The organism is Microvirga sp. CF3016 (assembly GCF_036314085.1).
Lineage (GTDB): Bacteria > Pseudomonadota > Alphaproteobacteria > Rhizobiales > Beijerinckiaceae > Microvirga.
Genome location: NZ_JAYGGM010000008.1, coordinates 1 through 115014 on the forward strand (window position 1 = coordinate 1; position 115014 = coordinate 115014).

Annotated in this window: 99 protein-coding genes and 2 pseudogenes (1 of these 101 only partly in view); 61 read left to right on the forward strand and 40 right to left on the reverse strand. The window is 63.2% G+C overall.

From position 1 onward, the window contains the following. Positions 1 to 150 precede the first annotated feature (150 nt). Complete coding sequence (locus tag VB672_RS13105; RefSeq protein WP_329784640.1) at positions 151 to 1431, reverse strand: hypothetical protein; 1281 nt, start codon at positions 1429 to 1431, stop codon at positions 151 to 153. A gap of 788 nt (positions 1432 to 2219) precedes the next feature. Here VB672_RS13105 and VB672_RS13110 point away from each other — a divergent pair. The 4 genes from VB672_RS13110 to VB672_RS13125 all read left to right on the forward strand — a co-directional run bounded on the left by VB672_RS13110 (position 2220) and on the right by VB672_RS13125 (position 5897). Continuing rightward, on the forward strand, positions 2220 to 3014 hold the full coding sequence (locus VB672_RS13110) for a response regulator transcription factor (protein WP_329784641.1): 795 nt from the start codon (positions 2220 to 2222) through the stop codon (positions 3012 to 3014). A 198-nt stretch (positions 3015 to 3212) separates the two neighbouring features. Next, positions 3213 to 4388: a hypothetical protein gene (locus VB672_RS13115; RefSeq protein WP_329784642.1), complete on the forward strand. Its 1176-nt coding sequence runs from the start codon at positions 3213 to 3215 to the stop codon at positions 4386 to 4388. Positions 4389 to 4708: 320 nt separating this feature from the next. Then, positions 4709 to 5599, forward strand: a complete 891-nt coding sequence (locus VB672_RS13120) for a LysR family transcriptional regulator (protein WP_329784643.1) — start codon at positions 4709 to 4711, stop codon at positions 5597 to 5599. 97 nt (positions 5600 to 5696) lie between these two features. Beyond that, positions 5697 to 5897 carry a hypothetical protein gene (locus tag VB672_RS13125; protein ID WP_329784644.1) on the forward strand — a complete coding sequence of 67 codons (201 nt, stop codon included), beginning with the start codon at positions 5697 to 5699 and terminating at the stop codon, positions 5895 to 5897. Between the two features lie 217 nt (positions 5898 to 6114). Here VB672_RS13125 and VB672_RS13130 read toward each other — a convergent pair whose 3' ends face one another. From VB672_RS13130 to VB672_RS13150, 5 genes are all read right to left on the reverse strand, one after another. Then, entirely contained in the window at positions 6115 to 6330 is a 216-nt protein-coding gene (locus VB672_RS13130; RefSeq protein ID WP_329784645.1) for a hypothetical protein, read from the reverse strand. Between the two features lie 243 nt (positions 6331 to 6573). Further along, positions 6574 to 7329: a response regulator transcription factor gene (locus VB672_RS13135; RefSeq protein ID WP_329784646.1), complete on the reverse strand. Its 756-nt coding sequence runs from the start codon at positions 7327 to 7329 to the stop codon at positions 6574 to 6576. 279 nt (positions 7330 to 7608) lie between these two features. After that, the gene (locus tag VB672_RS13140; protein ID WP_329784647.1) at positions 7609 to 9915 is read right to left on the reverse strand and encodes a bifunctional diguanylate cyclase/phosphodiesterase; all 2307 of its coding nucleotides are present in this window, start codon (positions 9913 to 9915) and stop codon (positions 7609 to 7611) included. 382 nt (positions 9916 to 10297) lie between these two features. Further along, positions 10298 to 10588, reverse strand: coding sequence for a hypothetical protein (locus VB672_RS13145; RefSeq protein WP_329784648.1), 291 nt, complete (start codon positions 10586 to 10588; stop codon positions 10298 to 10300). A 257-nt stretch (positions 10589 to 10845) separates the two neighbouring features. Further along, positions 10846 to 11265, reverse strand: a complete 420-nt coding sequence (locus tag VB672_RS13150) for a DoxX family protein (RefSeq protein ID WP_329784649.1) — start codon at positions 11263 to 11265, stop codon at positions 10846 to 10848. Positions 11266 to 11523: 258 nt separating this feature from the next. Here VB672_RS13150 and VB672_RS13155 point away from each other — a divergent pair, with 258 nt between their 5' ends. After that, positions 11524 to 12321, forward strand: coding sequence for a DUF1194 domain-containing protein (locus tag VB672_RS13155; RefSeq protein WP_329784650.1), 798 nt, complete (start codon positions 11524 to 11526; stop codon positions 12319 to 12321). Positions 12322 to 12345: 24 nt separating this feature from the next. Here VB672_RS13155 and VB672_RS13160 read toward each other — a convergent pair whose 3' ends face one another. Then, entirely contained in the window at positions 12346 to 13323 is a 978-nt protein-coding gene (locus VB672_RS13160; protein WP_329784651.1) for a Bug family tripartite tricarboxylate transporter substrate binding protein, read from the reverse strand. A gap of 212 nt (positions 13324 to 13535) precedes the next feature. Between VB672_RS13160 and VB672_RS13165 the strand changes: the two genes are divergently transcribed. Then, positions 13536 to 13793, forward strand: coding sequence for a hypothetical protein (locus VB672_RS13165; protein ID WP_329784652.1), 258 nt, complete (start codon positions 13536 to 13538; stop codon positions 13791 to 13793). 126 nt (positions 13794 to 13919) lie between these two features. Beyond that, on the forward strand, positions 13920 to 14495 hold the full coding sequence (locus VB672_RS13170) for an alpha/beta hydrolase (RefSeq protein ID WP_329784653.1): 576 nt from the start codon (positions 13920 to 13922) through the stop codon (positions 14493 to 14495). Here VB672_RS13170 and VB672_RS13175 read toward each other — a convergent pair. From VB672_RS13175 to VB672_RS13190, 4 genes and pseudogenes are all read right to left on the reverse strand, one after another. Then, positions 14492 to 15322 (reverse strand): cyanophycinase, encoded by an 831-nt coding sequence (locus tag VB672_RS13175; protein WP_329784654.1) that lies wholly within the window; start codon positions 15320 to 15322, stop codon positions 14492 to 14494. The two genes, VB672_RS13170 and VB672_RS13175, sit on opposite strands and share 4 nt — an antisense overlap. A 112-nt stretch (positions 15323 to 15434) precedes the next feature. Then, a complete protein-coding gene (locus VB672_RS13180; RefSeq protein ID WP_329784655.1) occupies positions 15435 to 16136 on the reverse strand; it encodes a glutamate ligase domain-containing protein in 702 nt (233 codons plus the stop codon). Further along, a complete protein-coding gene (locus tag VB672_RS13185; RefSeq protein ID WP_329784656.1) occupies positions 16133 to 17446 on the reverse strand; it encodes a Mur ligase family protein in 1314 nt (437 codons plus the stop codon). The genes VB672_RS13180 and VB672_RS13185 overlap by 4 nt, the downstream gene beginning before the upstream one ends. A gap of 401 nt (positions 17447 to 17847) precedes the next feature. Beyond that, positions 17848 to 18138 (reverse strand): annotated as a pseudogene (locus VB672_RS13190) (cyanophycin synthetase family protein); the annotation flags it as partial. 546 nt (positions 18139 to 18684) lie between these two features. Here VB672_RS13190 and VB672_RS13195 point away from each other — a divergent pair. Next, a complete protein-coding gene (locus tag VB672_RS13195) occupies positions 18685 to 20316 on the forward strand; it encodes an alpha-D-glucose phosphate-specific phosphoglucomutase (RefSeq protein ID WP_329784657.1) in 1632 nt (543 codons plus the stop codon). 6 nt (positions 20317 to 20322) lie between these two features. Here VB672_RS13195 and VB672_RS13200 read toward each other — a convergent pair whose 3' ends face one another. Then, complete coding sequence (locus VB672_RS13200) at positions 20323 to 20736, reverse strand: VOC family protein (RefSeq protein ID WP_329784658.1); 414 nt, start codon at positions 20734 to 20736, stop codon at positions 20323 to 20325. A 343-nt stretch (positions 20737 to 21079) separates the two neighbouring features. On the opposite strand from VB672_RS13200, the gene VB672_RS13205 reads away from it, so the two are divergent. Further along, positions 21080 to 21460, forward strand: a complete 381-nt coding sequence (locus VB672_RS13205; RefSeq protein ID WP_329784659.1) for a hypothetical protein — start codon at positions 21080 to 21082, stop codon at positions 21458 to 21460. Between the two features lie 6 nt (positions 21461 to 21466). Here VB672_RS13205 and VB672_RS13210 read toward each other — a convergent pair whose 3' ends face one another. Further along, positions 21467 to 22525 carry a LacI family DNA-binding transcriptional regulator gene (locus VB672_RS13210; protein ID WP_329784660.1) on the reverse strand — a complete coding sequence of 353 codons (1059 nt, stop codon included), beginning with the start codon at positions 22523 to 22525 and terminating at the stop codon, positions 21467 to 21469. A gap of 254 nt (positions 22526 to 22779) precedes the next feature. On the opposite strand from VB672_RS13210, the gene VB672_RS13215 reads away from it, so the two are divergent. The 7 genes from VB672_RS13215 (at position 22780) to VB672_RS13245 (ending at position 29871) form a co-directional block, all read left to right on the forward strand. Beyond that, a complete protein-coding gene (locus tag VB672_RS13215; protein WP_329784661.1) occupies positions 22780 to 24300 on the forward strand; it encodes a sugar ABC transporter ATP-binding protein in 1521 nt (506 codons plus the stop codon). Then, complete coding sequence (locus tag VB672_RS13220) at positions 24297 to 25295, forward strand: ABC transporter permease (protein ID WP_329784662.1); 999 nt, start codon at positions 24297 to 24299, stop codon at positions 25293 to 25295. The genes VB672_RS13215 and VB672_RS13220 overlap by 4 nt, the downstream gene beginning before the upstream one ends. Positions 25296 to 25359: 64 nt before the next feature. Beyond that, the gene (locus VB672_RS13225) at positions 25360 to 26310 is read left to right on the forward strand and encodes a substrate-binding domain-containing protein (protein WP_329784663.1); all 951 of its coding nucleotides are present in this window, start codon (positions 25360 to 25362) and stop codon (positions 26308 to 26310) included. 125 nt (positions 26311 to 26435) lie between these two features. Beyond that, the gene (locus VB672_RS13230) at positions 26436 to 27497 is read left to right on the forward strand and encodes a sugar phosphate isomerase/epimerase family protein (RefSeq protein ID WP_329784664.1); all 1062 of its coding nucleotides are present in this window, start codon (positions 26436 to 26438) and stop codon (positions 27495 to 27497) included. 19 nt (positions 27498 to 27516) lie between these two features. Further along, positions 27517 to 28692 carry a Gfo/Idh/MocA family protein gene (locus VB672_RS13235; RefSeq protein WP_329784665.1) on the forward strand — a complete coding sequence of 392 codons (1176 nt, stop codon included), beginning with the start codon at positions 27517 to 27519 and terminating at the stop codon, positions 28690 to 28692. A gap of 114 nt (positions 28693 to 28806) precedes the next feature. Beyond that, entirely contained in the window at positions 28807 to 29223 is a 417-nt protein-coding gene (locus tag VB672_RS13240; RefSeq protein ID WP_329784666.1) for a Fur family transcriptional regulator, read from the forward strand. Positions 29224 to 29418: 195 nt separating this feature from the next. Further along, positions 29419 to 29871 carry a Fur family transcriptional regulator gene (locus VB672_RS13245; protein ID WP_009763185.1) on the forward strand — a complete coding sequence of 151 codons (453 nt, stop codon included), beginning with the start codon at positions 29419 to 29421 and terminating at the stop codon, positions 29869 to 29871. A gap of 97 nt (positions 29872 to 29968) precedes the next feature. Here the strand turns inward: VB672_RS13245 and VB672_RS13250 are convergent, their stop codons facing one another. Both VB672_RS13250 and VB672_RS13255 read right to left on the reverse strand, forming a co-directional pair. Further along, complete coding sequence (locus VB672_RS13250) at positions 29969 to 33052, reverse strand: efflux RND transporter permease subunit (protein WP_329784667.1); 3084 nt, start codon at positions 33050 to 33052, stop codon at positions 29969 to 29971. 9 nt (positions 33053 to 33061) lie between these two features. Then, a complete protein-coding gene (locus VB672_RS13255; RefSeq protein WP_329784668.1) occupies positions 33062 to 34195 on the reverse strand; it encodes an efflux RND transporter periplasmic adaptor subunit in 1134 nt (377 codons plus the stop codon). A gap of 162 nt (positions 34196 to 34357) precedes the next feature. On the opposite strand from VB672_RS13255, the pseudogene VB672_RS13260 reads away from it, so the two are divergent. After that, positions 34358 to 34483 (forward strand): annotated as a pseudogene (locus tag VB672_RS13260) (hypothetical protein); the annotation flags it as partial. 69 nt (positions 34484 to 34552) lie between these two features. Next, positions 34553 to 34930 carry a hypothetical protein gene (locus tag VB672_RS13265; protein ID WP_329784868.1) on the forward strand — a complete coding sequence of 126 codons (378 nt, stop codon included), beginning with the start codon at positions 34553 to 34555 and terminating at the stop codon, positions 34928 to 34930. 13 nt (positions 34931 to 34943) lie between these two features. Here the strand turns inward: VB672_RS13265 and VB672_RS13270 are convergent, their stop codons facing one another. The 3 genes from VB672_RS13270 to VB672_RS13280 are packed head-to-tail and all read right to left on the reverse strand — an operon-like array spanning position 34944 to position 38142. Next, on the reverse strand, positions 34944 to 36116 hold the full coding sequence (locus VB672_RS13270; RefSeq protein ID WP_329784669.1) for a CaiB/BaiF CoA transferase family protein: 1173 nt from the start codon (positions 36114 to 36116) through the stop codon (positions 34944 to 34946). A gap of 5 nt (positions 36117 to 36121) precedes the next feature. Beyond that, a complete protein-coding gene (gene dapB, locus VB672_RS13275; RefSeq protein ID WP_329784670.1) occupies positions 36122 to 36928 on the reverse strand; it encodes a 4-hydroxy-tetrahydrodipicolinate reductase in 807 nt (268 codons plus the stop codon). A gap of 17 nt (positions 36929 to 36945) precedes the next feature. Further along, entirely contained in the window at positions 36946 to 38142 is a 1197-nt protein-coding gene (locus VB672_RS13280; protein WP_329784671.1) for an acyl-CoA dehydrogenase, read from the reverse strand. Between the two features lie 139 nt (positions 38143 to 38281). Between VB672_RS13280 and VB672_RS13285 the strand changes: the two genes are divergently transcribed. Then, entirely contained in the window at positions 38282 to 39178 is an 897-nt protein-coding gene (locus VB672_RS13285) for a LysR family transcriptional regulator (RefSeq protein ID WP_329784672.1), read from the forward strand. Here VB672_RS13285 and VB672_RS13290 read toward each other — a convergent pair. Then, positions 39169 to 40356 carry a multidrug effflux MFS transporter gene (locus VB672_RS13290; protein WP_329784673.1) on the reverse strand — a complete coding sequence of 396 codons (1188 nt, stop codon included), beginning with the start codon at positions 40354 to 40356 and terminating at the stop codon, positions 39169 to 39171. The two genes, VB672_RS13285 and VB672_RS13290, sit on opposite strands and share 10 nt — an antisense overlap. A 459-nt stretch (positions 40357 to 40815) precedes the next feature. On the opposite strand from VB672_RS13290, the gene bcsN reads away from it, so the two are divergent. The 18 genes from bcsN (at position 40816) to VB672_RS13380 (ending at position 66928) form a co-directional block, all read left to right on the forward strand. Next, positions 40816 to 41661 carry a cellulose biosynthesis protein BcsN gene (gene bcsN / locus VB672_RS13295; RefSeq protein ID WP_329784674.1) on the forward strand — a complete coding sequence of 282 codons (846 nt, stop codon included), beginning with the start codon at positions 40816 to 40818 and terminating at the stop codon, positions 41659 to 41661. 163 nt (positions 41662 to 41824) lie between these two features. After that, a complete protein-coding gene (bcsA, locus tag VB672_RS13300; protein ID WP_329784675.1) occupies positions 41825 to 44020 on the forward strand; it encodes a UDP-forming cellulose synthase catalytic subunit in 2196 nt (731 codons plus the stop codon). A gap of 300 nt (positions 44021 to 44320) precedes the next feature. Then, entirely contained in the window at positions 44321 to 46624 is a 2304-nt protein-coding gene (locus VB672_RS13305) for a cellulose biosynthesis cyclic di-GMP-binding regulatory protein BcsB (RefSeq protein ID WP_329784676.1), read from the forward strand. Continuing rightward, positions 46621 to 47715: a glycosyl hydrolase family 8 gene (locus tag VB672_RS13310; protein WP_329784677.1), complete on the forward strand. Its 1095-nt coding sequence runs from the start codon at positions 46621 to 46623 to the stop codon at positions 47713 to 47715. Before VB672_RS13305 ends, VB672_RS13310 begins: the two co-directional genes overlap by 4 nt. Beyond that, complete coding sequence (locus VB672_RS13315; protein ID WP_329784678.1) at positions 47706 to 49835, forward strand: tetratricopeptide repeat protein; 2130 nt, start codon at positions 47706 to 47708, stop codon at positions 49833 to 49835. The genes VB672_RS13310 and VB672_RS13315 overlap by 10 nt, the downstream gene beginning before the upstream one ends. A 93-nt stretch (positions 49836 to 49928) precedes the next feature. Continuing rightward, on the forward strand, positions 49929 to 50435 hold the full coding sequence (locus VB672_RS13320; RefSeq protein ID WP_329784679.1) for a chemotaxis protein CheW: 507 nt from the start codon (positions 49929 to 49931) through the stop codon (positions 50433 to 50435). Then, positions 50435 to 51877, forward strand: coding sequence for a CheR family methyltransferase (locus VB672_RS13325; protein ID WP_329784680.1), 1443 nt, complete (start codon positions 50435 to 50437; stop codon positions 51875 to 51877). The genes VB672_RS13320 and VB672_RS13325 overlap by 1 nt, the downstream gene beginning before the upstream one ends. A gap of 2 nt (positions 51878 to 51879) precedes the next feature. Then, positions 51880 to 52479 (forward strand): chemotaxis protein CheW, encoded by a 600-nt coding sequence (locus tag VB672_RS13330; RefSeq protein ID WP_329784681.1) that lies wholly within the window; start codon positions 51880 to 51882, stop codon positions 52477 to 52479. Position 52480: 1 nt separating this feature from the next. Beyond that, on the forward strand, positions 52481 to 54154 hold the full coding sequence (locus VB672_RS13335; RefSeq protein WP_329784682.1) for a methyl-accepting chemotaxis protein: 1674 nt from the start codon (positions 52481 to 52483) through the stop codon (positions 54152 to 54154). 27 nt (positions 54155 to 54181) lie between these two features. Continuing rightward, complete coding sequence (locus tag VB672_RS13340; RefSeq protein ID WP_329784683.1) at positions 54182 to 56383, forward strand: hybrid sensor histidine kinase/response regulator; 2202 nt, start codon at positions 54182 to 54184, stop codon at positions 56381 to 56383. A gap of 10 nt (positions 56384 to 56393) precedes the next feature. Next, positions 56394 to 57470 carry a chemotaxis-specific protein-glutamate methyltransferase CheB gene (cheB, locus tag VB672_RS13345; RefSeq protein ID WP_329784684.1) on the forward strand — a complete coding sequence of 359 codons (1077 nt, stop codon included), beginning with the start codon at positions 56394 to 56396 and terminating at the stop codon, positions 57468 to 57470. Further along, entirely contained in the window at positions 57467 to 59191 is a 1725-nt protein-coding gene (locus VB672_RS13350) for a response regulator (RefSeq protein ID WP_329784685.1), read from the forward strand. Before cheB ends, VB672_RS13350 begins: the two co-directional genes overlap by 4 nt. 14 nt (positions 59192 to 59205) lie before the next feature. Next, positions 59206 to 61104: a response regulator gene (locus VB672_RS13355; RefSeq protein WP_329784686.1), complete on the forward strand. Its 1899-nt coding sequence runs from the start codon at positions 59206 to 59208 to the stop codon at positions 61102 to 61104. A 239-nt stretch (positions 61105 to 61343) separates the two neighbouring features. Further along, positions 61344 to 62945, forward strand: coding sequence for an ABC transporter substrate-binding protein (locus tag VB672_RS13360; RefSeq protein WP_329784687.1), 1602 nt, complete (start codon positions 61344 to 61346; stop codon positions 62943 to 62945). Between the two features lie 65 nt (positions 62946 to 63010). Further along, positions 63011 to 64021, forward strand: coding sequence for an ABC transporter permease subunit (locus tag VB672_RS13365; RefSeq protein ID WP_329784688.1), 1011 nt, complete (start codon positions 63011 to 63013; stop codon positions 64019 to 64021). After that, a complete protein-coding gene (locus VB672_RS13370) occupies positions 64018 to 64929 on the forward strand; it encodes an ABC transporter permease subunit (RefSeq protein ID WP_329784689.1) in 912 nt (303 codons plus the stop codon). Before VB672_RS13365 ends, VB672_RS13370 begins: the two co-directional genes overlap by 4 nt. A 2-nt stretch (positions 64930 to 64931) precedes the next feature. Further along, on the forward strand, positions 64932 to 65948 hold the full coding sequence (locus VB672_RS13375) for an ABC transporter ATP-binding protein (RefSeq protein WP_329784690.1): 1017 nt from the start codon (positions 64932 to 64934) through the stop codon (positions 65946 to 65948). After that, positions 65945 to 66928 carry a peptide ABC transporter ATP-binding protein gene (locus VB672_RS13380; protein WP_329784691.1) on the forward strand — a complete coding sequence of 328 codons (984 nt, stop codon included), beginning with the start codon at positions 65945 to 65947 and terminating at the stop codon, positions 66926 to 66928. The genes VB672_RS13375 and VB672_RS13380 overlap by 4 nt, the downstream gene beginning before the upstream one ends. Positions 66929 to 66935: 7 nt before the next feature. On the opposite strand, the gene VB672_RS13385 is transcribed toward VB672_RS13380, so the two are convergent. Next, positions 66936 to 68951 carry an AI-2E family transporter gene (locus tag VB672_RS13385; protein ID WP_329784692.1) on the reverse strand — a complete coding sequence of 672 codons (2016 nt, stop codon included), beginning with the start codon at positions 68949 to 68951 and terminating at the stop codon, positions 66936 to 66938. A 193-nt stretch (positions 68952 to 69144) separates the two neighbouring features. Between VB672_RS13385 and VB672_RS13390 the strand changes: the two genes are divergently transcribed. Beyond that, on the forward strand, positions 69145 to 69936 hold the full coding sequence (locus VB672_RS13390; RefSeq protein ID WP_329784693.1) for a dienelactone hydrolase family protein: 792 nt from the start codon (positions 69145 to 69147) through the stop codon (positions 69934 to 69936). A gap of 45 nt (positions 69937 to 69981) precedes the next feature. Further along, a complete protein-coding gene (locus VB672_RS13395) occupies positions 69982 to 72060 on the forward strand; it encodes a M3 family metallopeptidase (RefSeq protein WP_329784694.1) in 2079 nt (692 codons plus the stop codon). 28 nt (positions 72061 to 72088) lie between these two features. Here VB672_RS13395 and VB672_RS13400 read toward each other — a convergent pair whose 3' ends face one another. The 4 genes from VB672_RS13400 to VB672_RS13415 form a co-directional block, all read right to left on the reverse strand. Then, complete coding sequence (locus VB672_RS13400) at positions 72089 to 72265, reverse strand: hypothetical protein (RefSeq protein WP_329784695.1); 177 nt, start codon at positions 72263 to 72265, stop codon at positions 72089 to 72091. Between the two features lie 86 nt (positions 72266 to 72351). Next, positions 72352 to 73353 carry an aldose epimerase family protein gene (locus VB672_RS13405; RefSeq protein WP_329784696.1) on the reverse strand — a complete coding sequence of 334 codons (1002 nt, stop codon included), beginning with the start codon at positions 73351 to 73353 and terminating at the stop codon, positions 72352 to 72354. A gap of 4 nt (positions 73354 to 73357) precedes the next feature. After that, entirely contained in the window at positions 73358 to 74239 is an 882-nt protein-coding gene (locus tag VB672_RS13410; protein ID WP_329784697.1) for an SMP-30/gluconolactonase/LRE family protein, read from the reverse strand. A gap of 75 nt (positions 74240 to 74314) precedes the next feature. Then, positions 74315 to 75508, reverse strand: a complete 1194-nt coding sequence (locus VB672_RS13415; protein WP_329784698.1) for an amidase — start codon at positions 75506 to 75508, stop codon at positions 74315 to 74317. A 153-nt stretch (positions 75509 to 75661) separates the two neighbouring features. On the opposite strand from VB672_RS13415, the gene VB672_RS13420 reads away from it, so the two are divergent. From VB672_RS13420 to VB672_RS13455, 8 genes are all read left to right on the forward strand, one after another. Then, positions 75662 to 76867 carry an ABC transporter substrate-binding protein gene (locus VB672_RS13420; RefSeq protein WP_329784699.1) on the forward strand — a complete coding sequence of 402 codons (1206 nt, stop codon included), beginning with the start codon at positions 75662 to 75664 and terminating at the stop codon, positions 76865 to 76867. A gap of 13 nt (positions 76868 to 76880) precedes the next feature. Further along, a complete protein-coding gene (locus VB672_RS13425) occupies positions 76881 to 78728 on the forward strand; it encodes an ABC transporter permease (RefSeq protein WP_442932040.1) in 1848 nt (615 codons plus the stop codon). Continuing rightward, positions 78725 to 79501, forward strand: coding sequence for an ABC transporter ATP-binding protein (locus VB672_RS13430; RefSeq protein WP_329784701.1), 777 nt, complete (start codon positions 78725 to 78727; stop codon positions 79499 to 79501). Before VB672_RS13425 ends, VB672_RS13430 begins: the two co-directional genes overlap by 4 nt. Next, complete coding sequence (locus VB672_RS13435; RefSeq protein WP_329784702.1) at positions 79498 to 80211, forward strand: ABC transporter ATP-binding protein; 714 nt, start codon at positions 79498 to 79500, stop codon at positions 80209 to 80211. The genes VB672_RS13430 and VB672_RS13435 overlap by 4 nt, the downstream gene beginning before the upstream one ends. A gap of 106 nt (positions 80212 to 80317) precedes the next feature. Then, positions 80318 to 80632, forward strand: a complete 315-nt coding sequence (locus VB672_RS13440) for a 2Fe-2S iron-sulfur cluster-binding protein (protein ID WP_329784703.1) — start codon at positions 80318 to 80320, stop codon at positions 80630 to 80632. A 70-nt stretch (positions 80633 to 80702) separates the two neighbouring features. After that, the gene (locus VB672_RS13445; protein WP_329784704.1) at positions 80703 to 81746 is read left to right on the forward strand and encodes an NAD(P)/FAD-dependent oxidoreductase; all 1044 of its coding nucleotides are present in this window, start codon (positions 80703 to 80705) and stop codon (positions 81744 to 81746) included. A 210-nt stretch (positions 81747 to 81956) separates the two neighbouring features. Continuing rightward, entirely contained in the window at positions 81957 to 83195 is a 1239-nt protein-coding gene (locus VB672_RS13450) for an allantoate amidohydrolase (protein WP_329784705.1), read from the forward strand. A 10-nt stretch (positions 83196 to 83205) separates the two neighbouring features. Then, positions 83206 to 83646 (forward strand): GNAT family N-acetyltransferase, encoded by a 441-nt coding sequence (locus tag VB672_RS13455; protein WP_329784706.1) that lies wholly within the window; start codon positions 83206 to 83208, stop codon positions 83644 to 83646. A 6-nt stretch (positions 83647 to 83652) separates the two neighbouring features. Here VB672_RS13455 and VB672_RS13460 read toward each other — a convergent pair whose 3' ends face one another. After that, complete coding sequence (locus tag VB672_RS13460; protein WP_329784707.1) at positions 83653 to 84168, reverse strand: GNAT family N-acetyltransferase; 516 nt, start codon at positions 84166 to 84168, stop codon at positions 83653 to 83655. Between the two features lie 80 nt (positions 84169 to 84248). Here VB672_RS13460 and VB672_RS13465 point away from each other — a divergent pair, with 80 nt between their 5' ends. Next, complete coding sequence (locus VB672_RS13465) at positions 84249 to 84554, forward strand: hypothetical protein (RefSeq protein WP_329784708.1); 306 nt, start codon at positions 84249 to 84251, stop codon at positions 84552 to 84554. A 46-nt stretch (positions 84555 to 84600) separates the two neighbouring features. On the opposite strand, the gene VB672_RS13470 is transcribed toward VB672_RS13465, so the two are convergent. The 5 genes from VB672_RS13470 to ugpB all read right to left on the reverse strand — a co-directional run bounded on the left by VB672_RS13470 (position 84601) and on the right by ugpB (position 91513). Then, complete coding sequence (locus VB672_RS13470; protein WP_329784709.1) at positions 84601 to 86232, reverse strand: HAL/PAL/TAL family ammonia-lyase; 1632 nt, start codon at positions 86230 to 86232, stop codon at positions 84601 to 84603. Positions 86233 to 87160: 928 nt separating this feature from the next. Further along, complete coding sequence (locus VB672_RS13475; protein ID WP_329784710.1) at positions 87161 to 88237, reverse strand: sn-glycerol-3-phosphate import ATP-binding protein UgpC; 1077 nt, start codon at positions 88235 to 88237, stop codon at positions 87161 to 87163. A gap of 113 nt (positions 88238 to 88350) precedes the next feature. Next, positions 88351 to 89196, reverse strand: coding sequence for a sn-glycerol-3-phosphate ABC transporter permease UgpE (gene ugpE / locus VB672_RS13480; protein WP_329784711.1), 846 nt, complete (start codon positions 89194 to 89196; stop codon positions 88351 to 88353). Next, on the reverse strand, positions 89196 to 90077 hold the full coding sequence (ugpA, locus tag VB672_RS13485; RefSeq protein ID WP_329784712.1) for a sn-glycerol-3-phosphate ABC transporter permease UgpA: 882 nt from the start codon (positions 90075 to 90077) through the stop codon (positions 89196 to 89198). Before ugpA ends, ugpE begins: the two co-directional genes overlap by 1 nt. Before the next feature lie 128 nt (positions 90078 to 90205). Beyond that, a complete protein-coding gene (gene ugpB / locus VB672_RS13490; protein ID WP_329784713.1) occupies positions 90206 to 91513 on the reverse strand; it encodes a sn-glycerol-3-phosphate ABC transporter substrate-binding protein UgpB in 1308 nt (435 codons plus the stop codon). 207 nt (positions 91514 to 91720) lie between these two features. On the opposite strand from ugpB, the gene VB672_RS13495 reads away from it, so the two are divergent. Then, positions 91721 to 92443 carry a hypothetical protein gene (locus VB672_RS13495; protein WP_329784714.1) on the forward strand — a complete coding sequence of 241 codons (723 nt, stop codon included), beginning with the start codon at positions 91721 to 91723 and terminating at the stop codon, positions 92441 to 92443. Here the strand turns inward: VB672_RS13495 and VB672_RS13500 are convergent. Together VB672_RS13500 and VB672_RS13505 are read right to left on the reverse strand one after the other, a co-directional pair. After that, positions 92440 to 93648, reverse strand: coding sequence for an NAD(P)/FAD-dependent oxidoreductase (locus VB672_RS13500; protein ID WP_329784715.1), 1209 nt, complete (start codon positions 93646 to 93648; stop codon positions 92440 to 92442). The genes VB672_RS13495 and VB672_RS13500 overlap by 4 nt on opposite strands. Beyond that, entirely contained in the window at positions 93645 to 94073 is a 429-nt protein-coding gene (locus VB672_RS13505) for an Lrp/AsnC family transcriptional regulator (protein WP_329784716.1), read from the reverse strand. The genes VB672_RS13500 and VB672_RS13505 overlap by 4 nt, the downstream gene beginning before the upstream one ends. Before the next feature lie 114 nt (positions 94074 to 94187). Here VB672_RS13505 and VB672_RS13510 point away from each other — a divergent pair, with 114 nt between their 5' ends. The 3 genes from VB672_RS13510 to VB672_RS13520 all read left to right on the forward strand — a co-directional run bounded on the left by VB672_RS13510 (position 94188) and on the right by VB672_RS13520 (position 98838). Next, positions 94188 to 95321 (forward strand): saccharopine dehydrogenase family protein, encoded by a 1134-nt coding sequence (locus tag VB672_RS13510; RefSeq protein WP_329784717.1) that lies wholly within the window; start codon positions 94188 to 94190, stop codon positions 95319 to 95321. A gap of 211 nt (positions 95322 to 95532) precedes the next feature. Next, positions 95533 to 97083 (forward strand): L-piperidine-6-carboxylate dehydrogenase, encoded by a 1551-nt coding sequence (gene amaB, locus VB672_RS13515; RefSeq protein ID WP_329784718.1) that lies wholly within the window; start codon positions 95533 to 95535, stop codon positions 97081 to 97083. Positions 97084 to 97158: 75 nt separating this feature from the next. Further along, complete coding sequence (locus VB672_RS13520) at positions 97159 to 98838, forward strand: thiamine pyrophosphate-binding protein (protein WP_329784719.1); 1680 nt, start codon at positions 97159 to 97161, stop codon at positions 98836 to 98838. A gap of 83 nt (positions 98839 to 98921) precedes the next feature. Here the strand turns inward: VB672_RS13520 and VB672_RS13525 are convergent, their stop codons facing one another. From VB672_RS13525 to VB672_RS13535, 3 genes are all read right to left on the reverse strand, one after another. Next, positions 98922 to 99479 (reverse strand): cysteine hydrolase family protein, encoded by a 558-nt coding sequence (locus tag VB672_RS13525; RefSeq protein ID WP_329784720.1) that lies wholly within the window; start codon positions 99477 to 99479, stop codon positions 98922 to 98924. A gap of 5 nt (positions 99480 to 99484) precedes the next feature. After that, positions 99485 to 100456 carry a transaldolase gene (gene tal / locus VB672_RS13530; protein ID WP_329784721.1) on the reverse strand — a complete coding sequence of 324 codons (972 nt, stop codon included), beginning with the start codon at positions 100454 to 100456 and terminating at the stop codon, positions 99485 to 99487. A gap of 70 nt (positions 100457 to 100526) precedes the next feature. Beyond that, positions 100527 to 101417, reverse strand: coding sequence for a LysR family transcriptional regulator (locus tag VB672_RS13535; RefSeq protein ID WP_329784722.1), 891 nt, complete (start codon positions 101415 to 101417; stop codon positions 100527 to 100529). A 123-nt stretch (positions 101418 to 101540) separates the two neighbouring features. On the opposite strand from VB672_RS13535, the gene VB672_RS13540 reads away from it, so the two are divergent. The 7 genes from VB672_RS13540 (at position 101541) to VB672_RS13570 (ending at position 108741) form a co-directional block, all read left to right on the forward strand. Further along, positions 101541 to 103037, forward strand: a complete 1497-nt coding sequence (locus VB672_RS13540; RefSeq protein WP_329784723.1) for a CoA-acylating methylmalonate-semialdehyde dehydrogenase — start codon at positions 101541 to 101543, stop codon at positions 103035 to 103037. Between the two features lie 149 nt (positions 103038 to 103186). After that, positions 103187 to 104338: an isobutyryl-CoA dehydrogenase gene (locus VB672_RS13545; RefSeq protein WP_329784724.1), complete on the forward strand. Its 1152-nt coding sequence runs from the start codon at positions 103187 to 103189 to the stop codon at positions 104336 to 104338. Beyond that, complete coding sequence (locus VB672_RS13550; RefSeq protein ID WP_329784725.1) at positions 104335 to 104706, forward strand: DUF5367 family protein; 372 nt, start codon at positions 104335 to 104337, stop codon at positions 104704 to 104706. Before VB672_RS13545 ends, VB672_RS13550 begins: the two co-directional genes overlap by 4 nt. Next, positions 104703 to 105137, forward strand: a complete 435-nt coding sequence (locus tag VB672_RS13555; protein WP_329784726.1) for a DUF4267 domain-containing protein — start codon at positions 104703 to 104705, stop codon at positions 105135 to 105137. Before VB672_RS13550 ends, VB672_RS13555 begins: the two co-directional genes overlap by 4 nt. Beyond that, complete coding sequence (gene mmsB / locus VB672_RS13560) at positions 105134 to 106024, forward strand: 3-hydroxyisobutyrate dehydrogenase (protein WP_329784727.1); 891 nt, start codon at positions 105134 to 105136, stop codon at positions 106022 to 106024. Before VB672_RS13555 ends, mmsB begins: the two co-directional genes overlap by 4 nt. A gap of 251 nt (positions 106025 to 106275) precedes the next feature. Beyond that, entirely contained in the window at positions 106276 to 107487 is a 1212-nt protein-coding gene (locus VB672_RS13565) for a peptide ABC transporter permease (protein ID WP_329784728.1), read from the forward strand. A gap of 84 nt (positions 107488 to 107571) precedes the next feature. Next, positions 107572 to 108741: a M20 aminoacylase family protein gene (locus VB672_RS13570; RefSeq protein WP_329784729.1), complete on the forward strand. Its 1170-nt coding sequence runs from the start codon at positions 107572 to 107574 to the stop codon at positions 108739 to 108741. Between the two features lie 63 nt (positions 108742 to 108804). On the opposite strand, the gene VB672_RS13575 is transcribed toward VB672_RS13570, so the two are convergent. Continuing rightward, the gene (locus VB672_RS13575) at positions 108805 to 109524 is read right to left on the reverse strand and encodes a DUF4198 domain-containing protein (RefSeq protein WP_329784730.1); all 720 of its coding nucleotides are present in this window, start codon (positions 109522 to 109524) and stop codon (positions 108805 to 108807) included. A 201-nt stretch (positions 109525 to 109725) separates the two neighbouring features. After that, positions 109726 to 110838, reverse strand: coding sequence for a GTP cyclohydrolase II RibA (gene ribA / locus VB672_RS13580; protein WP_442932041.1), 1113 nt, complete (start codon positions 110836 to 110838; stop codon positions 109726 to 109728). 253 nt (positions 110839 to 111091) lie between these two features. Here ribA and VB672_RS13585 point away from each other — a divergent pair, with 253 nt between their 5' ends. Continuing rightward, positions 111092 to 112045 carry a hypothetical protein gene (locus VB672_RS13585; protein ID WP_329784732.1) on the forward strand — a complete coding sequence of 318 codons (954 nt, stop codon included), beginning with the start codon at positions 111092 to 111094 and terminating at the stop codon, positions 112043 to 112045. Here the strand turns inward: VB672_RS13585 and VB672_RS13590 are convergent. Then, a complete protein-coding gene (locus tag VB672_RS13590) occupies positions 112014 to 112946 on the reverse strand; it encodes a DMT family transporter (RefSeq protein ID WP_329784733.1) in 933 nt (310 codons plus the stop codon). The genes VB672_RS13585 and VB672_RS13590 overlap by 32 nt on opposite strands. 96 nt (positions 112947 to 113042) lie before the next feature. Beyond that, a complete protein-coding gene (locus VB672_RS13595) occupies positions 113043 to 113798 on the reverse strand; it encodes a hypothetical protein (protein WP_329784734.1) in 756 nt (251 codons plus the stop codon). A gap of 217 nt (positions 113799 to 114015) precedes the next feature. Between VB672_RS13595 and VB672_RS13600 the strand changes: the two genes are divergently transcribed. Continuing rightward, positions 114016 to 114267 (forward strand): hypothetical protein, encoded by a 252-nt coding sequence (locus tag VB672_RS13600; protein ID WP_329784735.1) that lies wholly within the window; start codon positions 114016 to 114018, stop codon positions 114265 to 114267. Between the two features lie 5 nt (positions 114268 to 114272). Here VB672_RS13600 and VB672_RS13605 read toward each other — a convergent pair whose 3' ends face one another. Further along, positions 114273 to 115014: the 3' portion of an SLC13 family permease gene (locus VB672_RS13605; protein ID WP_329784736.1), read on the reverse strand. The gene runs 1037 nt beyond the window's last position; the window shows 742 of its 1779 coding nt (coding positions 1038-1779); its start codon lies off the right edge, out of view; its stop codon occupies positions 114273 to 114275.

Here is a 115014-nt window from a genome sequence, read left to right on the forward strand (position 1 = left end):
CTGCGGATGCGCACCACATCCTCCGGCTTCCACAAGTCGGGCTGCGTCCCGGCGATCTTGAACTCCGCCGGGGGGGGGCGGGGGGGGGGGCCCCCCCCCCCGCTCCGGGACCGCGGGAGTGTCGCGGTCCCGGATTGCCGTTTCCGGCACTTAGACTCCGAAGCTGAGGTCGAAGTCGCCGAAGTCGAAGGTGAACGCCAAGCTTGCGTCCTGCATGGCGTCCATCGTCTGATCCAGATCGACCGTCACCGCTTGGTCCTGTGTGGAGGTGGCGTCGGAGTCATTGTCCTGGGTAAAGGCAAAGTCCCCGATGTCCTGATCGGAGGCCGCCGTTCCGCCGCCGCCCTGCTCCACATTGGCCATGGCATTGCCGCCGGCCGTGCCGCCGTTCGCACCGGCATTGCCGCCCGACGCATAGCCGCCAACCGTGTTGCCGCCGGACGTGTCGCCGCCCGTGGCGGCTCCGGAGGCGGAGCCGCCACCGGTGGTGTCGCCGGCCGTTGCTGTACCGGCTCCGCCGGCTCCGCCTGTACCGGCACCACCAGTGCCATCGCCGCCCGTGGCGGCGCCGGATGTCGCCGCACCGCTGGTGCCGGCGCCGCCGGTGCCGTCACCGCTTGTGCCCGCGCCACCCGCACCAGCGCCACCCGTGCCGGCGCCTGAAGTGCCATCGCCGCTGGCGCTTGTGCCATCGCCGCCATAACCGCCATCGCCACCGGTGCCGGCACCGCCGGTGCCATCACCACCCGTGCCCGCGCCGCCCGTGCCGGCGCCGCCCGCGCCTGTGGCTCCGTCGCCGCCTGTTCCATTGCCGCCATAGGCATAACCGCCATAGGCATAGCCGCCCGTGCCGGCACCGCCAGCGCCGCCGGCGCCACCAGTTCCCGTCGAGTCGCCGGTTGTCACATCGCCCGAGTAGCCGTCACCGCCAGGCCCGTTGCCACCTGTCCCGTCACCACTATACCCGTCGCCGCCATCGGCGTAGCCGGTGGATGCGTCGCCGGAATAGATCGGTCCGCTCGTGCCCGCGCCGCCCGTTCCGGCACCGCCGGCGCCCCCGGTAGCAGCCGCATAGCTTCCGGACGTATCACCGGAGGTGGAATCGCCGCTGTAGGTCCATCCACCGACGGTGTCGCCGCCCGTGGCGGCTCCGCCGGTCGGACTGCCTGCCGTCGCGGTGCCACCATTGGCATCGTTGTCCGTGCCGACATTCGTATTGGCATAATTGTTGGCACTGGCGTCGTTGTGGGCCAGCTGCACCGGATTGTAATCGACCGCGCCGTAATTGTCGTTGTCCTGGTCGATGGCCGAGTCTTGACTGGTGTTCGTGGTGGTGTTCTGCCTCTGCAGTTGATCCAGGGTGTTGTTCAACTCGACGTCGAGATCGAAGTCGAACCCGAATCCGCTCAGCAGTTCTGATAGGTCTGCCATTCTCGCGCTCCTCACGTGGTTGCAGCCGCCTCGTGGAGATCCGGGGCGGTTTGGCAGAGCTTCCTGCATGCACGGCATGAGAGAAAGTTGCCGATTTGCATGCCGCAGAATGGGTGAGGAGAACGTTCCGGTCGCCCATTCGGGTGATGAGCGGTCGTTGGAGGCTTAGTACTGACTGCAGGATCAGCCAAATCGGTATACGTCCTGATGTAGTAATCCCTAGGAGAGCACTCGACGGCCGGCCCTCTAACATGATGATAGAAACCGGAGATTTCCGCTTTCTAGGGGCTCACTCAACCAGACAACGAGGCATACCTCGAAGTAGCCAACTCTCCTATGGCATCTGGTTGATCCGTGTGAATGCTGAGACAGTTGGAGGATGGGAAAGCTTGCTTTCTCATCGGGATCAGGAGGCGTCTATGACAATCGACCTATCGAGATCGTCTCCCAAGTTCTCTCATCCGACCGGTCGGGAGCAATAATCCCCCTGGAACTGCAAGGCCTGTTCAAATGGAACCCTAGCTTGGCAGTTGGAATATCAGAAGTGGGTAGGAAAAACGGTTAAAATTGGCGTCTGTTTATTGTAGAATAGCCATTGCGTGCCAATTGCGTCTTCAGAGTTAAATGCCAAGTTCCGCTGTATGGAAGATCAATGGCGGAGTTGCCCTGATAATAGTGCTTGTCCAGCCGTAGTGCCCGATCGTTGCGTGAGATCAATCGCTTTAGGGAACGCAAAAATTCTTGGGAACCCATTCAACGAGATTCGCCTCACATGAAGGAGGGTTGTGATGCATTTTTCGTACGCAACGCCCGATGGTGACCCGAATGGTATGAGTCAGGAGGCTCTCGTCATCATCGATGACGAGCCATTCTCGCAGGAATGCCTCGTCCACGCGATAGGCAGCGCATTCCCGCGTACCCCGGTCCTGGGATTTTCGACCGTCGAGGAATTCTCTCATTCCGACGAGATGGCGGTTGGGCTCGTGCTGTTGCGATCTCAGTCGCCTTCACTCGCGGGAGGTCATCTGACGCATGAAACCCGAGGCATCCTCCAGCACCGTCCGGACGTCCCGATCGTCATTCTGTCCATGTGCACGAAAGCCAAGGATGTTCGGGAAGCCGCTGCCATGGGCGTACGTGGCATCATCCCGATGACGACCTCATTCAAGGTTGCGGTCGCGGCTCTGCAGCTCGTGATGGTGGGCGGCACCTATTTCCCTCGTTTCACGAACGGAGACCTGCCATCGGCCAACGCAACCAGGGATTTGTACGAGCTGGAGCCGAGCGAGCCGGAACCGCTTGTGCTTCCCCATGCCGGTCAGCGATCCTATCTCGCAATCGTGGAACAATCCGCAGACGTGCTGAAGACTGAGACAAACGGATCGACAGTCATCTTCACGGCACGGGAGATGGATGTCCTGGAGGCGCTCCAGAAAGGCTGGTCCAACAAGTGGATCGCCCATTCCCTCAACATTTCCGAGAACACCATCAAGGTGCATATCCAGCGCATCATGCGCAAGCTGCACGCCACCAACAGGACGGAGGCGGTCATCCGGCATCGTCAGCTCACTGGCCTGAGCTAAGGCCGGTAATCCGATCGGGTGTCGTCTTTTGGAATTAGATCGGGGCAGATCGAAGTCGAGACGCCCTACCAAGACCACCCACCGGATGCGCCATGTCTGATCGAGCCATATCGATGCCGCCTGAATGGGTGACTGGCGCATCGGCGCTCTCGCACTCTACACTGTCTCGTCCAAAGTGGCCGCGCGAGGTCGACATTTATGCTGCCGCCTGACAGGGGAACACGCAGCCTGCTCCCGCTCCTGACCGAAAAGCAGGATGGTATCGTGCAGGCGGTCGATGACGATGCCGGCCAGGTGCGCCCGATCTCCGACCCTGGACTATCGCCCTCCCATTCCTCAAAACCTGCGATCGATCCGGCGCTGCCCCGCGTTGAACCGGCCCATGAGGGTTTCAGCCCGTCGCCTGCAATGGGAGCGTCTTCGACCGCACAGAACCCGGCTTCACACGCATCCTCGTCCTCGGCCGACGCAAACCCGGCAGGTTTGATGGCTGGCGACGGCCGTACGACCATCGAGGTTGACGACAGCGTCAGCTGGTCAGGCCTGTCTCCGGCATCCGGATCTCCCTCAGGAGCGTCGCTTGCAACCGGGACCATCCCGAGCAGCGCCGCACCTCGCCTGCCGGACCGGCCGACCGTGGATAACGATCAGCAAGATCCCGTCCATGTCATGCAGGACAGCATTGCAGACACGCCCCCGTCGGACCTCATGCCGGGAAGCGGAACTCCGTCGGCGACGAGCATCCCATCGGAAGCCCCGGCTCCGGCAGGCATCCCGATTGCGGTTCCCGACAGCGACGATATCCACATTGTCCAGACTGCCTTCGTGGATCAGGACGCGGACGTTCTTCTCAACGGCTGGATGGGAGAAAGCAAGATCCGCGTCTTCATGGACAACGATGCCGATATGGCGCAGGACGCCGACATCCGGCTCGACATCGACGACAACAACCGCATGTTCCTGCGTCTCGATCAGTCGATGACGATCGACCAGAACACCGAGATCGACCTCGACATCTATGAGGTCGAAGGGGTCCTCTATGTCGACCTATACCTCAAGAACGAGGTCGATATCATTCAGGATACCGAACTCGATCTGATGATGGACGGCTGGAACGGCAAGAGCCAGTTCTACGTCAATAACCATCTCGAAGTCCGTCAGGACGTCGATGTGGACGTCGATATCGACGACGAGCTCGAGGAGAAGTTTGCGATCAAGGTAGCGATCGGCGTGAAACAGGCCATCGATGCGGACCAGGATGCTGATGTCGATGTCAATTATGCCGATGGCGGTTTCGGCATCGATGTCGATGCCGTGCAGACGGCGACCATCGATCAGGATACGATCCTCAGGATCGACTTTTCCGTTGTATAGCAACTAAGTCTCTCCAGCCGGATGGCGCCCCCCCTCACCGTCTGAGAGGGAAAATCAATCGGGGTCGAAGTGGATCCCGTTTGGAGTCGGCTCCCGCCCGGAAAAGGGCTCACACCCGGCAGAATCCGCTGCGTGATCGCGTTTCCGTTTAACCAGCGGAGCGCCATTCCGAGATGCTCAGCTCTCCTCGGGCCGGCCGATCGGGCCGGAAAGCCTCACTCTTCCTCTTGAAGATAGGACTTGACCTGAGCGGTTGCCCCGTTCTCCATTCGGCTGTCGGAAGCGGCCTCACGTGGGACCTTCAACCTTAAGGATCTGCATTGGACTGGGACAAGATCAGATTGTTCTATGAAGTCGTCCATGCCGGGAACTTCACCCGTGCTGGCGAGAAGCTCGGAGTCAACCAGTCGTCCATCAGCCGGCAGATTAGTGCTCTTGAGCATGAGTTGAAGGTCCCGCTCTTCCACCGTCATCCTCGCGGACTTGTCCTGACGGAGCATGGTGACGTCCTTTTCCGGGCGGCCCAGGATATCCGCCTCCGTCTGGAGGAAACGCGCCAGCGCCTGACCGAGACCAGCGAACGCCCCGCAGGAGAGCTCAAGGTCACGGCGACTGTCGGTATCGGCGGCATATGGCTCGCCCGGCGCATTTCAGAGTTCCTCGACCTCTATCCTGAGGTGCGCATCCAGCTCATTCTCACGAATGATGAATTGGACCTCGCGATGCGAGAGGCGGACATCGCCATCCGCCTGCGCCTCCCGGCTCAGCCCGATCTGATCCAGCGCCGTCTCTTCACAATCCAGTATCATGCTTACGCGGCCCATACCTATATCGAGCGCTTCGGGGAGCCCGAAAGCATCGAAGATCTCGATCGGCATGCCATCATCTGCCTCGGCGGCGATCAGCCGTCCTTCATCCTCAACCTGCACGGCCTGACAAGCCTGGGACGCAATCCGAAGGACCCTCGGCCCAGCCGGTTTGTGGTCAATGACAGTCTGGCGCTCCGACAGGCCATCGAGAACGGAGCCGGGATCGGCATGGCTCCCGATTATGCGATGAGCAACAATCCGCGGGTCAAGCAGGTTCTGCGTGATGAGCAGATGCCCACCCTCGACAGTTACCTCGTCTATCCGGAAGAGATGCGTTCTGTGGCACGCGTTCAGGTCTTCCGCGACTTTCTTGTCTCCAAAGCCCAGCGTTGGGATTTTTGAAACTGGCGCGTCAGGCAACCGAGGAGGCCAACCTCAATTTTTCCATGATTCTTAGGCTACTTAAGACTAGTCCAGAAACCTTCAGGGCATCATCCCCATGTCACGGTCTTTCATTGCTGTCTTAGGCATTGCCCTTGGTCTTCCCTTTCTCATCCTCCTGGCGCTTGTCTCTTCGGCTTCAGGGGTCAGCCTGAGCGTGTTCACGAGTGCCGTTGGCCTCGTGATCATGTCGGTGTTCCTGATGCTGGTCGTCTTTGAGATCAAGCGGATTGCGGATCTGCCGCCGGACGCGCATTAAGGTGCAGCATCGACTCCGGACGGACTTGGGGGTCGAACGCTGAAGCCGCGAGCCTCACGTCTGCCCCTCTGCAAGCGCATCGTTTGGAACTTCAGATCCGCGTCCGCGGACAATGGGATCGCTACCCTGCGAAATGATACGGGGCGCCAAGCGATGAAAGAGCATCGGACCCGAAAGCAGGATCCACTTTCGGGTCCGATTCTTAAGAACAATCGAATCAAGCTGCAGCGCGAGACCGTTCCGGATGCTCTTCGGCCGCTGCTCTTTCCAGAGCCATCAGCAGGACTCCGATGTCTTCGTGAAGCAGATTGATGGCATTACGAGCGTATTCGCGGAATTCTTGCTTGATAACTTCAGCCTCGCCATCCCATAGGCAATCTTCATGCTCGGCATCATAAAATGCACGAGCGACCAGCTCTACTTGATAATTCATGTATGCCCCATTGCACCGTTCAGGTGATTTGTTATCGCTTTGAACCTGAGGCGCGAATACGCTTTCACATCGTTAGTCGACTGATCCGCCATCAGGACAAGATGAGGCTTACAGCCGGGTTCGACTGATCCGCAACTCGCCACATGGGCTACTCCCTAAGGAGTAGAGCGCCCACTGGCAACCTAAGCTCATGAGGCGACTCGCAGAATTCAGCTAAAACGATCACAGTGCTGGCAATTTTTCTCACTCGCTCGGGACAAAGGAGCTCGCATTATCCTGTGCAAAGTTGAGGTGTCCTGTCGCCCACATGGCCGCCTGGGTTCTGTTGGAGGCCTTGACCTTGCGCAGGATGGCTTTGATGTGGACCTTCACCGTGGCTTCAGCCACGCCGAGTTCTCGCGCGATGACCTTGTTCGAAGCCCCTTGGGTGAGGCAGCGGAGGATCTGGGCTTCCCGATCCGACAGCTTGTTGAGAAGCATCGCAGGATCGTTGGCCGGTGCAAGGTGGCCGAAATGGGCCTGCCCCTGCCGGACCTGCTCGAGGAGCGTGAGCCCGATCGAGGCCGGAATATAGGTTTCGCCCAGAATCACAATCTCGAGGGCCTTGACCAGGGCATGCCGATCCATACTCGTCGGGCAGAACCCGTCCAGGCCGACGCGACAGAGTTGCAGGACGGATTCAGGCGCCATCGCGTCGGTCAGAATGACTACCCGGGCGGACGGGTACCGCGCCTTCAGCTCTTCCACCGCGGCCGCATACTCGCCGACGGACCGGCCGTCGCAGATGATGAAGAGCGCAGGCTCGTCACGGGGAAATACAGGCAGGCTCGACAGATCGTCACAGGACTCTTTCGCAATGACGAAGCGCGTCCCGGAGAGAATATGACTGATGCCGGTGCGGAGGAGGAGATTCTGACAGATCAGGACAGTGGTCACATTCTGGAATGGATCCTGAGCAATGGGAAGAATCTGCTCCTTGTAGACAACGTCATGTCTCATGCTTTTGTGCCCCCAAATCTTGTTTAGCGATGTGCGGTAGGATCGTGACGCCATTCAGGTGTGACGTAGGGCGTGAAAAGCCTTGGTCGAAAGGTGCCGGATCCAGGAAGCTGATCCGCAATCGGATCAGGCGTGGCGACAACCATCGGTGCAGGCATTAGTTCCTTGATGCAACGGCCTCGAAAGAGGTAACTCTCCGCCCGATCGGACTTGGAGATGGAGTGAAAGGGTTAGCTGCACAACGAATGGGCAAATAGCATCGTCTTAACGATCCGCCGTTCAGCCGGCTTTGAAAGCCGATGTTCCGCCGACATAACATTGCGTCTCCTTCAAGGACGCTTGGAACAGCAATCGCGTGATCTGCTCCTGCGAAAGCGCCTTCGAGAAGAGATAGCCCTGCATCTCGTTGCAGCCGGCCGTGTGCAGGAAATTCTTTTGGATCTCCGTTTCAACACCTTCGGCCGTTACGGTTAGGGACATGGCATGTCCAAGCGACACAATCGCCTTGATGACAGCGGCGGCCTTTGTTCCTTGCCCCAGGTTCTGGGTGAAGGAGCGGTCAATCTTGATCTTATCGACCTCGAAGCGGTGAAGATAGCCGAGGCTCGAATACCCGGTGCCGAAATCGTCCAATGCGATGCGGAACCCGGCGTTTCGTAGGACACGCAGCGCATCGGCGGTCCCGCATTCTTCATCGAGAAGAACGCTTTCGGTCACCTCGAGCTCGATTCTGCGCGGATCCGCTCCGCATTCGCGGACGACGGAGATCACGTGACTGGCGAAGTCGCCCGATCTGAACTGAACCGGAGAGAGATTGACGGAGACAAAGACGCCCGGCCAACGCCGTGACGCCAGGCAGGCCTGACGCAGGATCCACTCACCCAGCGGGACGATCAAGCCGGTTTGTTCGGCAACCGGAATGAACTGGCTCGGTTGGATGTATCCGCGTGTGGGATGCCACCAGCGGGCAAGAGCTTCGACGCCGACGATGAAGTCACCGCCTACCGCAATCTGCGGCTGATAGGCGACTTCAAGCCCTTCGTCGGTCGCAAGCGCGATGCGAAGGTCCTCCTCGATGATCCGGCGCATATTGACCGTCTCATCCATCTCGGGGGTGAAGGTCCGGTAACAGTTCCGCCCCTCGGCTTTGGCGCGATAGAGGGCGATATCGGCCTTTCTCAGAAGCTCGCTCCGGTCCGTCCCGGCGTCAGGAGCAAGCACGAGGCCAATGCTGGTCCCGACGAAGATCTGGTTGCCCATGATGTCGTATGGTTCATGAACCATGGCAAGGATCTTCTTGCAAAGCTCGTCTGGCTCCGCCATTCCTGCCGTGCAGACTTGGACGATGGCGAATTCGTCCCCACCCAATCGGGTGATGGTGTCTTCTCCGCCGACAACCTTAGACAGACGAACCGAGAATTCGCGAATGAGGCTGTCGCCGGCAGGATGTCCAAGGGTGTCGTTGATGTGCTTGAAGCGATCAAGATCCAGCATCATCACGGCGACCTGTTCGCCATCCTGCCGGCGTGCGACGGCATGGTTGAGCCGGTCCTCGAACAAGGCCCGATTCGGCAACCCGGTCAGCACGTCATGGAATGCCAGATGATGAGCCTGAGCCTCACTGGCCTTCAGCTCGAGGACGGTTCTTTCCAGCGCAGACATCGATTGCTTCAGGCGTCGCACGAGCGCACCGAGCAGAAGAAGAATGATTGCGGCCACAACGGCTGTAACCGGCCCAATCGCTTTGAGAAGCCGGTCTCCGGGCAATTCCGGTTTCCAGGTGAAATAGCCAATAAGATTGCCCACATCGGACCGGATCGGCACTGATATCTCACCTGACTCCGGATTGTTGACGACGGAGAAGCGCAACCCTTCGATCAAGTTCTGCTCAGAGATCTGCTTGATGAAACTTCCGTCGAGATACCGGATGCCGACCAGAAGAAATTCCCTGTCGTGAGGATAAGGAACAGCGTCCGATTCAGGGATAATCTTCATGATGCTCACGGCGGCAGGCCGACCGAGCAGTTCCAACATATGGGCATCATGAACGGCTTTGCCCGTGATCAGGTACGGCGCCTCGGCGTTCTCCGCCACATGATCCTTGTGCGGCGAATCTGATGCTCCGCGAATGCCTGCAATGAGGCTGCTGAGGCTTGCTCGGACGCGCTCGAATTCGTGGTTCGAGACACGCGTCGCATCGAGCACCGCGTTGATCGGCTCATCACGGTCGTTGAGGATATAGACTTCTTCTTGACCGAACGTGCGGCTGAGCCAAACCCCGATATTGGCGTCGATCCATTTGAGATCCATCGGGCTCTTGCCGAGTTCAACGATTGCATCGTCCCAGATGGCAACCATTTCTTGCTCTTGTGCGAGTTCCTGGACGACAGCCCGGATGCTGCGCTCCATCACTCGAAGCTGGCGCTCGGCGGAGACATCGTTGCTCTTGTTGACCGCCCAGAGGATCGAAGCTGCTCCGAGGGACAGCGTCGCCACGGCGACGAACAGGACGGGCAGAACCACGCTGCGGGCGAATGACGGGCCTGCACGATGGATGGATAGGACTGCAAGAATGCTCTTCAACACGTCGGCACCGGAGCGGATCCCAGCGCTGGTTAGGCCAAAAGGCCAACGACGGGATCACATTGAAATGTCTTTAATTTTCTGGAACCGCCGGATTTTCACCGACCTGACCGGAGGGCATCATGCCTTTGAGTTGCGCAGTCTGCGGCCAACAACTCAACCTGTCACAGTTATCATGTTGATGACTATAGCCTTCTACAATGACCTTGCAAAGTCATTAACATAGATTGGGCAGCCGAATGCCTTGGATTCTATAGTTAATGTTTCCTGGTGTCTGACGCTGGCGGTGGAAATGAGACGGTTTACTCGCGATTTGGAGATCAATTGAAGTCGACGCTGGAGCCAACGGGTTCCGCAACTTCCTTCACGGAGGGCCGACCTTTGGTCACTCCGGCTGTGCGTGATCTTCCAGGACCTGAATGAGTTCCATGCATTTTGCCGCGACGGCAGCCGATACTTTCGGGTCACCATGATAGTGACGCATGGCGACAGCGTTCGCCTGTTCGAAGAGATCGGTCAGATTTCCGGAGATGAAGGGGCGAGAGCTCGGAAACTCGAAGGTCTTGGGTTCGGGGCAGGACTTGGACTTCGCCGGACGCTTTGGCTCGAAGAGCGTCAACACCTCACACCGATCGGCAATTTTCTTGAGATCCTTGAACGCGATGATCTCGGCCATTTCCTACTCCACGCAATACAGTGAGCCCTGCCTTATCCTCTTCTGAAGCGGAGGTCATGGGGCTTGTGCGAAAAACGAGCGGTTCATGAAAACCGTTCCCGAGAATAATGACAGCAAGCAGAAATGTGACCTGCCTCTTCCGGGTTACGTTCTTTGAGATCCCGTCCCGATCATGCTGGACAACACGGAACAGCGCCGGATTCCAACGTCCGGCGCCCTAGGTCCGATCGGATGGCCATTAAGGTCGAAGTCGGTTGTCAGCGCTCCCACGAATGCCGCGGCCCGGTCGGCTGCCTTGCCCGGTCGATGCTCCAAGCGCCCGGGCCGGTGAATACGAACAGCAGGAACACGAAGCAATACAGGATAGCCGCGTCGCCGCCGTTGAGCGCCGGGTATGGGCTCTGGGGAGCATGAAACATCCAGTAGGCCACGGCCATCTCGCCGGCAAGAATGAAGGCGACGGGCCGGGTGAACAATCCGATCAGGATCAGAAAGCCTCCTACGAGCTCTAGAACGGCCCCGATCCCGAAGAGGGAGAGAAGCGGCGGCATTCCGCTTTCTGGAGGGGCGGGGAACCCGAACAGCTTCTGCATTCCGTGTTCCATGAAGATCAGAGCCGTGACGATCCTCAGGACGGCCAGTGCATAGGGTGACCAGCGATCAAGGGTAGCGGACATGCGAATAAGGACCTCCTGCTTGCGATCTGAACCCTGAGGCAGGCTCAGGTCTCTGCGGGTCGGGTTATAACGCGGCAAGGGATAATGACCATCACTCCCGCGTCCGATGGTCCTCCCCGCCTGAGCCCGCTCCCGATTCGTCATTTCATCACACGGCCATCACGCTAAATTGAGGCCTTCGGGTTCGCGATTGAGACGATCTAACCTTGCCCGGCAGGAGATTCGTGTCAGCTTTCCTCGAAGCGAATGGAGGTCGAGATGGGTGTCGGGCGTCTCAGCATGGTCGCAGCTTTCATGGCAGCAACGCTCTGCCTGCCGGCCCCAGACGCGAGAGCAGAGACGGAAGTGGACGCTGCCCTCGTCCTGGCCGTGGATGTCTCGCGGTCCATGGATCCAGACGAGCAGGAACTTCAGCGCCAGGGCTTCATCGAGGCTTTCCGCTCACCCCAAGTACATGAGGCCATCCGCAACGGCATGCTGGGCCGGATCATCGTCACCTATTTCGAATGGTCCGGAGTCGATTATCAGAACGTCATCGTGCCCTGGACGATCATCGACGGCCCGGAGGCTGCGATGAAGTTCGCGGACGGCCTGCACGACAATCCGATCGGTCGTCTGCGGCGGACGTCGATCTCCGGCGCGATCGATTTCGGCGCGAAGCTTCTGGAGCAGACCGGCGTCGAGCCGGTCCGCCGCGTAATCGACATCTCGGGCGACGGCCCCAACAGCAGCGGGCGGGGCGTCGTTGCGGCCCGCGACGAGGCCGTTGCGAAAGGCATCACCATCAACGGGCTTCCCATCATGCTCAAGCGCCCAAGCGGCTTCGGCGATATGGAAAACCTTGATCTCTACTACAAAGGCTGTGTCATCGGCGGCGAAGGCGCATTCCTTGTTCCAGTGCGTGAGCGTCAACAATTTGCCGAGGCCATTCGCACCAAGATCATCCGTGAGATTGCGGCACTCCCCGCAAATCCGTTGATCGAGACGATTCAGGCGGAAGCGCCCGTCAATTGCATGGATGGCGACCGGGGAATGTATCGCTGGGATCGGAACTGATGCGATCCGGATTACCGCGCGAGCTCATTCCAGCGTGATGCCCGCCGTCCTGATCACCTTCTCCCACTTGACGCCTTCGTCCTGCATGTAGGCTGCCATTTCCGACGGAGAGCTCTGGAGCACATCGATGCCGGCGCCGATCAGCTTGTTTCGGATCTCCGCATTGCCGATCACCCGGCGGTAGGTGTCATTGAGCTTACCGACGATGTCGGGCGGTGTGTTCGCCGGCGCGACGAAACCCTGCCACGCCCATGCTTCGAAGCCCGGATGATCGGCCGCCACCGGCGGCACGCCCGGCAGACCTGAAAATTCCCGCGGGGAGGCGACCGCAATCGCCTGGATCGGTCCGGAGAGCTGCGAACGGGCCGTGGCGAAGTCGATGAACATCATGTCCACCTGCCCCGCCACCAGATCCTGCACGGCGGGTGCAGCACCTCGATAGGGCACATGAGTGAGCTTGATTCCAGCCGCCTGCGAAAGCAGTTCCGTGGCAAGGTGGAACGGACTGCCCAGGCCCGGCGTCGCATAATTGATGCGGCCGGGATTCTTTCTCGCCTCGGCCACGAGTTCCCGGATGGACTTCACCGGCAGCTTGTTCGTGTTGACGAGAAGCACGAGTGCGAAGCGCCCAGTCAGGGAAACCGGGGTGAAATCCTTGTAGGGATCGAAGGACAGCTTCCGGTACAGAGTGCGGTTCGTCGCGAAGGTCGCCGTATCGCCCAGGAGCAGCGTGTAGCCATCGGGCTCCGCACGGGCTGCCGCTTCGGCCCCGATATTGGTTCCGGCACCAGGCTTGTTCTCGATGACGAATTGTTGCCCGAGCTGCTCGCCAATGGCCCCAAAAACGAGGCGAGCGAAGAAATCCGTTCCGCCTCCCGCTGCATAAGGAACGATCACACGGACAGGCCTCGTGGGATAGGACATTTGTGCAAGGGCGGGCCACGGTGCCAGAGCCGAAGCGGCTGCCAGGGACTTGAGAATGGTACGGCGGGTCGGATTCATGGCGCTCTCCCGGTATCGGCCCCGTTATATGGTTCAGGTGCCAGGCTGCAGATAGCGGAGCAGTCCGCAGCGACCAGTGTCTGATCACGCAGAGAATTACCTTTCGAGACATCCGAGTCTGCTCAGTTTTTTACCGCCCCGCCTGAACATGGCGCCACTCCCTGCATTCTTTCTGGAGGCACCGGAAAATCTCAGAAGGCAGGAGACGACGTATGGGTGTGAAAAAGGAAGAAGACGACCTGATCGATGCCGGCTCGGAATATTCCTTCCCGGCCAGCGACCCTCCCTCCTATATGGGCGGCTCGGCCGTTGCCGGTCCTCCGCCTCAGGAAGAGCCGGCGCGGGAGCCTGTCACCAAGGCCGTTTCCGACCCGGAAGAGGTGAAGCCGGCTGAGGATGCCCCCCAGGGCACCGATCCTGCCCAGGCCGGCGATACATCAAAGAAGCACTCTGGCGGCAACAATCCGTAGCTTGTCTCCCTTGTGAGGATACGAGCAACAGGCCGCATCATGCCTCAGATGCTTCGGCACTCAGCCATCACCTTGCAGGATGTCATCCACTTGCCTGAAAGTGAGGCATCGGAGCGCCTTCAACTGGTGACCACCGAGGGCGCCATCTCCTGTCGCTATCATCCGGCAGAGGGCGAACACGCCATCCTATGGGTGTTTGGCGCGGGAGTCGGCCTCGGCGGTCCGGCCGGCGGGCTCTACACTCGGCTCGGCAGCCGATTTCGGGAGAGCGGAACGGCATCGCTCGAGCTCGACTATCGCCGTCCCGGATATCTGGAAGATTGTACTCTCGATGTGGTGGTCGGGCTCGCCTATCTCGAAAGTCTCGGCAAGAGCCGGATTGTGCTCGTGGGGCATTCGTTCGGCGGTGCCGTTGCCGTCAACGCAGGCGTCATCAGTGACTCCGTCATCGCCGTCGCGGCGCTGAGCAGCCAGACGGCAGGTACGCAAGGCGTCGGCAAGCTCAGCCCGAAGCCCGTCATCTTCATCCATGGCAAGAAGGACGAGATTCTGCCGTCGGCTTGCTCAATCGATCTCCACACGCAAGCGGGTGAGCCTAAAGAGCTGATCCTTTATCCCGGCTGCTTTCATGGCCTTGATCAATGCCAGGAAGCGCTCGACCGGGATTTGTCCCGGTGGCTTCGCGACGTATTGGCCGCTTAGCCGACCGACTGCGCTTCGATCGCGTGTCTCTTCTTGAGATCCGGCACCTCGGTCGGACGACGCTTTGCCAAATCGAAGGCATCGCCGGAACTCAGCACATGCATGCGGATGTCGTAGATGGACAACGCCCGCTCAGGCTCGGCCTCGGCGAGGTTGGAGTGGGTGACGCCTGCCCCGTCGACCACATAGACGCAGCCGCTCCCGAGGACCTCAAAACGTTCGTCTTCGAGGACGAGAGCCGTGTCCTCGTCGATGCCGATCCCGAGTTCGCGCGGATTGTGCGCCACGGCACCAAACAAGCGCCCAAACCGTCCTCGCTCGGCAAAATGCTGGTCGATGATGACGTTGCGCACGAGACCAAGGCCCGGGGCCATATGCAGGTCGCCGATCTTGTAGGACTCGCCGCTGGTGCCCTTCACCAGCATCGTCTCGCTCATGACCGATGCGCCGGCCGAGGTTCCGGCCAGGACACCGCCGTTCATGTGAAGATCCCGCACCCGCTGTTCGATGAGGGTATCTCCGATCTGGCTTGAGATGCGCAACTGGTCGCCTCCGGAAAAGAACACGCCGGATGCCCCATCGAACAGACACAGCTTGGCAGGATCGAGTGTCTCGGACCGGTCCTTGACGTAGATCTCCACCAGATCCGTCACGCCGAGATCGCTGAAAGCTCTCTGGTAGGCCTCGAAATAGCCTTCCGGCTCATGTGACGCGACGGTGGCGATGACGAGCTTTCCTCCGTTCAGCCGTCCTGCGACTTCACGCAAAATCGTGCGCTCGCCTTCCTTGTCCTCACCGCCGCCGATAATGATGAGCGGGCCCTTCATCTTCTTCCTCGTGCGTTCCTGCATAACCGCGACCGGGCTCCGTTCAAACAGCGTCCGCCCCTATCATCAGGGGTCGATCGCATCGGTGTCCTGACAATGTCCTGGCTGCCGATCAGGCGCTCCTGCGCCATCCTCCGGCCACCTCCTCTGTCCGATCGACCTCTACATCAAAGGATGTGGAAGGAACGGCCCGGAAGTCGAGCACCTGCTGCCACATGGCCTCCACATCGGTCGGGGTCAGGACGATAAGGTCGCCGGGCTGCGCCCTTCTGAGGCACAGGTCGGCAGCCTGATCCTCCTCCAGAATCCGGGTAATCCGATCCTCAGGATATCCTGCCGCAAGTGCTCCTTCCGCGAGCAGCGCGACGATCTCGCCCCGCTTGCGCCCGCGACGGGCGGGATCCTCCCGGAAGATGATCTCGTCGAAGTAGCGCGTTGCGAGTGCTCCCATCTCGCGCATGTCGTCGCGGCGATCACCGGGAATATTGATCATGCCGATGACACGGCGATGGCGCGGACGCATCTTGAGGATCAGGTCGCCCAAAGCCTGAAGGCCTGCCGGGTTGTGGGCATAATCGAGGATAATCCGGAAACCATGTCCATCGAACACGTTGAGGCGCCCGGGGCTTTGCTCGAACGATGTGGAGAAGGTCGACAAGGCCATGCGGATAACGTTCATGGGGATGCCCTGGGCATACGCCATGGCCACCGCTCCCAGGGCATTCTGAACGTTGAACTCGGCCAAGCCGTCGAGGGTTGCCGGAATCTCGGCTGCGCGCATCAGATGAATGCTGTCCCCGTCATCGTGGATCACGATCTCGCCGCCATCGACGGCCCCGGTTCGCGCATGACGGCAAAGCCGCCATCCTCGATGTGTTCACGCAGGAAGTCTGACATGTCCGCGCCGCCGCGAAGGGAGAAATACCCCAGCCTGCCGCCGGCCCGTCGGCGCACGCTGACGCTCACCGGATCGTCTGCATTGAGAATGCTGGTGCCATTGCGGTGCACGGCCTCCACGACAATGGACTTCACCCAAGCGAGGTCCTCGATGGTGTCTATCCCTTTCAACCCGAGATGATCGGGCTGAATATTCGTGATCAGGCCTACGTCGCATTCCGGGAAGCCGAGACCCTCCCGCAGGATGCCACCACGGGCCGTTTCGAGGACCGCAATATCGACGCTGGGATCGCGCAGCACCACCCGGGCGCTGCAGGGACCGGAAGCATCGGCCTCGACAATCCTGTCTCCGTTGACATAGATGCCGGTTGTCGAGGTCAGACCGACGTTAAGGCCTTGGGCACGCAGAATATGCCCGATCATGCGCGATGTGGTGGATTTGCCGTTGGTGCCCGTGATGGCGAGGATCGGAATGCGCGTCGGCTTTCCGCGTGGGAAGAGCATTTCCATGACGGGCCGGGCCACATTGCGCGGGCGCCCTTCGGAAGGCTGCAGGTGCATCCGGAAGCTAGGCGCCGCATTGACTTCTATGATGCCGCCGCCCGTCCCATGAACCGAGCGTGCGATGTTCGGCGCAATGAAGTCGATGCCTGCCACATCCAGGCCGATGGCCCGAGCGGCACGGCGAGCGATCAGGGCGTTGTCGGGATGAATGTCATCCGTGCGGTCGACAGCAGTGCCGCCGGTCGAGAGGTTCGCCGTATCGCAGAGATAGACCACTTGGCCGCGGGTCGGCACAGTGTCGACGTCCAATCCTGCCTTTGCCAGGACGCCGAGCGAATGGTCATCGATCCTGATTCGGGTCATGATGTTTTCATGCCCCTCTCCCCGACGGGGATCCTTGTTCACTTCGTCGACCAGAGCCGCGATGCTGCGCTGGCCGTCACCGATGACATGCGCCGGCACGCGCTCGGCCACTGCGACCACCTCTCCATTGACCACGAGAATGCGGTGATCCCTGCCCTTGAAACAGTTCTCGACGATGACGCGCCGGCTGTGCTCTCTCGCTTCTACGAAGGCACGGGCGACTTCTTCGGCCATGGTCAGATCGATGCTGACGCCGCGACCATGATTGCCATCCAGCGGCTTGACCACAACGGGATAGCCGATCCGCTCGGCCGCGCGTAGAGCATCCTCCGCATTGCGGACAACCTCACCTCGCGGCACCGGGAGACCTGCATCCGCCAGGAGTTTTTGGTCAGGTCCTTGTCTCCTGCCGCATCTGTAGCGATCTGCGACGTCATGCTCGTGATGCTGGCCCGGATGCGTTTCTGATATCGTCCGGTACCGAGCTGCACGAGGCTCTGGTCGTCGAGGCGGAGAACCGGGATCCCGCGCCGTTCGGCTTCACGGACAAGAGACATGGTCGTCGGGCCGAGCGCGGTGCGGCGATGGACGGTCCGGAGGGTGCTAAGAGCGGCATCCAGGTCAAAGCGCTCCTGGGAGGCAAGCCCGCCCTCGTCCCTATAAACACGATCAAGTCCTTCGACGCCCTGAATGTCCGCAGGGAGCAACGAGTCGATGAGCTGGAGCGCCAGGCGCCCGGCCAGAAGACCGACATTCTCCTCACGATAGGCGAACATGACATTGTAGACGCCGAACTCTCCCTTCACGGAGCGGGTCTTGCCCCGTGTCACACGGGAGGCGATCAAGGTCTGGAGCTCGAGGGCAACATGCTCGGCCACATGACCAAGCCACGTCCCCTCCTCAAGGCGCCGCACGAAGCCGCCGCGCTCATGAAAGCTGCAGCCATGCTCGTGCAGTCCCGGCAGGGCAGACAGGAGGCGCTCGGTAAATCCGGGCAGTCGGTTGGACGGCCGTTCCTCCAGGGTCCCGAGATCCAGCTTGATACGAATCATGGGGGTGAGGCTGTAGAGATGAGCCCTCGGTAAACGCCGCGCTCGATCACGCGCATGGGGCGCCGATCGACAATGTTCTGAGGTTCTTGAGTACGACCGTCGCCCATTCCTGGGAACTCCTGACGATAGGAAGCAGAATGGCCCGTATTGCGCAGACCAAGATCGTCCACGTTTTTTCAAGATTTGGATGATGAAAGAGCGTGCAGACTGCACTTGGGTGCTGTTCAATTCGTGAGCTGTGTTCTTTGTTCCAAGACAAGCTCACCCACTACTCAGATTACGAACAGCAATAACATATGTTATAATCAGCTTATACTTCGAATAGACTTCTTGAAATTCTTCAGATGCGCCAATTGACAAGCTCGTGGCAAAAACATGGGGCTCCTCCAACCGTTAGCAGCGCAGGGGACTTCCTTCATTTAACCTTCATCTAGGCAGTGGCATCTGCTCGGGGTGACCCTAAAATGGTCCTGATCCCGTCCGGGATCGGCGAAGCATTCGAGAAGAGGCCCTTGAAGGGCCGCCTCAAGGAAGTGATCTGCACCGATGGCGACCATCCGCATTCCGACGACACCATTTTCCGACCAGCGTCCCGGCACGTCCGGCCTGCGCAAGAAGGTCACCGTCTTTCAGCAGCCCCGGTATGTGGAGAACTTCATCCAGGCGATCTTCGACACCGTCGAGAACAGGAACGGCTCCACCCTCGTGATCGGCGGCGACGGGCGCTTCTTCAACGAATCCGTGGTTCAGACCGCAATCAGGATGGCGGCGGCGAACGGCTTCGGCCGCGTCCTCGTCGGGCAGAAGGGACTTCTGTCCACGCCCGCCGCCTCCTGCGTGATCCGCAAGCACAAGGCGATCGGCGGCCTCGTGCTCTCGGCCAGTCACAATCCGGGCGGGCCTGACGGTGATTTCGGGATCAAGTTCAACATGTCCCATGGCGGGCCGGCGCCGGAATCCTTCACGGAGGCCGTCTTCAAGCGCGCCAGCACGATCACCGAATACGCGATCGCCGATGATGCGGACATCGATCTCAACCGCATCGGAGCGACCAAGGTCGGCGGCATGGCGGTCGAGGTGATTGATCCCGTGGCCGATTACGCGGAGCTCATGGAGCAACTGATCGATTTCGAGAAGATCGCCGATCTGTTCCGCTCGGGCTTCCGCATGCGCTTCGATGCCTTGAGCGCCATCACGGGTCCCTATGCGAAGGCTATTCTCGAAGAGCGCCTCGGCGCACCGGCGGGCACGGTCGTCAACGGCGAGCCGAAGCCCGATTTCGGCGGCCACCATCCCGATCCCAACCCGGTCCATGCCCATGACCTGATGAAGCTGATGTACGGGCCCGACGCACCCGATTTCGGCGCAGCCTCCGACGGCGACGGCGACCGCAACATGATCGTGGCGCCGAAACTCTTCGTGACGCCCAGCGACAGCCTCGCCATTCTGACAAGCCACGCTCATCTTGCCCCCGGCTATGCCAAGGGCCTTTCCGGCGTAGCGCGCTCCATGCCCACAAGCCGCGCGGCTGATCGGGTTGCGGCGAAACTCGGCATCAACTGCTTCGAGACGCCCACAGGCTGGAAGTTCTTCGCCAATCTTCTGGATGCAGGTCTCATCACCCTCTGCGGCGAGGAGAGCGCCGGCACGGGCTCGAACCACATTCGCGAGAAGGACGGCCTTTGGGCCGTGCTGCTGTGGCTCAATATCCTGGCTGTCACCAGGAAGCCGGCCGATCAGATCGTGCGTGAGCACTGGGCCGCGTTCGGCCGCGACTACTACACGCGCCACGATTACGAGGAGCTCGAGACGGCACCGGCCAACGAACTGATGGACGCCCTGCGGGCGAAGCTCCCCACCCTGCCCGGCCAGCGTTTCGGCAGCCTCACGGTCCAATCCTGCGACGACTTCGCCTACACGGATCCTGTCGACAAGTCGGTGACGCCGAAGCAGGGCATCCGCATCCTCTTCGCAGAGGATGCGCGCGCCGTGTTCCGCCTGTCGGGCACCGGCACGTCGGGCGCAACGCTGCGGGTCTATCTCGAACGCTTCGAGCCGAATGCCGACAGGCACGACTTGACGACCGCCGAGGTCTTGGCTCCCGTCATCCAGGCAGCGAACGAAATCGCGGAAATTGCCGCCCGCACGGGCCGCAGCGAGCCCAGCGTCGTCACCTGAGGTCGCTCAGTAGGTGTCCCAAAGTCCCGGCGTCGCCAGTTCGAGAAGGTGACCGTCGGGATCGCGGAAATAGACGCTGGTCCCGCCCCGGGACCAGGTGGTTCTGCTCTCGATCAGGATCCCGCGCTCCTGTAGCCGTCCTTCCCATGCAGCCAGGTCGCTTGCAGAAATGGCGAAGCCGATATGCAGCGGGCCCTGCCCGTCATGGGGCGGGATCGTCCCGCCGGGGGTGGGCATCGGCTCGTTCGAGCCGCCACGCAGGAACAGGAGCAGCACGCTCCTGCCGCCCACGTCGAAGGCGCACATGCGCCGGTTGCCGAAGAGCAGCCTCAGGCCGAGATCATCCTCGTAGAAGGTCTGGGCCCGCGACAGGTCATCCACATAGAGGGCGGTCTCGAGAACGGCATTCAGCTGCGGCATTTCTGGCCCCATGAGGATCCTGTCTGCCTGTCTTTTGTTCTCCAGCGTCATTCCGGTGTCCAGTTTTCCTTGAATTCCGGTCGCTTCAGCAAGGCGAAAAATTGGGCAATGATGCTGACCTTTTGATCTTGAAACCGATCTGCTGCTGATTAATTATTGCAATGCAACACGGCGATTGGCGTCGCAGCGTTGCTGCCCTTCTTGGGCGTTTCCTCCCTAAACTTCGGGCCGTTGGCAACAACGGCCTTTTTTCTTGTCGAGCGCAGGAGGAGCTGAGGCGCCAGGACCGGAACCTCGCGTTAACCCGGCGGTTCTCCCCCTTAGCGGAGCCCGGGAGAGTACGATGTCCACCCGTTCAGACAATCCTCATCATGCCGACATTCCTCCGACACGCACGGTCAAACCGATGGATGCGCCGCCGCTCACGGAGGGCTCGACCACGGCGCAGCTGAAGGGCGACATCAACAGCGGCCGCACGGGAGACAAGAACGTGGTATTCGATCCTGGGCTCTCCCCGCTCGGCACTGACGATGAGGCCGGCGGCACGCCACCGACCCCAGAACAGGTCGATCAGGCCCGTCACCAGGAATCCTCCGTGCGTTGGAAGGACGGCGCCGAAAAGGACAGTTATGCGCATCAGGATTCGCGCAAGGCCCTTTATGCTTTCGTCGGATTTATAGGCTTGGTGCTCGTTCTGTTCGTCGGCGCGTTTTCGATCTTCTGATCCGCGTCAAAGCGGCGCTACGCTGTCCCGAGTCACGAGTTCCGTCTCCAGACGGATTCGCTTGGGCGATGGGCGGCCCTGCAGAAGATCGATCAGGGCCGACGCCGCCGCCTGCCCCAATTCCCGCCGCGGCTGATGGATCGTGGTCAGCGACGGCTCGGCCACGGCGGCAAACTCGATATCGTCGAACCCGGCCACTGAGACATCGTCGGGGACTTTGAGTCCCGCGGAGAACAGGGTGCGCATCAAACCGATGGCCATCTCATCGCTGGTGCAGAACACGGCTGTCGGCCGATCGGATCGTGCCACCAAATCCTGTCCTGCCCGCATGCCGGCCTCGATGGTGTAATCCCCTGGAAGGACCAGAGCCGGATCGAAGGGCAGGCCTGCGGTTTCCAACCCATCCTTGAATCCCTGAAAGCGTTCGCGCTCGAGAATATTGGCGGCCGGGCCGCTCACGTAAGCGATGCGGCGATGCCCCAAAGAGGCCAGATGCTGCGTCATGCGGAAGGCTGCGGCGCGGTTGTCGATCTCGATCTGCGGAATGTCGGCGCCCGGGATCGCCTCGCAGAGCGCGACGAGCGGGATCGAGATCCGGGCCGGCTTTCCCTCCCCTTCGCGGCTCTGCCCGAACAGGTGACCGTTCAACAGGATGGCGCCATCGACCCGTCCGGCGGCCGTGAACGCTGCGAAATGCGCTTCCTTCTCGGGTGATCCGTCAAGGTCGCTGATGATCATGCCATAGCCGGCCTCGAAGAGAGTTTCCTCGATGCCGCGCAGAATCTTGGAAAAGAAGGTGTTCGCAAGGTCCGGCAGGACGACCAGCACCATATAGGTCTTCTGCGAGCGCAGAGTGCGTGCGGCGGGGTTGGGCACGTAGCCGGTCTTGACGATGGCCTCCAGGACCCGCGCACGGGCCTCGGGCGAGACCCGCTCCGGCGTGGCGAGAGCCCGGCTGACCGTCGCTGTCGAAACATCGGCGAGCTTGGCGACATCCTGAATCCGTGCCGCCCGAATGGAAAGCCCCCTCTGCTCCGGCCCGTCCTTTTGCCCTATGTCGTCCATGGACCTCCCCCTACCATGGTTCTGTTTGACAGAAGCTGCCGTTTCGGTAAAGTTTCATGTAATCGATTACATAGGGCCGTTGCCGCGCCCTTCGATAGCTCTAGATCGTCAAATGTCCCGACAGAGGACAAACCGACAAGCCAGGAGGAAACGAATGCCAGCGCACCCGCCGTCTAGCTGATCCTCGTACCCGCAGCCTTCGACGACCGCCTTCCCTAGCGGAAGCGAGCGATGCCGCTCATCCGGAGCCGTTTATGGAATCCGTTCTTCGCGCAGAGAACATCTCCAAGTCCTTCGGGCCTATCGAGGTCCTGAGCGGTATTTCGCTGGATCTCAAGCCTGGCGAGGTCCATGCGGTCATCGGCGAGAACGGGGCCGGCAAATCGACCCTGATGCGTATTCTGTCCGGCCACATCGCACCCACGAAGGGCACCCTGCATCTGAACGGCCAGCCGATCACCTTCTCAGGGCCGGTCGACGCGGAGAGCCACGGCATCGTTCTCGTACACCAGGAAATCCTCCTCGCTCCTGATCTCACGGTGGCCCAGAACCTCTTCCTCGGCCGCGAGATCCGGCGGTTCGGCTTCGTCGACGACAGAGCCATGCGCGAGCGGACACGGGCGATCCTGCGTGAGCTGGGCACGGGAATCGACCCTGACCGGGAGGTCAGCCGTCTGTCCATCGCCGACCGGCAGCTGGTGCAGATCGCCCGCGCGCTTCTCGTGCCGCACAAGGTGGTCGCCTTCGACGAGCCGACGGCGGTTCTCACGCCGGTCGAGGCCGAGAGCCTGTTCGAGATCATCCGCAAGCTTCGCGCCCAGGGCGTGGCGGTGCTCTACATCTCGCATCGCCTGAACGAGGTGAAGGCGGTTTCCGATCGCGTCACCGTTCTGCGCGACGGCCGCCACATCGCGACCCGCGACATCGAAGGACTGGAGCCCCTCGAGATGGCTCGCCTCATGGTCGGCCGCGACATGTCCAAGCTCTATCCGGAGAAGCCCACCACTGCCTCCGATCAACCGCTTCTGAGCGTCCGCGACATGGCCGTGCCCGGCTATGTGGAGAACGCCTCCTTCACGTTGCATCGAGGCGAGATCCTCGGCTTCGGTGGCCTGATCGGGGCGGGCCGCACGGAATTGTTCGAAGCGCTCGTGGGCCTTCGCCCTGGGCACGGCACGATCACTCTCGACGGCAAGGCGGTCCATTTCCGCGATGCCCGCGAGGCAATGGCAGCCGGCATCGTCTATCTCTCCGAGGACCGCAAGGGCAAAGGCCTGCTGCTGCAGCAGAACCTTCGGGTCAATTTGACCCTCGCGGCCCTGGAAAAGTTCAGCCGCGGATCCTTCATCGACGGAAGCGGCGAGGAGACGGCCCTCGACAAAGCGATCAAGGATTTCGACATCCGCACCCGCCGCCGAGATCTCCTGGCGGGACAGCTTTCGGGTGGCAACCAGCAGAAGCTCCTGCTCGCCAAGATGATGCTGGTGGAGCCGCGCATCGTCATCATCGACGAGCCGACGCGCGGCGTCGATATCGGCACCAAGGAGCAGATCTACCGCTTCATCGCCTCGCTTGCCGCCGAAGGCCGCGCCGTCGTCGTCATCTCCTCCGAGATGCAGGAGCTGATCGGCCTGTGCCATCGCGTCGTCGTGATGCGCAACGGGCGCGTGGCCGGCGAGGTCGCGCAAGCCGATCTGTCGGAAGATTCAATCGTTTATCTCGCCACTGGCGTCCATGAGGAAAGGGCGGCGGAAATCGCCGCAGGCCACGCATGACCGAAACCGTGCTTCGCTCGAGCGCTGAAAAGCGCCGGTTCAACATCGATATGCGGGCGCTCTCTCCGTTCATCGCGCTTATTGTGCTCATCATCGCGGGCACGCTGATCAATCCGGATTTCCTGACCGCTTCGAACCTGCTCAACGTGGTGACCCGCTCGGCCTTCATCGCGATCATCGCGGTTGGCGCGACCTTCGTGATCGCCGGCGGCGGGCTCGATCTCTCCGTCGGCTCCATGGCGGCGCTGACGGCCGGCGTCATGATCCTGACCCTGAACAATCTCGGCGGTGGGGATGTTGGAACGCTCGCGCTCGGCATGCTCGCGGCTATCGCCCTGAGCGCCGCCTGCGGCCTGGCGAACGGTCTCATCGTGACCTTCGGGCGCATCGAGCCCTTCATAGTGACCCTCGGCACCATGGGCATCTTCCGATCGCTCGTGATCTGGCTGGCGGCGGGCGGCACCATCACCATGCGCAACTTCGACCTGCGCGAACTCTATCGCCCGGTTTATTTCGGCAGCGTCTTCGGCATTCCGGTTCCGATCATCGCCTTTTTGCTGGTGGCCGCCATCGGCGCGCTGATCCTCTATCGTACGTCCTTCGGCCGCCACGTGGTGGCGCTCGGCTCCAATGAGGACGTGGCTCGCTATTCGGGTGTGCCGATCTGGCGCGTGCGGACGCTGACCTACATCATCCAGGGCATCTGCGTCGGCATCGCGGTTCTGGTCTACGTGCCGCGTCTCGGCTCGGCTACGCCGACGACCGGACTTTTGTGGGAATTGCAGGCCATCACGGCCGTCGTTATCGGCGGCACGGCCCTCAAGGGCGGCATCGGCCGCATCTGGGGCACGGTGGTCGGCGCGGTCATCCTCGAACTCGTCGCCAATATCATGGTGCTGTCGAACTTCGTCTCCGAGTTTCTCGTGGGCGCGGTTCAAGGTGCCATCATCATTATCGCCATGCTCGTGCAGCGGTCAGTCCACCGCGGGCGATGAAGCCGGTGCGGGCCTGCCGGACAAGGGATAAAGGCCCCAAACCAACCCTCCAGGGAGGAATGAGATGAAAGCAACGGTACTGAAGATCGCAATGGCTGCAGGCCTCATGGCTGGCGCTGCCACCGGCGCGATGGCCCAGCAGAAGAACGTGACGATCGGCGTCTCGATCCCGGCCGCAACCCATGGCTGGACCGGCGGCGTCGTCTATCACGCGCAGGAGACGGCCAAACAGCTCGAAAAGGGATATCCTGGCCTGAAGGTCATCGTGAAGACCTCGCCGGACGGCGCGTCGCAGGCCAATGCCATCGACGATCTGACCTCGCAGAAGGTCGATGCGCTCGTGGTCCTGCCCTTCAATTCCGATGAACTGACGAACCCCATGCGCGAGGTGAAGAAGCGCGGCACCTTCGTGACGATCGTCGACCGCGGCCTCAAGGATCCGTCGATCCAGGACATCTATGTCGCGGGCAACAACCCCGAATTCGGCCGCGTGGCCGGCAAGTACTTCGTCGACAACCTGAAGCAGGGCAACGTCGTCGTCTTCCGCGGCATCCCGACCGTGATCGACGAGGAGCGCGTGACGAACTTCGAGAAGGCCCTCGAAGGCTCGGGCGTGAAGGTGATCGACAAGCAATACGCCAACTGGAACCGGGACGATGCCTTCAAGGTAATGCAGGACTACCTCGCCAAGCATCCGAAGATCGACGCCGTCTGGGCCTCGGACGACGACATGGCGCTCGGCGTCATGGAAGCGATCCGTCAGGCCAAGCGCGAGGACATCAAGTTCGTCCTTGGCGGCGCCGGCATGAAGGACATGATCAAGAAGGTCATGGACGGCGACAAGATGATCCCGGCCGACGTGTCCTATCCGCCGTCGATGATCTCGACCGCCTTGGGCGTCACCGCGGCGCATTTCTACACCAACGCTCCCATGCGCGGCACCTACACGCTCAACGCCCAGCTGATCACGAAGGACAACGCCAAGGAACACTACTTCCCGAACTCGCCGTTCTAATCTGTCGACGTGGCTCTCGCCTCTCCGGCTTTAGGAGAGGCGAGGCAACGGCAAGCCGCGCAGATTCGGTGCGGCTTCCCCTTGCCGGTTCTTGCCTTCACACACGCCATCTCGGGAGTTCATCCATGAAAACCATGAAAGGCCCGGGTCTTTTCCTTGCGCAATTCGCAGGCGACGAGGCTCCGTTCAATTCGCTCGATGCGATCTGCAAATGGGCGGCCTCCCTCGGCTACAAGGGTGTTCAGATTCCCACCTGGGATCCGCGCCTGATCGATCTCAAGAAGGCGGCGGAGTCGGATGCCTATTGCGATGAGATCGCCGGCATCGTGCGCTCGCACGGCATGGAGATCACGGAGCTCTCCACGCATCTGCAGGGCCAGCTCGTCGCGGCTCATCCGGCCTATGACGAGGCCTTCGACGGGTTTGCGGCGCCCGAGGTGCGCGGCAATCCGAAGGCGCGCCAGGAATGGGCGGTCGACCAGATGCTGATGGCGGCGAATGCCTCCAGGCGCCTGGGCCTCAATGCCAGCGTCACCTTCTCGGGTGCGCTCGCGTGGCCGTTCATGTACCCCTGGCCGCAGCGTCCCGCCGGTCTCGTCGAGACCGCCTTCGAGGAGCTGGGCCGCCGGTGGAAACCGATCCTCGATGCGTATGAGGATGCAGGCTGCGATGTCTGCTACGAAATCCATCCCGGCGAGGACATTCACGACGGTGCCACCTTCGAGCGGTTCGTCGATGCGGTCGGCGAGCACAGGCGTGCCTGCATCAACTACGACCCGAGCCATTTCCTGCTGCAGCAGCTCGACTACGTCGCCTTCGTCGATCTCTATCACGAGCGCATCAAGGCTTTCCACGCGAAGGACGCGGAGTTCAACCCGTCCGGGCGCGTCGGCGTCTATGGCGGCTACGAGAGCTGGATCAATCGCGCCGGCCGCTTCCGCTCGCTGGGCGATGGGCAGGTGGATTTCAACGCCATCTTCTCGAAGCTCGCCCAGTACGACTACGATTCCTGGGCCGTCCTGGAATGGGAATGCGCCCTGAAGCATCCGGAAGACGGCGCGCGGGAAGGCGCCGAGTTCATCAAGGCCCATATCATCCGCGTCACGGAAAAGGCCTTTGACGATTTCGCCGCCGGCGGGACGGACGAGGCGGCCAACCGCCGGATGCTCGGCATCGACGCGGCATAAGCGACAAGGGGGCACACACATGACGATTGCTGGATCTCCGGATCAGAAGCTGAACCGCCGCTTGCGCCTCGGCATGGTCGGCGGCGGACGCGGCGCCTTCATCGGCGCCGTGCACCGGATCGCCGCCCGCCTCGACGACCGCTGGGAATTGGTGGCCGGCGCCCTCTCGTCCGATCCGGACCGGGCGAAGGCCTCGGGCGAGGATCTGCTGTTGAAGCCTGATCGCATCTATGGCGACTTCAACGAGATGGCGCGCCGCGAGCGGCGGCTGAAGGACGGCATCGACGCGGTGGCGATCGTCACGCCCAATCACGCCCATGCAGCCGCTGCACGCGCCTTCCTGAAGGCCGGCATCCATGTGATCTGCGACAAGCCGCTCACGACGACGCGGCGCGAGGCCGATCAGCTCGCGAAGCTCGCGCGCGAATCCGGCCTCATCTTCGCGGTCACGCACAACTACACGGGCTATCCGCTCGTGCGGCAGGCCCGCGCCATGGTGCAGGCCGGCGAGCTCGGGGCGATCCGGGTGGTGCAGGTGGAATACGCCCAGGACTGGCTTGCCACCCGAATGGAGGAGACCGGCAGCAAGCAGGCGGAATGGCGCACGGATCCGGCCCGCTCGGGTCCTGCCGGCGCCGTCGGCGACATCGGCACCCACGCCTTCAATCTCGCCGAGTTCATCGTGGGCGACGAAGTCGCGTCCTTGTCGGCGGAGCTGCACACCTTCGTGGAGGGCCGCAGGCTCGACGACAATGCCCATATGATGCTGCGCTTCGCGTCGGGCGCCAAAGGCATGCTCTGGTGCAGCCAGGTGGCGGCAGGGCTCGAAAACGGCTTGCGCATTCGCGTCTATGGCGAGAAGGCCGGCCTCGAATGGCATCAGGAGAACCCGAACTACCTGACCTTCTCAGCCTTGGGCGAGCCGCCGCGCATCATCCGCCGCAACGGGAATGGGGCCGACGAGGTCTCGCGCGCTGCCTCGCGCATTCCGGGAGGACATCCGGAAGGCTACCTCGAAGGCTTCGCCCAGCTTTATACGGATGTCGCCGAGCAGATCGCCGCGCGGATCGAGAACCGCAAGCCCAATCCCCTCTCGCTGCAGGTGCCCACCGTCGAGCATGGCGTACGAGGGGTGCGCTTCATCGAGGCAGCGGTGCGCTCGTCGCAGCGCAAGGCGGCTTGGATCGACCTCTAGCCCTTGAGCGCAAGGGGCCGCTCTACCGGCCCCTTGTGCAACTCCCTTGAAATCGCTTCCGCAATCATGACCTATAGGGTGATCACGCCCAGACGCGGACGAAACGATTTCAAGATGGCTTCCACGCATCACCACCACGGCCTCGAGGACCTGAACGACACCCAGAAGCGGGTGCACCGGATTCTGTGCTCGGCCCAGAATCCGCTCTCGGCCTATGAGGTGCTCGACAAGATGCGGGCCAAGGGCGCCGTGACGCCCCCGACCGTCTATCGGTCCCTGGACAAATTGATCGAGAAGGGGCTGGCGCACCGGCTCGAGAGCCTCAACGCCTATGTGGCGTGCAAGCACCCCCATCACGAGCACGACATGGCGGCCTTCGCCATCTGCGAGAATTGCGGCTTGGTCAAAGAATTCACCGACCCGCATATCAGCGAGCGCCTCTCCCATTGGGGAGACGACCATGCGTTCTGCACCAAGAAGGTGACGGTCGAAATTCGCGGCCTCTGCGAGACCTGCTCGAAACAAGCTTAGCCTTAGGAACATCGGCGATCTCGATACGTTACTACGTAACTAATCTGGGAACGACAGCCCTTATTTGTGTCCAAACGCCAAATGTCTTTGCGGAATATGCACAGCTGCAAGTGCCTCCAGTAACGATAGCACATTGTCAGATTCGCATTTTACCTATATGAATATATAGGTTCCGTAATAACAGGAGTGTGGCTCATGAGCACCAAGGCCCTCAGGAAAGAAGAAGAGGAAAACCTCCTTCGCCGTGCAGACGATCTGTGCCGCCAGAACAATCTCAGGCTCACGCCGATTCGCGAGCGCGTCTATCGCGAGCTCGTCCAGAGCGGCGGACCGGTCGGCGCCTACGATCTGGTCGACCGTCTCAGCAGCGAGAAGAAGCGCCTCGCCCCGGTGACGATCTATCGTGCGCTCGACTTCCTGCGCGATGCCGGTCTCGTCCACCGGCTGGCGACCCAGAACTCCTACGTGATCTCCCACGGCCAGCCGGACGTGAACGCGATGAAGATCATGTTCGTCGATTCCAAGACGGGCGAAACCATCGAGGTTCACTCGACCGAAGTTGCAGAGGCCGTGAAGAAGGCTGCCGAGCAGGCCGGCTTCAAGTCCGTCTCCCCGTTCATGGAAGTCGAGGGCGAGATCGCCCATTAAGCGTCACAAGCAAAAGGCAGAGCCGCTCTTGGACCCTGCCTTTCGAGACTTGATACTTAAATGGCCGGGCAATGCCCGGCCATTTCCTTTTCTTGCTTTATTCCGCAGCCAGCGCCTGGCGATGGGGATGCTTCTCCTCCGCTCGGCCGGCCCGCACGGTTTCTTTCGAGATGAAGGTGTAGAACATCGGCACCACGAAAAGCGTGAAGATCGTGCCGATCGACATGCCCGACGCGATCACGAGGCCCATGGAGAAGCGAGCCGCCGCACCCGCACCGGCGGCATAGAGCAGCGGCGCGACGCCGAGCACCATGGCGGCCGTGGTCATGAGGATCGGGCGAAGGCGCACGCGCGCCGCCTCCTCGATGGCCTCGCGCTTGCTCACGCCATGCTTTTCCTTCTGCTCGTTGGCGAACTCCACCATCAGGATGCCGTGCTTGGTGATGAGCCCCACGAGGGTGATCAATCCGACCTGCGTGTAGATGTTCAGGGTCGCGAGCCCGAGATTCAGGAAGATCATGGCGCCGAACATGGAGAGCGGCACCGACATCATGATGATGAACGGATCGCGGAAGCTCTCGAACTGCGCCGCGAGCACCAGATAGATCACGATGACCGCGAGACCGAAGGCGAGGAAGATCGAGCTTCCCTCCTGAATCTCCAGGCGCGACTGACCGGCGTAATCCTCGTAGAAGCCCTGGGGCATGACCTCCTGCGCGATGGAACGCAGCGTCGCCAAGCCCTCCGACGTCGTGACGCCAGGCAGAGGCAGAGCCGAGAGAGTCGTCGAGTTCAACTGGTTGAACTGCTCGATCACGGCCGGCGCCGCGTCCGTCTTGATGCTCACCAGAGCGGAGAGCGGAACCATGGACCCGTCGGAGGCCCGGACGTAATATTCCCCAAGCCGCTCCGGATTCAGGCGGTCCTCCTGCCGGACCTGGCTGACCACGTCATAGCTCCGGTTGTCGCGGTCGAACTTCGAGATCGGCGCTCCGCCGACGAGCGCGCCGAGCGTGTTGCCGATTTCCGAGACCGGCACGCCGAGAGCGGCAGCGCGGTCACGATCCACCGTGATGCGAGCCCGGGGGGTCTCGTAGGAGATCGAGTTCTGAACCACGATGAACTTGCCGGATTTCATCGCGCGCTGGCGAATCTCTTCGCCAACTTCATAGGCCTGAGACGAGTCACCGATCGTGCGCAGCACATATTGGATCGGCAGACCGTCGCCGCCGCCGGGCAAGGACGGAGGCGCGAAGACGAAGGCCTGCACACCGGCGTTCTCGTTCAGGAGATTCTGGATTTCCTGCTTGGTCTGCTCGCCCTTCTTTTCACGCTCGCTCCATTCCTTCAGCTTGAAGCCGACGAATCCGCCGCCGCCGCCGTCGATACCGACGATGAGGAAGCTGTCGTCGATCTCAGGGATCTTTTCGGCGGCACCCGTGAACTGCTTGGAAAAGGCCTGCGTGTACTCGGCCGTTGCATATTTCGGCGCATTGACGAGGCCGAGATAGGCACCCTGATCCTCTTCGGGCGCCAGCTCCGAGGAGGTCTTGGTGAACAGGAAGGCCGTGGTGCCGAGGAGAACGGCAACGATGACCAGGGTCACGCCGCGATAATCCAGCGAGCCTTTCAGGCGTCTCGCATACCAGTTCTCGAGCCGCGTGAAGGTGCGGTCCACGAAGGCGGCAAACCGCCCTTGCGCACCGTGAGATTTCAGCAGCTTCGACGACATCATCGGCGAGAGCGTCACAGCCACGATGCCGGAGATGATCACCGATCCTGCGAGCGTGAAGGCGAACTCCCGGAACAGCGAACCCGTCAGGCCCTGCGTGAAGCCGATCGGCGCATACACGGCCGCCAGAGTGATCGTCATGGACACGATGGGGACGAAGATCTCCTTCATGCCCACGACGGCAGCTTCGACGGGCTTGAGCCCCTCCTCGATATGGCGGTGGATGTTCTCCAGCACCACGATCGCGTCGTCGACCACGAGGCCGATGGCGAGCACCATCGCCAGCAGGGTCAGGAGGTTGATGGAATAGCCCAGCGCATAGAGGAAGAAGCACACGCCGATGAGCGAGAGCGGGATCGTCACGATGGGAATGAGAACCGAGCGGAACGACCCCAGGAACAGCAGGATCACCACCACGACGATGAGTGCCGCTTCACCGATGGTCTTGAACACTTCCTCGATCGAAGCCGAGATGAAGTTCGACGCATCGTAGACGATCTCGACGTTCATGCCCTTGGGCAGGGTCGGACGGATCGAGTCGATGGCTTGCGTCACTGCCTCGGCCACGGTCAGCGGATTGGCCGACGGGGTCGGCGTGATGCCGATGAAGGTGCCCTGGCTGCCGTTGAAGCTGACGATGGTGTCCGTGCTCTCGGGCCCAAGTTCCACGTCGGCCACATCACGCAGGCGCACGACCTGGTCGCCCTCGGACCGGATCGGCAGCATGCTGAATGTCTCAGGCGTCTGCAGGGTGGTCTGCATGTCGAGCCTGTAGGCGACGTATTCGCTCTGGGTCTTGCCGGGAGCCGCAAGGAAGTTGTTGGCGTTGATCGCCTGGACGACGTCGCCGGCCGTGACGCCACGGGCGGCCAGACGCACGGGATCGATCCAAACGCGCATGGAGAAGTCGCGCCCGCCGAGGATCTCGGCGTTGCCGACGCCTTCGAGCGTCGCGAAGCGCGGCTGCACCACGCGGGTCAGGAACTCGGAGACCTGCTCCGGATTCATCTCCGTGCTGCCGAAGGTGATATACATGAGGGCGAAGCTCTGGCCCGTGCCCTTCATGATCACCGGGTCTTCGGCATCCGAGGGGAGCTGCGCGCGAACCTGCTGCACCTTCGCGGTGACTTCGGTGAGCGCCGCGTTCGGATCCGTGTTCAGGCGCATGCGCACGGACACCGTGCTGATGCCGAGACGGCTCTGCGTCGTTACGTAGTCCACGCCCTCCGCGCTCGAGACGGACTTGGCGATGGGCGTGCTGATGAAGCCCTGGATCAGATCGGCGCTCGCACCTGTATAGGTGGTCGTGATCGTGATCGTGGTTTCCTCGACCTCCGGATACTGACGCACCTGCAGGTTCATCAGCCCCTGCGCGCCGAGCAGCAGGATCAGGAGGCTCACCACCATCGACAGGACGGGGCGGCGGATGAAAAGTTCTGTGAAACTCATGGCTTATGCCTATTGCCCGCTCGCCAGCTTCGACCCGTCGAGCTTCGTCACATCAATGGAATTGTCGATTTTCACGGTCGCGCCGGATTGCAGCTTGTTCTGCCCGGAGGCGACCACCTGCTGGCCCGGATTGACGCCGGAGACGATCTCGAGGGCACCGCCACGGCGGCGGCCGGTTTTGACGAAAACCTGCTTGACCACTTGGACCTGCTGGCCCTGCTTCTCTTCCTGGTCGATCGTATAGACGTAATCGCCGTAGAGGCTGGCGATGACGGCCGTCTGCGGCACCGTCATGACGTTGGGCTGCTCCGGCAGGATCACCTCCACGTGAAGGAACTGACCCGGAAGAATGGCGCCGTCCTTGTTGTCTTCGACGAGGGCTTGGACCGAGACGAGGCGGGTCTTGGGATCGACGCGCGGATCCTTGCCGGTGACGCGGCCCTTGAACGGAAGGTTGCTCTCGGTCGTGCCGATGCGAACCTCCTGGCCGAGATTGATCTCGCCGGCCCGCTGCTCCGGAACCGTGAAATCGACCTTCATCGACGACAGATCCTGGAAGCTCGCAATGACGGTTCCGGGCTGCAGGTACTGTCCGACATCGATGCGCGGAATGCCGATCACGCCCGAGAAGGGCGCCTTCAGGGCCTTCTGCTCGATGGTCGCCTGGAGGCGCGCCAGGCGGGAGCGCGCCGCCGCGAGCAGGGCGCTGGCCTGGTCGAGATTGGCCTCGGTCCCATAACCGCGGGTCGACAGGGTCTTGGCGCGCTCGAAGCTGCTCTCGGCCGTTTTCACATTCGCCTGAACGTCCTGGATGTCCGCCCGCTCGACCGTGTCGTCGAGTTGCACGAGGACCTCGCCCCGGCGAACGCTCTGGTTCGCCTTGAACTTGATCTCGCTCACGATACCGGCGATCTCAAAAGCCAGCTCGACGCCGTTGGCGGCCTTGGCGGTGCCGATGGCGCTGATGCTCGGCGTCCAGGTCTTCGCCTCGACCTTGGCGGCCGAAACAGCCTGCGCCGGCTGCTGCATGGTGGCGAAGAACTGGGTGATCATCTTGTCGCGGAAAAAGTTGAACCAGACCAAACCGGCGCAAAGTCCGATTGCAAGAATGAACACAAGAGCAACTACAATGCGCCGTTTCATAGGCTTTTTCCGAGAGTTAGGGCTCGTCCGCGAGCCCTGTACGACTATTGTGGGTGCGGCAACAGCGTACTTTATCTTGACGCCGGAGCCATGAGAGAGGATTTATATACCGTCTGGACGGTTTAGTTGCAAGTGCGGCGACGCACAAGACAAGAGATGTAGATGCTGTTTTCCTGTACCAGAGGCCGCAAAAGTTCACGAGAAAAAATTCTTGATGCGGCTGCCGAACTCGTCGGCGAAATCGGCGCCGGCCGACTGACGCTTGAATCCGTGGCCGAGCGCGCCGGACTCAGCAAGGGCGGGCTTCTTTACAATTTCCCGACCAAGGATGCGCTGCTCCAGGCCATGATCCAGCGCATGATCGACCAAGTTGCCACCGAAAAGGACGTATTGCGGGAAACCACCGCCCCCGGCCCGAACCGCGAGGCCCGGGTGGTGACGAAGACCCTGCTCAATATCTGCTGCGGCGGCAAGATGCAGGACATGGCCACTGGAATGATGGCGGCGACCGCCGAGAATCCCAGCCTTCTCGATCCGGTCCGTCAGGTGATCAGCACCACCCTGGAGCAGCTGAAGGCAAGCTCGGACGATCTGGATTCCGCCCTGCTCGGCTGGCTTGCCACGGAAGGACTGAGCAGCCTTGAGATGCACAAGCTCAGCCCGTTCTCGGAGGAGGACCGGGAGCGGATCGTGAAGGCGATCGACCGCCTCGTGACCAAGGGCATCGCTGAGTAAGGCATTTTCGGCTTCAGGCTATCCAGGACGGATCGCTCAGAACTTCATCGGTATGCTCTCCGAGGCGCGGAGAGGGCCGGCCGGCCGCCATCGGCTGCCCATCCATCACGATCGGCGAGCGGACGGACGGAATGGCCCCACCCCTGGCCGCCTGGGAGGGCAGATCGATCCTCAAGCCACGGGCAATGACCTGCGGATCATCGAACACGTCGGCGACCGTGTTGATGGGACCGGCCGGAACCCCCTGCCCTTCGAGGGCGGACAGCAGATCCTCGCGCGTGAACTTCAGCGTCAGTTCCGTCAGCAGCGGAACGAGTTCGGCCCGGTGGCCGACCCGGCTCGCATTGGTGCGGAAGCGCTCGTCCTGTGCCAGTTCGGGCCGTCCCAGAATGGAGACGAAACGGGCGAACTGCCCGTCATTGCCCACCGCCACGATCACATGGCCGTCCGCGACGGGAAAGACCTGGTAGGGCACGATGTTGGGATGGGCATTGCCCATGCGGCGCGGCGATTTCCCTGACACCAGATAGTTCATGGCTTGGTTGGCGAGCACGCTCGTCTGTACGTCGAGAAGCGCCATGTCGAGATGCGCCCCCTCGCCGGTCTGGTCCCGCCGGCGCAGGGCAGCCAGGATGCCGACCACGGAATAGACACCAGTAAAGATGTCCACATAGGCCACGCCGATCTTCTGCGGCTCGCCCTCAGGATCTCCTGTCAGATCCATGATGCCCCCGAGGCCCTGGATCATGAAATCGTAGCCGGCCCGGGCGGCATAGGGGCCGTTCTGCCCGAAGCCCGTGATCGAGCAATAGACGAGGCGCGGATTGACGGCTTTGAGACTGTCGTAATCGAGCCCGTATTTCTTGAGCCCCCCGACCTTGAAGTTCTCGATCACCACGTCGGCGTGGGCTGCGAGCCTGCGCACGAGGTCCTGCCCTTCGGGCGTCTCGAAATCGACCGCGATGGATCGTTTGCCGCGATTGCAGGAATGGAAATAGGCCGCCGAGAGGTGGTCGCCTTCCGCCCCTTCGACGAAGGGCGGGCCCCATCCGCGGGTATCGTCGCCGGCCCCGGGGCGCTCCACCTTCACCACGTCGGCCCCGAGATCGGCCAGCAGCTGACCGACCCAGGGGCCCGCGAGAATGCGCGCAAGTTCGAGGACTTTGAGGCCTTCGAGCGGTTTCATGACATTCAGTCCATCACGGCATCGAGGCCGCGCTTCAATCCGATGAAGGACGGAACGCGACGGGCCGCCAGCAGCGTGCCGGCCACATAGGGCGCAGCCGAGGAGCCTGCATCGTGGCGGATCACGAGCCGCTCATTGTCCGCTCCGAACACGGCCTCGCAGGAGAGGACGAAGGAGGGCATGCGCACCGAATGAACCTGCACGGGCTCCCGGGCGCCGAGCGAGCCGCCGCGGGTTTCGCGCACGCCGGTGAGGTCCTGGATCGGCTTCGCCGTCGCCGGCAGGCGCACCTCGCTCAAGAGCTCGGCCAGCTCACGGGCCGTGCCGGAGGGCGTATCGGGCTTCTTGGCGGACGCGTAATCGATGACCTCGACGTCCGGGACATAGCGGGCCGCCTCCAAAGCGAAGCGACGCAGCAGGGTCGCCGTGATCGAGAAGTTGCCGGCAGCGAGCACCCCGCGCTCGGCTTTGAGGGCATGACGATCAATCTCCGCGTAATCTTCGGCGGACAGACCGGACGTGCCGACGACCACATGCCGGCCCCGCGCGAGCGCGGTCATCGTATGTGCCTTGACGGCGCCGGGCTTGGTGTAGTCGATCACCACATCGGACGGCACCTGCAAGGCCTCCTCCAACGTGGCGCTGACCGGAACCCCGAGGGTCACCAGCCCGGCAGCCTCGCCCGCATCCTGGCCCGCCGCGCCGCGACTGACCGCTCCTGCCAGCACGAGATCGTCGGACGCGGCGATCGCCGCCACGAGGGCCTTGCCGACCCAGCCGGTCGAGCCTGCCAGGGTGATCCGGATTGACATGAGCTACCAGCCTTGTCTCAGAAGAATGCCTGCAGGCCGGTCTGCGCGCGGCCCAGAATAAGGGCGTGCACGTCATGCGTGCCCTCATAGGTGTTCACGGTCTCCAGGTTCTGCGCATGGCGCATGACATGATATTCCTCTTGGATGCCATTTCCGCCATGCATGTCGCGGGCCACACGGGCGATCTCCAGCGCTTTGCCGCAATTGTTGCGCTTGACCAGCGAGATCATCTCCGGCGCCACGCGGCCCTCGTCGAAGAGACGGCCGACACGCAAGCTTGCATGCAAGCCGAGGGTGATCTCGGTCATCATGTCGGCGAGCTTCTTCTGCACGAGCTGGGTCGCGGCAAGCGGCCGATCGAACTGCTTGCGGTCCAGAGTGTATTGGCGCGCCCGGTGCCAGCAATCCTCCGCCGCGCCCAGGGAGCCCCAGGAGATGCCGTAGCGGGCCCGGTTGAGGCAGCCGAACGGCCCCTTCAGGCCCGACACGTTGGGAAGCAGCGCATCCTCGCCCACCTCGACACCGTCCATGACGATCTCGCCGGTGATCGAGGCACGAAGGGAGAGCTTGCCGCCGATCTTCGGAGCCGAGAGGCCTTTCATGCCCTTCTCCAGCACGAAGCCGCGGATCTGGTTGTCATGAGCCTCGGACTTGACCCAGACCACGAAGACATCCGCGATGGGGGAATTTGAAATCCACATCTTGGAGCCGTTGAGGCGGTAGCCGCCGTCGGTCTTCACGGCACGGGTCTTCATTCCGGCCGGATCGGAGCCCGCGTCCGGTTCGGTGAGGCCGAAGCAACCCACGAACTCGCCGGAGGCGAGCTTGGGCAAGTATTTCCGGCGCTGCTCCTCGGAGCCATAGGCATAGATGGGATACATGACGAGGGATGACTGCACGCTCATCATGGAACGGTAGCCGGAATCAACCCGCTCCACCTCGCGCGCCACAAGGCCATAGGCGACATAGGAAGCCCCGGCGCACCCGTATTCCTCCGGCAGGGTCACGCCGAGAAGGCCCAGCTCTCCCATCTCGTTGAAGATGGCGCGATCGGTCTTCTCCTCGCGATAGGCCTCGATCACCCGCGGCAGAAGCTTGTCCTGGGCGTATGCGCGGGCCGTGTCGCGGATCATGCGCTCGTCATCGGTGAGGAGGTCGTCGAGGAGGAGCGGGTCATCCCACGTGAACTTCGCATATTCCTGAGCACCGGCCATGACGATCATCCTTCCCAGAGAGCGTGCGGTCAGCCGCGAGGCTAACCAAAGCTATGAATTTGGGCGGCAAAATCGCGCTGGACAGGGGAAATGTAAATCGACATCTTCGCAGCAGGTTATTCTCAAATGGAATGAACGTGTGTTTCGTCGCGGCTTTCTGCCCAATGTGGGCAATCTTCTGGCATTCGAGGCCACTGCCCGTCACGGCAGCGTATCGAGAGCCGCCGAGGAGTTGAACCTGACCCAGAGCGCCGTATCGCGGCAGATCCAGCAATTGGAAGAATCCCTTGGGGTCTCCCTGTTCAGCCGCTCCCGGCAGCGAGTCGTGCTCACCGACGTGGGTCGCATGTATGCCTCCCAGGTGCGCGGCACCCTGTCGGAACTCTCCGACGCCACCCATCAGGCCATCGCGCTCTCCGGAACGAGCGGGGTCCTGAATCTCGCCACCCTGCCGACCTTCGGCACCCGGTGGCTCATTCCGCGCATCCCCGATTTCTTTGCCCGGCACCCCGGCGCTACGGTGAACTTCGGTGTCCGCCTCGTGCCCTTCGACTTCGCGACCGATCCCTTCGATGCAGCCATTCATTTCGGCGAGCCGCATTGGCCTGGCGCAGTCTGCGAACTTCTCAGAACCGAAGAGGTCGTGCCAGTCTGCAGCCCGGCCTATCGTGCGCGCGAGAACCTGCATTCGCCTCAGAGCCTTACCCGCGCCACCCTGCTCCAGCAAAGCACCCGCCCGACCGCTTGGGCGGAGTGGTTCGCCAGCGTTGGGGTCGAGGTCGGAAATCCCTTGCGCGGCCCCCGTTTCGAGCAATTCGCCATGGTGGCCCAGGCCGCGGCGGCGGGATTAGGCGCCGCGCTCATCCCGCATTTCCTGATCGCCGATGAACTGGCTTCGGGACGCCTCGAGATTCTGTTTCCCGACACTCTGGTCAGTGGCGGCGCCTATTATTTGGTCTATCCCGAGCACAAGGCAGGAACCCCGCTGCTGCGCTCCTTCCGAGACTGGATCCTCGACGAAATCCGTCAGGGATAGACCCGCTTTGGCTTCATGGTGCGGAAGCTCAAGGTGAATGCCACAATCCCGCAGACCACGATGGCACTGACCATCGAGAGCGGCGTGCCGTTGTAGAAGGCGCTGACCAGCACGATGATCACGGCGCCGGTGCTGAGCTGCAGAGTTCCCATGAGGGCCGAAGCGGTTCCGGCCACGGGGCCATGTTCCTCGAGCGCGAGCACGGCCGTCGAGGGGATGACGAAGCCGAGGCAGCCGAACGACACGAAAAGCAGACCCCAGAGAACGAAGGCATTGTCGACGCCGAGGATCGTGAGCACGAACAGCAGGATCACCAGGGCGGCAAATCCGGAAATCGCGGTTCTCACTACCCGCTCTGCCCCGAAACGTCGCATGAAGACGCTGTTAAACTGCGCACTGCCGATGAAAGCGATGGCATTCGACGCGAAAACCATGCTGTAGGCTGAAGGCGTCAGGCCAAAATGCTCGATGAAGATGACCGATGAGCCGGCAAGATAGGCGAAGAAGCTCGCTTGGCTGAAACCGCCGATGAAGGCGAGCCCCAGGAAACGTCGATCCTTCAACAGGGTCCTGTAGGTGGCAAAGGCCTGACCAATGCCTTTTCGGCCCGCATCCGGTTTGTGGGTTTCGGGCAGGAGAAAGATGACGACGGCAAGACCCGCGAGGCCGATGGCGGCAATGGCCCAAAAGATCGCGCGCCAGGTGAAGAACGCCGTTAGGGTGCTGCCTGCGAGAGGCGCCAGAATGGGCGAGACGCTGAAGACCAGCATCGTCGTCGCCATCAAGCGCGCCGCCTCGTGTCCGGTATGCAGATCCCGGATGATCGCGCGGGGGATGACCATGACGGCGCAGGAACCGACGCCCTGCAGGAAGCGAAAGGCAATGAGCGTTTCCACATTGGGCGCGAAGCTGCAGCCGATGCCGGCGAGAATGAAGAGCCCCAGCCCGAAATAGAGCGGCGGCTTGCGCCCGAACCGGTCCGAGAGCGGGCCGTAGACGATCTGACAGACCGCAACCGCCAGGAAGAAGCTCATCAGGCTCATCTGCACGGCGCTGACATCGACCTGGAAATCGCGAGCAATGGCCGGGAAGGACGGCAGATACATGTCGATGGCGAACGGTCCGACAGCGGAAAGCATGCCGAGAACCAGCGCGTTGCGCAAAAAGGCGGACTTCATGAAGAACGGCTTTCTTGAGCCCTGGACGATGAGCCAGGATTGAGAAAACGGCCTGCTGACCAGGGAACGGGCAGGCAATCGGGGCGGAAAAAGGTTCCGGTTCATCTCCGGCCAGGAGCAGCGGAGGATGTTCGCCGCTTGTAAGCTCTCCGGCGTGCAGGTTCAAGGCACGTGTCGGTCGCCGCCGGATTATAGTCCGCTCTGGTCATGATGGTTACGGTTCGTTAACCATGAATGGTCATAGCTGATTAACCATCCGGCTGGTGGACCGATCTGTCAAAGACCCGTTCCCATGCGCGGCTGGCCCCAGAGTAAACAAAGTCCTACATGACCGCTTCGATGCCTCCGAATCAGATGAGCCTCAGCGTTTCGGAGGCGGCACCACCATCCGCTCCAGACCGTCGGAAGGCGACCTGCCTTCGCCGAGGGCTGAACGGCCTTGCTGCCGGGGCCGTTCTGATGGCTGTCTCGGCCTGTGCGGGCCGCTCGGATCTGGGCTATGCGAGCCTCATGTCGGAAGTTCCGGCAACACGTGCGATCATCGTTCCTCCACCGGGCGGGCCCTCCGTGGTGGCGGTTCTGCAGCAGCAGTTTCAGAACGGCCTTTCGCAGGAGATCGCCCTCTCCACGGCCTCCCTGACCACGGGACAGAACGCATTCTATGTCAGCCTGCTTAACAACACGGCCGGCAGCATGGAAATCCCGGATTCCCTGTCCTTACCCTCTCTGACGCCGGACCGGATCCAGCGGGAGATGGAGGAGAGGATGCCGGGCGTCGAGATGGAAACCTCACTGGTTTACGTGCAGAACAAATTCGGCCCCTTCGGCTTTGCCACAGGACGCTCTGCTACGGGCGATCTGTGTCTCTATGCCTGGCAGAAGATCGAGCCGGGCGAGCCGGCGATCTTCGTACCGGGAGGAAGCGTGTCGGTCCGCCTGCGCCTGTGCGATGCAGATGCCAACGTGGATCAACTGCTGCGTGTCTTCTACGGCTACACGATCGCCGCCTATTATCGTCAGGAATCCTGGAACCCTTACGGAGACCCGCCCTCGCCGCCGGCCAATTTCGGCGAGAAGGATGCACCCATGTATCCTCTGGGCCTCGGCGATGGCTCAGGAAGCACGACGGTCGTCCGGCGGCGGGACGTTGTCGGTGAAGCGCGCCGGGTTGCGCCTTCCGCGGGAGCCCCGGGGAGAACCATCGACAAGGATACGGTTGCGCCCGCTGTACCAAGTTCCACAGTGCCGCCGGTTACGGCACCGCCAAGCGGTTACCCAGTCGTGCCGCCGCCTCCGATCCAATAGCGTCGACGTCTTTTTTGGGAATGTTGTTATATTTAACAGCATTTTATTTACTGCTGTGACATTAGGCCTAAGCAACTCTATCAATATATTAATGGACCCGACTTTAGTCTTGGATTAAGCGTGCAATCTCTCACGCGAAAATCTTGAACCGAGAATCCAGACGATGCGGGCAGGTCTTATCGTGGCCTTCTGGGCTGTGGCGGCGATACTGATCGTCTCGGTCGTTGCTCTTCCTATCAGCCTCCAGGCACATCTCGTTGCAGGCCTCACGGTCGTGGCCTGCATGATCATCCTCAAGTTCTTCCGCGCCCAAGGCATCTGGCGACTGATCGCCCTTGCCCTCGGCACCGCCATCGTCCTGCGCTACGTCTTCTGGCGCACGACCAGCACAATCCCGCCGATCACCGAAGTCACAAGCTTCATCCCGGGGTTTCTGCTGTATCTGGCCGAGATGTACAGCGTCATGATGCTGTTCCTCAGCCTTTTCGTGGTGTCGAGTCCGCTGAAATCGCGCAAGGCGCCCCAGATCGACCCGCAGAACCTGCCGACCGTCGATGTCTTCATTCCGAGCTATAACGAGAGCGCCGACCTTCTGGCGACAACCTTGGCGGCGGCGAAAGGCATGACCTATCCTGCCGATAAGGTCACAGTCTGGCTGCTGGACGATGGCGGCACCGACGAGAAGTGCAATTCGAGCAACGCCAACACCGCCCATCAGGCCCGCGAGCGCCGCGCCGAACTGCAGGCTCTTTGCGCCACGATGGATGTGAAATACCTGACCCGGGCGCGCAACCTGCACGCCAAGGCCGGCAACCTCAACAACGGTCTTGAGCACTCGACCGGCGATCTGGTCGCCGTTTTCGATGCCGATCATGCCCCCGCGCGCAGCTTCTTGATGGAAACGGTCGGGTATTTCACCACGGACAAAAGCTTGTTCCTGGTTCAGACGCCGCACTTCTTCATCAATCCCGATCCGCTGGAGCGCAATCTCGGCACCTTCCAGACCATGCCGTCGGAGAACGAGATGTTCTACGGCGTCATCCAGCGCGGCCTCGACAAGTGGGATGCGGCCTTCTTCTGCGGCTCGGCCGCTGTGCTCCGGCGTGAAGCCCTGCAGGAAACCAACGGCTTCAGCGGCGTCAGCATCACCGAGGATTGCGAGACCGCCCTCGAGCTCCATTCCCGCGGCTGGACGAGCGTCTATGTAGACAAGCCACTGATCGCCGGTCTGCAGCCGGACAGCTTCGCAAGCTTCATCGGCCAGCGCTCGCGATGGGCGCAGGGCATGATGCAGATCCTGCGCTACAAGTTTCCGCCCTTCAAGCGCGGACTGAAGATCTCGCAGCGGCTGTGCTACATGTCGAGCAGCATGTTCTGGCTGTTCCCGTTCTCGCGGTTCTGCTTCCTCGTTTCGCCGCTCTGCTATCTCTTTTTCTCGCTTGAGATCTTCACCGCATCGGGAGGCGAGTTTCTCGCCTATACTTTCACCTACATGATGGTGAATTTCATGATGCAGAACTATCTCTACGGCCGTTATCGCTGGCCGTGGATCTCGGATCTCTACGAATACATCCAGACGATCTACCTGCTGCCGGCCGTTTTGTCGGTGATCGCCAATCCCAGCAAACCCACGTTCAAGGTCACGTCCAAGAACGAGACGATGGACGAAAGCCGCATTTCCGAGTTGGGAACACCCTATTTCATCATCTTCGGCATCCTGATCCTCGGCGTCATCGCCACGGGGGTACGCGTTTGGGCCGAGCCCTACAAGGCGGACCTCACTTTGGTGACGGGCGCCTGGAACGTTCTCAACCTCATCATTGCAGGCTGCGCTTTGGGCGTAGTGTCGGAGCGCGCCACGAGGCGCCAGAGCCATCGGGTTCGCGTCGAGCGACCCTGCCGCTTCATCATGGGCGACGAGGTCATCGACGCGGTCCTGAAGGATGTGTCGGTCGGAGGCGCACGGGTTCACGTTCCGCCGTCCGCGGAGCCGAAGTTGAAGAAGGGAGCGTCGGGCACCCTCGAATTCCAACCCTTCTCGAGCCTTCCCGTTCAGCATCTGCCGATAGAGATCCGCAAGGTCGGCATGGACGGCAACGGGCTTTTGCTTGGCTGCCGATTCCTGATCGAGAGGCCCGAACACCGCCGGATGATCGCCGATCTCGTCTTCGCCAATGCGGATCAGTGGAGCGAATTCCAGAAGAACCGACACCACGACATCGGCGTTCTGCGCGGTACGCTCTGGTTCTTCATGGTCGCGTTCTACCAGACGGGACGGGGCCTCTCCTATTTCTTCGGCCTGCAGAAGATCGGCACCTCCAATCCTCCGGCGCCGTCCGTGGCTCCGGCCGTCAAGTAGAGGTCTCTCGTGCGTCGGGCTCTGATCCTTTCTTTGCTGGCCGCTCAAGCGTTGGGCATGCAAAACGCCATTGCGCAGGCACCGTTCAGCATGTCGCCCGGCGCGTCGAACACGCCCCCGGCTACTCGCCCCGCACCACAGCAGGAACCGGCGCAACAGGCTCCGCCGGCGGCGCCTTTCGACATGCGCCCGCAGGGTGCAGGAAGCACAACGCCCCCCGCATCGCAACCGGCCGCTCCGGTACGGCCTGCATCGCCGCCCCCATCAGCGCCTCCTTCCAGTGCTGCTCCGGCCTTCAACATGGGGACCCAGCGCCCTGCTCCGGCAGTTCCTCCGCAGGCCGGCGGCACGGCTCCTGCCAGACTCACCGCGCCGGCAGCCACGGCGGCCCGAAGCGCAGCACGCATCGAGCGACCTATCCTGCCGTTCGAGACCATCCGCCTCGAAGGTGAGACGGATGCGAGATCTTGGACATTCCATCTCACCCAGGACGAGGCATCGAGCGGCGCCAGCATCGCGCTCGGTTATAAGAATGCCGTCGTCGTGATGCCCGAAGGATCGCGCCTGAGGATCGCCATCAACGGCGAATCGATCATCGATACGCCCATCTCCTCATCCAACGACATCAAACGATTGACGGCCTCGATCCGCCCCGGTCTCCTGCGGGCAGGACAGAACATCATCCGTATGGAGGCCTTCCAGCGCCACCGGACGGACTGCACGGTCGAAGCCACCTACGAGCTGTGGACCGACGTGGACTCCGCCTCCACGAAGCTCGTCTTCGCCGAGGGCGCCACCAAAACCTTGCGCGGCTTGGACGACCTACCTGCCATCGGCGTCGATAACGCGGGTGTGACGACGATCCGGGTGATCGCGCCCAAGATCTACCGCCCGGAAATCCGCGACCGCCTGCTGCGCCTCGTGCAACTCGTTGCCTTGCGCGGCCGCTATGCCCATCCCGTCATCCAGGTGGTGGAATCCGATCCTGGCCCATCTCCGATCGGCACCATCAAGGTGGCCATGGGTTTGGCCAGCGAGTTGCGCGGCCTGATCGCCGGGGTACCGGACGCGGCGGGGATACAGCCGCTCACCATGATGATGCAGGAGCCGGGCTCCCTGGGCTCAACCCTCGTTGTCTCCGGACCGACCTGGCAGGATCTCGACACCGCCATCGGCATCGTCGGAGCGCGGGGGTTCAATGCCGCGCAGGTGGAACGCGGCATGATCGACACCGCCTCCTGGCATTGGCCGGAAGTTCCGACCGCCTTCGGCTCCCAATCGTTCCGTTTCGCGGATCTGGGTGTCCCGACGCAGGAATTCTCCGGACGGCGGCTGAAAACCGGCTTTTCCATCAACCTTCCCTCGGATTTCTACGCCACGGAATATGGCGAGGCCATCCTGCATCTGGATGCTGCCTACACGTCGGCGGTGCGGCCGGGCAGCCATGTCAACGTGTATGTCAACGGCATGATCAGCACGCAGATGACGATCACCTCGCAAGGGGACATCGTCCGGCGACATAACGTCAGAGTGCCTCTCAGGAACTTCAGATCCGGACTGAACCACATCAGTGTCGAGGCTATCCTGCTGACGGACGCCGATGAGCGCTGCGCTCCGGGAGAGACCCTTTCCGAGACGAACCGCTTCGTTCTGTTCGATACCACCGCCCTGGAATTTCCGACCTATGGACGCATCGGACGCCTGCCGGATCTCGCTGTTCTGAGCGCAGGCCATTTCCCCGACGAGGATCTTCCGACGACAGTGGTTCTGGCCCGGCCCGATCCTCTGAACTATTCCGCCGCCGGCACGCTCCTCGCCCGCATGGCTCGCAGCGCCGGCGCTCCGGTGCGCGCGCAGTTTTCCAATGCAGCATCAGCCGATGACGAGTCGGTGCTCTTCATCGGCGCCGTGGATCAGATCCCGGCCGGGCTGCTCAACCGCGTGAAGGTGTCGGAGCATCTGCGTATGATCTGGCCTTCGACGCCGGCTGCAGGCGACGGGCCTGGGCCACAGACGGCGAGCACGGATTTCAGCCTTCCCGCCGCTCAGGTCTCTCCGGACCGCCTGGCCACCGCATCGACGGACGAGGTTCGCAAGCGCTGGGCGGAGACGTTTCAACGGCGCGGCGTTTTACAGGAGACGATAGGCACCCTGCAGGACTGGCTGGAGAAGACCTTCAGCCTCTCCCTCAGTTCCCTGTCGCTGGAAGAGCGCGCCGATGCGCCCTATGAGCCGCCGCAGCGTGCTTCTCTTCTCATTGCGCAGAACCGCACCGAAGCATCCGGGGTGTGGACCCTGGTGACGGCCAGGACAGATAAGGCTCTGGCGGCTGAAATGGCCCGGCTGGCCAACCCGGCAATCTGGTCCCAGGTCACGGGCCGGGCTGTCGCTCTCGAGCCTAGGGAGATGAAGCTGCAGGTCGAGCCGATCAAGGATTACCGCTTTGTGCAGACGCAGCCCCCATCCCTGACGAACCTGCGCCTCGTTGCGGCGAACTGGATGTCCGCCAACATTCTGCCCTACGCGCTTCTCCTGCTGGCTTGCTGCACGTTCCTGGGCATCGCCACTTCCCTGCTCCTGAACCGTCTGGGACGTCGGTCATGAGATCTCAGATCCCAAGGCCCGTCCAGACTCTGATCTGGCTCTTTGCCGCCTTCTTCCTCATGACATCCATGGCATCTTCGCAGAGCCTCTCCGTTCAGCCTCTGAATCTGCTCGGGTCCATCCCTCCGGCCGATTGGGAGGCCTATCGCTCGCGGTTTGTGGAGGATAACGGGCGGGTGGTCGATACGGCCAATGGCAATATCAGTCACAGCGAGGGACAGGGCTACGGGTTGCTGCTGGCCCTGGCTGCCGCCGACAGGCGCTCCTTCGAGCAGATCTGGAACTTCACCTTCACCGAACTTCTCATCCGGGACGACGGCTTGGCCGCCTGGAAATGGGATCCCGCCGGCAAGCCGCGGGTCACCGACCGCAACAACGCCACCGACGGTGACCTGCTGATCGCCTATGCCCTGGCAAAGGCGGGAGCGGCCTGGCAGGAACCCCGCTACACGACAGCCGCGCAGAAGCTCGCCAAGGCCATCGGCAAAAGCACGTTCAGCCGCAGCGGCCGGTCCCTGGTTCTCCTGCCCGGTGCCCATGGCTTCGGCGCAGGCGACCGTCCCGATGGTCCGGTCGTCAACCTCTCCTACTGGGTCTTCGAAACCTTCCCGGTCCTCGCGGCCCTGGCACCCGAATACGAATGGAACCGGGTCTGGCGGGACGGAGTCATGCTGCTGCAACAGGCTACCTCGGGCCGTATCAGGCTTCCTGCCGACTGGCTCTCGCTTCAGAACGGACTGCAACCCCAACCGGCAGATGGCTTTCCTCCCGAGTTTGGTTACAACTCGTTAAGGATACCGCTTTACCTGTTGAGAGCAGGGATGACCGATATGGAGTGGCTGAGGGCACTCAAACAGCGCTGGTCTGCGGAAAACGAAGGGGTTGCCGTGGTCAATGTGATGACCGGACAGGTCCGGGAGCAACTGACCGATCAGGGTTACGCCATTCTGCCAGCCGCTCTGGCCTGCGCGCTCGACGGAACGCCTGTTCCCGAGCCGCTGAAGACCTTCGAGCCGAGCCTCTACTATCCGTCGACCCTGTATCTTTTGGCGAAGTCCCTGCTCGGGGAAAAGTATCCGCAATGCGTCTAGTCGGCAGTGCCATAACGATTGCGGTTGCAATCCTGGGCTTCGCGGCGATCGCGCAGCAGACGGGCTCCGGCACCAATCAGCCGCCGGCCCAATCACCGCCGCCGACGCCTGCGGCGAATGGATCACAGCCTCAGGTCGATGAATCCGCTCTGCGTTATTTCGCATCCCAGGGCGATACCCGCCGGGTGAATGCGGAAATCGCACGATTGCGTGCCCTCTATCCCAATTGGACTCCCCCAAGCGATCTGTCGCAATTGTCGGGAGGCGCCGCGGCTGCGGCGCCCGATCCGCTCATCGAGCGCCTGTGGAACCTCTACCGGGAAGACCGGATCGCCGAGGTCCGCGCCGCCATTGCCGAACGCCAGACGTCAGACCCGAACTGGAAGGCCCCTGAGGAGCTCGTCGCGGCTCTTGAGACAGTCGAAGCGCGCCGCCGCCTGACCAATGCGTCGGATACGGGCCAATGGCGGACGGTCCTGCAGGTGGCCACGGAAGCGCCCAGCCTCCTGACGTGCGTCAACGTGGACGTGCTGTGGCGCGTGGCGGAAGCTTTTGCCCGGACGGATCAGCCCAACCGGACGAGGGACGTGTACACCTATCTCCTGCAGAATTGCGCGAACCCGGGCGAGCGCCTGGCAACCCTGCAAAAGGCATTGACTCTGCTTCCTGAGCAGCAGGTGACCGCCCTGCTGCAGTTCGAGCGCAAGACCGGCGAATCTCCGGACGATTTCAGCTCGATCCGGGACGAGCTCGCTCGCCGCCGCGTCGAGCGGGCCTCCCTGGACAGCAAGATGACCGCGTCGGCCGAGGATCTCACCGTCGTCGAGCGGCTGATCCAGAATACGAACGAGTCCGGCCCCGTTCTGATTCTCGGGTGGTACAATTACCATCACGGCAATCCGGCGCGGGCGCTCGAACTGTTCAAGACGGCTCTCGACCGCAACGCCGGAGCGAAGGCGGCCGAAGGCTACGCCATGTCGCTGCGCGCGCTCGAACGGATTTCCGAAGCGGAAGCCTTTGCCTATGAATGGCGGGAGCGCGCGCCTGAAAACATGAAGATCTATCTCGACGTGGCGACGGCGCTTCTCAGCCAGGACCCGCCGCCGCGCCTCGAACCACAGGTACTGACGCGAATCGTTCCCGTCGTCACAGCACAGCGCTTCTCCGATGCAGCCCAGGCCCTGGGCTGGTACTCCTACAACACCCAGCAGATCCGCACCGCGCGCGACTGGTTCCGCACGGCCCTGAGCTGGAAGGCCGACGATGAGGCCTCCGCCTATGGGCTGGCTCTCACGACCCAGCGTCTGAACGACCGTGCCGGCTTCAACGCCGTGGTTGCCCAATGGCGGAGCCGCTCTCAGCGCATCGCGGATCTGGCGGACGGGATCAACCCGCCCTCCGGACGACAGCCCGCCGCCACGCCTCCCATTGCCGCACAGGCTCCCATGGCGCAGGCGGTCGAAAGCACTCCGCTGCCGGTCCAGCCCCGGCTGGTCCCCCGTCAGGCTACAGTCGAACAGGTCGAAACCGAGCAGACCTTCTCCCGGACGGAAGACAATGTCCGGCGCCGGCAGACCCAAGCGCGGTCGGCCCTCGGGCGCAGTTGCGCCATGACGCGCAATCCGGCCGGCCTGTCAGGCGACAGCGCTCTCACCCGCGGCTGGTGCCTCATGGAGATCAACCGTCCGATGGAAGCCGTGGCCGCTTTCGATCAGGCCATCGCCACCGGCAGCAGCCGCACCCGCGAGGAGGCGGCCTACGGCAAGTCCCTTGCCTATCTGCGCAAGAATCTGACATCCGAGGCGGCGATTGCGGCCGCCGAGGCGCCGCAGACCCGCGAGCGTCGCGTGGAACTCGGGGCCTCAATCCTGACGCAGCGGGCGCTGGCGGCCTATCGCGACGGGCGCTATGTGGAAACTCTCCTCGCCTTGAGCGAAAGGGCCAGGATCGTCCCGGAACAGAACGATCTCCTGCTCATTCGCGGCTGGTCCTATCTGAAGCTCGGTCGCTACGGCGACGCGGAGAAGGTTTTCCGCGCCGTTCAGCAGACGGGTTATTCCGAGGAAGCCGCTGCCGGACTGAACGCCATCCGCGAAGTCACCGGCCAGATGCGCTACTAGCGATCGCACGGGGGTGGTTGCCAGGCTGAGCTTTGCCCCTATCTATGGGGCGAATAGGCTCAGCCTATCCTTGACCTCCCTCGACTCGAATTCATGGCCAGCTTGCAGATCATAGTGTTCGACGTGTGCGGAACCGCCTGCGCCTTGCACCGGAGCGCAGCACGCGAGCTTCTGCCGCTGCCGCGCCTGTGGCGCCCCCCGGTCCTGCCGCGGCCGGTGGCGGGCTTCTTCAACCTGGGCGGCCATGCGGTTCCGGTCCTCCGGCTCGATGTGCTGTTCGGGCTTCAGCAGGGTGAGGGCAATGCCGAGGCGGATCTCTATCGTCATCTGATCCGTGTCGACCGATCCAGCGTACAGGGGATGGCCGCGCTCCTCGTCGACCGGGTTGTCGATGTCGCAAGCATAGATGCGTCTCAGCTCTCATCCGTCGATGAGGAAGGCACCTTGAACGGTTGCGTCGAGGCGGAGGTCACATGGAACGGGCGCCTCGTCCATCTGCTTTCGGTCGAGCGCATTCTCCTCGCCGAGGAGCAGCAGGTTCTGACGGAGCTCGGACGCCAGGCACAGAACCGGCTCAGCGAATGGACGGTCCCGGCCTGATGGCCGCACGCGCACCCGCTGTCCCGCTCATCGATGCCGGCTTTCCTCAACTCAAAAGCCGCATCATCGAGCGTACAGGGCATTTTTACTACCAGGACAAGGACGACCTGCTCTGGGAGCGCGTCCGCAAGCGTCTGCGCGCGACGGGGCTTTCCGATTCAAATCTGTATCTGAATCTTCTGGATGATGCGATTTCCGGCCCTGCCGAGTGGGGCAAGTTGGAAACGGAGATCACCATCGGCGAGACCTTCTTTTTTCGCTACGCAGAGCAGTTTGCGGCTCTTCGCGAGACGATCCTGCCCGAGATCATCGACAGAAAGAGCGCCACGCGACGGCTGCGGATCTGGAGCGCAGGCTGCTCAACCGGAGCGGAGCCCTATTCTCTTGCCATTTTGGCCCACGAGATTCTCGGTGGAAACCTCGAAAGATGGCGTGTCAGCATCGTCGGTACAGATATCAACGACAGCTTCCTCAACCTTGCCAAGCAGGCACGGTTTGGAAAATGGGCGCTTCGATCGATGCCGGCATCCGAGCGAGAGCGCTTTTTCCTGGACGCTGGAAAGGACCAGTGGCAGGTGCGGCCGGAATTCCGCTCCCTGGTCCGCTTCGAGAAACACAATCTCCTGAGCCTTCTCGACGGCACCTCGCCGCTTGAGCTCACCGACTTCGACCTGATCCTCTGCCGGAACGTCCTGATCTACTTCCATCCGGACATTGTGATCCGGATCGTCGAAGCCCTGCGTGACCGCCTCGCCGAGGACGGTTGGATGCTGCTGGGCCATGCGGAGCCCAACCCAGCATTCTCGACCATGATGCAGACCCTGAATCTGCCAGGGACAGTGGCCTATCGGGCCAAATCCGGCCAGGTGCCTCCTCCAGCCCTGCCGCCTGATCAGCGCAAGCCAAATCTGACTGGTTGGGTGCCGCTCCTCCCTGATCCGAAGCCTGCGGGACAGGTCAGCCGGGAAACTCGTCCCCGTCCTGTCGAAGCTCCGCCGCCTTCCCCTGCGTCCCCTGCCGCTCGAGCTCCGGATGCCCCGCTGGATGAGATCAGGGCCCTGGCCAATAACGGCGCTTTCGCAAAAGCCGATGCTCTCTGCCGGAAGGCCCTTGCCGCTCAGCCCCTGAACGCCACCCTCCACTTCTATCAGGGCCTCGTCCTGCAGGCGCTCAGACAACCCGCTGATGCTGAGAAGAGCTTCCTTAAATGCATCTACCTCGATAAAAGCTTTGCCATGGCCCACTACCACCTTGGACTGCTGCTGCTTGCGGAGGGGCGATCCGGGCCGGCTCGGCGCGCCCTGACCAATGCCGCTCGCATTGCCGCTGCAATGCCGGATGACCGCCTGCTCGAGGAAGCGGACGGTGTCACCGCCAAGGATCTGCGCAATCTGGTCCGCGTCCATCTCGAATCGTCAGCGCCGTCTAAGCGTCGGAGGTGACCATGGCAAAGTCTGTGCGTCGCAAGCTGAGGCAGATGGAACGGGTCCGCATTCGCTCCGCCGAGGAGCGGGTGCAGCAGATCCTCGACGAGCGTACGGAACGCCTCGCGGCCCGAAGGGATGCGGCATCAGCCCCGGCAGAAGCTTTGCCCCGTGCTTTGGTCTGCGGCGCGGGCCGCGAGCGCTTCGGCATTCCAGTCGATGGGGTGGCGGAGGTTCTGCCGTCGCAAAATTGCACCCCGGTTCCCGGCGGGCCACCCGCTCTGATCGGCCTATTGGGGCGGAGCGGACGGCTGGTGAGCGTGATCGATCTTGGTCTTGCACTGGGCCTCGAACCATCCTCAGCGGATATTGAGAACCGTCACTTCGTCCTGCTGCGTCGCGAGCAGCCGCAAGTGGCGCTCAGGGTCGAGCGCGCCTATACGGTCGCGGACATTCTTCCCCTAACGGGAGAGGAGGCTGCAGGTTTCCGTAATGATGCCGTCACCGGGTATGGCAAAATTCAGTCCGGTCGCGCGGATCAAGACGAAACGCTCTCTCTTCTCGACATCGACCGCCTCCTGCGCCCTTTCCTGCCCTCCTCCTCTCTTTCCGGAGTTTGACGTGACGATCTCGATCGCCAACCGTATCCTTCTCGGCTTTGCCGTCATCGTCGCGCTGATGGTCGGGCTTGGCATGTACGCCATCAACCAGCTCGACGATGTCCGCCAATCGACGGACACGATCGTGACGCGCGATCTGGCACTGATGCGCCAGATCGAAGAATTGGGCGATTTGCAGAACAACATGCGGGGATTGCGAGAGGAAATCCTATCGCGCTTCTTCCTGCGCTCCCTTGGTCAGCAAGCTGCTAGTGACGATCTGATCCGCTCCTGGGAACAGCAGGCCGCCGCGACCGAGGCCGCGATGGCGCAGGCGCTGGCAACGGTGAACGACTTCGCCGCGCGGTCGATCACACCGCAGAGGGCTGATGCCTGGCGGCGCATCGCCGAGATCCTCAGCCGCGCCAGCGGAGATCTGCGGCAGCTCCGCTCGTCATCAGAGCGTCAATTCGCGGCTCAGCAGAGCAACGACCTTGCAGCGTTGGCTGCCACCCAGAACGCCCTGAACACCAGCCGCGAATCTTGGAACAGAAACCTGGTTCAAGCTCGCAGCGGCCTGGGCGAAGCGATCACGATCGGACAGAGGCGGATTGGTGAGGCATACGAGCAGAGCCGGATGTCGATCATCCTGGCTGTGGCGGGTGCGGCACTCCTGAGCATCCTGATCACCTATGCTCTGCGTTCCTCCATCACTGGGCCCCTCGGCACCTTCATGAACTTCGTCGAACGGGTCGGCCGCGGCGAACTTGGCGGCCAGATGGCGGTTGCCGGCAAGGACGAGATCGGGCATCTCGGGGCAACGCTCAACACCATGGTCGAGGGCCTGCGCCAACTCGCTCAACAGAGCCGTGAGGCGACCGAGAACTTGAATGCCGCCGCGGCAGAAATTCGTGCGTCGACTCAGGAACAGGCGGCCTCCGTGGAGGAACAGTTGGCGGCCGTTCAGGAAACTGCCGCGACCGTGGACGAAATCACGCATTCGGGCACACAGATCGGCAAACGCGCGCAGGAAGTCATCGCCTCCGCACAGGCGGCCGCTCAGACCAGCATATCGGGGTTGCAGGCCGTCGAAGAAACCGCGCGCGCGATGGATGCCATCCGCGAGCAGGCGGAAGCCGTGGCGGAAAACATCGTCTCTCTGAGCGAGAAGACACAGGCCGTCGGCGAGATCATCACCTCGGTCAACGACATTTCCGAGCGCACGCATCTTCTCGCTCTCAATGCTGCGATCGAAGCCGCCGCAGCCGGTGAGAATGGGCGCAGCTTTGCCGTGGTGGCTTCCGAGATGAAGACCCTTGCCGATCAGGCCAAGGATGCAACCCTGCAGGTGCGCTCGATCCTGGGTGATATTCAGCGCGGCATCAACTCATCCGTGATGCTCACCGAGGAAGCGGTGAAGCGAGTCGCCGCCGGCAAGGAGCGGACGGACATTACCCAGCAGACCATCACCGGCATCTCCGGACAGATCCAGGAGAGCGTTCAGACCTTCCAACAGATCATCGCCTCGACCAATCAGCAGCAACTCGGCATCGAGCAGGTGATGGGAGCTCTCCAGAACATCCGTCAGGCCAGCCAGCAGACGGCTGCCGGAACCCGCCAGCTCGACACGGCGGCCGCCAACCTGTCCAGCCTTGCGCAGCAGTTGCTCGGCCTTGCCGAGCGCTATCGCCTGTAGGCGTTCGGCGATGAGGACACGCGCATCGTGACGGATATCCGCAAGCAACTGCTGGCCGCCTTCGAGGCGGAGCATCGCGAGCATCTCCAGGCGATTCGGACTGCGCTTGACCATGCAGGCGAAGGCGGAATCGACCTGACGGATGTCTTTCGCCGGGCGCACAGCCTCAAAGGCGCCTCCAGGGCCGTCGACCTGTCGGCCGTGGAGGAGGTCGCTCACCAGCTGGAAGCACTCTTCTCCCAGGTGCTCGACGGGCAACGATCCTTGGACGATGCCACCATCGCAACGGTGCGCCAAAACCTCGACCTCATCGAAGATCTCGTGGCTGATGTCCTGAACGCGCCGGAGCCGCAGACGCTGCCAGCTCCGGCGTCGAAGCCTGCGCCACGCGAACCCGAGCCGAAGACTTCCAAGTCTGATGTGCCTGCACCCGCTGACATCGGTTCAGGATCCTATCTCCGCGTCGATGCCGAACAGATGGAGGAACTGTCTGATTCCATGCATCGGCTTCTTGCGGAACTTCAAGCCGATACAGGGATCGACGATACCTTGCGGCAGATCGAGTTGGAGATCCGGGGCCTGAGGAGAAATTGGGATCAGCTCTATGCGCAGGTGAACGCCATGAGTTCTTCAATGCAGCAGAGCCGCGGCAGCCCATCCTTCGCCCCGCGCCTGCGCGATTTCGATCAAGGCCTGAAGGTCCTTTTTCGCAAGGTATCCGCCCTGTCGCGCGACAGGCGACAATCCAGCTGGTCCATGGAGCAGGCAGCCCGTCAGGTCCGCGACAACATCGACCGCGTATCCCTCGTCTCGGCCGAAACGGTTTTCGGCGGATTCGGCCATATGGTGCGTGAGATCGCGCGCAAAGCCGGCCGGGACGTGACCGTGCGCAGCTTAGGCCTCGACATTCAAGTGGACCGGCAGGTGCTCCAGGCGCTCAAGGATCCTGTGATGCACCTCTTGCGCAATGCGGTGAGCCATGGGGCCGAACCGCCGGAGGAGCGGCTCGCCAGGGGCAAGCCCGAGCGGGCCGAGGTGATCCTGGAACTCGCCTCCCGCGGCGGACGGCTCGCTATCAGCATCCGCGACGATGGTCGCGGGCCCGATCTCCCCCGGATCGAGCAGGTCGCCGTGGACCGCGGGCTGCTGCAGCCGCGGGACACAGGCCACCCGCCTCCGATGATCGACCAGCTGCTGTCTCTCGTCTTCACGCCCGGATTCTCGACCGCCGGCGAGGTCGATCGGCTGTCGGGCCGGGGCATGGGTCTTTCCGTCGTCGCGGAGGCGGTCCGCAAGCTGCAGGGATCAGTCCTGCTGAGGCCTCGCTATCCCTATGGAACGGAGGTTTTGCTGAACGTGCCCTTCACGGCGGCGCGGCAGCCGCTGCTGCTGCTCGAAGCCGAGGGGCGGATGTTCGGCCTGCCCGCCCATGCGGTGGAGCGTCTCCTGCGGCTGCCTGCCGATACGCTGGAAAGTGTGGAAGGCCGCCCAACGGTACGGATCGAGATCGGCGGGCAGGACGTTGTCGTCCCAGTCGTCACCCTCGCAGCCCTGACAGGATCCGCCAATGCCCCCTTCCCCACCGAGGCAGGATACGTGAAAGCCGTGCTCGTCCGTCACGGTTCCCGTACCTGCGCACTTGCCGTCAATGCGTTCCACGATGTTCGCACGATGCTGGTCAGCGACGTTCAGGCGATCGGACTGACCGAACTGGTCTCGGGCACCGTTCTCCTGGATAACGAGATGCCAGCGCTGGTGCTGAGCCCGGACAGGCTTGTCGAGCACTGGGTCAGGAACGAAAGCAGGCTCGCTGCCGGAGGCTTGGGATTGACCCAGCGGGCTCCCGACGAGGAGCGCCGGGCGAGGACCATTCTCGTGGTCGACGACTCCATCACCACCCGCACGCTCGAGAAGAGTATCCTGGAGGCCCAGGGCTATGAGGTTCTCCTCAGCGTCAACGGAATTGATGCCCTCCACGTGCTGCGCTCGGGAGAGGCCATGGTGGATCTCATCATTGCCGACGTGGAGATGCCGCGCATGGATGGCTTCGGCCTGCTGCAGGCCATCAAGAACGACCCGCGGCTCTCGCCATTGCCCGTGATCCTCATGACGTCGCGCGCTGACCCGGACGATGTGCGCAGGGGTCTCGATCTGGGCGCGAGCGCCTATATTACCAAGCAGAAGTTCGATCAGCGCGAGCTCTTGGCGACGATCGGGCAGGTATTGTGAGTTTCGTGCGATGAGTATGGCGCCTCAGTCGCGGGTTCGGGTGATGGTCGTCGAGGATTCCCTCGTCGTCCGGCAGCTGCTCGTCCATATCATCGCCAGTGATCCGCGCCTCATCGTCGCCGCCGCCGTCGGTTCCGCCGAGGAGGCGCTCCGGGAAATCGGGCGCGTGCAACCCGACGTCGTATCCATGGATATCCGTCTTCCGGGAATGGATGGGCTGGAAGCGACGCGCCGAATCATGTCTGAGCACCCGACGCCCATCGTCGTCATTGCCGACAGTATCGAGGATTCCTCTCTCAAAATCTCCATGAATGCGCTTCGGGCCGGCGCGCTCACAGTCGTGGAAAAGCCTGTGGGCCTCTCAAGCGCCGGCTATGCCGGGATCGCCAGCACCATCTGCACCCAGCTCTACATCATGAGCCAGGTACCCGTGGTCCGGCAGCGCTCATTCACGGCATGGCGGGAGAAAAGCGTCGTCTCGGTTCCCAGACGCGATCCGGAATGGGGCACGGCACGCCCGAGCATCATGGGAATTGCCGCTTCCACGGGCGGGCCGCCGGCCCTCGCCAAGGTTCTGGGCGCTCTCCCGGAAGACTTTTCGCTGCCGATCCTCCTCGTTCAGCACATGGGGGCTCCGTTCATGGAGGGGTTCGCCTCCTGGCTGAACGGGCTGCTGCCGCTGAAGGTTCGCCTGGCGCAGGATCAGGAGATCCCGATCGCGGGTCATGTCTACGTCGCTCCCGGGGACCGGCACCTCCTCCTGTCTTCTGCGGGCACCTTGAAAGTGAGCGGCGAGCCTCCCTTAGGCAACCAGCGGCCTTCCGCCACCATGCTGTTCCAGTCGATGGCGCGGTCGGCAGGCCGGAGGGGACTTGGAGTTATCCTGACCGGCATGGGTGAGGACGGGGCGCAAGGCCTTGTCGAACTGCGCCAAGCCGGCGGCTATGGGCTGGCTGAGGATGAGAGCACCGCCGTCGTCTACGGGATGCCGGCAGCGGCGACCCGCATGGGCGGCGTCAATGTCAGCCTGCCCCTCGACCTGATCGCTCCCAGGATCCTCAAGCTGGTGCGGGGAGAGGGCGAATGAGTGACGGCTCCGTTGCGCAGGCTGCCGAGATCCTGCTGGTCGAGGATTCGGAGACCCAGGCTCTTCAATTGCGTCATATGCTTGAAACGAACGGCTTCAGCGTCTCATGGCATGCCACTGCGGAGTCTGCCCTCGACAGCCTGAACGAAAACCTGCCTGATCTCGTCATCGCCGATTTCCACCTGCCCGCCATGAACGGAGACGAATTGACCCGTCAGATGCGCCTCAACGTGCGAACGCGGGCGATCCCCGTGATCATGCTGACGGAGGCCCGGGAGCGAGCCGTTGAACGCCAGGGCCTGGAAAGCGGAGCGGATGCCTACATCTCAAAATCCGCCGAACAGGAACTGATCGTCCTACGGATCAAGGCGCTGCTGCGCCGACGCTCGTCGCCCATGGGCGATTCCAAGGAGGAGCGGCAGTCTCCGAGCTTCGGCGCCTTCCGCCGGGCCTGCATCCTGATCGTGGAAGACAGCACGACCCGGCGCACCTATCTCCAGAACCTGCTCTCCCATGAGGGTTATGCGGTGACGCCGGCGTTGGAATCGGCCGAGGCTCTCCGGCTGGTCCGCGCGCCCGATGCCACCTGGGACTGCGTTCTAGTCAACCTGCTCAGCCCCGGCTTCGACGGCATCGAACTGTGTCGCCAGCTCAACCTCTATCGCGGTCTCGCGCCGTTGCCGGGCACGGACGCCCCAAGCTTCGCCATTGTCGGCATCGGCAATGAGGAGGGAGGTCACCTGCTTGCCCGCGCCTTTGCCGCAGGTGTGGATGACATCGTCCCTTCCACGGTGGAAGCCGATGTGATGCGCGTGCGCATCCGCGCGCTCGTCCGCCGCAAGCTTATGCAGGACGAAAACTGGCGTATCGAGGCGGAATTGCGTGAGCGGGAACTGGCTCTCGCAAAGGCGCGGGCGGAGGCCGCCTCCGCGGAGGCCCTGGCCAAGGCCAACAGGGAGCTCGCAGAAGCCAACGATCTCCTGAAAGGCACCCAGGCCCAGCTCGTTCAGGCGGCCAAAATGGCCTCTCTCGGCGAATTGGTCGCGGGCATCGCCCACGAGATCAACAATCCGCTCGCTTTCATCCAGGCGCATCAGGGAACTGTGGAGAAGCTTCTCGCAGAGATCGCCGCGAAACTCCCTGCGGAGGCAGGACTGGAGCGGCAGGTTCAGAAATCACGTGATCGTGTCGGCGCGATGAAGCTCGGCCTAGCTCGCATTCAGGAGCTTGTTCTTAACCTAAGACGATTTTCTAGGCTCGATGAGGGCGACTTCCAGACCGTCAACGTGCCGGAATCAATCGAAACTGTTCTGGCCCTCCTGGGCCATAAACTCGGCACCCGGATCGATGTCCGTCGCCGTTACAATGCCGTCTCCGACCTCTATTGTTCACCCGCCCTTCTAAACCAGGTGGTCATGAACATCGTCGGCAATGCCGCCGATGCGATCAAGGGCACCGGTGGCATAGACATTGAAACTGAGAGCGACGAGACAACCTATACCATCAAGATCAGCGATACAGGTCCGGGTATCCCAGGGGAATTGCGGGAGCGCATCTTCGAGCCGTTCTTTACGACCAAGCCCGTCGGGTCCGGAACTGGACTTGGCCTGGCGATCGCTTACAGCGTCGTCCAGGCCCATAAAGGATCGATCGCGGTGGATTCAGGCCCGCTTGGGGGCGCCCGCTTCACCATCACGATCCCGAGGCATATTGTTCAATGACCTTGTCGAGCGAGATGACTTCCACCCATGGCACGATCCTGGTCGTCGATGACGAGCCGGACATCCTGATCGCGCTCGAGGATCTGTTCGAGAACGACTACCGGGTCCTGACGGCCTCATCCCCGGTCCAGGCACTCGACATCATTCGGCAGGAGCCTGACATCGCCATCATCATCTCGGACCAGCGCATGCCCGAGATGCAGGGCGACGAGTTCCTCGCCAAGGCCCGCCATGAGACCGATGCCGACGCGATCCTTCTGACTGGGTATGCGGATCTCAAGGCGGTGATCGGTGCGGTCAACAAGGGCCGCATCATGGCCTATGTTCCGAAACCCTGGGATCCGGCCGCTCTCTCCAACATGGTGGCTGCGGCCTACCAGCGGCGGATGCTGGCCCGCAAGCTCGATACGGAGCGCGCGCTTCTGCACGGGCTGATGGAAAGCACGGGCGATCTGATCTCGTTCAAGGATCTGGACGGCCGTTTCGTCCGCCTGAATGCGAGCAAAGCCCGAAGTCTCCGCTGCAACGCGGAGGATTGCCTGGGCTGCAAAGAGCGGGACTATGTCTCGCCCGAACGGGCTACGATGATCGAGGAGGCGGAGCGCCGGGCCATTGCTGCGCGCGCGCCGAACGAGGTGATCGAGGAGCGGACCACTCCCGATGGCACAACCCAGTGGTTCCTCATCAACCACATCCCGATTCTCGACGAAGCAGGAACTGTCACGAATCTTGCCACCATCGAGCGGGACATCACCGAGCGCAAGCTGATGGAAATGCGCCTGCGGCAGGCGGACAAGATGCAGGCCCTCGGAACCCTTGCCGGCGGCGTGGCCCACGATTTCAACAACCTGCTGATGGCCGTCCTCGGCAGCCTGGACCTCGCGTCGCGCCGGGCGCCCGACGACCCCCGGCTAACGCGGCTGCTGCAGAACGCCACATACGCGGCGGAGCGCGGCGCCTCCCTGACCCAGCGACTCCTGAGTTTCAGCCGTCAGCGCGACCTGCGCCTGCAGGCCGTGGACGTGAATCAGGTCATCATCGGCATGAACGACCTGCTGACGCGAACCCTTGGCGGCGTCATCCGAATCGAGCGGCATCTTCATGATGGCTTGTGGACGGCCATGGTCGATCCGGATCAGCTCGAACTCGCCATTCTCAACCTGTGCATCAACGCCCGCGACGCCATGGCCGAGAACGGGCTCCTCACGCTCTCGACCCGCAATGAGACGGTGGACGAAGGCCGGATTTCGGAGTTGGGCAGTGGTGAGTATGTGGTGATTTCTGTCAAAGACACGGGCAGTGGCATTCCACCGGAAGTTCTGGCCAGGGTGCTCGAACCCTTCTTCACCACCAAGGAAGTGGGCAAAGGGACCGGCCTCGGCTTGCCGATGGTCTATGGACTGGCACAGCAATCCGGCGGCACCGTCACGATCCAAAGCACGGTCGGAGCGGGAACAACCGTCGAGCTTTACCTGTCCCGTGCGGCCATCGAGCGCGAGGACGGCCCGCAGGAGGTGAAAGCTGTTGCCTCCGATGCGCCCAAGGTGCGCATCCTTCTTGTTGATGACGATGCGGAAGTGAGAACTGTCACGGCTGCCTATCTGACCGATATGGGGCATCGGGTGGTAGAGGCTGCAGACGGATCATCAGCCCTCGACATCCTGAGAACGGACGATCAGCTCGACCTTCTCATTGCCGATTTTGCAATGCCCGGCATGACGGGAACCGATTTGGCCGACAAGGCACGGGAGGTACGGCCCAATCTGGGCATCCTGCTCGTGACCGGATATGCCGATCCAAAGCGGCTGCCGGACGGCTATCTGATGCTCCACAAGCCCTTCAGCCGCTCCGATCTGGCTGTCAAGGTCACCGAAGCCGCACAGGGAGTGCAGGATCGGAACCCGTCCGCCTGACGGGCTCCCGCCTGCCGGTTGTGAACGAAGGTTTTTGGACGCTTTTAGCTAAGAACCGTCCAGAATCGCGGAAAATTGACCCCTCACCGCATCGATTCCGGCTGCCGCAGAGGCAGAAAATGGTAAATTTCCTTTAAAAATTATCCATTGTTGCATCGACAGATTGACATTAACGGGGCTTCGCACCTTAACTCCGTCACAGAACGGCCACGAGTAGAGCCGTCTCAGAGGACTAGGTAATGAAAAAATCAGCCCTTTTCGCAGCCATTTGCGTCCCGGCCTTCCTGGCCGCCGCTCCCTTGGCCGCCAAAACCCTCGTCTACTGCTCCGAGGGCAGCCCGGAAAACTTCTATCCCGGCATCAACACCACCGGTACGTCGTTCGACGTCAACGAGCACATCTACGACAACATTGTCGATTTCGAGCGCGGCGGTACCCAGGTCGTTCCCGGTCTCGCCGAGAAGTGGGACATCTCTGCTGACGGCACGGTCTACACCTTCCACCTGCGCAAGAACGCGAAGTTCCATTCCAACAAGAACTTCAAGCCGACCCGCAACCTGAACGCCGACGACGTCGTGTTCATGATCGAGCGTCAGTGGAAGGAAGACAATCCTTACTTCAAGGTCACGAGCCCGAACCACTCCTACTTCACCGACATGGGCATGCCCGCCCTGCTGAAGTCGGTCGAGAAGGTTGACGACTACACCGTCCGCATCACGCTCAACAGGCCGGAGGCCCCCTTCCTGTCGAATCTCGCCATGCAATGGGCGGGCGTCCAGTCGAAGGAATACGCCGACGCCATGGCGAAGGCCGGCACCCCGGAGAAGATCGACCAAGAGCCGATCGGCTCGGGCCCGTTCTACCTCGTCCAATATCAGAAGGACGCCATCGTCCGCTTCAAGGCCTTCCCCGAATATTGGGGCGGCAAGGCGAAGCTCGACGATCTCGTGTTCGCCATCACGCCGGACGCTTCCGTCCGCTGGGCGAAGCTCCAGAAGGGCGAATGCCACGTCATGCCGTACCCGAACCCGGCTGACCTCGAGGCGATGAAGAAGGACCCGAACGTCACGGTCATGGAGCAGGCCGGCCTCAACATCGGCTATCTTGCCTACCAGACCACGAAGAAGCCTTTCGACGACGTGCGCGTCCGCAAGGCCTTGAACATGGCCATGAACAAGAAGGCGATCGTCGACGCGGTGTTCCTCGGCTCGGGCGTTCCCGCCACGAACCCGATCCCGCCCTCCATGTGGTCGTACAACAAGTCCATCAAGGACGACGAGTACAACCCTGAAGCGGCCAAGAAGCTCCTTGCCGAGGCTGGATACCCGAACGGTCTCGAGACCGACCTCTGGGCCATGCCGGTTCAGCGCCCCTACAACCCGAATGCACGGCGCATCGCCGAACTCATGCAGGCCGACCTCGCCAAGATCGGCGTGAAGGCCGAGATCAAGAGCTTCGAGTGGGGCGAGTACCGCAAGCGGGCCCAGGCCGGCGAGCACCAGATGGCCCAGCTCGGATGGACGGGCGACAACGGCGATCCGGACAACTTCCTGCACACCCTGCTCGGCTGCGCCTCGGCACAGAGCGCTTCGGGCTCGAACATCGCGAAGTTCTGCTACAAGCCCTTCGACGATCTCGTGACGAAGGCGAAGGTCGTGACCAACCAGGCCGAGCGCACGAAGCTCTACGAGGAAGCTCAGAAGATCTTCAAGGAGCAGGCCCCCTGGTTCACGATTGCTCACGCCGTGCAGCTGAAGCCGGTCCGCAAGGAAGTCGTGGATTTCAAGCTCTCGCCGTTCGGCCGCCACACCTTCTACGGCGTGGACATCAAGGGCAAGTAAGCTAATCCCTTCAACCTACGGCGGAGCGGCTTTTTCGAGCCGCTCCGCCTTTTTACGTTCAGACGATGCTCAGATTCATTTTGACCCGTGTCAGCCTGATCATTCCGACCTTTCTCGGGATCACGTTGCTGGCCTTCTTCCTCATCCGCCTCGTGCCGGGCGATCCGATCGAAACCCTCGCGGGCGAGCGCGGCATCGATCCCGCCCGCCACGAACAGCTCCGCAAGGAATACGGCTTCGACAAGCCGATCATCGTTCAGTACGGCATCTACCTGACGCGCGTCCTCCAGGGCGATCTCGGCAAGTCCATGATCACGCAGGAGCCCGTCCTCAACGAGTTCTCGTCGCTCTTTCCCGCGACGGTGGAGCTGGCGCTCTGCGCCATCCTCTTCGCCCTGATCCTCGGCCTTCCGGCCGGCATCATCGCGGCCATCCGACGAAACTCGATCTTCGACCATGGCGTGATGGGCATCTCGCTTGCGGGTTATTCGATGCCGATCTTCTGGTGGGGCCTTATCCTCATCCTGCTGTTTTCGGTGCAGTTCGACCTGACGCCGGTCTCCGGCCGCATCGATGTGCTCTACTACATCGAGCCGATCACCGGTTTCCTGCTGATCGACACGCTCCTCTCAGACGAGCCTGAAGCTTTCTGGTCGGCGGTCAATCACCTGATCCTGCCCACGATCGTGCTCGGCACGGTGCCGCTGGCGGTGATCGCCCGCATGACGCGCTCGGCGATGCTCGAGGTTCTGGGCGAGGACTACATCCGCACTGCCAAGGCCAAGGGTCTCTCGCGGTTCCGCATCGTTGCGCTCCATGCCCTGCGCAACGCGCTCATTCCCGTTGTGACGGTGATCGGCCTTCAGGTCGGCGTGCTGTTCACGGGAGCGATCCTCACGGAGACCATCTTCTCCTGGCCCGGCGTCGGCAAATGGCTTATCGATGCCATCTTCCGTCGTGACTATCCCGTGCTGCAGGGCGGCGCCCTGTTGCTCGGCGTCGTGGTGATGGCGGTGAACCTTCTCGTCGACCTTGCCTATGGCCTCATCAATCCTCGTATCAGGCATACGCGATGACCACTGAAACCATGGAAGCTCCGGCCGTCGCCGTGCCGACGGCCACTCCTCCCCATCCGCTGCGCGAGTTCTGGGGCTATTTCAGCGCCAACCATGGCGCCGTCGCCGGCCTCTTCATCATCGTGGCCGTCGTGCTCATTGCATTGTTGGCTCCGGTGATCGCTCCGCATGACCCGAACCTGACGAATACCGCCATCGCCTTGCAGCCGCCGTTCTGGCAGGAAGGCGGCTCGATCGCTTATCCGCTCGGAACCGATCCGATCGGCCGTGACATCCTGTCTCGTCTGATCTTCGGCGCGCGCCTGTCGCTCCTCATCGGCATCGCCGTGGTGGCGCTCTCGATCGCGGTCGGCACGGTGCTCGGCCTCGTCGCGGGCTTCTTCCGCGGCCTGACCGAGATCTTCATCATGCGCCTGATGGACATCGTTCTCACCCTGCCGAGCCTCCTGCTCGCCATCGTGATCGTGGCGGTGCTGGGCCCAGGCCTGATGAACGCCATGCTGGCGGTCGCCCTGGTGATCCTGCCGCATTACGTGCGCCTCGCCCGTGCGGCCGTGATCACCGAAACCTCGAAGGACTACGTGACGGCCGCCCGCGTGAGCGGCGCCGGCACGACACGGCTGATGTTCAAGGAAGTGCTGCCGAACTGCACCGCTCCCCTGATCGTGCAGGCTTCGCTCGGTATTTCGACGGCCATCCTGGACGCTGCCGCGCTCGGCTTCCTCGGCCTCGGCGCGCAGCCTCCGTCCCCGGAATGGGGCACCATGCTGGCCGATGCCCGCGAGTTCGTGCTTCGCGCCTGGTGGGTCGTGACCTTCCCGGGGTTGGCGATCCTCATCACGGTGCTTGCCTTTAATCTTCTGGGCGACGGTCTTCGCGACGCCCTCGATCCAAAACTGAAGCGCTGATCATGGCTCTTGTTGAAATTGAAAATCTGTCGGTCGAATTCCCGACCCAAGGCGGCATCATGCGTGCCGTGGATGGCGTGAGCCTCAGGCTCGAAGAGGGCGAGGTTCTCGGCGTCGTAGGAGAATCCGGATCCGGCAAGAGCGTCACGATGCTGGCCCTCATGGGTCTCATCCCCTTTCCTGGCCGCGTGAGGGCTGACAAGCTCACCTTCAACGGCCGCGACCTCCTGACGATCTCCGACAAGGAGCGCCGCAAGCTCACGGGCAAGGACGTCGCGATGATCTTCCAGGAGCCGATGACGAGCTTGAACCCCTCCTTCACCATCGGGTTCCAGCTCACCGAAACGCTGCGCCTGCACGAGGGTATGGACCGCAAGGCGGCCCGCCACCGGGCCATCGAGCTCCTGGAGCAGGTCGGCATTCCTTCTCCGGAAAGCCGCCTCTCCGCTTATCCGCACCAGCTCTCGGGCGGCATGAACCAGCGCGTGATGATCGCCATGGCGATTGCCTGCAATCCGAAGCTGCTGATCGCCGACGAGCCCACCACCGCTCTCGACGTGACGATCCAAGCGCAGATCCTCGACCTGCTCATGACGCTCCAGAAGGAGCGCAACATGGGCCTCGTCATGATCACTCACAACATGGGCGTGGTGGCCGACACCGCCAAGCGCGTGATGGTGATGTATGCGGGCCAGATCATGGAAGAACGGCTTGCGACGGATCTCTTCGCCTCGCCGCAGCATCCCTACACGGCGGCTCTGCTCGCCGCCCTGCCCGAGCGCAGCGACGGTGGGCGTCTCGCGACGATTCCCGGCGTGGTTCCCGGCCTCTACGACCGGCCGAAGGGCTGCCTGTTCAGCCCGCGCTGCGCCTATGCCACGGAGCATTCGCGCAGCGTGCGGCCTGACCTGCGCCCCTGGGCTGGCGGACATATCCGCTGCCATTATCCGCTCGGCGATCCGAACCGGAATGCCGAAATCAAACACGATCATCCAGTTGGAACGGAGGCTGCGTCGTGAGCGCTCCCGTTGTCGAAGCCAAGGGCCTGAAACAGGTCTACAAGGTCAAGCGCGGCCTGTTCAAGGAGCCCGGCCAGCTGCAGGCCGTCGGCGGTATTTCGTTCGCCATCGAACCCGGCAAGACGCTCGCCGTCGTGGGTGAGTCCGGTTGCGGCAAGTCCACGCTCGCGCGCATGGTGACCCTTATCGAGAAACCGACGGAAGGCTCCCTTTCCCTCGACGGGATCGATGCGGTCGATCCGCCGTCGAACTACGCCAGGGAGCTGCGCCGCATGGTGCAGCTGGTGTTCCAGAACCCTTATGGCTCGCTCAACCCGCGCAAAAAGGTGGGCACGATCCTGGAAGAGCCGCTGGCCATCAACACCAAGCTGTCCTCGTCCGAGCGCACCGAGCGGGCGCGGGCCATGATGGCGAAGGTGGGTTTGCGCCCGGAGCACTACAACCGCTATCCGCATATGTTCTCTGGCGGACAGCGCCAGCGCATCGCCATCGCCCGCGCGCTCATGCTCTCGCCCAAGCTCGTGGTCGCGGACGAACCCGTCTCGGCCCTCGACGTGTCGATCCAGGCGCAGGTGCTCAACCTTCTCGCCGATCTGCAGCAGGAGATGGGCTTGGCCTATCTCTTCATCTCGCACGATCTCGGCGTCGTCCGGCACATCGCCCATGACGTGCTCGTCATGTATCTGGGCCACGCGGTCGAGCAGGGACCGAAGGACAGGATCTACGCTCGTCCGCTGCATCCCTATACGCAGGCGCTTCTTTCCTCCACGCCCGGCATCACCGGCGTGAAGCGCAAGCGCATCGTGCTGAAAGGCGAACTCCCCTCGCCGCTCAATCCGCCGAAAGGCTGCGTGTTCTCCACACGCTGCCCCTATGTGACGGAGCGCTGCAAGGTGGAGCGTCCGCAGCTCCGGGAACTCGATGGACGGAAGGTGGCCTGCCACTATGCCGAAAACTTCCTCAAGGAAGCAGCGGCTTAAAGCATGGTCAAGCCGGCAACGGCAGTCGCTTGGCTGCCGTTGCCTCTACGACTGCAGGCGTGTTAGCCGGTTCCGGCAGTTTTTCCTCGCCGATCGCCACCTTCAGGCACTGCACCACGGCATCCCGCAAGGACGAGACGTAATAATTGGCTCCAAGGGTCGCGCGCATCGTCTCGCTTTTCAGAACCGCATCCTCCGCCGGCCAGAGGCCGACCAGGGTCGGGGCCTTTGCCTTCTGCTTCAGCCTTCTCAGCAGATAGCGCAGATGCGCCGGCGTGCCGCTGATCTCCAGATAGCTGATGCACACCATCTGCACGCCGGTCATGTCCAGGTTGAAGATTTCTCGGCGTGAGACCGCGGAATGCGGAATCACCCTGGTGCCGAGCCCGTGCTTCGTCAAAAGCTGCGACAGCATCTCCGAGGCTGCCTCGTCGAGCGGACCACGGCCCGCAATGCACAGAACGGCGCCGTCGGCTCGCCAATCCTCCGGTATATTGCCCTCCTGCGGCATCGGCGTCCTGACGGCGGGCCCCTTGTTGGCGGGCTTTTCACTGGCAGGCGCCGCAACGGGATCGTCCTTGGTTTCCTGCGGTTGAGGTTCCACGTCCTCGTGACTGCCGAGATCCTGCACCAGGGCCCTGATCACGTCCTTGACCTGTTCGAGCTGGCGCTGCGTGAGGACGCCACGGGTCGCATCGTTGGCAGCCAGCTGCAGCCCTCTCAGGGCGACCTCGTCATAATAGGACGTCAGCGAGCGCTCCTTGAGCAGCAGTTCCGCCGATTCCAGGGCCTCGTCCGGATCGCCCGCCAGCATGCGCTGGTAGAGGTTTTCGGCAGGCGTCAGGGCCGGCCTGTCCCCTAGGAGCACATCGAGAAACTCGAGCCGCTCCACGTGCCGTCCCAGCACGACGAGGCAGAGGGTCAGGGGCGTCGAGATCAGCAGACCGACCGGACCCCAGATCCAGGTCCAGAATATGGCTGAAATGACGACTGCAAAAGGCGAGAGACCTGTGCTCTGTCCATAGACGATCGGCTCGACCACATGGCCCATCAAAGGCTCGCCGACGGCGAACAGCGCCAGGGCCATGAGAGCCATCGACCAGCCGGGATCGACGGCGGCAGCCAGCAGGATCGGCGGGACGGCCGCCAGGAACGAGCCGATATAAGGCACGAAACGCATCAGAGCCGCGAAGACGCCCCAGAGGATGGGGCTCGGCACGCCGATCAGCCACAGGCCGACCGCAGCCACGACGCCGAAGGACGCGTTGAGCGCGAGCTGGGTCAGGAAGTACCGGCTGAGCCGGCGGGCCGCATCGTCCATGGCTGCCGTGGTGCGGTGCAGGTCGCTCGCTCCGAACAGGCGGATCATCCGGTCGCGCAGGTCCTCCCGCTGCATGAGGATGAAGACCAGCACCACGAAGACGATGCCCATGGTGGCCAGAGGCTCGAGAAGCGGCAGCAGGACATTCCGAGCGACCTGAACCGGCGTCGGATCCGGCTCATGCACTTCGACCGGCAACGGACCAGGCTCTTGCGGTGCGGGCGGCGCTGCAGGGCTCGGTGCCGTGGGAGCCTGCTCCGGCGGCGGCTCTGCGACGGCGCGGTCGAACCGGCGACCGAAATCCTTGAGGAGCTGCGGCAGCTTGCCGAGCGCTCCCTCGCGCAGAGACCCGATCTTGGTCTCGATGGTAGTCTGATAGCGAGGGATGTCACTCGCCAAGCCCGCGACCTGGAAGCCGATGACCGCCGCCAGGGAGACGATAATCCCCAGGGCCACGAGCACGGCAATGATGACGGACGGCACCCGCCCCAGGCGCCAGCGGCGCAGCAGCTCGACGAAGGGAGCAAGCACGAAGGCCAGCAGGATCGCAAGCACGACGGGGAGAAAGACGTCCTCACCGACATAGAGCGCAGCCAGCACGACCACGCTCACGGCCAAGGTCAACAAACCGGAGAGGCCCGGAACGCCAGGCGGCTCGATTTCTGTCTCCGGAGGGGTCACGGGGGCCGGTGCGGGGCGCATTCATTGGATCTCTGCTGAGCCGCGAGACGATCTCGCCGGCCAACAAACAACGTCCTTGCGCCTGAAACGATCCTTAAGCGTGGCCGTAAAGCGTATCCATTTCAGAATCTGGGACTTTTTGCCATCTGCAAGGCGCCGATTTCGCACCCATCTGAAGTCTATCGCAGCCTTCCCCCCAGCCGTGCCAAGCCCCATGTCGATCACCAGACGCAGCCTACTGATCGGTGCAGCCCTTGCTGCCTCCCCGACCGCCCAAGCCCAACAGGACCAATCCGCCTCCATGCCCGTTACGACCCAGCGCAACTCGTTCAAGAGCGGCGGCAAGGCCATTGCCGTCGAAACCTTCCAGGCCGCCGGCTCCTCGCCCCGTCCGGCCGTTCTCATGCTGCACGGCGCGGATGGCCTGGGCTACAATACGCAGTATCGCGACGGGGCCCGCGACGTCGCGGCAGCCGGCTATCAGGTTCACCTTGTCCACTATCTCGACCGCACCGGGGAAAAGCGGGCGTCCTTCAGCACCCTGTTCCAGAACTTCATGCCCTGGATGGGCACGGTCCAGGATGCGCTCGCCTTCGCGTCTGAGCATCCCGGCGCCGACCCGCGTCGCATCGGCATCATCGGCATCTCTCTCGGCGCAGCGCTGGGCCTTGCGGTTGCGAGCACGGATCCGCGCGTGAAAACCCTGGTGAATTATTTCGGTCCGCTGCCGCAGGGGGCCATCGCCACCACGTCCAAGCTGCCGCCGACCCTGATCCTGCATGGCGCGGCCGATCCCGTCGTGCCGGTGGCGAATGCCTATGCGGTCGAGGCGCTGCTGCGCCAGCAGAACGTGCCGCATGAGATCAAAGTCTATCCCGGGCAGGGTCATGGGTTCAGAGGAGCCGCGGAGGACGATGCGACCGCTCGGTCCCTGGCCTTCCTCCAGCGCCATCTTGCGGGCATCCATGCCTCGACGGGCTCGGGCCCCCTTCCCGTTGACGGCTGACACGACTAAGACTTGGGATCATTCGATCAAGAGGCAGGAGCGATCATGACGGCTTCGGAGACGGCTCTCGCAGGCAATCCCCTCCTTTCGCAGTGGGCCACCCCATTTGGCCTACCGCCCTTCGAGAGCATCGCGCCGGAGCACTACAAGCCTGCCTTCGATGCGGCCATCGCCGAGCAGAAGGCCCAGATCGCGGCCATCGCCGACGATTCGGAGGAGCCGACCTTCGCCAACACCATCGAAGCCTTGGAAAAGAGCGGGCAAACGCTGAAGAAGGTCGGCGGCGTATTCTTCAATCTTGCCGGCTCGCACACCAACGATGCGATCCAGGCGGTCGAGCGCGAGATGGCGCCGATTCTCGCCAAGCACCGCAACAGCATCTTCATGAACGAGGCGCTCTACCGGCGCGTCGCCACGCTCCATGAGAAGCGCGACAGCCTCGGGCTTTCGGCGGAGCAGGCCCGCGTCCTCGACCGCTATCACACGATCTTCGTGCGTGCCGGTGCGAAGCTGGGGCCGGACGAGAAGAAGCGTCTCGCCGCGATCACCGAGCGACTGGCGAGCCTCGGCACACAATTCTCGCAGAATGTTCTTGCGGACGAGAAATCCTATCAGCTCGTGCTCGATGGAGAGGCCGATCTTGAGGGCCTGCCCTCCTTTCTGCGCGAAGCGGCGGCACAAGCCGCCGAGGAGCGCGGATTGAAGGGCAAGTATGTGATCACCCTCTCCCGTTCCAGCATCGAGCCCTTCCTGCAATTCTCCAAACGGCGCGACCTGCGCGAGCGGGCTTTCAAGGCCTGGGCGGCCCGCGGCGACAACGGGAATGCGACCGACAACAAGGCGATCATCGCCGAGACGGCGGCCCTGCGCGCAGAGCGCGCAAAACTCCTTGGCTACGAGACATTCTCCGATTTCAAGCTTGCCGACACGATGGCCAAGACGCCCGATAATGTGCAGACGCTCCTGAACGACGTCTGGACACCGGCGGTCGCCCGCGCCAAGGAGGAGCGGGACGATCTGCAGGCCCAGGCACAGTCGATCGGCGACAACATCGCCATCGAGCCGTGGGACTGGCGCTATTATGCCGATCAGGTTCGCATGGCCCGTCACAATCTCGACGAGGCCACCATCAAGCCCTACTTCCAGCTCGACCGGATCATCGAGGCATCCTTCGAGACGGCGCACAGGCTCTTCGGTCTGGGCTTCGAGGAATTGAAGGACTTCCCGCGCTATCATCCCGACATTCGCGCCTGGCAGGTCGTGGATGCCGACGGCAAGCACATCGGCACCTTCATCGGCGATTATTTCGCACGCCCGTCCAAGCGCAGCGGCGCCTGGATGAGCGCTTTCCGCTCGCAGGAGAGGCTCACGGGCGACATTCGGCCGATCATCGTCAACGTCATGAACTTCGCCAAGGGGGCTGCCGGCGAGCCGTCGCTTCTGAGCTTCGACGACGCCCGGACCCTGTTCCACGAATTCGGTCACGGCCTGCACGGCCTGCTCTCGAACGTGACCTATCCGCTGCTTGCGGGCACGGCCGTGTCGACGGACTTCGTGGAGCTTCCGTCACAGCTCTATGAGCATTGGCTCTCGCAGCCGGACATTCTGCGCCGCTATGCGACCCATTACCGGACCGGACAGCCGATCCCCGAAGAACTGCTCGAGCGCCTCATGGCCGCGCGCAACTTCAACCAGGGCTTCGCCACGGTGGAGTATCTGGCCTCCGCCTTCGTCGATCTCGCGCTCCATCGGCGCAAGGATGTGAGCAATCTCGACGTGTCGGCCTTCGAGGCGGAAGCATTGGAATCCATCGGCATGCCGCGCGAGATCATCATGCGCCATCGCACGCCCCATTTCACGCACGTGTTCTCCGGCGACGGCTATTCGTCGGGCTATTACAGCTATCTCTGGTCTGAGGTGCTGGACGCGGACGCCTTCACGGCCTTCGAGGAGACGGGCGATGCCTTCAACAAGGATATGGCGGAGAAGCTGAAGCGCTTCATCTACTCGGCCGGCAACCTGCGAGATCCGGCCGAGGCCTACAAGGCCTTCCGGGGGCGCCTGCCCACGGCAGACGCACTTCTCGCCAAGCGCGGATTGGTGCCGGTGGTTGAAGATGCGTGAGGGAGGCTGACAGGCCCGAGAGGGCCCGTCACACGGAACCGGTCGCGAGCTCCCTCGATCGCCTCAGCGCGTAGAAGCGGATCTTCACGATCCGGGACGCTTCCTTGGGTGGCGCCTGAGGAACGGGCATCGGACGCAGAACGCTCTTCAGGAAAGCCGCTCCTTTCGGATCGATCTCTAGGGCTTTCGCATCGAGCACCGGCATGAAGGGCCATCCCTCTTGGTTCGTGTTTGACCGGAAACGCAACGCCTACAAAGAAGAACAACTCCACTACGGCAAAGTTCCTTGAGTCAGCGGGAGAAGCGGAGCTCACTGGTCTGCCGGGAAACCTGACCGGGCCGCAGGATAGACGATGGAAAATGGGCATTATTGGGGCTGTCGGGGAAGCGTTGCGGCTCCAGGCAGAGCCCGGCATGCCGACCATACTGGACTCCGCCCAATCCGTTCACCGGGATGTCGATCAGGTGCCCGTCATAAAACTGGACGCCGGGCTCCGTGGTCCACAGTTCCATGGCGAGACCGTTCCGACGCGAGGCGAGCGTCGCGGCATGGCGAAGCTCGTCATAGGGCCCGCGCAGGACGTAGTTGATGTCGTAGAGGGTGTGCTGCGCCCCGTGGATCGGCCGCGGCGCCGTGAAATCGTAATCAGTGCCCGCAACCGCCGTGATCTCCCCCGTCGGAATGAGATCGGGCCGGGTCGGCGTGATGTATTCGCCTGCGATCATCAGCTCGTGGGACGAGATGTCGGAGCTCCCGTCGAGGTTGAAATAGCCATGCGTGGTGAGATTGACCGGCGTCGGCCTGTCGCTCGTCGCCTCAAGAGCGATCCGAAGGCGCGATGATGACAGGAGCGTATAGGTACAGGTTGCCACGAGGCGGCCCGGATAGCCCATGTCGCCGTCCTCGGACACAAGACCCAAAGTTACGCTGTGAGAGGTGTAGTCGACGATGCTCCACAGGCGTGTGCCGAAACCCATCGTGCCGCCGTGAAGCTGGTTCGTGCCCTCGTTGGCGTCGAGCCGGTAGGCCTCACCCTCGAGGGTGAATTGCGCCTTCCCGATACGGTTGCCGTATCGTCCGACGATGGCGCCGAAATAGGGGGAATGGGCGACGTAATCCTCAACAGAGTTGAGGCCCAGCACCACGCGTTGGGGGCTGCCTGCCAGAGGCACGGTGAGATCCCGCACTACGGCGCCCCAGGTGAGGACCTGCATCGCCATGCCGTCGGGGCCCTGCAGCGAGATCTGGAAGACATCGCGCCCGTCGAGGGAGCCGAAACGTTCGATGGTCATGATCCTACCCCTCGAAAATCTGGGCCTGCAGGCCGCGGATGCCGCCGGTATCGACCTTGAAGAGATGGCCTGCCATGACGTCGATATGCGGATCGCGCCCGATGGAAGCCGTGGTGATGTAGAGGGTGGTGAGGTCGGGCCCGCCGAAGGCACATTTCGTCACCTGTGCCGTGGGAACGGGCACGACGCGCTCCACCGATCCGTCCGGCGCGAAACGCGTGATGCGGGAGGCGCCCCAATGACAGACCCAGACATAGCCTTCCGCATCGACCGCCATGCCGTCGGGGTGGCCCCAGCCTTCCTCAAAGCGGGCAAAGCGGCGCGGCTCGCCGATTTGTCCGTCACCGGCATCGAGGGCATAGATCATCTGGCCGATCGTGTCGGTCGCATAAAGTGTTTGCCCATCGTGGCTGAAGGCCGGGCCGTTGGTGACGACGATGCCGGAATGGAACTGGGTCAGCGCCTTGCCGTCCCAGCGCCAGAAGGCGCCGGAGCCTTCCTTTTCCTCATCGTCCATGGTGCCGAAATAGATGGCCCCATCCGGCCCCACATGGCCGTCATTGATGCGGTTGTTCGGCTTGTCCTTGTCGGGGGACACGATGGGCTGCACCTCGCCGGTCCTGAGATTGAAGCGGGCGAGGCCCGACTTGAATCCGGCAACGACCATGTCCTGATCGGGCGTGAGGGCAATGAAGCCAATCCGCTCCGGTGCATCGATGCGGAAATGTTCCTTCGTTTCCGGATGGTAGCGCCAGACGCCTGGGTTCTTGATGTCGACCCAAAACAGGGTGTTCGAGCGATGGTCCCAGACAGGGCCTTCGCCCAGAATGCAGGCGCTCGCCACCGCCACATGGGGTGTCTCCGGATGCACGGCAGGATGTGTCATGTGTCTTCCCCTTGTGAGGTCATTGATAGGTCCCCTCGCTCCTCCGGTAACTCTCGCCGGGAGCGATGGGTCCCGTCAGGCCGGTGCCCCGTCGGCGATTCGCTGCGCCAGGGCAACGAGGCTCATATCGGATCCGGCCGGTCCCATGAGCGACAGCCCCAGAGGCGCGCCGAAACGGGAGGCGAGCGGGATCGAGACCTGAGGCAAGCCGGACAAGACCGACAGGCAGAGCAGGTTCAGGGCGTTATTGCGATAATCGTTCAGCGCCTCGTCGCTCTCGGAGAGAAGCGGCGCGACATCCGGCATGGTCGGCAGGATCAGCACTGCATCGCTGGCAAGAAGTTCACTAAAGCGCTTGCGGAAGGTCCCTCGAACCACCTGGGCTTCCGCCACCTGGGCATCGGTGACCGCTTTCGAGAACGCGAAGCGGTCGGCCACACCCGGACCGAGGGGCGGGCGATAGCGCTCGATCAGCGGCCCGTCGACCGTCCAGGCCTCCCGGCTCTGGATGTGGCGCATCGCCCAGTACAGCGCCGTGAAGCCTTCCGTCGCCACGTCAATCGGCTCGGGCTTGCCCAGCACGAACTCCGTCCGGCGCAGGGCCGGCGCCAGCGCGTCCTGCACATCCGTGTGAAGAAGGGCGAAGGCATCGCGTGCCAGAAGCACCCGAGGGGCCTGCGGCAGGGGATTGTCATCCGCTCCCAGAAGCACCTCGCCCACCCGAACGAAGGTGGCACCGTCGCGGGTGAAGTATCCACAGGTGTCGAAGGAGGGCGCCAGATCGTGACAGCCCTCGAGGCTCACCCGCCCGTGGGTCGGGCGGATGCCGAAGAGGCCGCAATGATTGGCCGGCGCCCGAACCGAGCCCCCCGTGTCGGTCCCAAGGGCGAAATCGCACAACCCGTTCGAGACGGCCGCCGCCGAGCCGGAGGATGAGCCGCCCGGGATCCGGTCGGGCGCTCCGCCGTTCACCGGAGTGCCGAAATGGGCGTTCTTGCCGCTCATGGAAAAGGCCAGCTCGTCCGTGATCGTCTTGCCGACAAGCCGGGCGCCCGAATCAAGGAGCTTCTGAACCGTCGGCGCTATCCGTGTCTTGATGCCGGACATGGCGAGCATGTGAGGCGATCCCGCACTGGTCGGATAGCCCGCCACGTCGAACAGGTCCTTGGCGGCGAAGGTCAGGCCCGACAGCGGACCATACGGCGCATGGGGGATTGGAACGGCCGGGTACGGCATGAAAGCATGGGCAGGATCGTGATTGAGAAGCATGGGTCTGTCGGGTTCCAAGGAACGAAGGCGGCGAATGTGTCATTGCCTCCCTGGCTCAAGCAAGGCAGGAATTTACGAAGCGTGACAGTTTAGGCTTCCTTCCAACCGGGATTGGCCCTAAATCCTCGCAAGCTTCGACAAAAGGAACACGCAATGGCGAAGGCATCGACGATCCGCTGGCTGGCTTTTGGCGTGGCGCTCGCGCTCGGATCTCCCGCCGTTCAGGCTCAGCAATCCCCGATCAAGATCGGAGAGCTGAATTCCTATGCCAGACAGGCGGCTTTTACGGTTCCTTATCGCAATGGATGGCAGCTCGCCCTCGAAGAGATCAACGCCAAAGGCGGCGTCCTTGGCCGAAAGATCGAGATCATCTCCCGCGAAGACGGCGCCACCACGGGCGACGCGACCCGTGTGGCCGACGAATTGGTGACCCGAGAAGGCGCGGTTCTGCTCTTCGGCTCGTTCCTGTCGAATGTCGGCGTGGCCATGGCGGATTACGCCAACCAGAAGAAGATCGTCTATATCGCGGCCGAACCCCTGACCGATGCTATCACCATGGCGCAGGGCAACCGCTACACCTTCCGCATCCGGCCCAACAACACCATGCAGGTAGGTATGCTGGTCGATCAGGCGAAAGCCTCGGGCGCGAAGCGCTGGGCCATCGTGGCGCCCAATTACGAATACGGCCAGTCGGCCGCGCAGGCGTTCAAGCGCCTCATCCAGGAGCGCGTGCCCGGCGCACAGATCGTGATCGAGCAGTATCCGGCGCTCGGCAAGATCGAGGCGGGCGCCACGGTCTCGGCTCTTGAGCAGGCCAAGCCCGACGGCATCTTCAACGTGCTCTTCGGCCCGGACCTCACCCAGTTCGTGCGCGAAGGGAACACCCGCGGCCTCTTCGAGGACACGACGGTTCTCTCGCTCCTCACCGGCGAGCCCGAATGGCTCCTGCCCCTGAAGGACGAGGTGCCCGAGGGCTGGACCGTGACCGGCTATCCCTGGGACCAGATCACGGAGCCGAAGCACAAGGTCTTCGTCGACGCCTATCGGGCGAAATACAACGACACACCGCGTCTTGGCTCACTCCTCGGCTACATGGTCGTCTACATGATCCGCGACGCCATCGAGCGCGCGGGCTCCCCCGAGACCGAGGCCGTGATCAAGGCGCTCGAGGATGCGAAGTTCGATACGGTGATCGGCCCCATCACCATGCGCGGCATCGACAATCAGTCCACCATGGGCGCTTGGGTCGGCAAGCTTGTGCTGAAAGGTGCTGCAGGCAGCATGACGGACTGGACCTACAAGGACGGCACCTCGTTCATGCCGACCGAAGCCGAGGTGAAGGCGGTGCGGAAGGATTAGCGGATTGCTGGCGCTGGATCCCTCCTTCCTCGCCGTTCAGGCCCTCAGCGGCCTTTCCAGCGCTTCATCGCTTTTCATCACCGCCTGCGGTCTGACCATCGTGTTCGGCGTCACGCGGATCGTGAACTTCGCGCACGGTTCGCTCTACATGATCGGCGCCTACACGGCCGCGACCCTGGTGCCGCGCCTGCTCGAACTCTCCTTCGGGCCCGCCGCCTTCTGGGCCGGCATCCTGGCCTCGGCCCTCATTGTCGGCATCATCGGCGTCATCATCGAGGTCCTGCTCCTGCGGCGCATCTACGGCGCGCCGGAACTCTTCCAGCTACTGGCCACCTTCGGCGTCGTGCTGGTGGTGCAGGATCTCGTCGTCCAGGTGTTCGGGCCCGAGGACATCCTGGGGCCGCGCGCGCCGGGCCTGCGCGCGCCCGTCGATATTCTCGGGCGGCGCTTTCCCTCCTACGAGCTCGTGCTGATCGCCGCCGGCCCCGTGGTGCTGGGGCTCGTGTGGCTGCTCCTGCGCAAGACGCGCTTCGGCGTGCTGGTGCGTGCGGCGACGCAGGATCGCGACATGGTGGCCTCGCTCGGTGTCAATCAAGCGATGCTCTTCACGGGCACGCTGTTTCTCGGCGCCTTCCTCGCGGGACTCGGCGGCGCGCTTCAGATCCCGCGCGTCTCGGCGAATACCGGCATGGATCTCTCCATCATTGCCGAGGCCTTCGTCGTCACCGTGGTGGGCGGCATGGGCAGCGTGCCTGGCGCGTTTCTCGCCGCGCTCATCATCGGGCAGCTGCAGGCCTTCGGCATCCTGATCTTTCCCAAGAGCACCCTCGTGGTGGTGTTCCTGCTCATGGCCGTGGTGCTGGCGATCCGTCCGTATGGTTTCTTCGGCCGCGCCGAGGTGATCGGTGGAACCCAAGCGGTGGGGATCGCCAGCCGCAAGCCCCTGCCCGGCCGTCCGTTCATCCTGCTCGGCGTTGTCGCGGCGCTCGCCAGTTTCCCATTGCTGGCCGACGCCTACCTGCTGAAGGTCGCGACCGAGATCCTGGTGTTCGCGCTCTTCGCCTTCAGCCTGCAGCTTCTCATCGGGGTCGGCGGGCTCGTGAGCTTCGGCCATGCGGCCTTCTTCGGTCTTGGCGCCTACGGCTCGGCATTGGCCGTGAAGTGGCTCGGCACGTCGATGGAGGCGGCCCTTCCTCTCGGGCTCGCCTCGGCCGCTTTGGGCGCGGCCCTGATCGGCGCCTTCGTGGTGCGGCTGTCGGGCATCTATCTCGCCATGATGACGCTTGCCGCCGCGCAGATTCTCTATGCGGTCGCCTTTCAGTGGGTGGAGGTGACCGGCGGCGACAACGGCATCGTCGGCGTGTGGCCGTCGAGCTGGGCCAGCGGGCCCGTGCCTTACTATTTCCTGACCGCCGCACTGACCCTTGTGACCGTGCTGCTGCTGAAACGGATCATCGACGCGCCCTTCGGCTATGCCTTGCGCGCCGCCCGCGATTCGGAAGCCCGAGCGGAGGCGATCGGCCTGAACATCCGCCAGCACCGCTGGCTTGCCTTCATGATCTCGGGCGCCGCCGCCGGGCTCGCGGGCGGTCTCTACGCCTTTTCCCGCGGCTCGGTGGACCCGAGCCTGCTCGGGATCTCGACATCCGTCGACGCGCTCACCATGCTGCTCCTCGGCGGCATCCAGACGGTGATGGGTCCCCTCGTCGGTGCCGGTGTCCTGCATGCCTTGCGCGACTGGATCATGCCGCTCACGCCGCTCTGGCGCCTGATGCTGGGCTTGAGCATCATCGCCATGGTGCTGGTCTTTCCGCGCGGCCTTGTCGGTACGGTGCAGTATTGGCGGGAGGAGCGACCATGACGCTTCTTGCCGTGAACGATCTGCACAAATCCTTCGGCGGCGTGGTGGCGGCCCGCGACGTCGACTTCACGGTCGAGCGCGGCGAGATGCTCGCCATCATCGGCCCCAACGGTGCGGGCAAGTCCACCGTGTTCAACATGGTCGGTGGCCAGCTGCGTCCGGACCGTGGCCGGGTTCTGCTCGATGACCAGGACATCACCCATGCCTCTCCACAAAAGCGCTTTCGCCGCGGCGTCGGACGCACTTTCCAGGTGGCGCAGACTTTCCTCTCGATGAGCGCCGCCGAGAACGTCCAGATGGCGCTGATCAGCTGCCACCGGCAAAGCAGCGGCCTCTGGTCGCCGGCTCGGGAGCGTCATCGCGAGAGGGCACACGGGCTGCTTTCCCAGGTCGGCATGGCGGAGGCGGCGGATACCCCCTGCTCCGCGCTGGCCTACGGCGACGTGAAGCGGGTGGAACTGGCCATCGCGCTGGCCGGAGAGCCCAAGCTCCTCCTCATGGATGAGCCCACGGCCGGCATGGCGCCGCGCGAGCGGACGGAGCTAATGGATCTGACCGCATCCATCGCCGCCTCGCGGGGGATCGGCGTTCTCTTCACGGAGCACGACATGGATGTGGTCTTCGGCCATGCGGCCCGGGTCCTCGTGCTCCTGCGCGGCCGAATCATCGCCACCGGGACGCCGGACGAGATCCGCCGGAACGAGCAGGTCCGACGCGCCTATCTGGGCGACGAGCATGCCCTCGATCCGCCGAAGGGGGTGAGGCCGGCATGAGCAAACCGCTTCTTGAGATCTGGAACCTCTGCGCCTTCTATGGCCGCGCTCAGGTTCTCTTCGACCTGACGTTCCGGCTTCATCCCGGGGAGGTCATGGCCTTGGTCGGCCGCAACGGGGCGGGCAAGACGACGACCCTGAAAGCGATCATGGGCTTGGTGTCGGCATCAGCCAAGCAGGCCACCTTCAAAGGGCAGTCTCTCGACAGGCTGCCCACCTACAAGATCGCCCGCCTGGGGCTCGGCTATGTGCCCGAGGACCGACGCATCTTCACCGATCTCACCGTCGACGAGAATCTGGAGACGGGCCGCCGCCCCGCCGGAGAAGGCCGCTCGCCATGGACCCCCGAGCGGCTCTTCCGTCTCTTCCCGAACCTCGCCGAGATGCGCGGGAGGCAAGGCAACCAGATGTCCGGGGGCGAGCAGCAGATGCTCGCCATCGCCCGCACCCTCATGGGCAACCCGGATGCGATCCTGCTCGACGAGCCCTCCGAAGGCATTGCTCCGGTGATCGTTCAGATGATGGCCGAGGCGATCCGGGCCATGAAGGCCGAAGGGGTGGCCGTCCTCCTGTCCGAGCAGAACTGGGCCTTCGCGGCCGGCATCAGCGACCGGGCCTGCGTCATCGAGCGCGGCGAGATCCGCTTCCAGGGCTCCATGGCCGAGCTCATGGCCGACGAGGCTCTGCGGGCGGAAACCCTCGGGGTTTGACACGCCAAGCCGTTGACGGAGCGGGCCGAAAGGACGATATCAGCCCATCCGGCGCAGCCCCTTCCGCGCCACATCCCAGACTGCACGCAAGAGGAATTCCCGTTTCATGGGCGTCATCCATGTGACCGACCGGGCCGGCCAGCGCCACACCCTCGAGGCCATCGAGGGCTGGCGGGTGATGGAGATCATCCGGGACTGGGGCCTGCCCATCGAGGGTCTGTGCGGCGGAGCCTGCGAATGCGCCACCTGCCACGTCTTCGTCGCCGAGGACTGGCTGGACAAGCTCTATCCTCCCACCGACGAGGAGGAGGACCAGCTCGATACCGTGATGACCCAGCCCAATTCCCGCCTGTCCTGCCAGATCCTCTGGACCCCCGAACTCGACGGCCTGGAGGTCACCCTCGCGCCGACCGGGGCCTGACCGTCACCCTGCCGCATTGCCAAAGTTGAAGAGACCGTGCTTCCAAAGGGTCTCTCGAAGGAGCCTGTTCATGACCGACCATATCGAAACGGACGTCGTCATCATCGGTGCCGGGCCCGTGGGCCTGTTCGCCGTGTTCGAACTGGGCCTCCTCGACATCAAATGTCATCTCATCGACATCCTGCCGAAGGTGGGCGGCCAATGCGCCGAGCTCTATCCGGAAAAGCCGATCTACGACATCCCAGGCTTTCCGATGGTGACGGGCCAGGGCCTCGTCGACAATCTGATGGCGCAGATCGAGCCGTTCAACCCCACGTTCCACTTGAACGAGATGGTGGAGAGCCTCGAATCCATCGGCACGCCCGAGGCGCCCCTGTTCCGGGTCAAGACCTCCGAGAACGGCACCACGTTTATCTGCAAATCCGTGATCATCGCGGCCGGCGGCGGCTCGTTCCAGCCCAAGAAGCCCCCGATCGACAACATCGAGGCCTATGAGGGCACGAGTGTGTTCTACGCCGTGCGCAAGATGGAGATGTTCCGCAACAAAAAGGTGCTCATCGTCGGCGGCGGCGATTCCGCCCTCGACTGGACCGTGAACCTGCAGCCCATCGCCAAGCGCCTGACCCTGCTCCACCGCCGCGACGCCTTCCGCGCCGCGCCCCACACGGTGGAGAAGATGCGCTCGCTGGTCGCCTCCGGCGAGATGGACCTGCATCTTGGACAGGTGAGCGCGCTCAAGGGCGACAATCACGTTCTCGAAGGCGCCGTGATCCGCAAGGACGACGGCTCGGAACACCTCGTGGATTGCGACGTGATGCTGCCGTTCTTCGGACTCACCATGAAGCTCGGCCCCATCGCCGATTGGGGCCTGAACCTGCACGAGAACCTGATCCCGGTCGATACGGAGAAGTTCGAAACGAACGTGCCCGGCATCTTTGCCATCGGCGACATCAACACCTATCCGGGCAAGCTGAAGCTCATCCTCTCGGGCTTCCACGAGGGCGCGCTGGCGGCCCAGAAGGTGCACCGCTACGTGTATCCGGAGAAGAAGCTCCTGTTCCAATACACGACCTCGTCCACGAGCCTGCAGAAGAAGCTCGGCGTGGCGGCTTAATTTTTCATTGGAGGCTTCGCGGACAAACTCTGGACGTCATGGCCGGGCCTGTCCCGGTCATGACGTTTCTGTGAAGCGCTGCGCTTTTCCAATCGGGATCACCGGCACAAGGCCGGTGATGACGTAGAATGTCCGGTGCACTCCGAACCCTCCTTCGAGACGACCGTCCTCCTCTTGCGAAGCGGCTCGGTTCCTGAAACTCTCGCGACCATGACGAACGCGACAGATCTCTCCCTCGGCCACCGCGTGATGGCGATGATCGAGGAGTTGGCCCGGCATACGGACGAGCCCGGCCGCCTCACCCGTCTTTACCTCTCCGATGCGCACCGCAGGGCCGCGGATGCCACGCTCCGGCTGATGCAGGATGCGGGCCTGAACGCCCATATCGATGCCCTCGGCTCCGTCATCGGGCGCATCGAAGGGGCCAATCCCGATGCCCCGGCCCTCCTCATCGGCTCACATATCGACTCCGTGGTCGATGCCGGCCGTTATGACGGCAATCTCGGCGTGGTGCTCGGGATTGTCGTGGTCGAGGCCTTGAAGCGGCAGGGCATCGCGCCCGCCTGCCCGATCGAGATCGTCGCCTTCGGGGACGAGGAGAATGTGCGCTTCCCGACCAATCTCTCCACGTCCCAGGCGCTCGTCGGCCGCTTCGACCCGGCTTGGCTCGAGGGGCGGGATCAGGCCGGAATCACCCTCCGCGAGGCTCTGATCCGCTTCGGTGGCGATCCGGAAGGCGCTGCCTCTCTCGCCCGCGATCCGGCGCGCTACCGCGGCTATCTCGAGGTGCATATCGAGCAGGGCCCGCTTCTCGAGGCAAAGAATCTGTCCGTCGGCATCGTCTCGGCCATCAACGGCATCACACGGGCCCGCGCCAGCGTGACCGGCGAGGCGGGCCATGCCGGCACCGTGCCGATGACCATGCGCCGCGATGCGCTCGCAGCCGTCGCCGAGATGATCGGCATCGTGGAGCGGGCAGGCTCCACGCGCACCGACACGGTGGCGACGGTGGGCGTCGCGCAGGTGCATCCCGGCGCGATCAACGTCATTCCGGCGCGTGTCGATTTCACCCTCGATGCCCGCGCGCCGGACGACGCGGTGCGTCTGGCCATGGTGCAGGACATCGTGGCCGAGTGCCAGGCTGCCGCTCAGAGACGCGGTGTGGAGTTCACCATAGAGCCGTTCATGGATTCACCCGCCACGCCCATGGACAAGGATCTGATCGGGCAGCTCGAAGAAGCCGTGAGGAACCTCGGCATCGAGCCGCTCTATCTCGCCTCCGGCGCGGGCCACGACGCGGTCGCGATGGCCAATCTCTGCCCCTCAGCCATGCTGTTCGTGCGCTGCAAGGGCGGCATCAGTCACAACCCGGCGGAGTCGATCACCATCGAGGATGCGGATGTGGCAGCGCGCGTGCTGCTCGACGCGGTCCGGCGGATTGCCGCGTGAGAACAGTGCCATGACGCAGGCGCCGGCAATCGCGTTCGTCGATGACGTTTCCGCGCTCCATTCAATCGTTCTGGAGGGTGTGCGAGGATTCAACAAAACCCTCTTCGCCAACCATCCGCCGGGCCAGGATCTCGCCATCGCCATCCGCGACCCCGACAGCGACGAGCCTGTCGGCGGGCTCTGCGGCCGCATGAATGGCGGCTGGCTCGCCATCGAGCTGATCTTCGTGCCCGAGGTCTTCCGCGGCATGGGGCTTGCTACGCGATTGATTGCGATGGCCGAGGAGGAGGCCAAGAACAAGGGTTGCCACTCGGCCTGGATCGATACGCTCAATCCCGAGGCGCTCCGCCTCTACCAGCGCCTGGGATACGAGATCTTCGGCGAGCTCAAGGATTACCCCGTCGGCGGCAGCCGTTTCTTTCTGCAGAAGAAGCTCGCTCCCGGCGCTTGAGCGGCATCAGCGAGGCCACTCGTCCGCGAGCACGGCCCAGCGCTCGTGATCGCGCCATTCACCGTTGATCTTGAGGTAGCGTGGTGAGTAGCCCTCCTGGCGAAAGCCCAGGCGTTTGACGAGGGCGCGGGACGGGACGTTGCCGGGCTGGATGTTCGCCTCCAGCCGGTGCAGGCCGAGCTCGCCGAAGGCATACGAGACCACGAGGCTCACCGCCTCGCTCATCAGCCCCCGGCCGTTCATGCCGGCCATGCCGTAATAGCCCATATAGGCGCTCTGGAAGAAGCCGCGCACGATCTCGCTCAGATTCACCACGCCGACGATCTTGCCGCTCTCCCGCTCACGCGCGATGAGGCCGACGGAACGGTCGCCGTCGCAACGGGCGAGATAGCCGAGGAAGCTTGCGTGATCGCGACAGGGCGACACCCAGGGCTCGTGCAGGTCGATGCTCGCGAGATTGGCGGCAATCAGCTCGGCGGCATCCGAGGCGTGAACGGGACGGATCGTAACGCGTGGCAACATGGGGTTCATTCCTGCTTCAGCAACCATGGCATAGACACATCGTTGTCGTCAGCCCCTCCTCAAAACACAAGGAATGGACCATGCGAACCATCATTCTCCCCGCCTTTGCCCTTGCTCTCGGTGCAGGCTTCCTGGCCGCACCGCAAGACGCTCAGGGCCGTTTCGGCGCCGAGCAGTTGCAGGCGCCTGCGCTCGTGGACAATGTGCAGTGCGTCACCCGCCGGATCCGAACCGTGCGTCCGAACGGACGCGTGGTCTACCGCACCGTCCGGGATTGCGGCGTGCGGCCGGGTTGGGGCCGCGTCGACCGCTGCCGCACGGTGCGCGAGCGGGTGGTTCGTCCGAACGGCACCGTGGTCTATCGCACCATTCGCCGCTGCCGCTGATCGAGCTCGGCACGAAATGCAGGGCCCGGAAACACCGGGCCCTTTTTCATTCCAGCTCGCCGACAGCGCTCTCGACGGCTTCGACCACGGCGCCCGAGCGCACGAGGTCGAGTGCCTGGAGCATCTCGGTCGCGTACCACCGGTCCCCGTCGAGGGCCGGAGGGATGACGGCGCGGATCGCATCCATCGCAGCCCGCGAGCCCTTGCCCAGCGGAAAATCCTTGGCGAGCGGCTCCACGAGAGTAAGCGCCTGCGCGGCCATCAGCAATTCGCCGGCCACGATCTGCTCCACGTTCTCCACGATGGTGCGCGCCTTGCGTCCGCACCAGGTCGAATTGGAAATGTGATCCTCCGCGTTGGATTTGCCAGGGATCGAGTCCACCGATCCCGGCGTCGCAAGCCCGCGGTTCTCCATCACCAGCGCCGACATCGAGCACTGCACCGTGGCAAAGCCCGTGTTGAGGCCCCGCTTGCCCGCGAGCAGGTTGCGCGGCAATCCATAGGACATGGTGGGATCGATGAGGCGCGCGAGGCGCCGCTCGGAAATCGCCCCGAGATCGGCCATGGCGATGGCGAGAAAGTCCATGGCCTGCGCCATGTACTGGCCGTGGAAGTGACCGCCGGAGATCGACACGTAGCCGCCCTGCCCGTCATCGAAGATGAGTGGATTGTCGGTGGCGGAATTCATCTCTGTGCCGATGATGCGCTCCACGTATTCCACCGCCTCGACGGCAGGCCCATGAACCTGCGGCGTGCAGCGCAGGGAATAGACGTCCTGCACGCGAGGTGCAGCCGGCGTGCCGGGCTGGCGCGGCTCGTCGGGGAAGACGATGTCGCGCGCCGCTTGCGAGCAGCGCTTCGTGCCGTCCAGGATCCGCAGGAGGTTGCGCGCCACGCGCGACTGACCCGGATGCGGACGCGCCTTGTGCACCCGGGGATCGAAGGCCGCGAGCTCGCCGCGCATCGCCTCGAGCGACAGGCACATGGCGATGTCGGCCTGCTTCAGGAGACGACGCGCATCGTGCGTGGCGAGAGTGCCGAGCGCGAGCGACGTGGTCGAGCCGTTGATGAGGGCAGAGGCGTCCTTCGCGCCGAGCTCGAAATCGGGATCGAAGCCTGCGGCCGCGATAGCTTCGCGCGCCGGCATCCGGCGGCCGCGATAGATCATCTCGGCTTCCTCGAAGCCGCAGACCGCGCCCGCCATATGCGCAAGCGGCGCAAGATCGCCCGAGGCGCCGACGGAGCCCTTCTCGGGAATGACCGGATGCAGGCCCGCATTGAGGAAGGCGATGAGGCGCTCGACCAGCTCGACGCGCGGACCCGAATAGTTCGACGCGAAGGCATTGGCGCGCAGCAGCATCATGGCGCGGGTCACATCTTCGGCGAAGGGCTCGCCGATCCCGGTGGCATGGGCATAGACGGTCTTGCGCTGATAAGCCGCCATGTCGCTGATGAGGACGCGCTGATCCTTGAACAGGCCGACGCCGGTGTTGAAGGCATACATGAGGGGCGCATCGTCGTGCATCCAGGTGCGGTCGATGTACTCGCGCGTCGCGGCGATGCGCTCGCGCGCCTCCGGCGCCAAGGCCGCCGGAGCGAAGGTTCCCGTGCCATCGGAGCGCGCCACGCGCACCACGTCCTGAATGCCGAGAGTGGCTCCGTCGAGCTTGACCGTCATTGCTGTTCCTCACGTTGAAGAAAAAGGGATACCGAGGCTTCGAACGCGGTGCAACCATGGCTTCGGGAGCCCGTGGGTTCCGGTATCCTTCCCATCCCTGAGTTTGGTCCGGGGATGAGAGCGCTTCCGTGCGCCCTGGATCCTCCTTCGAGACGCCGCTGCGCGGCTCCTCAGGACGAGGCCAATGAGGTGTGAAGCGTGGATCACCGGATCTCGGCTGACTCTGACAACCACCACGTCATCACCGGGCTTGTCCCGGTGATCCCGATGCTGTGAAGCACCGCACCTTTCCGATCGGGATGGCTGGCACAAGGCCGGCCATGACGAGGAGGATGTCACGACGGCTGGGAGGCATGGCGCAGACGGGTTGCTGTGTGATGTCAAAGAGCCAGCACCTTGGGGCCCGCAGCTTGCGCTGCGAGCCTTGCGGATGATCGAGGGTGGCGCGAGAGGCGGCCCGGCTCGATGATGATGGTGGGAGATGGAAGAGCCGGACGGCACCTCGCGCACGGTTCTTTTCAGGCGGACCAGCTGGGACGACACCCAAGGTCGGCCTCCTGCGCTCCCAGGCGTGCGAGGCCTGCCGCAGGACCGTGCCGGCTCCCGTCACTGCGACGCCTCGCGAGCGCGCCCCTCGCAGGAACCGATCTGCACAAGGGTATAGCTCAGGTGTAATCCTGTGTCAAGAACAAAGTGAGAACATAACATCACGAGCCTTGACCATACCCTCCCACGCCATCACCGGCCTTGTGCCGGTGATGGCGATACGAAAAGCGCGGTGCTCCAAAAGATCGGGATGGCCGGGACTGATCCCCGGATCAAGTCCGGGGACGACCATGACGTGGGATAGGCTGGCAGAGACAGAGCACAACGAAAAGGCCTCGGGCATTGCCCGAGGCCTGAAATGCTCCACGACGATATAGCGAGATCAGATCTTGCCGAGTCGCTTCGTGGTCTGCGGATCGAACAGATGGACGTTGGCAGGATCGACCGCCAGCGTGAGCTTGCGGGTGTCCGCCGGAAGCTGGCCGGTGGAGGCCTGCACGACGAACTCGGCGCCAGCCACCTTGCCGTGGAAGAGCTGGGTGGCGCCGAGCTCCTCGACGAAGTCCACGTCCATGGACAGCGAACTCGTGCCGGTGCCGCCGGCCTGCACGTCCTCAGGACGCAGGCCCACCTCGACGGCCGAGCCGGGGGCGAGGCCCTCGCGCATATCCGTGACCGCAATGGACTGCCCCCCGACCGACACCCGGCCCGGACCCTCGACCTGGCCGGGCAGGATATTCATGGGCGGCGAACCGATGAAGGTGGCCACGAACCGGGTCTCGGGGCGGCGATAAACCTCGGACGGGCTGCCGACCTGCTCGATCTGGCCGCCGGACATCACCACGAGCTTGTCGGAGAGCGTCATCGCCTCGACCTGATCATGGGTCACGTAGATCGACGTGACGCCGAGAGCCCTCTGCAGGCGCTTGATCTCGACGCGCATCTGCACGCGCAGCTTGGCATCGAGGTTCGAGAGCGGCTCGTCGAAGAGGAACACCTGGGGCTTGCGCACGATGGCGCGGCCCATGGCGACACGCTGGCGCTGACCGCCGGAGAGCTGGCGCGGCTTGCGGGCGAGGAAGGATTCGATGGCCAGGATGCGAGCCGCTTCCTTCACGCGCTTCTCGATCTCGTCCTTGGGCGTGCCGCGGTTCTTCAGGCCGTAGGCCATGTTGTCGTAGACGGTCATATGCGGATAGAGCGCATAGTTCTGGAACACCATGGCGATGTCGCGATCGGCCGGCTCGATCTTGTTCACGACCCGGTCGCCGATCTTCACCTCGCCGCCGGAAATCGTCTCGAGGCCCGCGATCATGCGAAGCAACGTGGACTTGCCGCAGCCGGACGGGCCGACGAGCACACAAAAGGAGCCGTCCTCGATGCCGAGCGACACGCCCTTCACGGCTTCCACATTGCCCGCATAGACCTTCCTGACGGTATCGAGCGTTACCCCTGCCATCGTTCTGTTCCTTTTAACCCCTGCCCGCACCGCCTGAGGGCAGCGGGCGACAATTTCGGTACGTGAGAGAAGCGCTCCCCGATTTTCACAGGGAGAGTCGAGCGCGATCCGCGTCACTTCTCCGTTTCGACAAGACCCTTCACGAAGAGCCGCTGCATGAAGATCACTACGAGCACCGGCGGCAGCATGGCGAGCACAGCCGTGGTCATCGCGATCTGCCACTCGGTGAGTGCATCCGTCGTCGTGATCATTTTCTTGATGCCGATGACGATGGTCTGCATGGAGCTCTTGGTGGTGATCAGCAGCGGCCAGAGGTACTGGTTCCAGCCGTAGATGAACTGGATCACGAAGAGTGCCGCGATCGTCGTCATGGAGAGCGGAAGCAGCGTGTCCTTGAAGAACCGGAATGCTCCCGCGCCGTCGATCTTGGAGGCTTCGAGCAGCTCGTCCGGGATCGTCATGAAGAACTGCCGGAAGAGCAGCGTGCCGGTGGCCGATGCGATGAGCGGCAGGATGAGGCCCGTATAGGTATCGAGCAGCCCGAGATCCGCGACGATCTTGTAGGTGGGGTAGATGCGCACCTCCACCGGCAGCATGAGAGTGATGAAGATGATCCAGAAGGCCGTCTTGCGGAACGGGAACTTGAAATACACCACCGCATAGGCCGACAGGATCGAGATCAGGATTTTGCCGATGGCGATGCCCATGGCCATGATCATAGAATTGAGCATCATGCCGCCCACAGGCTCGCGCGCATGCACACCGCCGTAGAACAGCGCCCGCGGGTAGTTCACGCCTGCCTGATCGCCCGGCAGGAGCGGCATGTTGCCATTGATGATGGTGGCGGCGTCGAAGGTCGAGGCCATGATCGCCAGATAGACCGGGAAGGCCACGACGACGACCCCGACAGCGAGCGTCAGATAGGCCATGAATTGGGCGAAGGGACGATTCTCGACCATCAGTACTGCACCTTGCGCTCGACATAGCGGAACTGGATGGCGGTGAGCGCGATCACGATGATCATCAGGATCACCGACTGCGCGGCTGAACCGCCGAGATCGCCGCCGAGGCGGCCATCCGCATAGACCTTGTAGACGAGAGTGGTGGTCTGGCCGGCCGGACCGCCGCCCGTCACCGCATCGATGATGCCGAAGGTTTCGAAGAACACGTAGACGATCGTAACCACGATCAAGAAGAACGTGGTCGGCGACAGGAGCGGGAACACCACCGTCCAGAAACGCCGCATCGGGCCTGCGCCGTCGATGGCCGCGGCCTCGATCACGCTCTTGGGAATGGCCTGGAGGCCGGCCAGGAAGAACAGGAAGTTGTAGCTGATCTGCTTCCAGGTGGCCGAGAGCACCAGAAGCGCCATGGCATGGTTGCCGTTGAGCATGGGATTCCAGTTGATGCCCAGCGCATTGATCGGGCGCGACAGGGTGCCAAGCGTCGGGTGAAACATGAAGATCCACAGCACGCCCGCGATAGCCGGAGCGACGGCATAAGGCCAGATCAGCAGGGTCTTGAAGGCATGGCCGGCGCGAATGTTCTTGTCGGCTTGCGTCGCGAGCAGCAGGGCACAGGCGAGCGAGAAGAAGGCCACGAAGGAGGAAAAGATCACGGTCGTGACCATGGCCCGGTAATATTCGGGCTGCTCGAACAATCCGACGTAATTCTCGAACCCGACGAATTCGGAGGAGAGGCCGAAGGCGTCCTCGCGCAGGAAGGATTGCCAGATCGCCTGCGAGGCCGGCCAGTAGAAGAAGACGACGGTGATCGCCATCTGCGGAAGGATCAGCAGGAGCGGCAGCGTCCAACCTGAAAAAAGAGCTCGTTTTTCCATCGCGATTACGGTTGTCCGGGGATGGCTGGCAGATGACGGCGGCAACCGGTCTGCGAAGGTGATCTATGAGATCATCCCGGGCAGCCTCTGAGCAGCCCGGGATGACAACTTGCGCGGATCAGATCAGCTTAGCGGACGGTACGCTCGAACTGACGCAGGATCTGGTTGCTGCGGGTCACGGCCGTATCGAGGGCGTCCTTCGCGGGCTTCTGACCGGCGAGAGCGGCCTCGATCTCCTCCGAGATCACGTCGCGGATCTGGACCATGTTGCCGAAGCGCAGGCCGCGGGAATTCTCGGTCGGCTCCTTGTTGGTCAGCTCCAGCAACGGAGTCTGGAGGACCGGGTTCTTCTCATAGAAGCCCGAGGCCTTGGTCTTCTCGTAAGCAGCCTTGGTGATCGGAAGGTAGCCCGATTCCTGGTGCAGCTTGGCCTGACGGTCCGTGTCGGACAGGAAGGCGAAGAACTTGGCGACGCCCTTGTACTCTTCAGGCTTCTTGCCGCCCATGACCCAGAGCGAAGCACCGCCGATGATCGAGTTCTGCGGGGCGCCCTGCACGTCCGGGTAATACGGCATCGGCACGGACGTGAAGTCGAACTTCGCGTTGGCCTTCACGTTGCCGTAGAAGCCCGAGGAGGTGAGGAAGATCGCGCATTCGCCGGAGGTGAAGCGGCCCTCGCTCTTCGAGTCGCGGCCGGAATAGTCGTAGGTCTTGTCCTTCTGCAGATCGATGAGGTTCTGCAGGTGCTTCACGTGCGCCGGGGAGTTGAACTTCATCTCCGTGTCGAAGCCGTCGAGACCATTGGCCTTGGTAGCCATCGGGAGGTTGTGCCAGGCCGAGAACTGCTCGATATGGGCCCAGGACGCCCAGGCGTTCGAGAAGCCGCAGGTGTCATGGCCGGCAGCCTTGAGCTTCTTGGCGGCGTCGAACACCTGAGGCCAGGTCTTCGGAATCTCGTTGACGCCCGCCTTCTTCAGCTCGTCCTTGTTGATCCACATGACCATCGAGGAGGAGTTGAACGGAAACGAGAGCATCTCGCCCTTCGCCGTGGAGTAATAGCCGGTGATCGCCGGGAGATAGGCCTGCGGATCGAACTTCTCGCCCGCTTCCTTCATCATCTCGTGCACCGGCTTGATCGCCCCGCGGGCACCCATCATGGTCGCCGTGCCGACTTCGAACACCTGCAGGATGTGGGGAGCGCCACCGGCACGGAACGCCGCGATGCCGGCGTTCAGGGTATCGGGATACTGACCCTTGTAGCTGACGACCACCTTGTATTCGTTCTGGGATTTGTTGAACTCGTCCGCCAGCCGGTTGACGACGTCATTGTTGGCGCCGGTCATGGCGTGCCACCACTGGATCTCGGTCTGGGCAAAGGCGGAGGTGCTCGTCGCCAGGCCGAGGGCCAGGGCGCCGAGAAGGGACTTCTTCATCATAGTGTTCTCTCCCATGTCATCCCGTCGGGGACGTTCTTGTCGTTCATCATCCCTGCATAAAGGCCGGATGACGTTTCTATGACGAAAACATGACAATCATAGCCGGCTCCAAAATGGAAGCCCTTTCATCCAAAAGACTTAACGGCCGTCTTGGGGAACAGCTCGGAACGCCTCTTCGTTGAGAGAGTAACCTAACGGAAGAGACCCATGCCCCAGATGATCGCAGCCCTGTTCAGGGATCCGGCCCAAGCCAGCCAAGCCCTTCAGTCCTTGTTGCAGATGGATATCGCCCAGAACCGGATTGTCGCCGTCGGCAATGCCGAGGGCCGCGAGATCTCCTCGATCTCCGGCTTCCGCAGCCTGTCGGCCCGGGACGAATCTATGGAAGCGCTGCACGACCTGAATCTTCCGGAATCCGACAAACGTATCTTCGAGCAGGGTCTCCACAGGCACTGCACCCTGATCGCCGCTCAGGTCGACCGGGACAATATGGAGGAAGCCGTGCGGGTCCTGGAGATGTTCGACCCGGTCGACCTCGACAGTAGCAGTCGGGAATGGCTGCAGGAGAGCGGGTCCGACCGACCGGGGGCCGATGCGGGCGCGCCTCTCGGCGCCGGGATCACCGGCGGCTCGGGCGCCGGAACGACCACCACCAGCACCCTGCCCGGCATGGGTCTGATGGCGGAAGGCGCGGACGATCTCGGCACCACGGATCTGAGAACGGACGAGTTTGCTCAGACCAATCAGGGATCAAGCTCGACGGTCGGCACCGGCTCGCGCCGCAGCGACGAGCGGGCCGACCGGGAAGGCGTCAACGAACTTGCCGTCGACACGCGGCCCGATCCTGATCAGCCCGGCTTGATGCAGCGCCACATGAACCGGGGCGGCCGGGTCTGGGCCTACCGCACCTCCGACGAGATGGGTCTTTAGATGACGTTCCGCTCGAGCAGCGGACGGTTGGCGAGCACGCGCTCGTAGCCGAGCTCGGACAGATCGAGGGTGCGGTAGCCGCCGTGGACGATCAGCTCGGCCAGACCCCGACCCACCGCCGGGGCCTGCTGCAGGCCATGGCCCGAGAAGCCGTTGCACAGGTAGAAATTCCTGAAAGCGCCGGCCTGCCCGATGATGGCATTGTGATCGAGCAGGCTCATGTCGTAGGGCCCCGACCAGGCACGGCCCGGCTTGATCGCCTCGAAGGCCGGCACGCGGTGCGCCAGGCTCGGCCAGATGAACTCCTCGAAGAAGGAATGGTCGATCTCCTGGCTGGCCGGATCCTCGTCGAACCAGTCGGGATCGAGATCCGCCTCCGGCGAGGCGCCGCAGATGAAATGCCCGTCCCCTTCCGGCCGCACATAGGCGCCCGACGTGTCGATGAGCAGCGGGCAGTTCTCGACCTTCTCCCGGCATGAGAAGGTGAAGACGTAGCGGCGCTTGGCCTGGACCGGAATGTTGAGCCCTGCCATGGCCGCCAGGGCGCGTCCGCCGGAACCGGCGCAGTTGACGAGCGCCCCGCAGGCGATCCGCGTGCCGTCCTTCAGCCGCACGGCGACGATCGCGTTGCCGTCCCGCTCGACCTCGGCCACCTCGCCCTTCACGTATTCGGCGCCGAGCGCACGGGCCTTCTTGCGGAAGGCCTGGAGCAGACCCCAACCGTCGAACCAGCCCTCGCCCGAGCGACCCCAAGTGCCGGCCGCGAGATCCTCCACGTTGAGCCAGGGGAAGCGCTCCTTCAGCGCATCCGGCTTCAGGAACAGGATGTCCGCGCCCTCGGCGGCCTGCAGCGCCTGGTTCTCGGCCAGGATCGTCGCGCCGGCCTCCGATGCGCAGTAGAGATAGCCGCCTTCCTTCAGCCCGATCTCCGGCCGCTCGCCCTCGACCTCGAGGCGATCGCCGATGCTGCGCAGGAACGCGATGCCATAGAGCGAGATGCGGATGTTCACTGCGCTTGAATATTGCTGGCGGATCGAAGCCGCCGAGAGGGCTGAAGCCGAGAGCTGGTACGTCGGATCCTTCTCGATGACGACAACGCGTCCCTTGAAGCCGGAATCGGCGAGCAGATGATAGGCCGTGGAGGAGCCCATGACGGCGCCGCCGACGATCACGACATCGGCTGAAGGAGAGGCTAAAAAGGTCATCGTTCGAATTTCGTTGAGAGGATGATGGAGGATTGCGTGCGCTCCACGCCTTCGAGCGCGCCGATCCTGTCGATGGCAGCGTCCAAGGAGGGAACGTCCTCAGCCTCTACCACCGCCAGGAGATCGAAGACACCCGCGACGGAATGAAGCGCGCGCAATTCAGGCATGCGCTGCAGCGCGGAGACGACCCCGCCCGACGCCTTGGGCGCCACCACGATGGTCACGTGCGCCCGCACCATGCGGCTCGCGACCTCCTCCGCGAGCCTTAAGGTATAGCCGGCGATCACGCCCCGGCGTTCCAGGCTTTCGACCCGCGCCTGCACCGTCGTGCGGGACAGCCTGAGGCGGCGTGCTGCCTCCGCGTGGCCGATCCGGGCATTCTCCCGCAGGAGTGCAATCAAGGCACGATCCGTCGCGTCGAGCATCACTATGACCAATCACAATGGCATTATGCCGAAAAGTACTCGGCTTTTCGTCAGTTTGTCTATGGCGCTTTGCATGGCTTTGCCGTTTTCTCGCGGGACCACAGGGAGATTTCCATGCACTCGATCCTCGTCATCGGCGCCGGCAAGATCGGCTCCACCATTGTCGACATGCTTCATGAGACCGGCGACTATGACGTCACCGTCGCGGACGCGTCCGCCGCCGCCCTCGACGCGGTCGCCAAGGATGGCGTCAAGACGATCCAGCTCGACTTCAATGACGCGGTTGCCCTGCAGAACGCCCTCAAGAGCCATTATGCGGTCTTGAGCGCCGCGCCCTATCACCTGACCGGCCACGTGGCCCAGGCGGCGCGCCTTGCCGACGTCAACTATTTCGACCTGACCGAGGACGTCGCCACCACGCGCATGGTGAAGGAACTGGCGGAAGGCGCCACGACGGCCTTCATTCCGCAATGCGGCCTTGCTCCCGGCTTCATCTCCATCGTGGCGCATGACATCGCGAGCCGCTTCGACAAGCTCGACACCGTGCGCCTGCGCGTCGGCGCGCTGCCGCAATATCCTTCGAATGCCCTGTCCTACAATCTCACCTGGAGCACGGACGGCGTCATCAACGAGTATATCGAACGCTGCGAAGCGGTGGTCGACGGCCGCTTGCGCGAGGTCCCGGCCATGGAGGAGCTTGAGGAATTCTCCCTCGATGGCACCCGCTACGAGGCCTTCAACACCTCCGGCGGCCTCGGCACCCTGTGCGAGACCCTCGAAGGCAAGGTGCGCAACCTGAACTACAAGACCATCCGCTATCCCGGCCATTGCGCCCTCATGCGGGTGCTCCTCAATGACCTTCAGCTGCGCAACCGCCGCGAGGTCCTGAAGGACATCCTGGAGAACGCGGTTCCGGCCACCATGCAGGACATGGTCATCGTCTTCGTGACCGTGACCGGCGAGCGCGGCGGCCGCTACGTGCAGGAGACTTATGCCCGCAGCATCTACGGCCAGAAGGTAGCAGGCATCCAGCGCACCGCGATCCAGGTAACCACCGCTGCCGGCATCTGCGCCATGCTCGACCTGCTGGTCGCGGGCAGGCTGCCGAAGCAGGGTTTCGTGCGCCAGGAGGAGATCGATCTCGACGGCTTCCTGGCCAACCGATTCGGCCGCGTCTATGCGGGCGAACGTCTGGACGAGAGCCACGAGCCGGCAGTCAAGAATATCCGCCTCGACACGGCGGCATGACGAGAAGGACTATGCTCCCGCTTCGCCAGAAGCGGGAGCATTCCAAGTTCTTGACCAAACCGCATGACCCTATTCGGGAAAAGCAGTTCCCAGGCTTCCCGGTCATGCATTAAGACGGTGGCATGAAAGCCGCCGTCGTTTCGTTTCGACGACAAGCGAGGGTGGCGGGCTTCTCACGGAAGCCTCAAGCCCGCATCGAGGGAGATCCAACATGACCGCGAGCCTGAAACCCGTATCCTCCGCGCCCGCCTCCGTTGCGGACGAGGCCCGCGCCATTCTCGCACGCCTCGGCGTGCCGGAGAGCGCCTTCGCGTCCACCGGCCGTCCGGCCCGCTCGCCCATCACCGGCGAGGTGATCGCCCATGTGCGCGAGACCACACCGGAGGAGGCCAAGGCCGCCATCGGCCGGGCGGACGCCGCCTTCAAGGCCTGGCGCAAGGTTCCGGCGCCGAAGCGCGGCGAGTTCATCCGCCTCCTCGGCGAGGAACTGCGCGCTACGAAGGAGGATCTTGGCCGCCTCGTGACCCTGGAGGCCGGCAAGATCGTCTCCGAGGGCCTCGGCGAAGTGCAGGAAATGATCGACATCTGCGACTTCGCCGTTGGTCTGTCGCGTCAGCTCTACGGTCTCACCATCGCGACCGAGCGCGCCGATCACCGCATGATGGAGACTTGGCATCCGCTCGGCGTCTGCGGCGTGATCTCCGCCTTCAACTTCCCCGTGGCAGTGTGGTCCTGGAACGCGGCGCTCGCCCTCGTATGCGGCGACAGCGTGGTGTGGAAGCCCTCCGAGAAGACCCTGCTCACGGCTCTCGCCACGCACGCCATCGTCGAGCGTGCCGCCAAGCGCTTCGGCGGCGTGCCGGAAGGCCTCTGCGAAGTGCTGCTGGGCGGCCGTGAGATCGGCGAGATCCTTGTCGAGGATCATCGCGTGCCGGTTCTTTCGGCCACCGGTTCGACCGCCATGGGTCGCCAGGTCGGCCCGAAGCTCGCCGAGCGCTTTGCCCGCGCGATCCTTGAGCTCGGCGGCAACAACGCCGCCATCGTGGCTCCCTCGGCAGACCTCGATCTCGCGCTCCGCGGCATCGCCTTCGCCGCCATGGGCACGGCGGGCCAGCGCTGCACGACCCTGCGCCGCCTCTTCGTGCACGAGAGCGTCTACGATCAGCTCGTGCCGCGTCTCGTGAAGGTTTATGGCAGCGTGAAGATCGGCGATCCGCGTGTGGAAGGAACGCTCGTCGGCCCGCTGATCGACAAGGCAGCGTTCGACGGCATGGAGCGCGCCCTCGACGAGGCTCGCGCGGCCGGCGGCAAGGTGCACGGCGGCGGACGGTACACGGATGTGGCCAATGGGGGCTTCTATGCCCGTCCGGCGCTGGTCGAGATGCCGAGCCAGACCGGTCCGGTGCTGCGCGAGACCTTCGCGCCGATCCTCTATGTGATGCGTTACGCGGACTTCGACGAGGTGATCGAGCTTCATAACGCGGTCGGCGCCGGCCTCTCCTCCTCGATCTTCACCCTCAACCTGCGCGAGGCGGAAGCCTTCGTGTCGGCCGCGGGTTCGGATTGCGGCATCGCCAACGTCAACATCGGCCCCTCGGGCGCCGAGATCGGCGGCGCGTTCGGCGGCGAGAAGGAAACCGGCGGCGGCCGCGAGTCGGGCTCGGATGCCTGGAAGGCCTATATGCGCCGCGCCACCAACACGATCAATTACGGATCGACGCTTCCGCTTGCGCAGGGCGTCAAGTTTGACGTCGACGCCTGATCGTTGCACGCTCAATGAACGGAGGGCCGATGCCCTCCGTTTTGCTATCTGACCTTTTAACAATGCGAGCCTTCCATGACAGCGACCTCCCGCACCGGCGGCCAGATTCTTGTCGATCAGCTTCTCATCCACGGAGTCGATCACATCTTCTGCGTTCCGGGCGAGAGCTACCTGGCCGCGCTGGATGCGCTGCATGATGCAAACATCAACGTGACCGTGTGCCGCCAGGAAGGCGGCGCCGCCATGATGGCCGAGGCCTACGGCAAGCTCACCGGGCGCCCCGGCATCTGCTTCGTGACCCGTGGCCCCGGGGCCACCAACGCCTCGCCGGGCATCCACATCGCCAAGCAGGATTCTACGCCGATGATCCTGTTTGTCGGCCAGATCGAGCGCGGCATGCGCGAGCGCGAGGCGTTCCAGGAGCTCGACTACCGCGCCGCCTTCGGACCGCTCGCCAAATGGGCCACGGAAGTGGACGATCCGGCGCGTTTTCCGGAGATCGTCTCCCGCGCGTTCCATGTGGCGACGTCGGGCCGTCCCGGCCCTGTCGTGATCGCGCTGCCGGAGGATGTGCTCACCGAAATGGCGCAGGTCGCCGACGCGCCGCGCTATCAGATCATCGAGACGCATCCGGGTCTCACGCAGATGGCGGAGCTGCAGAAGCTGCTGCATGGTGCGAAGAAGCCGGTCGCGCTGCTCGGCGGCAGCCGCTGGTCCGAGGTTGCCGTGCAGCGTTTCGTGCGCTTTGCCGAGCGCTTCGAGCTGCCGGTCGCCTGCACCTTCCGTCGCCAGATGCTGTTTCCCGCCGATCATGCGTCCTATGTCGGCGATCTCGGTCTCGGCGTGAACCCGAAGCTGCTCGCGCGCATCAAGGAAGCCGACCTCGTCCTGCTCGTCGGCGGACGCCTCTCCGAGGTACCGAGCCAGGCCTATACGCTCCTCGATATTCCCGAGCCCCGGCAGACGCTGGTGCACATCCATCCGGACCCGAGCGAGCTCGGCCGGGTTTATGCGCCGCATCTCGCCATCAACGCCTCGCCGGTCGCCTTCACGGCAGCGTTGGAAGGCGTGCATCCGCCGGCCTCGCTCCCCTGGAGCGAGGGCACGAAAACAGCCCATGCGGACTATCTGGCCTGGAGCGATCCGAGCACGATCCGCACCGCCGGCGGCCTGCAGATGGGCGAGGTGATGGCGCACCTGCGCAAGGTCATGCCGTCCGACACGATCTTCTGCAACGGCGCCGGCAACTTCGCCACCTGGATTCACCGCTTCTGGCCCTTCCGCGAATTCGGCACGCAGCTTGCGCCCACATCCGGCTCCATGGGCTACGGCGTGCCCGCCGCGGTCGGCGCCAAGCGCGTCCGCCCCGACAGCCCCGTGGTGGTGTTCGCCGGGGACGGCGACTTCCTCATGAACGGTCAGGAATTCGCCACCGCCGTGCAGTACGACCTGCCGATCCTCGTGATCCTGCTCGACAACGGCATGTACGGCACGATCCGCATGCACCAGGAGCGGGAATATCCCGGCCGCGTTTCGGCCACGATGCTGAAGAACCCGGATTTCGCCGCCTATGCCAAGGCTTTCGGCGGCTATGGCGAGCGCGTGATGACCACAGAGGAATTCGGCCCGGCCCTGCAGCGGGCGCTCACCTCCAGCAAGCCGGCGCTCCTGCACTGCATCATCGACCCGGAAGTGATCACGCCGACCATGTCGCTCACGGCCATTCGCGAGAAGGCGCTGGCGGGGAAGAAGTAGTCGCGGGACGAGCTTCGGCCAGGAACAAGAAAGGCGCTACGGTGATCGTAGCGCCTTTTCCCATCAGTGCCTGCTGCTTCGGCTCATACGGTCGCGAAAGCCTCGCTCGCCGGCTTGACCCTGATCACGGCCTCTCCGGCATCGAAACCATCGAGCAGGGCGTTGTGGTGATCCACAATCTGCTCGACAGTCAGTGACGGCATGTCGGCCGTCGTGTGCGCATCGGCCACGAGCGTCACGTCGTATCCTAGGCTCACGGCGCGGCGGCAAGTGGTATCGACGCAATACTGGGTCATGAGACCGGCGACCACGAGATGGCTGATCCCATGCTCGGACAATACGGTCTGCAGATCCGTCTCATAGAACGAGTCGCAGGCCGTCTTGCTGACGATGATGTCGCCCGCGATCCTGCCCAGATCCTCGCAGATCTCCCAGCCGGGCGTGCCCGCCTCGAGGCGATGTCCGGGCTCTCCCGCATGTTGGACGAAGACGATTGGGGCGCCTTCACGCCGGGCTTCGCTCACAAGGCTGGAGATCCGGCGACGCACCTCGTCGAAGCGCTGCCTCACGGCAGGGCGTTCGGCTCCTTTGGCGGGAAGAATTCCCGCCTGCACGTCGATGACGACAAGAGCTTTCGACATCGCGATCAGGCTGCCTTGGCTTCGTCGAGCCGTTGCGCCACGAGCGTGCGCAGCGAACGCAGGTCCTTCACGAACGAGCGGATGCCCTCGGACAGCTTCTCGGTCGCCATCGCGTCCTCGTTCAGCGCGAAGCGGAAGCTCTTCTCGTCGAGGCGCGGCAGCGGCTGGATCTTTTCGGCATTGTCCGGCGAGAGCTTGCGCGGCAGCTCGCCCTGCGCGTTCGCCAACTCGTCGAGAAGCGCCGGCGAGATCGTGAGCCGGTCGCAGCCGGCAAGCGCCTCGATCTCAGCCGTATTGCGGAAGGAGGCGCCCATCACAACGGTCTTGATGCCCTGCGCCTTGTAAGCGGCATAGATCTTGCGCACCGAGAGCACGCCTGGATCGGTTTCGCCCGTATAGGGCCCGCCGCCGGCCTTCACGTGCCAGTCGAGGATGCGGCCGACGAAGGGGGAGATCAGGAACACGCCGGCCTCCGCGCAGGCCTGGGCCTGCACCTGGGAGAACAGGAGCGTGAGATTGCAGTCGATGCCTTCCTTCTGGAGAACCTCGGCGGCCCGGATGCCCTCCCAGGTGGAGGCGATCTTGATCAGGATCTTCTCACGCCCGATGCCGCGCTCCTCGTAGGCCTTGATGATGGCCCGCGCCTTGGCGACGCTCGCCTCGGTGTCGAAGGAGAGGTCCGCATCCACCTCCGTGGAGACGCGGCCTGGCACGATGCCGGCAAGCTCGGCGCCGAAAGCCACTGCGAGACGATCGCAGATCGCCGCTACCACGCCCTCGCGGCTGCCACCCTGGGAGCGCCCCCAGGCCAGGGCCTCCTCGATGATGTGGCCGTAGGCCGGGGTCTCGACCGCCTTCAGGAGCAGGGTCGGGTTGGTGGTGCAGTCCTGGGGCTTGAGGCGCCGGACCGCGTCGAGATCGCCGGTATCGGCGACGACGACTGTCATGGCGCGCAATTGGTCGAGCTTGGTGGGCATCGGGATCTCCGTGGGTTGTTCTTTGACGTCTGACTTAGTCTCATCCAGTGCCCGCGTGAAGGGCAAAGCGTCAGACAAAGAGCCCCCGGTTCGCCCGCACCCGGCTCAAGATAAAGGAATAGACCTCCTCCACTCGGCGCAGGGATCGCACATCCGCATGGGTGACGAGCCAATAGGTGCGCAAGTAGGACACCTCGGGCAGCACGACCTGAAGTTCCGGGAATTGGCGCACCGCGTAATCATGCAGGATGCCGATGCCGATTCCGGCCCGCACCGCCTCCGCCTGGGCCACCACGCTGGCGCACTCGAACCGGCGGGCGGTGTATTTCTCGAGGCCTGAGAAATAATCGAGCACCGGGCTGTAGAGCAGGTCGGCCACATAGGTGACGAGGGTCTTGCCGGTCAGGTCGGACAGCTCGCTCACCGGCCCATGCCGCCTGAGATAGTCCTGAGAGGCATAAAGCCTGAGGCGATAATCGGTTAGCTTGCGTGAGACGAGGCGCCCTTCGGTCGGCTGCTCCAGGGTCACGGCGATGTCGGCCTCGCGCTTGGAGAGCGAGAAGGTGCGCGGCAAGGCCACGAGCTGCAGGGTCAGGCCCGGGTGCCGCTCGGCCAACGCTCCGAGTTCGGGGGCGAGAAAGTAAGTGCCGATCCCGTCCGGCGCGCCGATGCGCACGGTCCCCGAAAGCGCGAGATCCGCCCCGCCGAGCTCGCTCGATACGGCCAGCGCCTGAGTCTCCATGGCCTCCGCATGTTTCAGCAGCCGCTCGCCCTGTTCGGTGAGGGTGTAGCCCTGCGGGCTGCGCTCGAAGAGTTTCGCCTTGAGTCCCCGTTCCAAAGCCGAGATGCGGCGAGAGACGGTGGTGTGATCGGCCTCGAGTTGGCGCGCGGCGACGGTGAGCCGCCCCGCCCGAGCGACGGCCAGGAAAAAGCGAAGGTCGTCCCAATCGAATGCACTCATGCCGGCCCTGCTGCCATATTGGTATTTTCGCACAACGGTGCTTTAGCTTCACCCATAGTCGTGCGATTTCAACAATGATAAAAGGAAACTACGAAAAATACCCTTCAGGAGGAGACACACGCCATGCGCGAGGTCGGACATTTCATCGGCGGCAAGCAGGTTCCCGGCAAATCGGGACGGAGCACCGAATTCTTCCAGCCCATGACCGGCGAGGTCCTCGGCCGGGTTGCGCTGGCCTCCAAGGACGAGCTGCGCCAGGCTGTTGAGAACGCCAAGGCCGCCCAGCCCGCCTGGGCCGCCACCAACCCGCAGCGCCGCGCCCGCGTGATGATGAAGTTCCTGGAGCTCATCGCCAAGGAGACCGATTCGCTCGCCGATATGCTTGCCCGCGAACATGGCAAGACGGTCGCCGATGCGAAGGGCGACATCCAGCGCGGCGTCGAGGTGGCGGAGTTCTGCACCGGCATTCCGCATCTCTTGAAGGGCGAGTTCACGGAAGGCGCCGGCCCCGGCATCGACATGTATTCGATCCGCCAGCCTCTCGGCGTGGTCGCCGGCATCACGCCGTTCAACTTCCCGGCCATGATCCCCCTGTGGAAGCTCTCGCCCGCCATCGCCTGCGGCAACGCTTTCATCCTCAAGCCGTCCGAGCGCGATCCGGGCGTGCCGATGCGGTTGGCCGAACTCATGATGGAGGCGGGTCTTCCGGCCGGCATCCTCAACGTGGTCAACGGCGACAAGGAAGCGGTGGACGCGATCCTCGACGACCCGGACATCAAGGCCGTGGGCTTCGTCGGCTCCTCGCCGATCGCGCAATACGTCTATTCCCGCGCCACCGCGCACGGGAAGCGGGCCCAATGCTTCGGCGGCGCCAAGAACCACATGATCATCATGCCCGATGCCGATCTCGATCAGGCGGCGGACGCGTTGATCGGCGCCGGCTACGGCTCGGCGGGCGAGCGCTGCATGGCGGTCTCGGTCGCGGTGCCGGTCGGCAAGGCGACCGCCGATGCGCTCATGGACAAGCTGATCCCGCGCGTCGAGAGCCTGAAGGTTGGTCCTTCCACCGACCCTTCAGCCGATTTCGGCCCGATGATCACCAAGGCTCACATGGAGAAGGTGCGCTCCTACGTCGATCTCGGCGTGCAGGAAGGCGCCAAGCTCGTGGTCGACGGCCGTGACTTCAAGATGCAGGGCTACGAGAACGGCTTCTACATGGGCGGCTGCCTCTTCGACGACGTCACGCCCGACATGCGCATCTACAAGGAAGAGATCTTCGGTCCCGTCCTCTCTGTGGTGCGCGCCAAGAACTACGACGAGGCCCTGCGCCTGCCCTCCGACCATGAATATGGCAACGGCGTCGCGATCTACACCCGCGACGGCGACGCCGCCCGCGATTTCGCCTCCCGCGTGAACGTGGGTATGGTCGGCATCAACGTGCCGATCCCGGTGCCGCTCGCCTACTACACCTTCGGAGGCTGGAAGGCCTCCGGCTTCGGCGACCTCAACCAGCATGGGCCCGACGCGGTCCGCTTCTACACCAAGACCAAGACTGTCACCTCCCGCTGGCCGTCCGGCATCAAGGAAGGCGCGGAATTCTCCATTCCGACGATGAAGTAAGTCATCACAGACATGGCCGGGGGCTCGCTCCCGGCCATTTGCATTTTAGGGCTGCATCTTTTTAACGGCACCTCAGACCACTTCGCCTGAAGATGCTCTAGATCCAAAGTCGGGGTGCACAACCTCCCTCGCCATGACGATTTAGGACCATGACCCAGTTCTCTCTGACAGATGATCAAATCGCCGTCCGCGACATGGCGCTTGCCTTCGCGGCGGACAACCTCGCTCCCCATGCCCTCGAATGGGACGAGAAGAAACACTTTCCCGTGGATGTGATGCGCGAGGCGGCAGCCCTCGGCATGGCGGCGATCTATACCCGCGACGATGTGGGCGGATCGGGCATGACGCGGCTCGACGCGGCGCTGATCTTCGAGGCGCTCGCCACCGGCTGCCCGGCGGTCTCGGCCTATCTGTCGATCCACAACATGGCGACCTGGATGATCGATCGCTACGGCTCCGACGAGCAGCGCCAGCGCTATATCCCGCGCCTCTGCACCATGGAGCTGATCGCAAGCTATTGCCTGACCGAGCCCGGCTCCGGTTCGGACGCGGCCGCGCTCAAGACCAAGGCGTTGCGCGACGGCGACCACTATATCGTCAACGGCGTGAAGCAGTTCATCTCCGGCGCCGGCACCTCCGACATCTACGTGACTATGGTCCGCACGGGCGAGGATGGTCCCTCCGGCATCTCGACCCTCGTGATCGAGAAGGACATGCCCGGCGTGTCCTTCGGCGCACAGGAGAAAAAGATGGGCTGGAACGCGCAGCCCACCGCCGCCGTGATCTTCGAGGACGTGCGCGTGCCCGTCGCCAACCGGCTCTCAGATGAAGGCCAAGGCTTCAAAATCGCCATGTCAGGTCTCGACGGCGGTCGTATCAACATCGGCGCCTGCTCCCTCGGCGGCGCGCAATCGGCCCTCGACAAGGCGCTCGCCTATACGGGCGACCGCAAGGCCTTCGGCAAGCGCATCGCGGATTTCCAGGCGCTGCAGTTCAAGCTCGCCGACATGGCCACCGAACTCGAAGCGGCACGCACCTTCCTGTGGCGCGCCGCCTCCGCCCTGGACGCCAAGGCGCTTGATGCCACGAAGCTCTGCGCCATGGCCAAGCGCATGGCCACCGACGTGGGATTCCAGGTCGCGAACGACGCGCTCCAGCTCCATGGCGGCTACGGCTATCTGGCCGATTACGGCGTGGAGAAGATCGTGCGGGACCTGCGCGTGCACCAGATCCTCGAGGGCACCAACGAGATCATGCGCCTAATCGTGGCGCGCGATCTGGTGGGGCGCGGCAACCGATGATGGCAAGATCGCTCGGCCTTGGCTTCGGCATCGCCGCGGCGATCTTCGCGCTGTTCCATTTCGCAGGCCCGTGGTTCTTCCTGGACGGACGACGATCGTTCCAGCTCAACTTCACGGCAGGAGCAGCACTGGGCCTTGGGTGGGGCCTGTCGATCAACCGCATCCTGCGGGTGCCGCGAAAAGCCGCGATCCACGTCATGGCAGCGGCAGCCGTTCCGGGCATGCTGATCTTGGCCGCCGTGGGGTCGCATTTCGCCGTCTTCTTCCCACAGCTCGACCCAGCCCTCGACAAGGTCTTCGGCTCGCTGATCCTGTGGTTCTACGGCTTCGCGCTCATCGGAGCCCTGTGGCTGGCGCGACGCGCATGACGTACAGGAGCGAACCTCCGGGATTGCCGTTGCACGAGCCGAGCACGTGGCTCGTGTTCGCCTTGTCGGGCGTGTTCGTCGTCCTGGGCCTACTGTTCCTCGTCGCGCCGCGCGCTGGCGCAGCGCTTTTCGGAATCCCCGCGCCCGAGGGGCCAAGCCTATCCTACGTCTCGGCCATCGGGCTGCGCGATCTCGCCTTCGGGACCTATCTCGCCGCCCTGGCGCGTCTGTCGACTTGTCGCATCGTCGGTATGGTGCTCGCGCTCACGATTCTCATTCCCGTTGGCGACGTCATCCTCGTTTTTCTCGAAAGGGGTTTCGAGAGCCCGAAGCATCTCCTGCTGCATGCGGGCAGCGGCCTCGTCATGGCGGCCGGCGCATTCTGGCTTCTCAGCCGACCATCAAATCACAACAAGGGAGGATTCTCATGACCAATCTCGCCTTTATCGGCCTCGGCAACATGGGCGGACCCATGGCGGCCAATCTCGTCAAGGCAGGCCATGTCGTCACCGGCTTCGATCTCTCCCCGGCCTCCTGCGATCAGGCGCGCAGCGACGGCGTGAGCATCGCCGGGTCCACAGTCGATGCCGTACGGGATGTGGAAGTCGTCGTCACGATGCTGCCGGCCGGCAAGCATGTGCTCTCGGTCTGGACAGAGATCCTGCCCTCGGCCAAGGACGGCACCCTGCTCATCGACTGCTCCACCATCGACGTGGAGAGCGCGCGCAAGGCGCATGCGATGGCGCGCGAACAGGGGCGCAACCTGCTGAGCCTCGATGCGCCGGTGTCGGGCGGCGTCGGCGGCGCGAAGGGCGCGACGCTCACCTTGATGGCGGGCGGCACGAAAGACGCCTTCGACCGCGCCGAGCCGATCCTGTCCAAGATGGGCAAGAAAGTCGTCCATTGCGGTGAGGCCGGAGCCGGTCAGGCGGCAAAGATCTGCAACAACATGATCCTGGGCATCTCGATGATCGGCGTAGCGGAGGCTTTCGTTCTGGGCGAGAAGCTCGGACTGTCGCATCAGGCGCTGTTCGACGTCGCCTCAACCTCCTCAGGCCAATGCTGGTCGCTGACCACCTATTGCCCGGTCCCCGGTCCCGTCCCGGCCTCGCCCGCCAACAACGACTACAAGCCGGGCTTCGCTGCGGCGCTGATGCTCAAGGACCTGAAGCTCGCGCAGGAGGCGGCGCTCGCCTCAGGCGCGTCGACGCCACTGGGCGCGGAGGCGGCTCAGCTCTATGCCCTGTTCAACAACGCCGGACACGAGGGCGACGACTTCTCCGGCATCATCAACTTCATTCGGGGGCAGAAGGGCTGAGCGCCGCCAACCAGCCATGCCCATGGCCGGGCTCATCCGGCCATCTCCCTCGACGAGCCTCGCCCTCGGCGCGCCAAGCCCGGGGATGACGAGGGACGGGCTCGATCTGGCCCGCCGATCCCGTCGCTTGATCCTCAGCGGCAAGACCAAGTGCAAAGATAAGGATGTGTTGCATCGCACCTACAGCTTTCGACCCTCCCGTCCGCTAGGCTTCCCTCACCTGATCACTCAACCGCTGATTGCTTGCTCGCATGATCCGCCCTATTTCCCAAGCGGCCAATCCGTCAGCCGATGCCGCCGCCGTGCTGCGGCGCCTCGGCTTCGCGATCCTGTTCTTCGCCGTGCCTCTGGCGGCTCTGTTCACACGGCGCGCCCTCGTGGTGATGGCACCGCTTGCGGTGATTCTCCTCGTCCTCGCCTCGGTGCTCGATGGAAGCGCGCGGAATGCCTGGGACAAGCTGACCACGCTTGCCGTCTCTCCGGGCGGAGTGGCCGGGCTGGTCCTGCTGCTCTGGGCCGGGCTCTCCCTGCTCTGGACACCCTTTCTGCCCCAGGCCTCCGAGCGGCTCCTCAACGTCACGGGCATGGTTCTCATGGGATTGGGCGGCTATCTCGCCGTGCCCGAACGCATGCGCTCGGCAAATCTCTATCTTCTGCCCATCGGCGTCGGTCTCGCCGCCATGATCGCCATTGTCCTGGCGATCATGGGCGGCAGCCGCTTCGATCCCGACAGCCTGAGCCTGGAACGCGGCATGCTCATGCTCGTTCTCCTGCTCTGGCCCGCCATCGCCTGGCTTCATTCCCGCGGGCGAAACCTGGAAGCGATCGGGCTGGCACTCGCCGTCGCCGTGTGCTCACTCCTCACCCGTGACGGCCTGCCTCTGTACGGTTTGGCCGCGGGCGCGGTCGTCTTCGTCATCACCGCATGGAATCCGGTCTCCGGATCACGCCTGATCGGTTTCGTGATGGCGGGCCTTCTGCTGTTCGCACCGCTCCTGCCTTTCATCTTGAAGCCCTTCGCAGCCAATCTGCTCGGCGCGAACTCCTCCACGACCCTCGCGCTCGAGGTATGGCGCCAGATCATCCTCGGTGAGCCGCTGCGGCTTTTGACGGGACATGGCCTGGAGACCGCCTTGCGCGGCCGCTTCTTCGGACTGATGCCGCCGAGTGCGCCGTCCACCCTGCTGTTCGAGATCTGGTATGAGCTCGGGCTGGTGGGTACCGTGGCAGGCAGCGTTCTGCTGTATCAGGCCGTCGTCGGCGCAAAGAGCCACCGTGCCACGGTGGCGCCGGGGATCATGGCGGCGTTCGCCTGCACCTTTGCCCTGGGCTGCCTCGGCATCGGCACCACCCAGGTCTGGTGGTTCACGGCGCTCGTGGTTCTGGTGCTGATCTTCGTGGCCATCGAGCGCGGGCAATTCCGCACGAAGCGGCCGAAGGCCGTTCTGCGCCGCGCAGTCTAGCGCATCGTGCGGAGAAGGATTGACGGAAAGGCCCTGCCTCTGCTTGGCTGACGGTTTCAGGATTCTGAAACCCGAGGAACATTCATGCCGATCATCAACCGCGTCGCCGATCTTGCCGATGAAATCACCGCTTGGCGTCGCGACTTTCATGAGAACCCGGAGCTCCTGTTCGACGTGCATCGCACCGCCGGCATCGTGGCGGAGAAGCTGAAGAGCTTCGGCTGCGACGAGGTCGTGACCGGTCTCGGGCGAACCGGCGTCGTCGGCGTGATCAAGGGCCGTTCGAACGCTTCGGGCAAGGTGATCGGCCTTCGCGCCGACATGGACGCACTCCCCATCGAGGAGGCGACGAACGCTCCCCACAAGTCCAAGGTGCCCGGCAAGATGCATGCCTGCGGCCATGACGGCCATACGGCGATGCTGCTTGGCGCGGCCAAGTATCTGGCCGAGACGCGCAACTTCGACGGCACGGCCGTGGTGATCTTCCAGCCGGCCGAGGAAGGCGGCGGCGGCGGCAATGAAATGCTCAAGGACGGCCTGATGGAGCGTTTCGGCGTGCAGGAGGTCTACGGCATGCACAACATGCCGGGCATTCCCGTCGGCCAGTTCGCCATCCGGCCGGGCGCGATGATGGCCGCGGCCGACCGATTCACCATTACGATCGAAGGCAAGGGCGGCCATGCGGCGCGTCCTCACGACTGCATCGATCCGGTGGTCATCTCGGCCCACGTGATCACGGCCTTGCAGACCATCGCTTCGCGCAGCGTCGATCCGCTCGACTCCGTGGTGGTCTCCGTCTGTACCGTGAAGGCGGGCGAAGCCTTCAACGTCATTCCGCAGACGGCGATGCTGCTCGGTACCGTGCGCACCCTCTCCCCTGAGGTGCGCGACCTCGCCGAGACCCGGATCCGCGCCATCGTCGAGAATGTCTGCGCCGCTTTCGGCGCCAAGGCGGAGGTCGACTACGACCGTGGCTATCCGGTGACCATGAACGATCCGGACAAGACGGAGTTCATGGCCAACGTCGCCCGTGCCGTCGCCGGGGAGAGCGCGGTCGACACCACCGTGCCTCCACTCATGGGCGCGGAGGATTTCTCCTATATGCTGGAGCAGCGCCCGGGGGCCTATATCTTCCTCGGCAACGGGGATACGGCGGGCGTTCACCACCCGGCCTACGACTTCAACGACGAAGCGAGCCCCTACGGCGTCTCGCTCTGGGCGAAGATCGTCGAGACCGGCATGCCGGCGCGATGAAGAAAGGTTGGCCTCCCATGAGGCCAACCTCCCAGTCCGGTCGGGATTGATCGGCAGGACCGTTCAATCCTCGCCATGCGGCAGGGTGAAGGAGAGGGTCGCGAAATAGCTCGTTTGATCGATCTCGGCATTGTCGGGCGCGATCTTTGCGTGAGAGACGCCGATCACGTTGAGGCCGTCGTTGCGGACGAAGAGCGTCACCTTTCCGTCCGCATCCGTCTTGCTGCTCCGGGCATGTCCGTCGTTCACGTAGTCGACATAGAGTGGGACGCCCGCAAGAGGCTGTCCGCCTGAAAGGACCTGGACGGGAAGATCGTCTCCCATCTTCAGGCTCAGTGGATCCACGAGGGGCACGATCTCAAGATCTGTGCCTGCAGGCTTGAGGGGAGCGCCGGGCTTCAGGATCGTCGTGTTGATCTTGATGGAGCGGCTCGCCGACTGCGCTCCGGTCACCTGGCTTTTGGGGCGGTTGACCGACTTTCCGTCCGGGCCTTTCGTCCAAATACCATTATCGAAGGTCACAGTCAGAGCCACCGCATCCGGTGCGGGCTCGACCAAGGCATTCTTGGCCTGATGCTGGATCTTACTGTCCCTCGTCTCACCCGACACCAAGTGCGAGACGGCGCTCTTCACCTTGTCCGGCCTGTAGGCCTCGTCCCCAGCGCCATGGCCATAGACGATGGCGAGGTCCCCGTGGCGTTGGGCCGTCCAGATCCCGTGGGCTTGGGCAGCGCTCGTCAGAGCCCCGGCAGCAGCAATGGCAAGCAATATTCGGCGCAGCATCGTCATCTCCTCATGCTCAAGAGCTTCGTATAGTATACTATACGCAGCTCTTTCATGCGGCAAGCCGAGACGAGGCGAAAGAGAGAAATCTCATCGCTACAGAGACTTACGACGGGAATGGCACTCGATAACCCCCACGAACTCCACAGGAGTCTCCAAACCCTGCTGGTGATTCTACGGCAGGTCAGAGGCGAGGAGGGCTCAATCCTTGTTCGAGCACGCGAGCATGCCCTCGAGATCGATATAGTGCCCGGCACGGTCGCGCTTGGCGGTTAGGTAGCTGACGTTCTCGGCCGTGGGGCGGCCCAGCACACGATGGTCGGAGATCACCTCGAGCCCGGCCTTGGTGAGAGCTGCGATCTTCTCGGGGTTGTTGGTCATGAGGCGGACCTTGCCGACACCGAGTTCCTTGAGCATCACGGCGGCGAAATCGAAACGGCGTTGATCGGCCTCGAAACCCAGAACCTCGTCGGCGTCATAGGTGTCGTAGCCCTGCGACTGGAGCTTGTAGGCGCGGATCTTGTTGGCGATGCCGTTCCCGCGTCCCTCCTGGTCGAGATAGAGCAGGATGCCCCCCTCGCTCTGGGCCATGAAACGCACGGTCTCGCGCAGTTGGTCGCCGCAATCGCATTTGAGACTGCCGAAGAGATCGCCCGTGAGACAGGCCGAATGCAGCCGCACGGCGACGGGCTTCGAGACGTCCGGCTTGCCGACGATGATCGCCACCTGATCGCGCAGGCCTTCGCCGCCACGGAACACCACGAATTCGCTCGTGGGCGCCCCCTCGAGCGGCACCGGAGCCCGGCTCACGATCTTCAGCTCCGTCGCCTTGGCGCGCCGGTAGCCGCGGACGTCCGCGCCCGAGACTCGGACAAGCGATGGGGCAATCTCGATCCCCTGGGCCAGCGGCACGACGACCACCGCCGGCAGGACGAGGGATAGGCGGGCCAGTTCCAGCGCCTCATTGTCCATCTCGTCGGCGGGGCGAACCGGCGCGTCGATACGACCGTCGACCTTGAGGGCCAGGGTTTCCACCCGGCTCCGATCCACCACCGGCAGGGCCACCCGGCCTGGACCCTCGCGATCGAGACCGAGGCGTCGCAGCCGCGCCGCAGGTAGGACGAGATGGGCGTGGCCGCCCGCGATGGCTTCGATCTCGGCGCTCAAGGCCTCATCCAGGTCCTCGACACCGACCACGAGCGCACTGCCCTCTGTCCCGTCGATCACTACGGGACGGGCGCTGCGAAACTCCATGATCGCCCGCTCGACCGAGGTCGTGGCGGGATTGTCGGACAGGCTCAAAGTCAGGCGCATCATTGGAAACTCAGGCAAACGGCCTCAATTCTGGCGATGAAGAGATCTTGAAGGCCAAGGGCCCCTGAAGTCGAGCTTCAGGATGATGTTCACCCTATCACAGGCCTCCCTCGAACCCTAATCGTACAAATGTGATGGCAGCCATGCTTCATCAACAGGCTCGCCTGCAAAGGTCTCTTGGCTCGACGGCATAGCCGGGGCGCGCTATCTCTGGCCCGTCCCTCCGCTTCAGCTTCCGTAAAGACATTCGACGATGCCCTTATTCCTGTCCCGGCTCATCGCCCTCGGTTTCCTTGGCATCGCCTCCACGGTGGGCGCCGCCACCCTCGACGGGCTGGCTGTCACCGTGACGAATACCAGCGAGCCGGTGCTCTGCGCGGAAAAGGACAATGTGGCGATCAACTTCGCCTCGCCGGAGGTGAAGCATTTCCAGGTCGAGGCCGTGCACCCGGCCTATATGGGCTCCCTGCGCCAGGATCGCTGGGAGCCGGACTGGACCGCCTGCGAGGATATTTCTGAGGAAACCTCGACCAAGCCGCACCCCACCATGGCGACACTCTATGAGGACGCCAATCTCCGCATCATGGGCCTGTCCTTCGCGGAGTTCTGGCGCCCGAGCGACGCCACCGTAACCATCGGCGGCAAGGTCTCCCACAGGATCCATCTTCTTCAGCTGCTCAAGAAGCGGGGCGACAAGGCGGTGGAAGTGCTGGTGATCTATCCGGGTGACGGCTATTGGCGCATCAAGCCGCTCCCGCCCGAACATCTGGACTGGACCTCCTACGGCTCCTCCTTTCTCGTCGGTCCGGTGGAGTTCGACCAGCGTCCCGTGGTGAACCTGAAGGATGTCGCCTTCGACCCTCGAACCATGACTTTCACGCTGACCCTAGCGAAGGGCGGCAAGGCGCAGGTTGCAGTCAAGGCGCTCAACGAGGAGCGCATGACCCTGGACGTGTCCTTCGATCAGGGCGTCTCCGGCCTGCCCTTTGCAGGCCTTCGCTCCATGTACGTAACCGAGTTCAACGCCGATGTGGCGCGCATCGCCGTCCGGGAGGCCGGGGCCCGCTCCTGGCGCGAGGAGCCGATCATGAACTTCCGGGATGCCAGGGTGACCGACGCTTGGATGGGCCGCCTCGTTCCCTCGCGACACAACACCAGCGCGCCCGACATGATGTTCAACCGTTTCCGCGCGGCGCCGGCTCCTTGACGCTGAACCGCGCGTTGAGCGCGGACAGGACACGGCCGTCGATCAGAATGAGGCCTGCGCCGATCAGAGCCATGCCGGCCACATGCCGCATCGCCAGGGTCTCGCCCAGGACGAGCACCCCAAGCAGGATGGCACTGACCGGGATGAGGAAGGTCACGAGGCCCACATTGGTGGCGCCCGCCCGTGCGAGCAGGCGGAAGAAGATCAGGTAGGCGAAGGCGGTCGAGACGAGACCGAGGGCCGCCAGGGACAGGATGGCCCCGGTGCTCGGCATCGCCAACGTCCAGGGCCGATCGACAATCAGTGCGGCGGGCAGAAGAATCGCGCTCGAGACCGTGACCTGCCCGGCTGCGGTCGCTAGGGGCGGAATGCCCATGGTCTTGAAGCGCCGCCCGAACACCCCGGAAAAGCCATAGGATAGAGCTGCCCCCAGGACGGCCAGCTGCGCCAGGATGCTCGCATCCAGCGACGCGAAAGCTGCAGTTCCGATCATCACCGCAACGCCGACGAAGCCCACGATCACGCCTGCCAGACGCTGCCCCGTCAGACGCTCATCGACCGTCAGATAATGCGCCACGATCACCGTGAAGAGCGGCGTGGTCGCATTGAGAATGGATGCCAGACCGCTGGCGATATGGCTCTGCCCCCAGACGATCAGGGTGAAGGGAATGACATTGTTGAGGATCGACATGCCGAGGAAGGCGGCCCACACCTGACGGGTGCGCGGGAGATCCACCCCCATGAGCTTCAAGATGAGAAGCAGCGCCGAGGCCGCCGTCACCACCCGCAGTGCCACGATGGTCAGGGGCGGCAGTTCCCGGACCGCCACGCCCACGAACAGGAAGGAGCCGCCCCAGACGATCGAGAGAACGGCCAGTAGCGCCCAATCGGACGCGGTCATGGTTTTTTGAACAGAGGCTTGCATCATAAGGTCAGTTCCGGAGCTTCTGGACCGGAATGACACAAAGCGGATCTTTGCACGACCCGTTTTCTGCGGTCAGGAGAGGTCGTACCATTCTCCCTTGCTGCGACACGCGAGCATCTCACCCGTCCGCGTGGCCCGGCCGCTCCGCACGTCCCGCCGGACGAGGCGGCAATCAAGCTCGCCGAATGCTTTCCTGTTCATCGATTTCAGACTCACCTTGCCGGAAGCGCCCGTCGAGGGGTTCTGCCATGTGGCGCTGGTTGCGCCGGAACCGTCGAGGATGGACAGAATCGCCTGAGCTTCTGCCGGGCGATCCGCATCCGGAACGACCTGCTCGGCAGCCCGTTGAGCCTCCGCCTTTGCGATGTCGGCACTCGCCTGGGCTCTCGCACCGGCCATGTGGCCTGCCGTCATGCCCATCGCGGCACCTTGCATGACGAGCGAAGGAGCCGCACCCACCGCACCTATGCCGCCGGTCAGAGCCCCATCAATGGCCGCGCCTCCAACAGTCTGGGCGATGCCGGCTGCCTGCCTGGCCGTCACCAAACCTGCTTGGCGATCGAATCCGCTCAGATAATTCGGACGGGCCGTATTGCCGGCGGCCACATCGGAGAGACGAGATGCGAACTGACTGAAATCAATGCTCTGCGGATCAGGATCCCGCTCGGGTTGCGCGCTCTGGACAAGACTGACAGCCGTTCCGGACAACCCTGTCGGATCCAGGCCCGTCGCGGTTCCGAGAGCAACCGATCCGGCGCCGGTCTGGTTACAGGCGGCCAGGGCGACCAGCATCGCAAGAGCGGCTGCCTCGGTTGCGGCTTTGATCATGACTGCCCCTTTTGCTAACGTTACGACATAATATCACCATAACATCATGAATCATGAAGCGACAGCCCTGGATGCGTCCGGATGATCCACAGGGAAGATCGAGGGAGCGTCAAGGTTTGGTTTACGATGATGGACGATGCCCGGCTGCCTTTACCTCTCCTTCACAGCTTTGAAGCGAACCTCTCGCCTACCAACCTGTCCCGTGTAGCGCCCCGCCATGACCCTGCCGCTCTCCCGTGAACCGTCCTACAGCGACCGCCATCAGGCGGTGCGGTCGAGCTTCTGCGTGCTGCCTCACGATCCCCGTCCGGCGCGGAATGCCAGCTTCATCTTTGGACGCTCGGACTCGCGCTATCGTCCCCTGCTCAATCAGGAGGAACGCGATCGGCTGCACATGTGGGCCATGATCGTTGCGCTCTCGTCTTCGGTGGCGGGCACCACCCTGCTCCTCACGTCCATTTTCCGCTGACAGGTCTATTGCAGCGGCCAGAACAGCATGATCAGAGGCACGCCGATCACCACCACCAGGATCGAAAGCGGCAGTCCAAGCCGCCAGTAATCGCCGAATCGGTAACCGCCCGGCCCCATGACCAGGGTGTTGCACTGATGGCCGATGGGGGTGAGGAAATCGCAGGCCGCCCCGATCGCCACCGCCATGAGGAAGGCATCCGGCCTGAAGCCGAGCTGGGTGGCGAAGCTCGCCGCGATAGGCGCCATCACCAGCACGGTGGCCGCATTGTTGAGGAAGGGCGTCACCGCCATGGCGGCCACCATGATGAGCACGAGCGCCCCGGTCGGCGGCAGCATGTTGGCCGCCGTCGAAAGCCACCCGGCGATCAGGTCCGTGCCGCCGGTCGTCCGGATCGACTCGCTGACCGGGATCAGCGCGCCGAGCATGACGATGATCGGCCATTCGATGGTCTCGTAGGCCTCGCGCAGGGTAAGTGACCCGAACAGGATGAGAAGGACGCCCGCCCCGAAGAAGGCGATGGCCACGGGAAGAATGTTGAAGGCCACCAGCCCCATGGTGAGGGCGAGGATTGCAGCAGGCACGAGGCTCCGGCGCGCACTGCCGAGCCGGATCTCGCGCTCAGCCAAGGGGAGGCAGCCGAGATCGCGCAGGGTGTCCGGGAGCCGTTTGAGATTGCCTTGGAGAACGATCACGTCGCCGGACCGCAGGGTGATGGTCCGCAGCCGCTCCTTGAACCGTACGCCG

What these genes read in the sequence shown, in the direction of transcription:
- VB672_RS13105 (WP_329784640.1), bottom strand. Translation starts at nt 1,431, where the DNA reads ATGGCAGACCTATCAGAACTGCTGAGCGGATTCGGGTTCGACTTCGAT.
- VB672_RS13110 (WP_329784641.1), top strand. Translation starts at nt 2,220, where the DNA reads ATGCATTTTTCGTACGCAACGCCCGATGGTGACCCGAATGGTATGAGT.
- VB672_RS13115 (WP_329784642.1), top strand. Translation starts at nt 3,213, where the DNA reads ATGCTGCCGCCTGACAGGGGAACACGCAGCCTGCTCCCGCTCCTGACC.
- VB672_RS13125 (WP_329784644.1), top strand. Translation starts at nt 5,697, where the DNA reads ATGTCACGGTCTTTCATTGCTGTCTTAGGCATTGCCCTTGGTCTTCCC.
- VB672_RS13130 (WP_329784645.1), bottom strand. Translation starts at nt 6,330, where the DNA reads ATGAATTATCAAGTAGAGCTGGTCGCTCGTGCATTTTATGATGCCGAG.
- VB672_RS13135 (WP_329784646.1), bottom strand. Translation starts at nt 7,329, where the DNA reads ATGAGACATGACGTTGTCTACAAGGAGCAGATTCTTCCCATTGCTCAG.
- VB672_RS13145 (WP_329784648.1), bottom strand. Translation starts at nt 10,588, where the DNA reads ATGGCCGAGATCATCGCGTTCAAGGATCTCAAGAAAATTGCCGATCGG.
- VB672_RS13150 (WP_329784649.1), bottom strand. Translation starts at nt 11,265, where the DNA reads ATGTCCGCTACCCTTGATCGCTGGTCACCCTATGCACTGGCCGTCCTG.
- VB672_RS13155 (WP_329784650.1), top strand. Translation starts at nt 11,524, where the DNA reads ATGGGTGTCGGGCGTCTCAGCATGGTCGCAGCTTTCATGGCAGCAACG.
- VB672_RS13160 (WP_329784651.1), bottom strand. Translation starts at nt 13,323, where the DNA reads ATGAATCCGACCCGCCGTACCATTCTCAAGTCCCTGGCAGCCGCTTCG.
- VB672_RS13165 (WP_329784652.1), top strand. Translation starts at nt 13,536, where the DNA reads ATGGGTGTGAAAAAGGAAGAAGACGACCTGATCGATGCCGGCTCGGAA.
- VB672_RS13175 (WP_329784654.1), bottom strand. Translation starts at nt 15,322, where the DNA reads ATGAAGGGCCCGCTCATCATTATCGGCGGCGGTGAGGACAAGGAAGGC.
- VB672_RS13195 (WP_329784657.1), top strand. Translation starts at nt 18,685, where the DNA reads ATGGCGACCATCCGCATTCCGACGACACCATTTTCCGACCAGCGTCCC.
- VB672_RS13200 (WP_329784658.1), bottom strand. Translation starts at nt 20,736, where the DNA reads ATGCCGCAGCTGAATGCCGTTCTCGAGACCGCCCTCTATGTGGATGAC.
- VB672_RS13205 (WP_329784659.1), top strand. Translation starts at nt 21,080, where the DNA reads ATGTCCACCCGTTCAGACAATCCTCATCATGCCGACATTCCTCCGACA.
- VB672_RS13210 (WP_329784660.1), bottom strand. Translation starts at nt 22,525, where the DNA reads ATGGACGACATAGGGCAAAAGGACGGGCCGGAGCAGAGGGGGCTTTCC.
- VB672_RS13215 (WP_329784661.1), top strand. Translation starts at nt 22,780, where the DNA reads ATGGAATCCGTTCTTCGCGCAGAGAACATCTCCAAGTCCTTCGGGCCT.
- VB672_RS13220 (WP_329784662.1), top strand. Translation starts at nt 24,297, where the DNA reads ATGACCGAAACCGTGCTTCGCTCGAGCGCTGAAAAGCGCCGGTTCAAC.
- VB672_RS13225 (WP_329784663.1), top strand. Translation starts at nt 25,360, where the DNA reads ATGAAAGCAACGGTACTGAAGATCGCAATGGCTGCAGGCCTCATGGCT.
- VB672_RS13230 (WP_329784664.1), top strand. Translation starts at nt 26,436, where the DNA reads ATGAAAACCATGAAAGGCCCGGGTCTTTTCCTTGCGCAATTCGCAGGC.
- VB672_RS13235 (WP_329784665.1), top strand. Translation starts at nt 27,517, where the DNA reads ATGACGATTGCTGGATCTCCGGATCAGAAGCTGAACCGCCGCTTGCGC.
- VB672_RS13240 (WP_329784666.1), top strand. Translation starts at nt 28,807, where the DNA reads ATGGCTTCCACGCATCACCACCACGGCCTCGAGGACCTGAACGACACC.
- VB672_RS13245 (WP_009763185.1), top strand. Translation starts at nt 29,419, where the DNA reads ATGAGCACCAAGGCCCTCAGGAAAGAAGAAGAGGAAAACCTCCTTCGC.
- VB672_RS13250 (WP_329784667.1), bottom strand. Translation starts at nt 33,052, where the DNA reads ATGAGTTTCACAGAACTTTTCATCCGCCGCCCCGTCCTGTCGATGGTG.
- VB672_RS13255 (WP_329784668.1), bottom strand. Translation starts at nt 34,195, where the DNA reads ATGAAACGGCGCATTGTAGTTGCTCTTGTGTTCATTCTTGCAATCGGA.
- VB672_RS13265 (WP_329784868.1), top strand. Translation starts at nt 34,553, where the DNA reads ATGATCGACCAAGTTGCCACCGAAAAGGACGTATTGCGGGAAACCACC.
- VB672_RS13270 (WP_329784669.1), bottom strand. Translation starts at nt 36,116, where the DNA reads ATGAAACCGCTCGAAGGCCTCAAAGTCCTCGAACTTGCGCGCATTCTC.
- dapB (WP_329784670.1), bottom strand. Translation starts at nt 36,928, where the DNA reads ATGTCAATCCGGATCACCCTGGCAGGCTCGACCGGCTGGGTCGGCAAG.
- VB672_RS13280 (WP_329784671.1), bottom strand. Translation starts at nt 38,142, where the DNA reads ATGGCCGGTGCTCAGGAATATGCGAAGTTCACGTGGGATGACCCGCTC.
- VB672_RS13290 (WP_329784673.1), bottom strand. Translation starts at nt 40,356, where the DNA reads ATGAAGTCCGCCTTTTTGCGCAACGCGCTGGTTCTCGGCATGCTTTCC.
- bcsN (WP_329784674.1), top strand. Translation starts at nt 40,816, where the DNA reads ATGGCTGTCTCGGCCTGTGCGGGCCGCTCGGATCTGGGCTATGCGAGC.
- bcsA (WP_329784675.1), top strand. Translation starts at nt 41,825, where the DNA reads ATGCGGGCAGGTCTTATCGTGGCCTTCTGGGCTGTGGCGGCGATACTG.
- VB672_RS13305 (WP_329784676.1), top strand. Translation starts at nt 44,321, where the DNA reads ATGGGGACCCAGCGCCCTGCTCCGGCAGTTCCTCCGCAGGCCGGCGGC.
- VB672_RS13310 (WP_329784677.1), top strand. Translation starts at nt 46,621, where the DNA reads ATGAGATCTCAGATCCCAAGGCCCGTCCAGACTCTGATCTGGCTCTTT.
- VB672_RS13315 (WP_329784678.1), top strand. Translation starts at nt 47,706, where the DNA reads ATGCGTCTAGTCGGCAGTGCCATAACGATTGCGGTTGCAATCCTGGGC.
- VB672_RS13320 (WP_329784679.1), top strand. Translation starts at nt 49,929, where the DNA reads ATGGCCAGCTTGCAGATCATAGTGTTCGACGTGTGCGGAACCGCCTGC.
- VB672_RS13325 (WP_329784680.1), top strand. Translation starts at nt 50,435, where the DNA reads ATGGCCGCACGCGCACCCGCTGTCCCGCTCATCGATGCCGGCTTTCCT.
- VB672_RS13330 (WP_329784681.1), top strand. Translation starts at nt 51,880, where the DNA reads ATGGCAAAGTCTGTGCGTCGCAAGCTGAGGCAGATGGAACGGGTCCGC.
- cheB (WP_329784684.1), top strand. Translation starts at nt 56,394, where the DNA reads ATGAGTATGGCGCCTCAGTCGCGGGTTCGGGTGATGGTCGTCGAGGAT.
- VB672_RS13350 (WP_329784685.1), top strand. Translation starts at nt 57,467, where the DNA reads ATGAGTGACGGCTCCGTTGCGCAGGCTGCCGAGATCCTGCTGGTCGAG.
- VB672_RS13355 (WP_329784686.1), top strand. Translation starts at nt 59,206, where the DNA reads ATGACTTCCACCCATGGCACGATCCTGGTCGTCGATGACGAGCCGGAC.
- VB672_RS13360 (WP_329784687.1), top strand. Translation starts at nt 61,344, where the DNA reads ATGAAAAAATCAGCCCTTTTCGCAGCCATTTGCGTCCCGGCCTTCCTG.
- VB672_RS13365 (WP_329784688.1), top strand. Translation starts at nt 63,011, where the DNA reads ATGCTCAGATTCATTTTGACCCGTGTCAGCCTGATCATTCCGACCTTT.
- VB672_RS13370 (WP_329784689.1), top strand. Translation starts at nt 64,018, where the DNA reads ATGACCACTGAAACCATGGAAGCTCCGGCCGTCGCCGTGCCGACGGCC.
- VB672_RS13375 (WP_329784690.1), top strand. Translation starts at nt 64,932, where the DNA reads ATGGCTCTTGTTGAAATTGAAAATCTGTCGGTCGAATTCCCGACCCAA.
- VB672_RS13385 (WP_329784692.1), bottom strand. Translation starts at nt 68,951, where the DNA reads ATGCGCCCCGCACCGGCCCCCGTGACCCCTCCGGAGACAGAAATCGAG.
- VB672_RS13390 (WP_329784693.1), top strand. Translation starts at nt 69,145, where the DNA reads ATGTCGATCACCAGACGCAGCCTACTGATCGGTGCAGCCCTTGCTGCC.
- VB672_RS13395 (WP_329784694.1), top strand. Translation starts at nt 69,982, where the DNA reads ATGACGGCTTCGGAGACGGCTCTCGCAGGCAATCCCCTCCTTTCGCAG.
- VB672_RS13400 (WP_329784695.1), bottom strand. Translation starts at nt 72,265, where the DNA reads ATGCCGGTGCTCGATGCGAAAGCCCTAGAGATCGATCCGAAAGGAGCG.
- VB672_RS13405 (WP_329784696.1), bottom strand. Translation starts at nt 73,353, where the DNA reads ATGACCATCGAACGTTTCGGCTCCCTCGACGGGCGCGATGTCTTCCAG.
- VB672_RS13410 (WP_329784697.1), bottom strand. Translation starts at nt 74,239, where the DNA reads ATGACACATCCTGCCGTGCATCCGGAGACACCCCATGTGGCGGTGGCG.
- VB672_RS13415 (WP_329784698.1), bottom strand. Translation starts at nt 75,508, where the DNA reads ATGCTTCTCAATCACGATCCTGCCCATGCTTTCATGCCGTACCCGGCC.
- VB672_RS13420 (WP_329784699.1), top strand. Translation starts at nt 75,662, where the DNA reads ATGGCGAAGGCATCGACGATCCGCTGGCTGGCTTTTGGCGTGGCGCTC.
- VB672_RS13430 (WP_329784701.1), top strand. Translation starts at nt 78,725, where the DNA reads ATGACGCTTCTTGCCGTGAACGATCTGCACAAATCCTTCGGCGGCGTG.
- VB672_RS13435 (WP_329784702.1), top strand. Translation starts at nt 79,498, where the DNA reads ATGAGCAAACCGCTTCTTGAGATCTGGAACCTCTGCGCCTTCTATGGC.
- VB672_RS13440 (WP_329784703.1), top strand. Translation starts at nt 80,318, where the DNA reads ATGGGCGTCATCCATGTGACCGACCGGGCCGGCCAGCGCCACACCCTC.
- VB672_RS13445 (WP_329784704.1), top strand. Translation starts at nt 80,703, where the DNA reads ATGACCGACCATATCGAAACGGACGTCGTCATCATCGGTGCCGGGCCC.
- VB672_RS13450 (WP_329784705.1), top strand. Translation starts at nt 81,957, where the DNA reads ATGACGAACGCGACAGATCTCTCCCTCGGCCACCGCGTGATGGCGATG.
- VB672_RS13455 (WP_329784706.1), top strand. Translation starts at nt 83,206, where the DNA reads ATGACGCAGGCGCCGGCAATCGCGTTCGTCGATGACGTTTCCGCGCTC.
- VB672_RS13460 (WP_329784707.1), bottom strand. Translation starts at nt 84,168, where the DNA reads ATGTTGCCACGCGTTACGATCCGTCCCGTTCACGCCTCGGATGCCGCC.
- VB672_RS13465 (WP_329784708.1), top strand. Translation starts at nt 84,249, where the DNA reads ATGCGAACCATCATTCTCCCCGCCTTTGCCCTTGCTCTCGGTGCAGGC.
- VB672_RS13470 (WP_329784709.1), bottom strand. Translation starts at nt 86,232, where the DNA reads ATGACGGTCAAGCTCGACGGAGCCACTCTCGGCATTCAGGACGTGGTG.
- VB672_RS13475 (WP_329784710.1), bottom strand. Translation starts at nt 88,237, where the DNA reads ATGGCAGGGGTAACGCTCGATACCGTCAGGAAGGTCTATGCGGGCAAT.
- ugpE (WP_329784711.1), bottom strand. Translation starts at nt 89,196, where the DNA reads ATGGTCGAGAATCGTCCCTTCGCCCAATTCATGGCCTATCTGACGCTC.
- ugpA (WP_329784712.1), bottom strand. Translation starts at nt 90,077, where the DNA reads ATGGAAAAACGAGCTCTTTTTTCAGGTTGGACGCTGCCGCTCCTGCTG.
- ugpB (WP_329784713.1), bottom strand. Translation starts at nt 91,513, where the DNA reads ATGATGAAGAAGTCCCTTCTCGGCGCCCTGGCCCTCGGCCTGGCGACG.
- VB672_RS13495 (WP_329784714.1), top strand. Translation starts at nt 91,721, where the DNA reads ATGCCCCAGATGATCGCAGCCCTGTTCAGGGATCCGGCCCAAGCCAGC.
- VB672_RS13500 (WP_329784715.1), bottom strand. Translation starts at nt 93,648, where the DNA reads ATGACCTTTTTAGCCTCTCCTTCAGCCGATGTCGTGATCGTCGGCGGC.
- VB672_RS13505 (WP_329784716.1), bottom strand. Translation starts at nt 94,073, where the DNA reads ATGCTCGACGCGACGGATCGTGCCTTGATTGCACTCCTGCGGGAGAAT.
- VB672_RS13510 (WP_329784717.1), top strand. Translation starts at nt 94,188, where the DNA reads ATGCACTCGATCCTCGTCATCGGCGCCGGCAAGATCGGCTCCACCATT.
- amaB (WP_329784718.1), top strand. Translation starts at nt 95,533, where the DNA reads ATGACCGCGAGCCTGAAACCCGTATCCTCCGCGCCCGCCTCCGTTGCG.
- VB672_RS13520 (WP_329784719.1), top strand. Translation starts at nt 97,159, where the DNA reads ATGACAGCGACCTCCCGCACCGGCGGCCAGATTCTTGTCGATCAGCTT.
- VB672_RS13525 (WP_329784720.1), bottom strand. Translation starts at nt 99,479, where the DNA reads ATGTCGAAAGCTCTTGTCGTCATCGACGTGCAGGCGGGAATTCTTCCC.
- tal (WP_329784721.1), bottom strand. Translation starts at nt 100,456, where the DNA reads ATGCCCACCAAGCTCGACCAATTGCGCGCCATGACAGTCGTCGTCGCC.
- VB672_RS13535 (WP_329784722.1), bottom strand. Translation starts at nt 101,417, where the DNA reads ATGAGTGCATTCGATTGGGACGACCTTCGCTTTTTCCTGGCCGTCGCT.
- VB672_RS13540 (WP_329784723.1), top strand. Translation starts at nt 101,541, where the DNA reads ATGCGCGAGGTCGGACATTTCATCGGCGGCAAGCAGGTTCCCGGCAAA.
- VB672_RS13545 (WP_329784724.1), top strand. Translation starts at nt 103,187, where the DNA reads ATGACCCAGTTCTCTCTGACAGATGATCAAATCGCCGTCCGCGACATG.
- VB672_RS13550 (WP_329784725.1), top strand. Translation starts at nt 104,335, where the DNA reads ATGATGGCAAGATCGCTCGGCCTTGGCTTCGGCATCGCCGCGGCGATC.
- VB672_RS13555 (WP_329784726.1), top strand. Translation starts at nt 104,703, where the DNA reads ATGACGTACAGGAGCGAACCTCCGGGATTGCCGTTGCACGAGCCGAGC.
- mmsB (WP_329784727.1), top strand. Translation starts at nt 105,134, where the DNA reads ATGACCAATCTCGCCTTTATCGGCCTCGGCAACATGGGCGGACCCATG.
- VB672_RS13565 (WP_329784728.1), top strand. Translation starts at nt 106,276, where the DNA reads ATGATCCGCCCTATTTCCCAAGCGGCCAATCCGTCAGCCGATGCCGCC.
- VB672_RS13570 (WP_329784729.1), top strand. Translation starts at nt 107,572, where the DNA reads ATGCCGATCATCAACCGCGTCGCCGATCTTGCCGATGAAATCACCGCT.
- VB672_RS13575 (WP_329784730.1), bottom strand. Translation starts at nt 109,524, where the DNA reads ATGCTGCGCCGAATATTGCTTGCCATTGCTGCTGCCGGGGCTCTGACG.
- ribA (WP_442932041.1), bottom strand. Translation starts at nt 110,838, where the DNA reads ATGCGCCTGACTTTGAGCCTGTCCGACAATCCCGCCACGACCTCGGTC.
- VB672_RS13585 (WP_329784732.1), top strand. Translation starts at nt 111,092, where the DNA reads ATGCCCTTATTCCTGTCCCGGCTCATCGCCCTCGGTTTCCTTGGCATC.
- VB672_RS13590 (WP_329784733.1), bottom strand. Translation starts at nt 112,946, where the DNA reads ATGACCGCGTCCGATTGGGCGCTACTGGCCGTTCTCTCGATCGTCTGG.
- VB672_RS13595 (WP_329784734.1), bottom strand. Translation starts at nt 113,798, where the DNA reads ATGATCAAAGCCGCAACCGAGGCAGCCGCTCTTGCGATGCTGGTCGCC.
- VB672_RS13600 (WP_329784735.1), top strand. Translation starts at nt 114,016, where the DNA reads ATGACCCTGCCGCTCTCCCGTGAACCGTCCTACAGCGACCGCCATCAG.